We start from the raw sequence: 109,827 nt of genomic DNA on the forward strand, positions 1-109,827 counted from the left end.
TGGGCCCATTTGTAGTATCCAGACCGAGACACTTTTAATAGCCGTGCCATGCGCTTGATGCTGTAGTTCGCCTTCTCTTGCTGCATTAATTCGAACTTTGCTGCTCGCGTTGCTTCGCGGCGAAGAAGGCTGTCGCTTTTGACAAAAACTCGTTATCCATCTTGGCTTCTGCCAGCTCACGACGCAGACGAGCATTCTCAGCACGAAGATCAGCCTCACTCATCCCATCCGAGGCTCCTCGGCGTTCACGCTCGAGTTTGACCCACCGGCCTAAAAGCCCGGCGGAAACACCAATTTCCTTAGCCACATGAGCGATCGGGCGCTGCGACTCGATTACCAGGTTCGCGGCTTCACGCCGGTACTCAGGCGTGTACTTCTTGCGCTGTTGACTCACAATGAACATCCTCTCCTACGGACACAAGATCCGTACAAATAGGGTGTACTCTAAACGAGGGTAACCTCACATGGGCCTGCGTAAAGATGAAGAAGTGATCGAATGCTAAGTATCATAGCCTTAATTGGCGGGCTCGCGTTCGTTGTGGCCCTTATTAAAAAACTCTCTGATATCGAAAAGAGACTGGAGCAACTGGTTAATTCACAAAACAGTGAACCCAACAAGTCTGCTGATTCCCTCTGAGTATCGTTGAGCGTGCATAAACCCGAAAGGGTATGAGGTGCGAATCGTTTTTCTTTTCGTGGAAAAGAGTGGCTGAGTATGTCGGGGAAAGAAATCCTAGGCGTCGACGTGGACGCCCAGGGCCGTTGCGCGCACTGGCATACGCCGGTGGACGTGGTGGCCAACAAGTGTGCGACGTGCGGGCAGTTCTACGCGTGCTCTATCTGCCACGCGGAACTTGCCGATCACCCCTTCGGCGCGATGGATAAGCACACGGACGCGGTTTTGTGCGGCGTTTGTGGGGAGACGATGAATTACGGGCGTTACCGGCTAGCCACCGCTTGCCCGGCGTGCGGGCACCCGTTTAATCCCGGGTGCCACGCGCACGAGGAGATTTATTTCCAGCTGGGTCCGGTCGACTAGAAGGACGATAGAGAGCCGAATTGCTGCTGCACCTGGGCCAGCGCGGTGCGGGCCAGGGCGGCGAGATCCGGGATGCGGAAGGTCTGGCCGGCGAACGGCACGTCGACGGTCGGCTGGCCGGGGGCGACGGCGAGCTCAATCACGTTCTGGGCGCGGTGGGTGTTCTGCGGAGCGCGGTTCTGGTGGTTGTTTTGTGGGGCGGGCTGCTGCTGGTTGCCGGACTGGCCCAGGTTGCAGCGGTTGACCGCGTCATCCATGCGGGCGATGGCGGAGCGGATCTCCCCGCCGCGCGGGTGGAAAGTGGCCACGGACAGCGCCTGGCTGCGCTTGGACTGGTAGTCGCCGGGGTTGGTCCAGTAACTGCGGGCCTTTTCGCAAGAGATCTGGCCGGCGGGTACCTTGGCCAGCAGGTCGTCAACGGGATCGGCGGAAGCCACGGCGGGGGTGGCAAGGGTAGCGGTCAACACGAGGGCAGCGAGGCGTTTCTTCATGGGATACATCTTGGCACGAGTTCGCGGTTCGGGAAAGTGTACGCAGGAAACTTTTTAGACGCCCAGGAAGCGCCGCACCAGGCTGCGGTAGGCCCGCACCGTGAGATCGAGGTCCTCCAAGTGCAGCGCCTCGTCGTGGCTGTGGAGCTGCGAATTGGCCTCGGCCATGTCCCGGGCCCGCGCGTGGAGGGCAAAGCCGTAGCCATTGCCGCCGGCGCGGCGGGCGATGCGCAAATCCGAACCGCCCGTCGCCAGCACCGGGGTGACGTCCAGGTCGGGGAAGAACTCGTGCGCGGTGGACTCGATGGCCTGCCAGAGCGCGGTGTCGGTGCCCGACTGCGTGGCGTCTTCGGTAATTAGGTGCTCGATGGTGACCTCGTGGGCCAGATCGCCCAGCGCCTGGCGCAGGAACTCGTCCAGGTCCTCCTGGGTCTGGCCGGGGAAGGGGCGGATGTCCATCTCCAGGTAGGCGTGGGAGGGAAGCACGTTGATCGCGCCACCGGCCCGCAGGACGGTCTGGGACAAGGTGGTGTGCGAAAAGGCGTGCGCGTAGGCGTCCAGGTTGCCGAAGGCGCGGTAATCTTCCGCGGTGCCCTGGCCGCCGATAAGCGTTTGTTCCGTGGCGGGATCGAAGCGGAACGCCTTGACGAAGCCGGTCCAGGTCTCGCTGGTGGCCACGGGCGCGGATGCCTGTGCGATACGGCGGGCGACCTCGCCGATCTTCACGATGGCGAAGTCCTTGCCGAAGGGCGTCGAGCCGTGCCCGGCGTCGCCGTGCACGTGGAGGCGGCGCTGGCCCGCGCCTTTTCGCCCACGTTGAAGGCCAGCGAGTTCGGCAGGTGGCTGCCGCCGGTCTCCGACAGGCAGTTGTCCCAGCTCATCGCGTCCGGGTGGTGGGCATACAACCAGCGCGAGCCCCAGCCGCCGCGGGCCTCCTCGTCCGCCAGGGCGGCAAAGGTGAGATCGCCTGCCGGCTTCCCGCGGCGGGCCACCTCGCGGGTCACGGCTGCCATGGTGGCAGTAATGAAGAGCATGTCGACGGCGCCGCGGCCGTAGAGCACGCCGTCCTCGATGACGGCATCGAAGGGCGGCTTGGTCCACTTGTCTTCGTCGACGGGCACGACGTCCGTGTGGCCCATCAGGGTCAGCGGTTCGCCGTGGCCGCCCGGGACCGTAAACAACACCGAGACCCGCCCGGGGTGGGGCTCAAAGCGCTGGACCTGCACGTCCGTGCCGGCAAAGAAGCGCTCCAGCGTGTCGGCGTTGCGGACCTCGTGGCCCGAATCGTCGGTCAGATCGTTGACACAGGCGTTGCGGATTAGCTCCTGGAGTAGCTCCAGGGTGTCGTCGTACAGGCTGGTGTTTTCGCTCATGCACCCCAGCCTAGTGCCGCGCTCCACCCGCGAAAGAAATAAACTTAAAGTTGCAAAATTAAACGCCGTTCAACTTTGTTCGCTACGCTACCCGTATGAGTATTGTTGATATCGCCCGCGAGAAGGCCTTAGAGCAGGGCATCGGCCTGAACGAAGAAGAGCTCCTACAGGTCCTTTCCGTCCCCGACGAGCAGCTGGAAGAAATTGCCGACATCGCGCATAAAACTCGCCTGCGTTGGTGCGGCCCGGACGTTTCGGTGGAAGGCATCATCTCCATCAAGACGGGCGGCTGCCCGGAAGACTGCCACTTCTGCTCCCAGTCGGGCCTGTTCGCCTCGCCGGTGCGCGCCGCCCGCCTGGATATCGCCGAGCTGGTGGAGGCCGCGAAGAACACCGCCAAGACCGGCGCCACCGAGTTTTGCATCGTCGCCGCGGTCAAGGGCCCGGACGACAACCTCCTGGACCAGGTGGGGGAGGCCATCGCCGCCATCAACGCGGAGGTCGACATTGAGATTTCCTGCTCCCTGGGCACCCTGACCCGCGAGCAGGCGCAGCGCCTGAAGGACATGGGCGCGCAGCGCTACAACCACAACCTGGAGACCGCGCGCAGCTTCTTCCCGCAGGTGGTCACCACCCACACCTGGGAAGAGCGCCGGCAGACCCTCGACTTCGTCCGCGAGGTCGGCATGGAGGTCTGCTGCGGCGGCATCATCGGCATGGGCGAGTCCCTCGAGCAGCGCGCCGAGTTCGCCGCCCAGCTGGCGGAGATCGAGCCCTGCGAGGTGCCCATGAACTTCCTCGACCCGCGGCCGGGCACCCCGTTCGCGGATCGCCCGCTGGTTCCCCTGGGCGAGGGCCTGCGCGCCGTCGCCGCCTTCCGGCTGGCGATGCCCGCTGTCACCCTCCGTTTCGCCGGCGGCCGCGAGCTGTCCCTGGGCGACGACGGCACGGAGAAGGGCCTGCTCGGCGGCATCAACGCCATCATCGCGGGCAACTACCTGACGACCCTGGGCCGCCAGATCGAAAAGGACGTGGACATGCTCGGGCGCATCGACCTGCCCATCAAGGCGCTGTAGATGTCGGGGAAATCTGCGGGCGCTGATCACTCCGCGCTCGCCGCGTCCGTCCTCGCCGGCGATCCGCCCGTCTACCACCCGAATACCGGACAGCCCCTCGAAGAGGTCTCCACCCTGCACCCGGCGGCCGCGGCCGGCCTGGACGTGCCGCGCTACTGCCGCCTGTGTGGGCGGCGCATGGTGGTCCAGGTCCGCCCCGACGGCTGGCGCGCCCGGTGCTCGCGGCACGGGGAGCTGGACTCGAGCTGGCTTTTCGTCGAGACCATCCGGGAGCCGGACTAGAGCTGCCGGACGATGGTGCGCACGATGGCGCGCACCCGCCGATCCACCGGCAGGTCGTGGTGGAGCACCACCGCGCGAGAATCAAAGTCCTGGACGTAGATGTTGCGCACCGTGCCGTCCTTGACCTTGCTGGGGGATAAAAAGCAGGTCTCGGGCGGGACCACCACGGCATCGTGGCGCGTGGCGATGCACGTGTAGGTCACCCCCTCGTCCAGGTCGCCGCCGGCGTTGACGGCGCTCAAGATCTCGCTGCCAACGATCTGCTGCTGGCCGGCGTCGCCGAAGAACGACTGGATGATGGATTTCATGATGGAGTCGTTGCGCTTGCTGGCCATCAGCGGGCTGATGATGCCGCCTTCGGTGGTGCCGTGGTTGGGCGCGCCGATCGAGATGAGGTGGCGGACCTTGCTGGCCCCGCCGAGCACGCGCATCCAGTAGCGGGCCAGCAGCCCGCCCTGCGAGTGGCCCGCGATGATGACCTTCTCCGCGCCCGTCATGGTCAGCACCGCGTCGATATAGGCGCCGACCTGCGCGGCGGATTCGGGCAGCAGGCCCGTCGCCCGCGTGCCGTAGTCCGGGGCGAAGACGGCCCAGCCGTCCTCGCGGAGCTCGCCGCCCAGGATCTGCCAGATGCCCTTGGAGTCGGCCGTGCCGTGCAACAAGATGATGGGCCAGGGGCGGTCCGGGCTGGGACGGGCGGTCCAGTCGTCCTCGAAGATGCCGCGGGGTTTTAACCGCGCGCCCAGTGGGAGCGAGTCCACCGTGGAGCTGGAGCCGGCCGAGTCGACCTCCTCGTTAGACACGGCCATGCGGGTGCGCGAGTCCTCGCTCAGCGAGCCGAAATAGCCCTCTTTGGTGGGGTCTTTGCGCAGCATCTCCGCGATTTCCTCGGCGACCTCCTCGCGCAGCGCGTTGGGCGGGGCGGTGTTCTTGACGCCGAAGCGGGGGTTGGCCGGGGCATCGTTCGACCAAAAGCGGCGCAGCTGCTTTTCGATTGTGGAGCGCAGTTCCTGTAGTGCATCAGTGGCCACGTACAACCATCTCCTTTTACAATCCGGGCCTTCCAGCCTAGCGAACTAGCAGGTGAGGCGAGTTAGGAAAAACTTTTTTTAAAAAATGTCATCCGAAGGGTTGACGCTCTTTCCAAAGTATCTTAAAGTAAGCCTTGCCTAATCACGGGCGGTTGTTTTGCAGAAGTTGCGCTCCACTCCTTCTGTTTAGCACCGATTAGATTAGTCATGGGGAGAAGGCCCCGCCAGCGTGCAGCCGGCGGGGCCTTCGTTTACGCGGTAGTGTGGCGGCATGCGGAATCAGGTAGAGACAGTGCAGGTTCAGACGGTGGACGAGGCGGTCACGCGCCTCATTGAACTCTACGAGCAGTCCTGTCGGCGCTCCCACGACTTCGCGGACTACGACCAGGTCCGCTACCCCAAAATCACCGTCGCCGTGCGCGAGTGGCACCCCATCGACCGCTCGGAACCCTTCGGCTACGTCAACGAGGCCGGCAACTATTCCGCGGTAATCTCCAAGCCTTACCTGCTGCGCGACTACCTGACCGCCCAGCTGCAGCGCCTAGTGGATAACTACCCGTGCGATATCTACGTCGGCCCCTCGGACGTGCGCATCCCGCCCGAGTACATCCGCGGCGCCCCACCGGCCCCGCAGGACCGCGGGACCACCGTCCCGCGCCCCACGCTCGATGACGTCAACGACGCCATCATCGACGGCGACTGGGACGCCTTCCACGGCGCGGAGAAGCCGCTGTTCCACTTCGGGCCGCAGCGCTTCGACATCGCTTGCGAGCGGATCGAGCACTACACCGGCATCGAGGTCGACACGGTGCAGAAGTACATCCTGTTTACCAACTACGCCATGCACACCACCGAGTTTGTGCAGTTCGGCCTTGGTGAGCTCGCCAGCGAGGACTCGCGCTACACCGCGCTGGTGCTGCCCACGGGTGAGACCATCCACCCCAACGACGCGGTGGATCTGGACGTCGACGAGCTGACGCTGACCTCGCGCTACCAGATGCCCCGCTTCGACCTCATCACCGCCGCCGGCGACGGCATCACGATGATCAACATCGGGGTCGGCCCCTCCAACGCGAAGACCATCACGGACTGCCTGGCCGTACTGCGCCCCGAGGCCTGGATCATGATCGGCCACTGCGCGGGCCTGGACGGGCGCATGCGCATCGGCGATCTCATCCTGGGCAACGCCTACCAGCGCGACGACGGCCTCCTGGACGAGCCGGTCACCCCGGCGAACCCGATCCCCGCCATCCCGGAAATCCAGCGCATGCTGGAGGCGAGCGTGGACGAGATCTACGGCGCGGACAACCCCATCATGCGCACCGGCACGGTCTTGTCCACCAACGACCGGAACTGGGAGTGGCGCACCACCCGGCAGCTGTGGGAGTGGCTGCGGGCATCGGCAGCCGTGGCCGTGGACATGGAGTCCTGCACGCTGGCCGCCAACGGTTACCGCTACCGCGTGCCCTACGGCACCCTGCTGGCCGTCAGCGACCTGCCTTTGCACGCGGTGCCCAAGCTGCCGGCCCAGGCGCAGGCCTTCTACTCGAACTCCAAGCAGGCCCACGTCATGTGCGCGGTGCGCGCGGTCGAGCAGCTGGCGGAAAACCCGTCCCGCCTCCACACGCGTAAGCTCCGGCGGGCGCTGGGGGAAGTGCCTTTCCGTTAACGCTTGTCCGGCGATAGACTGGACGGAAAGTTTCCCCATACGAGAGTCTGCAACCGTGATAGGAGCACCACGTGACTAATCCCCATAACCCCGACTGGGCGGTACCGGAGAGGGAGAACCTCACCTGGGAGACGTTTGGCGAGGCCAGCCGCAACCTATCGCAGCAGATCATCGACTCGGGCTGGATGCCGGATCTCATCATCGGCGTCGCCCGCGGCGGCCTGATCCCGGCCGGGGCCATCGGCTACGCCATCGGGGTTAAGGCCATGGGGTCCATCAACGTGGAGTTCTACACCGATATCGGCAAGACCCTGCCCGAGCCGGAACTGCTCCCGCCGTACCTGGACGCCTCCGACATGGACGGCAAGAAGGTCCTGGTGGTCGACGACGTCGCGGATTCCGGCAAGACCCTCGACCTGGTCTGCCGCATCCTCGAGCACGAGGACCTGGATCCGGAAAAGCCGAAGCTGAACGTGGACGTGCGCTCGGCGGTCATCTACACCAAGCCGGTGACCATCTTCCACCCGGACTACGTGTGGCGCAATACCGATAAGTGGATCAACTTCTGCTGGTCGGTCCTGCCGGTCATTACCGCGGACGGTTCGTTCAAGGAAGGGTCCTAACACTCCGGTGAATGACGCAGGTTCCCTGGGCGTAGCGGATAGCTTCCGCTACGCCTTTTCCTCTGCCCGCCGGCTGCGCATCGAGGTGCTCGGCGGTCTCGCGGTTTCCCTCGCCCTCATCCCGGAGGTGCTGAGCTTTTCCATCCTGGCGGGCCTGGACCCGCGGGTGGGCCTTTTCGCCTCTGTGGTGATGGCAATTTCTATCGCCTTTACCGGCGGGCGTCCCGCGATGGTCTCCGCCGCGGCCGGCGCGGTGGCGCTGGTCATCGCCCCGCTTACGGCCAGCCACGGCCTCGACTACGTGGTCGCGACCATCCTGCTGGCCGGGGTGCTGCAGCTGGTGCTGGCGGCGCTCGGCATCGCCAAGCTCATGCGGTTTATCCCGCGCAGCGTAATGACCGGGTTCGTCAACTCCCTGGGCATCATGATGTTCACCGCGCAGCTGCCGCACCTGCAGGACGTGCCCTGGCTGGTCTACCCGCTGGTGGGGCTAGGCCTGGTGCTCATGCTCGCCGCCCCGCGCCTGCTGCCGGCCATCCCGGCGCCGCTGATTACCATCGTGGTGCTCACCGCCCTGGTCATGATCTCCGGCTGGGAGGTCCCCGACGTGGCCGATCAGGGCGAGCTACCGGATTCGCTGCCGGGCCTGTTCATCCCGGACGTGCCGCTGAGTTGGGAGACCCTGCAGGTTATCGGCCCCTACGCCCTGGGCGTTGCCCTGGTGGGCCTGATGGAGTCGCTGCTGACGGCCAAGCTGGTCGACGGCATCACGGATACCCACTCGGACAAGACCCGCGAATCCTACGGCCAGGGGGTAGGCAATATCCTCTCCGCGCTCATCGGCGGCATGGGCGTGTGCGCGATGATCGGGCAGACGATGATCAACGTCCGCGGCGCCCGCGCGCGGACCCGGCTGTCCACGCTCATGGCCGGGGTCTTCCTGCTCATCCTCGTCCTGGTGCTGGGCCAGACCGTGGGGCGCATCCCCATGGCGGGTCTAGTGGCGGTGATGATCATCGTGGCGGCGACCACCGTCGACTGGCATTCCCTGCGGCCGCGCACGCTGCGGGCGATGCCCTGGTCCGAGACTCTCGTCATGGGCATCACCATGGCCGGGACCCTGATTACCTCCAACCTGGCGGTCGGCGTGGTGCTGGGCGTGCTGGCGGCGACGGTCAGCTTCGCCCAGCGGGTCTCGCACGTGGTGACCGTCGACCAGACCGGGCCGGGCGAGTACGCGGTGTCCGGCCAGCTCTTCTTCGCTTCCTCGAATGACTTGGTCTATTCCTTCGATTACGCGCCGGGCACGGACAAGGTCTCCATCGATTTTTCGGCCGCGACCCTGTGGGATACCTCCACCATCGCGGCCGTCGATGCAGTGCGCAGCAAGTACGCCTCCCGCGGAATCGAGGTAGAATTTAGGGGACTGGATGACGACAGTCAGCGCCGGCTCGAGAAATTCAAGGAAACATAACGCGGGTTACGTTAACATAACCTTAAATTGGTAAGGATTTCCTGCCTGGAAATAGTTTTTTAAACGCGTATACTTATCGGTAGTTAATTACCGATCCGACAGAAAGGTCCAGGTCATGGACGAGAAACTGCAAACCGCAATGAACAACCAGGTTAATTCCGAGCACCAGGCGGCGCTCATCTACACCCAGCTGGCCTATGAGATGGACAACCTGTCCTTCCCGGGCATGCGCGACTGGTTCCTGGCGCACGCCGACGAGGAGCGCACCCACGCTCAGAAGTTCGCCGACCACCTGCTGGCCCGCGGCTACCGCGTCGAGCTGACCGACATCGCTATCCCGTCCCTGAAGGCTGCCACCCCGCTGGACGCCTTCGAGGCCGCCTTCAAGCACGAGCAGAAGGTCTCCGCCGAGATCCGCGAGATCGCGCGCATCGCGGACGAGGTCAAGGATCTGGATTCCCGCAGCCTGGTCAACTGGTTCCTGGAGGAGCAGATTGAGGAAGAGGACACCGTCTCCGAGATCATCGACCAGGTCAAGCTGGTGGGCAACGACGGCTCCGGCCTGCTGCGCATCGACGCAAACCTGGGCTCGGCCGAATAAAGCACTAGACCAAATAACGGTCTGGTTAAAATAATCACTTTTGTCCCACCGGAGGCTTCTCCGGTGGGACAATTGTATTTTATGACCGCAAAGCAGAAAACGACCGCCGCCATCGCCCTCGGGCTGATGGTTCTCGCTTTGGTCGGGGGACTGGCACTGACGGCGGTAGACATCGCGTGGGGGATCTTCTTCTCCTCGGCCGCGCTCATGCTGAGCCCGTTCGCCGGCATGGCCATGCTCGCCGGCGTGCGCTTCCTGCGCGCCAGCGGGCTCGTCAAGGCCTTCTTCGGCGTCGGCGGCGTCCTGCTCCTGGCAGCCATCGCCCTGTTCTTCGTGAACCCCTCAGGCACGGGCCTGCCGATGCTCATCGGCGGCGCGACCTGCGGCATCGCCGGCCTGTGCCTGCTCAAGCCCCGGGTGGTAACGCATGGCTAAAACCAAGCTGCTCTTCGATCTGTACGGCGTGCTCATGCGGCTGCCCTCGGCCGCGGATCGCCGCCTGTTGGAGGACACGCTCGGCGTGCGGGACAGCGCCCGTTTCTGGGACACCTACGAGGAGCTGCGCCCGCCCTACGACGCCGGGTTGGTCTCCGACGAGCGCTGGTGGACCACGCTCGCCCGCCGCAGCGGCCTGGGCGAGATCGACACCAGCCAGGCCGTGGCCGCGGACATCGCGGGCTGCCTCGAGGCGGACACGGAGATGGTCGGCTTCGTGCAGTCGCTTATCGATGCCGGCCACCCCGTCGGCATCCTTTCCAACATCCCGACCGGGCTCGCTGCCGTCGTGCGGCGCGAGCATCCCTGGCTAGAGGATTTCGCCGCCGTCACCCTGTCCTGCGATATCGGGGTGGCCAAGCCGGAGGAGCAGGCCTACCTCGTCGCCGTCGATGCCCTCGGCGGCACCCTCAAGGACACACTCTTCTTCGACGACCGCGACGACTTCGTGCGCGGGGCGCGCGAGGCGGGCCTGCGGGCCGAGCGCTTCGACGGCATCGATAGCGTGCGGACGGTGCTTTCTACACCCTGACCTTGCGCAGCTCGAGCGGCACGCGCAGCAGTGGGTCCAGGGCGACGGCACGCGCGACCGCGCGGACGATCTCGCGGTGGGTGGGGATCATGCGCAGCTGGACCTCGGTATCGGGGGCCTCTTCCCGCACGGCGCTTGCGAAGCGGCGCGGGGCCTGCGGATCATCCACGAAGGCGGATCCGGCCACGACCACGGTGTTCGGGTGGTGCTCGCGCACCAGCCGGGCGGCGACCTCGCCGAGATCGTGCGCGCGCTCATCGAGGATGGAGCGTGGGGCATCGGCAATGCTGTCGACCGTAACGCCCTGCTCCGCCGCCTTCTTGAGCACCGCCGCCGTCGAGAGGGAATCCTGTGCGGGGCGGCCCTGCGGATCGGTCAGCGGGGTCAACTGCTGGACCCCGTCGTCGTTGGACAGGGCCGCGCCGATGGAGTCGTCCGCGAAGAGCACCAGGACCTTGTCGTTGGAGGCGATGTCCGCGGCCTGGGTTTCCGAGCCCAGGATCGCCGGAATGGCTGCGGTGACCACGACCGGCACGCTGAACTGGAAGCGCAGGCGCTCGGCGATGTCGACGCCGTTCCACCCCAGGTTCGGAGCGTAGACCAGGCCTTCCTCGTCGACCTGGCCGGAGGTGGTCACGCCGACGGAGACCAGCGCCTGGTCCAGGCCCGCGGTCAAGCGGTTGATGCCGGCCATGATGTGCTCGATGAAATCCGCCTCGCTCAGCGATGCCACCGGGGTGGTGATGTCATCCTCCCGAATGGTGCGGCCCTTGGTGTCGTAGAGGCCGATATAGGTCGAGGAGGTGCCGATGGCGATGCCAGTCAGCAGCCAGTTGTTCTCCGCTACCTCCAGCGGCACCGTCGGGCGCCCGCGGCCCTTCGTGCGGGTCAGGTCGGTGCGCTCTTGGATGAGCCCGGCCTGGAGGAGTGCCGTGGTCGCGCGCGTGATGGTGGGCTGGGACAGGCCGGTCGCTTCCACTAGCTCGCTCCGAGTGATGATCGGATTGAGGCGCACCAGGTGGAGGCACTTGGCGGCGGGCGTGCGTGGGCGAGTGAAGGCCGGTCCTGGCTTGATCATGCAACTTAGTATAAAGAGAACAGACTGCATTGTCTAATTCTATACGTTGACCGGTGGTTGAAATTAGACTGCATGGTCTAGCAATTGCTGTGCTTTGGTGCGGAAATGTCAGATTTTTCGACATCACCCCCTCCGCCCGGCCATGACCTGCTCCACCGTCCGCAGCCAATTGCAGGAGCGCGGGGACATCGGGCCCTCTGGACTCGTGGCCTGCCAGGTGCCGTCGTTGAACAACCAGATGACGTCCGAGGTGTGCGGGTCGATGACGTAGGTCGCGCGACCGTCGGTCTTGATGTTGTGGTGGTGCTGGCACAGGTTGACGAGGTTGTACGCGGCCGTCGGGCCGCCGTCCTCGAAGTCGACGCAGTGGTCTTTCTGGCACCGTTCCGCCTTGACCGTGCAGCCGGGGTAGCGGCACGTGCCGTCGCGGCCGTTGACGAAGGCCTTGATGTCGTTCGGCGTCGCGTAGTTGCGGCTGCGCTTTTCCGCGATGTCCGACATGTGGCGGACGGTGGTCGCTGCGTCCGCCAGCTTCTGGCCGCTTTCGTGACTTATCCAGCCGAACCCGGCGACGAAGATTGGGGCGTTTGGGACGTCGCTGGCCTGGTAGAGGTTGAGGACCACCTGTGGGGAGGAGTATTCCCCGAGGATGAGGCCGGCGAGCGCGGCGGCCGGGCTGATGTCCTGTTCCTTGGCGGTGCGGGAAATGGCGTCGTCTAGTTGGGCGGTGGTTGCGGGGTCGTAGTCGGCGTAGATGCCGGCGCGGGAGCCTGACTGGGCCTCGCAGGAATAGTTGCCGCCGTCTGGGCCGGAGGTATCGGCCGATTCTTTCGGCGTATCCTCCGGCTGTTCCGTGGCAACCAGGCTGTTGAGCTTGCGGCGCAGGTTGGCATAAGAGGGCAGGCGCTGGCCTGGGCGGGTAGGGCTGAGGTATTTGTTTAATTCAGTATCTATGCGTTCTAGAACGTCCTGGGTGGGCTCGCCCAGGTTATTTAAGACCTGGTCGATCAGGATGAGGTAATTGAAACCGATGTGTTGGAGTCTTTCCACGGTTTCTTTGAGCTGGGGCAGGGTGTCGAGGCGTTCGAGGGCGAAGCAGCGGTTGAGGCAGGCGGTATAAGAAAGGCCGGTGCGGGCGGCGAGGTTGCCGACGGTGGTCTCACAATCCTCGTTAATGGGCGGGCGGAGGCGTTGCCACAGGTGGTAGTCAACGCGGCGGATCTGGGTGGCGTCGTGGGCGATTGGGCAGTTCGGTGTATTGACGGTGTAATAAGGGTCCATGACATTCTCCCCGAATGATTATGTCGTAACTATGTTCTAACCCAACCCCCATAATACCTACCCAAACCGGCACCGCAACCCCCACAGAAAACGTTTTCGAAACTATGTTGGAATTTTCGACGGGGAACGGTCCAAGAACTGATGCTTAAGTGTTATCTTCCTGCTGACGGCTGGAAAAGACCAGGTACGGGCGACTTTGGCGGGGCAGGGAGCATTCAGCGTTCTCACTGCGCCGCGCCAGGTGGCGGTGAAGTAGGGAAAGTGGCTAGACTTCCCAATCATGAGTTCCGAGCACAACGCCGAGCGCCAGCCTTCCCTTCTGGACGCTTCGTGCGATAATTTCGCAGCTGATTTGGCAGCCCTGACCCCTACCGATGCGACGGCGTGGGGCGTTGCGGGCTACGAGGGGGAGTTGCAGGACTTCTCTCCCGAATACTACGAAGCCGTGGCGGACCGTACTCGCGAGATGATTGCGGATCTCGACGCCCTGGATGACTCGACGGATGAATCGGACGACGAGGACGACTTCGACGACGTCGACTACGTGACTGCAGCCGTGCTGCGCGACCGGCTCTGCCTGGAGCTGGACATGCACCACCGCATGGAGGACCTGCGGCTACTCAACAACATCGCCTCGCCGGTCCAGACCATCCGGGACACCCTCCTGCTCATGCCGCAGGAGACCGAGGAGGACCTGGACGCCATCCGCTCCCGCCTGTCCAAGGTGGGTAGCGCGCTGGCGGGTTATCGGGACTCGCTGACGGAGGCGGCATCGCACGGCTTGGTGGCGGCCAACCGCCAGATCAATGAGGTCATCGGCCAGTGCAACGCGCTGACGGATAGCGACTCGATGCTCGACGAGCTCGGCCTGGCCGAGGACTCCGCCGAGGTGGAGCACGCCAAGCAGGCTTTCGAAGAATTCTCTGCCTGGCTGTCGACGGACCTGCAGCCGCAGGCGCCGACCTCGGACGCGTTCGGCCGCGAGCGCTACGAGCTGTTCTCCCACCTGTTCGTGGGCGACGTCGTGGACGTGGACGAGGCCTATCGCTGGGGCCTGGAGCAGCTGCACGAGATCAACGCCGAGCAGGAAAAGATCGCCCACAGCCTCTACGGCAACGAGTGCACCGTGCGCACGGCGATGCGCAAGCTCAACCAGGAAGAGCGCTACCTCCTGCGCGGCAAGGACGCGCTGGTGGAGTGGATGCAGTCCACCGCCGACCGCGCCATCGAGGAGCTGGACGGTAAATACTTCGACGTACCGGAGCAGGTGCGCGAGATCGAGTGCTGCATCGATCCGGCAGGCACCGGCGGCATCTTCTACACCCAGCCGGCGGATGACTTCTCCCGCCCGGGCCGGATGTGGTGGTCGGTGCCGGCCGGCCAGGACATTTTCCACACCTGGCAGGAACTGACCACGGTCCACCACGAGGGCGTGCCGGGCCACCACCTGCAGATCGGCCAGGCCCTGGTCGAGCCGGACCTGAACCTGTGGCGTCGCAGCGTGTGCTGGAACTCCGGCCACGGCGAGGGCTGGGCCCTCTACGCCGAGGAGCTCATGGCGGAGCTCGGATACATGGATGATCCCGGATACCGGATGGGCCTTTTGGACGCTAAGCGCCTGCGGGCCGCCCGCGTGGTCGCGGACATCGGCCTGCACCTGGGCAAGAAGATGCCGGACGGTTCCGGCGTCTGGGACAAGTCCCACGTGCACACCTTCATGCGGGAAAACACCGCGATGGATTCGGCGAACCTCTCCTTCGAGGTCAACCGCTACCTGGGCTGGGCCGGCCAGGCGCCGTCGTACGCGCTGGGTGCGCGCCTGTGGCGCCAGACCCGCGACGAGGCAGTCGCGCAGGGCATGAGCGAGCGCGAGTTCCACGCCGAGGCGCTGGCGCTGGGCTCGGTGCCGATGTCTATCCTGCGCGAGACCGTCCTCGACTAGGCGCTAGCGTTTCCTCCGCGTGAAGAGGCGGATGAGCTGGGGCAGGTAGCCGGCAATCACCAGCACGATGATGAGCCGGATGAGCTGGATGGCCACCACGGCTGGCCCGGCCCCGCCCTCGGAGGACAGCGCCAGGACGGTCTCCAGCGCGCCGGGGCTGGTTGCCAGGTAGGCCTCGAAATAGGTGATGTCTAGCGCCCAGGTCAGCGGCCAGGCGGTGGCCGCACACAGGGCGATGACCACGACGATATAGGCCACGGTGGCGGGCAGCTGCGCCGCGAACCGCTGCAGGGCGGGCCACGACAGTCCGCCGCCGCAGACCCAGCCGATGGACATGAACGCCAAGATGCGGAACGGCTCGATGGGCTGGAGGGTGAGCTCACCGGGCAGGAAAAGCGAGGCCAACACCGTCAGCAGGAGCGGGCCCATCACGCTCGGGGCGGGCAGGCGGAGGGCCTTGCCGAGGGGCTCGCCGGCGAAGGCGATGGCCAGCACGAGCAGGATCATCCACCAGTGCTGGTCCGGCTGCGGGGCGTCGACCGGATGGGAGTCGGCCGGGGTGGATAGGAAGCCGACGACGACCGGCAGGGTCATCGACACGGTCAGCAGGCGCAGGTACTGCGTCAGCGCCACGTAGCGGTAGTCCGCGCCGAGGTCGTCGGCGAGCACCGGCATCATGGACGCCCCACCGGGCAGCATGGACAGGATGCCGGTGTCCCGGCTGACGGCCTTCGGCTGGGCGCGGTGGAGGAGGAGCCCGCCGGCGACGCCGACTAGCACCGTCACCAGGGAGACCACGACGCCCGCGGGCAGGAAGCCGACGATCCGCGACAGCGGCACCGTGGTCAGGGGGATGGCGGCCAGGATGCCGATGAACCCGCGGCTGAGAGCGTAGACGTGGCGGTTGACGGGCAGCTCTTTGCGGGTCGCCAGCGCCATGCCGGCGGAGACCACGATGGCGGCCACGATCCAGGCCGCCGGCACGTTCCAGCGGTCGAAGAGCCAACCGAGGCCCACGGAGGCGGGCGCGACAATCATCCAGCGCACTGCCAGCGGCATTCGGGTACCTCCTTGTGAATTCGATCTCCTTTATACTATTGGCCTTATACTGTTGCCATGGAAATGGGCGTGGGAACCTGGGCACTGCTCGTCGCTGGGGCAGGGGTCGCCGGCTGGATCGATGCGGTCATCGGCGGCGGTGGGCTGGTACTCATCCCCCTGATTCTGGCGCTGGTTCCCGGCGTGGCCCCGGCCACGGCGCTGGCGACGAATAAGGTGGCGGCGGTCTCGGGCACGGCATCGGCGGCGGTGACGCTAGTGCGCAAGGTGCGGCCTCCGGCGCGGGAATTGGTGCCGATGGCGGTGCTGGCGGCGGTGGCCTCGGGCGTGGGCGCGCTGATGGCCTCGTTGCTCGACGAGGAGGTGATGCGGCCGCTGATTATTGTTCTTTTGCTCGCCGTGGGCACGTTCATCGCCTTCAAGCCGAGCTTCGGCGGCGGCGACAGCCAGGGGATCCACTCCGGCTGGCGGTCCTTAGCGGCGCTGGTAGCAACGGCGGCGGTGGCGTTCTACGACGGCATCTTCGGGCCGGGCACCGGCATGTTTTTGATCATGGCTTTTACCGCCATTTTTTCCCAGAACTTCCTGCGCTCGGCGGCGATGTCGAAGGTGGTCAACACCGCGACGAACCTGGGCGCGCTGGTGGTCTTCATCGTCGGCGGGCACGTGTGGTGGACGCTCGGCATCGTCCTGGCGGTGGCCAATATCGTCGGCGCGCAGCTGGGCGCGCGCACGGTGCTGGGCGGGGGCACGAAGCTGATTCGCTACGCGCTGCTGACCCTCGTGGTGGTCATGAGCTGCTACCTCGCGTGGCAGCAGTGGGGCTAGGCCGGGTCTTCCGGCCAGGCGTGCTTGGGGTAGCGCCCGCGCATCTCGGCGCGCACCTGCTGGTAGGGGCCGGACCAGAAGCTGGCGAGGTCGTCGGTGACCGCGAGCGGGCGGCCGGCAGGCGACAGCAGGTGGAACTGGACAGGAATGCCGGCGACCTCGGGGGAGGAATGCAGCCCGAAGCACTCCTGGAGCTTGACGCGCACGACGGGGCGGCCGCTCGCGTAGTCGATGCGCGGGTGTTTGCCCGAGGGGAGCGTGAGGCGTTCGGGCGCGGCGGCATCGATGTCGTTGGGCCACGGCAGCAGGCGCTGGAGCGCCGGGTACATGTCGACCTCGCGCGGGGGCTTGCCGCGGACGATGTCGCCGAGCTCCGGGCCCAGCCAGTACTGCGGATCGGCCTTGTGCGGATCCGGCCAGGGATCGCCGAGGCGGGCGTGGAGGAAGGCCAGGCGGTCGAAGAGGCGCTGCGCCTTGTCGGAGAAGTGGAAAATTTCTAACCCAGTCCGTTCGAGCAGGCGGGCGAGGGCCTCGGCCCCGGCCTCCGGGCTGGGCTGGGTCGGGGTGGAGCTTAGCTCGATCTGCCCGGCCCGGCGGATCTGGCGGGCCCGCAGCTTGCCCTTGACGAAGTCGGTTACCAGCTCTTCGCTCACGCCGATGATGGACAGCGCGTCCTCTTCGTTGATGCGGGCGGCGGCGCGGATGGTGCCGCCCTCGGCGGAGCGGGTCACGACCGCGGTGGCCAGCCACTCGGAGCCGTCCAGGCCGAGGTCGTGGGGCAGGCGGGCCCGCGTGCCGGAGGCCAGCAGGTAGGTGTCGTCTTTCACGCGGCGGGCGATCCAACGGGGGAAGGCCAGCCCGGTGATGGCGCCGGGATCGCTGACACCGCTACCAGTGCTGACCAGCTTAGCCAGGCGCTGGGACTCGGACTTCGGCGCGCGCTGGCGGGCGATGTCGCCGCGGGGATCGTCGGCCAGCACGGCGACGGTGGCCGCGGCAGACGGCCCGCATTCGATAAGGGCGCGGCCCAGGCGCGGGTCCAGCGGCAGGCGGACCAAGCGTTTGCCCAGCTGGGTCAGCTGGCCGTCCCGGAGGGCGCCGAGCGATTCCAGGTTCTGCCGGGCGCGGGCCAGGTGCTGCGGCTGCGGGCTATCGAGCAGCGGGCAGTCGCCCCAGGCGGCCAGCTGCAGGGCGGCCTGGGTCAGATCCGTGGTGAGGATCTCCGGGGTGATGGCCTCGGCCGCGTGCTCGTAGTCGACGGCGGAATAGGCGCGCACCACGGTGCCCGGGCCCTCGCGGCCGGCGCGGCCGGCGCGCTGGTCCGCGGTGGACTTGGCCGAGCTGATAGTGACCAACCCCGTCATGCCGCGGCTGGCATCCAGCCGGGGCACGCGGGACAGGCCGGAGTCGATGACGGTGCGCACCCCGGGCACGGTCAGGGAGGACTCGGCCAGGGAGGTCGAGACCACGATCCGCGGGGTGGACGAGGGCTGCAGGGCCGCGTCCTGCTGCCGGGCATCCAGCCGCCCGTGCAGGGGGAAGCTGACGGGCAGGCGGCCGACGACGTGTTCTACCTCGCGCACGCCCGGCACGAAGACCAGGGCGGAGTGCCCGGTGGCGGACACCTGTTCCTGGGCCAGCTGCGCCAGGTGGTCCAGGAATTCCCGGGAGCAGCTGCTGCGGCCGGGGTGCGGGCGGTAGGAGATATCCAGCGGGTAGGTCACCGCCGGGGTGCTGAGCGTTTCGGCTCCTAGGAACTCGGTGAGCTTGTCGCGCTCCAGGGTGGCGGACATGGCCACCAGCCGGAAGTCGTCGCGCAGCTCGGCGAGCTCCAGGCACATGCCCAGAATGAGATCGGTATCCAGCTGGCGCTCGTGGACCTCGTCGATGGCGACGGCGGACACGCCCTCCAGATCCGGATCCCGCAGCAGGCGCTGGAGGAGTACGCCCGGGGTCACGAACTCGACGTGGGTGCCGGGCTGGTGCTCGCCCTTGACGCTGAAGCCGACGGCTTTCGGGGATCCGGAGAGGTGGCGCAGCCGGCGGGCGGCGGCGCGCACGGCCACGCGGCGCGGCGCGGTGACGATGACCTTGCCCCCGCAGTGGTTGGCCAGGGCGGGCGGGACCAGGGTGGTCTTACCGGTGCCGGGCGGGGCTTGGATGACTAGGCGCCCGGTGGCATCGACAAGCGTGGGCAGGCGGTCAATGACCCCGGCCACGGGCAGGTCGCGGCCGATCCGTGCGATGTCGAACATGTCATCCAAGCTTACGCACGACCCGCCCGGGTAAGCCAAGCACCAGGGAATTGTCCGGCACGTCCTGGGTGACCAGGGTGCCGGCGCCGATGACGCAGTTGTCGCCGATGGTGACTCCGGGCAGGACGGTGACGTGAGCGCCGAACCAGCAGGTGGTGCCCACCGTGATGGGGTGGGCGATCTCCCAGCCGGCGGCGCGCAGCTGGGTATCGTCGACTGGGTGGCCCACGGTGACAAACGAGCAGTGGGGGCCGACCAGGGTGCCCGCGCCCAGCCGGATCTTGGCCTGGGCCAGGAAGGTCGCGCCGAAGTTGATGAAGACGTTCTCGCCGCAGATGAGGTTGTAGCCGTATTCCACGTTGGCGGGGGCAAACCACCCGGGAACGGCGGATTCTTCCGGTAAAAGCTCTCGCAGGATGGCTTCGGCGGCGTCCGGATCGGTGTTGCCCAGGTCGTTGAACTGCTTGATGAGCCGGAAGCCGCGCAGCTGCTCCGCGCGGAGCTCGTCGCTGCCGGGCAGGTGCCACTGCCCGGATTCCATGCGCTCGCGGGTGCCGTAGACCGCGTGATTGTTCTCGCTGTCCTTAATCGTCATGCTGTCTATTGTGCCAACTATCGCGCCGCTGGTTGTGCCAGACTGGGTGGCATGCTTTTCGAGGTGGAGCGCCCCGCGGCCAAGGTCGCGCCCGGGGTGGCGCACGTGCCGGGCTACTGGTCGACGCCGGAGCAGCACGCGTGGGTCGCGCGGTTCCGGGACCTGGCGCGCCGGGCCAGCGGCACGCCCTTTGCCATGCAGCGGCCGCAGCTGGCCTCCGGCGGGCGCATGAGCGTGCACATGCTCAACCTGGGACACTACTTCGACTATGACAGCTACCGCTACGTGGACCGGAAATTCGGCCACACCGTCCCGGGGCTGCCAGGGGCTCTTCGGCAGGCGGCTATCGATGCCGTCTGTCGCGCCGCCGCCCTCGCCGAGGAGCTAGCGCCGTGGGCGCAAAGCTACTTGCCGGACATGGCCCTGGTGAATTATTACCCGCCGGGCGCGCAGATGGGCATGCACCAGGACCGCTACGAGTCCACGCGGGCGCCCATCGTCTCCTTTTCCATCGGGGAGGAGGCGCTGTTTCGCATCGGCGGCACGGAGACCCGCAACCGGCCCTGGGACGAGGTGACGCTGGCCTCCGGGGATCTCATTGTCTTCGGCGGCCCGAAGCGTTGTGCTTTCCACGGGGTGCCCGAGGTTCGCCCAGGCACCGCGCCGGAAGGCTGCGGGCTGGCGCAGGGCCGAATCAATGTCACGGTGCGGCAGGTCTTTTCCGGGTAGGCTGTCCTAGAAACACTTAACCGTTGAACTGAAAGGAAGCCCGACATGGCAAAAATCGGCATCATCATTGGCTCTATCCGCGAAGGTCGCCTGGGGGAGGCCGTCGGCCGCTGGGTTGAGGGTATCGCCCGCGATCGCGCCGAGCAGGGCGTGGACTACGAGCTCATCGACCTGGCCGCTTTCAATGTTCCGCTGCTGACCGCCGCCACCGTCCCGGGCGCGGCCAACAAACAGTACGACGACGCCAACGTGCAGGCGTGGTCCCGGGCTATCGACGCCTGCGATGCCTTCGTCTTCGTCACCCCGGAGTACAACCACTCCGTGCCGGGCGCCTTCAAAAACGCCTACGACTCCCTGGGCGCGGAGTGGGCAGGCAAGCCGGTCGCCTTCGTCGGCTACGGCTCCTCCGGCGCCATCCGCGCGGTCGAGGCCTGGCGCCTGGTGGTCAGCAACTTCCAGATGGCCCAGCTGCGCAACCAGCTGGAGGTCTCCATCTTCTCCGACTTCACCGACGGCGAGTTCACCCCGGACGAGGACAAGACCAAGCGCATGGACAACATCCTGGCCGAGCTGGAGGATGCGCTGGGTAAATAACACCCCCGGCGGCGCAGGCCAACGAGCTGGATCCCAACATCCAGGGCCCGTTGGTGCTGGCCGAAGCGATGTACTACGACGCCGAGGAGGCGTGGCCATCTTGGGTATTCTCACCGCTGGCGGATTGATCTTCTACTCGATGTACACTACCCATGCAGAAAAGCAGAACCTGATTAACCAGTGCTACCAGAACGGTGGCAGCCCAGTGGTCGACAGCCGCGATTCCGCCGGCGTGGAGGGTACCACCGATTCCGGAGCAGCTAAGAATGAAGGAGGCTACCGCTTCGAATGCCAGAAGTAGAAACGACCCGAAACGCCCCCATGGTGGTTGCCGCGATCGTCGTGGTGGGACTGTTCCTGCTACTGCTGCTGTACCTGGGCCTAAGCCGCTACTACAACGCGCAGGAGCTGGATTCCCTCGTGGAGGGCGCTGAGGCTAACGGGCAGAGCTATTCCGTGGAGATCCACAACGGGCTAACGGGTAGCTATTCCTTCCGCGCCCACTAGCCGGCGATGCCCTTGAGTGCCGCTAGGTGCTCGTGAAAGGCAGCGCGACCACGCGTGGTGAGGCTGACCCACACGGTGTCCTTGCCGCGTGTGGAGCCGTATTCGCGGAAGCGGCTGACGTATTCTGCCTCCTGTAGGGCGCTGAGCTGTTTGGAGAGCGCGGACGCGCTTAGGCCCACCTCCCGGGCCAGCGAGGAAAACTCCATCTCTTTGTTGACTGCTCCCTCGGTCGCGCCGTAGGCGTTGAGGACGGCGCAGATCTTGAACCGGTTGAGCGGGTGGATGACCGGATCGAGCTGGCTGCTCATGAATGATTCCGTTCCCGGGAGCTGAGATCTAAGGCATCACTGCCCAGGGCCCACCACACGCTGGCAAAGGCTAGGAGGCCAAGGGGCAGCACGACCCAGGCCGGCAGGTCGTGGGCGAAGATGATGGCGGACATCGGCCAGTAGAGGCAGAATAGTCCCAGCCCGTAGCGCTTGTCCGCGGGGGGCGCGGCGAAGGGATCTTGGCGGTAAGACTGGCGCACCCGCGGGTAACGCCGGGGCAGGATGGCAGCTGCGACGAGCATAACGGCGGCGACGATGAGGAGCGCCCACCAAGGCCGAGATTTAAACGCGAAGAGCGCAAACGCCGCCAGGTAGGTCAACGCCAGGCAAAAAGCGACCCACGGTGGGACCAGGGAGGTATGTTTCTTGGCGAGGGTCTCGTTAAAGGACAGGGCTTCGGTGGCCTGCTTCTTCTCGTTGTTTTCCACAGTGGAAAGTATGACACTTTCCGTACCGGAAAGCAAGGGCTTTGCTACACTGCGGGGCATGGTCGAACATGACGCAGGTAACAGGAAAGTGGCAGTAGTGACGGGTGCTTCCTCCGGGATTGGCGCCGCTAGCGCGCGGGCGCTGGCCGCCGACGGCTGGCACGTGATCGTGGCGGCACGGCGCATGGACCGGCTCGACGCCCTCGCGGAAGAGATCGGCGGCACCGCCATCGAGCTGGACGTCGCCAGCCAGGAGTCGGTGGACGCCTTCGCCGCGCAGATCGGCCGGCTGGACCTTTTGGTCAACAACGCCGGCGGTGCCAAGGGGCTGGAGCCACTAGTCGACACCAGGCTCGAGGACTGGCAGTGGATGTACGACGTGAACGTGCTGGGCACGGTACGCATGCTGCAGGCACTGGTGCCGAAACTAGAACAAGCCCCGGATAATTCGGGGCTTGTCATCAACATGGGTTCGGTGGCCGGCTGGGGCGTCTACGAAGGCGGCTCTGGCTACAACAGCGCCAAGCACGGCGTGCGGGTGATCTCCCGGGCGCTGCGGCTAGAAAACCACAACATCCGCACCACGGAGATCGACCCGGGCCGCGTGGCCACCGATTTCTCGCTCGTCCGCTTCAGCGGCGACGAGGAGCGCGCTGCCAAGGTCTACGACGGCCAGCTTAACCTCGCCGCCGAGGACATCGCGGAGGCGGTGCGCTGGGTGGCGTCCCTGCCCGCCCACGTCAACATCGACGTGATGACGGTCAAGCCGCGCACCCAGAGCTAGGAGCTTACAGGCTACTTCTGCAGACCGAACTGGCCGGAAACGGCCGGGGTCAGGTTCTGGTAGACGTGCTTGTGCTCCTGGTACTCTTCCAGACCCGTCGGGCCCAGCTCGCGGCCGTTGCCGGACTGCTTGTAGCCGCCCCACTCGGCCTGCGGCAGGTACGGGTGGAAGTCGTTGATCCAGATGGTGCCGTGGCGCAGGCCGCGGGCGACCTGCTCGGCCTTGCCCGCATCCGTGGTCCACACCGCGCCGGCCAGGCCGTACTCGGTGTCGTTGGCGATCTCGATGGCCTCCTCCTGCGTGGTGAAGGTCTCCACGGTCACGGTCGGGCCGAAGGCCTCGTCGTGGACGCAGTCCATCTCCCGGGTGGTGTCATCGATGATGGTCGGCAGGTAGTAGATGCCGGCGCCCAGGTCCGTGTTGCCGGTGCCGTGCTGGCCGTTGGTGTCCTCGCTGGTGGCCGCGCGGCCGCCGGTGAGGATGGACGCGCCCTGCTCGCGGGCGTGGTCCACGTACTTGGCAATCTTCTCCCGGTGCTCGGCGGAGATCAGCGGGCCGGTCTCGGCCTTGTCGTCCGTCGGGCCACCAATCTTGATGTTGTTGGTGCGCTCGACCAGGGCCTCGATGAACTTGTCGTGGATGGATTCTTCCACGATCAGGCGGGAGCCCGCGGAGCAGACCTGGCCGGAGTGGAAGAACGCGGCGTTGAGGGCGTTGTCCACGGCGGCGTCGAAGTCCGCGTCGGCGAAGACGACGTTCGGGTTCTTGCCACCCAGCTCCAGCGCGGTGCGCTTGACGGTCTCCGCGGCGTTCTTGGCGATCAGCTTGCCGGTGACCAGGCCGCCGGTGAAGGAGACCATGTCCACGTCCGGGTGCTGGGACAGCGGGTTACCGCAGTTGGCGCCGGCGCCGGTGATCAGGTTGGCCACGCCGTCCGGCAGGCCGGCATCGCGCAGCACGGCCATGAGCAGCATGGCGGTGTGCGGGGTCAGCTCCGCCTGCTTGAGGACGAAGGTGTTACCAGCGGCGATGGCCGGGGCGACCTTCCAGGACACCTGCAGCAGCGGGTAGTTCCACGGGGTGATCAGGCCGCAGACGCCAACCGGCTCGGCGTCGATGCGGGAGCGCACGTTCGGGTCCGCCGGGTCGACCACGCGGCCGGCCTGGTGGGAAGCCAGGGTGCCGAAGTAATCGAAGGCGCCGGCGATGTCTTCCATGTCGCCCATGGACTCTTCCAGGCGCTTGCCGGTGTCGGCGGATTCTGCCTTGGCGAAAAGCTCCTGGTTGTCGCGGATGGTCTGGGCCACGCGCAGCAGCAGCTTGCCGCGCTCGATGGCCGGGACCGAGGACCAGGTGCCGGCATCGAAGGTGCGGCGGGCGACCTTGATAGCGCGGATCGTGTCCTCGTCGGTGGCTTCGGAGACCTCGGCGACCACGGTGCCGTCGGCCGGGCAGGTGATGGTGCGGGTACCGCCCTCAGCGGCGGCCTCCCACTGGCCATCGATGAATAGGGACTTCGGGCCGTCGCCCGTGTGGACGCCGGAGAGGAGCTCCGTCGTCGATGGATCAAACAGTGCGTTCTGGGTGCTCAACAAAGCATCCTTTCTTGTCGGCGCTTTAATAGGCGCCGGCATTCGTATTCAAACAGGGAATTTGTTCGGTTCCGCTTTCCGGTCTACCAGAACTAATTATCCTCGCGCCAGATCCGCTCGGGCTCTGCCCCGTCGGAAACATCGGAGTCACCTGGGCGTTCGGATTGCATGTGGAGGAAGGCCAGGTGGCGCTCGTAGAGATCCAGCACGTTGTTGATGAGCTGGTTCTCGCTGTAGCCGTAGACGTCGTAGCCCAACGAACCGGTGAGATCGTAGACCTCTAGGCGGAAGTATTCCTTCTGGTCGCCGGCCAAGAACTCCGGGCACTCGGAAGCCACGGGGAAGAGCTGGTAGCGGAACTTGCGCTCGTTGTGCAGCGTGACCTGCAGGTCTAGCTGGGGCAGTTCCAGATCGGGCAGCTCACTGGTTAGCAGGATGGCGTCGTAGCCGCGCTGGCGCATCTGGACCGCGACCTTTTCCAGAGCGAACTCGGCGGTGTCCCGCATATAGGTGTCCATGTCCTGCTTGGTCGGGTAGGTATTGGCGCGATCCAGGCGCTGCTTCCAGCTGTTGTCGTCGGCAGCGATCCGGTCGGTGCGGCCGGAGATGACGCCGTGGAGCGCGGTGGTGCGCGCCTCCTTCTGCACGTTTTCCAGGCGCAGCGACTTCCACAGCGAGAACATCACCAGGTAGATGACCACGGCGAAGGGCAGGCCCATGACCACGGTGGCGGACTGCACCGTGGCGATGCCGTCGATCTGCAACAGGGCCAGGGTCAGCAGCCCCACGGCTACGGACCAGAAGATGCGCAGCCAGCGGGTGCCGTCCTGGCGGCTGTCGGTGATCTTCGAGGTGAAGTTCGACATCACCAGCGCGCCGGAGTCGGCTGAGGTGATATAGAGCAGCAGGCCGATGCCCGTGGTCAGCAGGATGATGAAGCCCGAGGCCGGGAACTCCTGCAGCATGTCGTAGAAACCCTGTTCCGGGATGTTGACCGCGTTCTCGGCGAATTCGGGGTAATCACCTGAGCGCACCATGTCCAGGGCGGTGTTGCCGAAGAAGGACATCCACATCAGGATGAACAGGAACGGGAAGGTCAGGGTGCCGAAGATGAACTGGCGCAGGGTGCGACCGCGGGAGATGCGCGCCAGGAACAGGCCGACGAAGGTGGCCCAGGCGATCCACCAGGCCCAGAAGAACAGGGTCCAGGACTGCATCCACTCGGAGGTGGCGGCCGGATCGTCCGTAAACGCCATGGTGTCCATGGTCCAAGACGGGAACTTGGAGACGTAGTCGCCCACGTTCATCACGATGGCGTCGAAGAGGTAGGCCGTCTTGCCAAAGACCACGATGTAGATCATCAGTGCGATGGCCAAGAAGACGTTGAGCTCGGACAGGAAGCGGATGCCCTTGTCCACGCCGGAGACGGCGGACAGGGTCGCGATGGCAATCGCGATGACGATGAGGGCGGACTGCAGTCCCAGGCCCTGGTCGATATCGAAGATGAGGTGGATGCCGTAGGACAGCTGCACCACGCCGATACCCAGGGAGGCGGTCACGCCGAAGACAGTGCCTAGCATGGCGGCGACATCGACGGCGTCGCCGACCGGGCCGTGGACGCGCTTACCAATGAGCGGGTACAGCGCCGAGCGGATGGCCAGCGGCATATTCAGGCGGTAGGCGAAGTAGCCGAAGGCCATGCCCATTAGGGCGTAGAGTGCCCAGCCGGTCAGGCCGTAGTGGAACATGGCGTAGACGACGGCCTCCTTGGCCGCCTCCATGGTCTCCGGCTCGCCGGTGGGCGGGGCCAGGTACATGGTCACCGGCTCGGCCACGGCGAAGAACATCAGGTCGACGCCGATGCCGGCGGCAAAGAGCATGGAGGCCCACGCGAAGGTGTTGAACTTCGGGCGCGAGTGATCCGGGCCCATGCGGATATTGCCGGAACTAGAGATCGCGATGTAGAGCACGAAAACGACCGCGATGGTCGCGGTCAGGATGTAGAACCAGCCGAGGTTGGTGCTAATCCAGCCGGTGACGTTGGCCAGCGTGTTGGCGGCGTGTTCGCGTCCCAAGCCGGCGTAGAGCGCCATCGCGATGATCAGCACACTGGAGACGGTGAAGACAGGCCAGTTCGTCCTGGGCGGCTCGACCTCGTCGGCGCCGACGTCGGAGCCGGTCTCCGCCTTGTAGCTGCCGACCAGGGCGCGGACTTGGTAGCGCGATCGACGTTTGGTGCGCGCCTTACCCTCTGAGGAAGGCTCGGCGTTAGCAGGTTGGGGCGATTCAGGATCGTGGGGATCGAAATTCGCCATGGATCACTCCTCTGAAGTTGTTAACGCCCCTGCCCACACGGACCCCAAACGGACATAGACGGGCTTAAGGCTAAACGCTCAAACATATTTGATTCATATATTCGAAACGGCGCAAAAAACCCGAGCGCATCTAGGGTGGACAGGGGTAGCGACACTATCGGAAAAACCGTAACGGAACATGTCAAACTTATCTTATTCTGGGCAAATTGCAAGCTTCTCAGGTAGGCTCGTTATGCAAGTAGGAGCGGAATGGTGCATATTTGTCCATGCATCGATTGCATAATATGCATTTCTGAACACCGCGAAGAAAGGAAGTGCTTTCCGTATGGGTCTATTAGACAAGGTGACTAAGACTAACTCGAAGAAGGTAACTGACGAAGTAAGCGACGTGGTTGTTGTCGGCGGCGGCTCCGCTGGCTCCGTGGTCGCTGCTCGACTGACTGAAGATCCCGAAACCCGCGTGCTGGTTCTGGAAGCCGGCCGCAACGACTCCCTGTGGGACCTGTTCGTCCACATGCCGTCGGCGTTCTCTTTCCCGATCGGCGCCAAGCACTACGACTGGATGTACGAGTCCGAGCCGGAGCCGGAGATGAACGGCCGCCGCGTCTACCACGCCCGCGGCAAGCTGCTGGGCGGTTCCTCGTCCATCAACGGCATGATTTTCCAGCGCGGCAACCCCATGGACTACGAGAAGTGGGCCGACAACCCGGGCATGGAGCACTGGGACTTCGCCCACTGCCTGCCGTACTTCAAGAAGATGGAGACCGCCACTGGCGCCGACCCGGAGGATCCGCGCCGCGGCCACAACGGCCCGCTCTACCTGTCCCGCGGTCCGGCCACCAACCCGCTGTTCCAGGCCCTGTTCAAGTCCGTCCAGGAGGCGGGCTACAACCTGACCAACGACGTCAACGGCTACCGCCAGGAGGGCTTCGCGCCGTTCGACCGCAACATTCGCCACGGCAAGCGCTGGTCTGCGGCCCGCGCTTACCTGCACCCGAATAAGCAGCGCAAGAACCTGGAGATCCGCACCCACGCCTTCACCACCAAGGTCCTCTTCGACGGCCAGAAGGCCATCGGCGTGGAATACGAGTGGGAAGGCGGCGTCCACCGCGTCTACGCGGACAAGATCGTGCTGTCCGCCGGCGCCATCAACACCCCGCAGCTGCTGCAGGTCTCCGGCATCGGCGACCGCGAGCTGCTGGAGTCCCACGGCATCGAGGTCGTCAAGCACCTGCCGGGCGTGGGCGAGAACCTGCAGGACCACCTCGAGGTCTACATCCAGTACGAGCTGACCAACAACACGGATTCCTCCCAGCCGTACCTGGACAAGTGGCGCTGGCCGTTCATGGGCCTGGAGTGGCTGCTGACCAAGAAGGGCCCGGTGGGCACCTCCCACTTCGAGGCCGGCGGCTTCGTGCGCTCCAACGACAAGGAAGCGTACCCGAACCTGATGTTCCACTTCCTGCCGATGGCAGTGCGCTACGACGGCCAGAAGGCCGACGTCAAGCACGGCTTCCAGTGGCACGTCGGCCCGATGTTCTCCGATACCAAGGGCTATGTGCGCATTAAGAGCGCCGACATCCACGACAAGCCGGAGATCCTGTTCAACTACCTACGCACCGACCAGGACCGCCGCGAATGGGTTGAGGCCGTGCGTGTGGCCCGCTCCCTGCTGGACACCAAGGCCATGGAGGAAGTCGGCGCGCGTGAGTTCAGCCCGGGCCCCGACGTCCAGTCCGACGAGGACATCCTGGAGTGGGTTCGCAACGACGGCGAGACCGCGCTGCACCCGTCCTGCACCACCAAGATGGGCTCCAAGGACGACGAGATGGCTGTCGTCGACCCGGAGACCATGCAGGTCTGGGGCATCGAAGGCCTCTACATCGCCGACGCCGGTGTCTTCCCGAACGTCACCAACGGCAACATCTACGCCCCGACGATGATGGTGGGCGAGAAGGCCGCCGATCTCATCGCCGGCCGCACCCCGCTGGAGCCGGAATACACCTCCTGGTACAAGGCCGGCGAGGACATGCCGCTCTACGCTGAGGGCGAGAAGGTCCGTGACCACAAGGACGCCATCGAGGGCGCCTGGTAAACCCACGGAAACGCTCCGTATACACTAAAACCGTCACCTGCCGCACCGGCAGCGTGGCGGTTTTTTAAATGACTGCCCCTTGAATACTTCGGAAGGTAGAAACCTCCATGAGCCTGGCCTCCCTGCTGACGCTCATCGGCGTGTGGATAGTCCTGTTGGTCACCCCGGGCCCCGACGTGGTGCAGGTTATCCGCACCGCGCCGCGCTCGCGCCGGGCGGGCCTTTTGTGCGCGGCCGGGATCGCCACCGGCACGGGCGTGTGGCTGGCGGCCTCCCTGGCGGGCCTGTCCGCGCTGATTGCTGCCCGGCCGGAGCTGCTCAGCGGCTTGCAGGTTATTGGCGGCGGGGTGCTTATCTACATGGGGCTTAGCTCCCTGCGCGGCGGGCTGCGCACGAGCCAGCCCGAGGCCACGCAACCCGAGCGCGTCCAGGGGGTGCTCACCGCCGGCAAGGCCTACCGCCTGGGGCTGATGACCAACCTGTCCAACCCGAAGGCCCTGGTGTTTTTCGGCGCCGTCTTCGCCCAGTTCCTTTCCCCGGGCATGTCCGCGCTGTGGACCGTGGCGGTAGGGCTCATCCTGTTGGCCATCTCTTTTGCCTGGTTCGCCGGCTTTTCCCTCGTCGTTCGCACGGCCGCGCGCTGGTTGGCCCGGCACGGCAACTGGCTGGACATCGTCGCCGGCATCATCTTCACCATCTTCGGGCTTGTCATGCTGGTGGAAGGGGTCATGGGCCTGGTTAATTAGCCCAGCAAACAAACCTGTTTCCCACTAGGTGGGATGACGCGTACCTTCGGATGCGGTATCAACTCCGCCGTTTGCGGCGCCAAAGAGAGCTCAACCAAGGTCCCGGTTTTCGGTCGGGGCCTTGCAGTCGTTTCTACAGGAGGTGTGCGTGTCTTTAGTCTCTTTGCTCACGCTGATGGGGGTGTGGCTGGTGGCCATGGCCTCGCCCGGGCCCGACGTCATCCAGATTATCCGGCTGGGCTCCCGCTCCACCCGGGCCGGGCTGTGGGCGGCCCTGGGCAGCTCTACCGGTCTTTTGCTCTGGGTGGTGGCCTCGCTGGCGGGTCTGTCCGCCCTGATTGATTCGCACCCGGGGATTCTCATCACGCTCCAGCTGCTGGGAGGTACCTATCTGCTGTGGATGGCCTACAGCGCCATCAAATCCGGGCTGGCGCAGCGCCGCGTGCCCGCCCGCGTGGTGCAGACTGAGACCTTCCAAGAGCAAAACCCGGACTCGGCGCCGCGGGTGTGGATCACCGCCGGCAAGGCCTACCGCCTGGGGTTTATCTGCGATCTGTCGAACCCTAAGGTCGTCATCTTCTTCGGCGCGGTCTTCTCGAATTTTCTAGAGCCGGGCATGAGCCTGGGCTGGTCGGCGCTGCTGGTGGTGTTGCTGGTGGGCGAGTCCCTGGCGCTTTTCGGAGCCGTCGCGCTGACCGTGCGGGCGTTTTCGCGTTGGATGTCGCGCCACTCCTCGTGGGTGGATCTCTTCTCCGGCGCGGTCTTCCTGCTGTTGGCCGTGTTTATTCTCTACGAAGGCGTGCGCGGGGCAATCGGGGTAACCTAAGGGCATGATTTTCACGACGACGAACACGGTAGAAGGCCGCGAGATCGACACGTACCTGCGGGTCATCGCCGGCGAGACGGTTTCCGGCATCAATTTCTTGAAGGACTTCGGCGCGGGCATTCGTAACATCACTGGCGGGCGCTCCGCCGGCTACGAGGAAGAGGCCGTGCGTGCCCGCGAGTCCGCCCTGAACGAGCTGTGGAACCGCGGTCAAGAACTGGGCGCGGACGCGGTGATCGGCATCGCCTTCGACTACACGGTGCTGGGCACCTCCAACAACATGCTGATGGTCACGGCCTCGGGCACCGCGGTGACGCTGAAACCCCAGCGGTAGACTGGTCCGCATGGCGGAAATTCTAGTGCCCATTGCGGGCGAGTCCATCAAGGTAGGCCAGTTCCTCAAGCTCGCCAGCGCGGTGGCCACCGGCGGCGAGGCCAAGGAGCTCATCGCCGCCGGCGAGGTCACCGTTAACGAGTCGGTGTGCCAGACGCGCGGCGAGAAGATCGTGCCCGGCGACCGGGTCCGCGTCGCCGACGCTGTCTTCGTGGTGGGGGAGGCCGGCGACGAGGACGACGACTTTTTCGACGAGGCCACGGCCGATGATGATTTTGACCCCGAGAAGTGGAGGAACCTGTAGATGCCAGCATTCGAGGCCGAGGTAGGCCTGCCCTTCTGGATCGACTTGACCACCGCAGACCAGCCGGCCTCGGCGGAGTTTTACCGCGCCGTGCTGGGCTGGGACATCGAGGGCGCGCCGGGCGGCTACCAGACCGTGACGGTCAAGGGCCTGCCCATCGGCGGGTTTATCCCGCAGCCAGAAGGCGCCCAGAACCCCGACACCTGGGTCACGCATTTCCTGTCCGCGGATATCGCGGCCGACTGCGAGCGCGCGGAGCGCCTCGGCGGCAAGGTGATGGCGGAGCCGCGCCCCATCGAGCGCGGCCAGATGGCGCTGCTAGTGGATCCGGCCGGCGGCCTCTTCGGGCTTATCCAGCCGGCGGCCCCCACCAGCTTTACCGCCGGCGGCGAGCCCGGCTGCGCGGTCTGGCACGAGCTGAGCGTCACCCGGGATTTCTCCCCGGCGCTCGACTTCTACGGCGAGCTCTTCGACTGGGAGCTGCGCACCAGCCCGGGCCGCGAAGGCGAGATCGAGTACGCCACCGCGGAGGCCGAGGGCGCGGCCTTCGCCGGCTTCTGGAACGCCCAAGGCCAGTTCCCCGACCAGGTCAATAGCTTCTGGCAGACCTTCCTGGGCGTCGCGGACCTCGACGCCGCGATAGTGCAGGCGCAGGCCCACGGCGGCGAGGTCATCCGGCCGGCCGAAGAGTCCCCGTTCGGCCGCATGTGCCTGCTGGCCGATGCCACCGGCGCGACGGTCACCCTGGTTCAGACCCCGCCGGCGCCGGAGGAGGAGCCGCGCGAGTCCGACGACGTGCTCAACCTCGGCGGCTAAGTGAAAGAGACCGTCCGCAGCGTCTGCGCGGCCATCCCGGCCGGCAACGTCACCTCCTACGGCGAGGTGGGCAAGGTTGCCGGCGTCGGCGCCCGGTATGTCGGCTGGTTTATGAGCCGGCATGGCGCGGATCTACCGTGGTGGCGGGTCGTGCGCGCCGACGGCACCTGCCACGATCCGGAACGCGCGCGGGGCCACTGGCAGGCGGAAGGGATTGCTTTTTCCGCAGGTAGAGTAGATATGCGGCAGTGCGGTATTGCCGCCGAAGAGTTAAAACACATCTGGCGAAGGAGTTGAGTGTTTGCGCGCTGGGTTTTTCCTCCTGCTGGCCATCGCCAGCGAAGTGGTCGCCACCTTAGGGCTGAAAATCGCCCTGGATCATCCGTGGGTTTACGCGGTGGTGGTGGCCGGTTATACCGCGGCCTTCGCGCTGCTGCATAGGGTCCTCAAGCTGGGCATGGCCATCGGGGTGGCCTACGGCATGTGGGCCGCCGGCGGGGTAGTGGCCACCGCCGCCTTGTCGGCGGTGTTGTTCGGGGAGACGCTGACCTGGTTGAAGATGATCGGCATGGCGCTCATCGTGACCGGCGTCGCCTGCGTGGAGATGGGCGCTAGGCCGCGGCCGAAGGCCTCCCCCGTGGAGGTGGATCCGGCATGACCTGGACGTATATCATCCTCGCGGTCCTCTGCGAGGTCGCCGGCACGATGAGCCTGCGGATGTCCGCGGTGCTCGGCGGGCGCAGGTGGCTGATGGCCGTTTTGGCCGGCTACGTCGCGGCCTACGTCTTTTTGTCCCTGGCCCTGCTGGAAGGAATGGCCTTGGGCGTGGCCTACGGGATCTGGTCCGCAGTGGGCGTAGCGCTGACGGCGGTGCTGTCTTTCCTCTTTTTCAAAGAGCCCTTCACTTGGCTGAAGTCCCTGGGCGTGGCGCTGATTATCGGCGGGGTGCTGCTCGTGGAGATGGGGGCTTAAATAGACGGTGGCACCGGTGGGGTCGTCGCTAGTCTGTTAACTCGCCTAAGCTGGGTGGGTATGAAAGACCTTTACCAGTTTGTCAATGGACCTTGGCTCGACGCACACGTCATCCCGGACGATCGCGGCGTGGACGGTACGTTCCACGGCCTGCGCGATGAGGCCGAGGAGATGGTGCACGAGATCGTGCAAAGCGACGACTCCCGCCCGGGCGCGCTTTACGCCTCCTTCATGGACGTCGACGGCGTCAACGGCGCCGGCCTCGCCCCGCTGGACAAGGACCTAGACCGCCTGGCCGTCGAGGACATGGACGCCCTGGCGGAAGTCCTGGGCCAGCTCGAGCGCGAGGGCGTGGGCGCCCCGGTGACCTTCTGGGTGGAAAAGGATTCCGGCTCCGAGGACGCCGTGCCTTACCTCATCCAGTCGGGCCTGGGCCTGCCGGACGAGGCCTACTACCGTGAGGAGGCGCATGCGGACACCCTGCGCGCCTATACCGAGCACGTGGCGCAGATGCTGGGCTTTTTGGATCCGGCCCGCCTCTTCGGCCTCGGCGCGGAGGTCGCCGCGCAGCGCGTGGTGCAGCTGGAGACCGACATCGCCGCCGGCCACTGGGACGTGGTCGCCACCCGCAACGCGGTGGAGACCTACAACCCGGTCGAGCTGAAGGACGTGCCCCGGGTGGCGCAGACAATCGTGCGCGCCGGGGGAATCAAGGACGGCCGCGTGGTTTCCATGATGCCGTCCTACTTCGACCACCTGGCCGGACTGTTTACCGAGGACCGGATCGCCGACTGGCAGCTGTGGGCCACCTGGCACATCCTGCTCTCCCGCGCCGCCCTGCTGCCGGAGAAGGTGGGGGCGAAGAACTTCGAGTTCTACGGCACCCGCCTGTCCGGCGCCACCCAGCAGCGCGACCGCTGGAAGCGCGCGGTCGGCCTGGCGGAGAGCTTCGTGGGCCAGGAGATCGGCCGCGCCTTCGTGGACAAGCACTTCCCGGCCTCCTCCAAGCGGGAGATGGACGAGCTGGTCGACTACCTGATCGCCGCCTACCGCGAGCGGATTAGCACCCTGGAGTGGATGACGCCGGCCACCCGCGAGCGGGCGCTGGAGAAGCTGGGCCAGTTCAAGGCGAAGATCGGCTACCCGGATACCTGGCGCGACTACGGGGACTTGAGCTTTAGCTCCGCGGGCGCCGACCTGGTGGACAACGCGCGGCGCGGCGCGGCCTTCTCCCACGACTACGAGCTGTCCAAGGTGGGCAAGCCGGCCGACCGCGACGAGTGGGTCACCACCCCGCAGACCGTGAACGCTTTCTACAACCCGGTGGTCAACGACATCACCTTCCCGGCGGCCATCCTGCGCCCGCCGTTCTACAACCCGGAGGCGGACGCCGCGGAGAACTTCGGCGCTATCGGCGCGGTCATCGGCCACGAGATCGGCCACGGCTTCGACGACCAGGGCTCGCAGTACGACGGCCTGGGCAACCTGAACTCCTGGTGGACGGATGAGGACCGCGCCGCGTTTGAGAAGCTCACGGCCAAGCTGGTGGAGCAGTTCGACGGCCAGGTGCCCACGGTTTTGCAGGACAACGGGATCGAGTCCTCCGGCGTCAACGGCAAGTTCACCCTGGGGGAGAACATCGGCGACCTGGGGGGCCTGGGCATCGCCGTGGTGGCGTACCAAAACTACTGCCGCGACAAGGGCATCGATCCGCATCAGAACCTCGCCCCCTTTGAGGTCGACGGCGCCGAGCCGGAGCTCTACGAGCAGAACTACTCCGGCCTGCAGCGCCTGTTCCTGGCCTGGGCCCGCGTCTGGCGCACCGCCATCCGCCCGGAGATGGCCACCCAGTACCTGGCCATCGACCCGCACTCCCCTGCGGAGTTCCGCTGTAACCTGATCGCCGCCAACGTCGCGGAGCTCTACGAAGCCTTCGACGTCCCGGCCGATTCCCCGATGTACGTCGCCCCCGAGCAGCGCGTGACCATCTGGTAGCTATGAGCACTCCGGATAACGCGCGCCCCCTGGACGAGGGCCAAGAATGGTTCATCGGCGGCCAGGACCGGCAGCTGGACGACGACGCGCAGCTCGAGCAGCTGGCGTCTTATATCGACGCCCACTACGAGCTGCCGGACTTCACCCCGCCGTGGAAGGGCGGGGTGGGGGATCCGGCCCCGGCGGATAACTACTGCGCCCAGCTGCCCGACCGCGTTACCCACGCGGCCATGATGGTCCTGGGCACCGGGGTGGACCACAGCCTGCCGGGCGTGGCTTTTACCCGCGACGTGGAGCAGACCGACCTGCCCGAGCTCCCCGCCTGCGTGTTCTCCTCCACGCAGGAGACCGAGCATTCGGGCACCTGGGTGGTCAGCCTGCACTCGGGCGGCTGGTGGCGTGGTTCCGGTAGCGCCCTGGAAATGCAGTGGCGCCCGGAGGTCGCCGCCGCGGTCGGGCTGAGCGGGGCTCGCGCCGTGGACTTGGACTACCCGCTGGCGCCGCAACACACGGTCGGGCAGATGCTCGAGGCGGTAGCTAAGGCCGTCGAGTACTGCCGCGCCCAGGGCGCGAACAAGGTCGTGGTCTGGGGCTATTCCTCCGGCGCCGCACTGGCCGCACTCGCCGCCCCGCTTGCCGATGCCCTCGTGCTCACCTTCCCGGACTTCGGCGCCCTGGCGGCCCTGCCGGACGAGCTGCGCGCAGGACACGAGCTCCCCGAGCCTGCGAGCTGGCCGACAACCTTGCTCCAGCTCGCCCGCCAGGACGAGGTCGCCGCCCACCCGGACGTTAAGGGCAGCCACATCACCACCCGGGACTACGCCGGCCGGCACCGCTTCCAGACCCCGGCAGTCATGCGCCAGCGCATCCGTGACGTGGCGGAGTTTCTCCGCGGGGTGAGCTAACGGAATTAGCTCTCCTGGGTAGCAGGTGCGATATCCATGGCCCGACCATAGAATTTCACCTGCTTCGCGTTGTCCGGGATGACGAACGCCCGGTAGATGCGGGACTTCTCGCCCACGGTGACCCCTTTGCTGCGCTGGCGCTTGATCGTTGACCAAGCGTTTAAAGAAATAACCCGCCTCAGCTGGGGCTTAGCTGAGGCGGGTGTGGAGGGTTATTCCTCGCCCTCGGGGCGGACGTTCATCTCGGAGTTCTTCCACCAGCCGGAGCGGGTGATGTCTTCCAGGTTGATGTTGGCCTTGTCCGGGGCGATGCCCGCGGAGTTGGTGCGTAACTCGTACTTGTAGATGGAGCCCCAGTCGCGGTTCCAATCGTTGTTGAGGTAGCTGGGGATTTCGTAGGAGTAGTTCACGGCCTCCGAGGTGGACATGGCGCCGCCGCCGCTGAAGGACTGGAAGTCGGTCAGGGAGGTCTGCGCCGGTGCGTCCGGCAGGATGCGGAATTCCGGAATCTCGGTCACGCCGGCGTAGTGATCGAAGGTGCGCTGGCAGGGGAACTGCAAGGCGGTGGACCAGTCCAGCAGGGCCGGGCGGGAGCTGTCGAAGCGCGAGGTCATGCTGGTCAGCTCCGGCACGCGCGGCGGGGTCACGGCGACCCAGTCGTCCTCGTTGGTGGAGTCGTCCACGGCGACGATGCGCACGACGTTGGCCTCGTCCGGGATGTCGGCCAGCGGGTAGCGCAGGTTGCGCCACTTCGGGGTGGCGCCGACGTCCATCATCTCAATCTCGCCGGTGTTAGACACGCGCCCGGTCTCGTCCGCGGTGCCGTATTCGAGGGTGACGTCCATGCCCTCCTGCTCCACGCCGTTGACGTCGTGGTGCTGTATCTTGCCGGCTACGCCGACGGTGAGCAGCGGGGAGTTTTCCTTCTCCTCCGGCAGGTTAAACCACTTGGTGGTTAGCTTCGCGGTCGAGTTCTGGCCCTCGTCGTAGGAGCCCAGGACCGGAACCTGGTTGTAGTCGAAGTTGAACGGCAGGTGCTTGACCGAGCCGTTGACGCCCGTGGTGTCGCGGGAGCCGCCCTCCGAAGCGCCGGATTCCTCGGCCGCCTTGCTGGCGGAGTCCTTGTGGCTGGAGTCCTCGGAGTCGTCGGAACCGGTAGCATCCGAGTCGGAGACGTCCCCGCCGGCGGAACGGTTGCCGCCGGAGGTGGCGGAGCCGGCCGAGCCGGAGTCGCCGATAGCACCGACCGAGGCGGAGTTCTGCGCCTCCGGTTCGATGTCTTCCGGGATGCCGTTGGGGTCGAAGCCGTAGTTGTCCTTGTCCGGATCGGTCAGGGAGTCTCCCAAGTCGCCGTCCACCGGGGTGAGGAAGGCGTCGTTGGTGTTGGTCTCGATCATGGCTTCATCCGACAACGAGCAGGTCTTGCCCTTGAGGGCCTGGGTGTTGCCCTTGCCCACGCTGTAGGCCGGGTATTGGTCGACGTAGGCCTTGGCTAAGGAGGCCACGGAGATGCCCACCATGAACGCGCAGGCCAGCGCGATAGGCGCCGACATAACGCCGGCCCACCGGGAAACCCGGGCGGCCTCCTGGCGTGTGAACTCGTCGGTGGTGCCGGCGGCCTCCGCCTTCGCCTTGCGCGAGTTGTGGCGGAAGGACTGCCAGATGCCGATCCCCACGAGGATCAGCCCGATGGCCAGCAACACGGTATTGGCCTCGATGGCCCGGAACTGGATGGTGCGGTCCCACCACGGCACGCCGAAGGAGGAGACATACCACCAGGCGTTCCAGCCGGCGGTGGAGAAGGCCAGCAGGATAACCACCGTAGCCAGGGAGAAGGTCCTCGCCCGCGGCGACTTCAGCGCGATCTGGGACAAGACCACCGCGCCGAGCGCGGCGATTACGCCGGCCACCCCGGCGTAGATGCCGAAGTGGTGGGTCCACTTGGTCGGGGTGAACAGCAGGAAGAACATGGACATGGCCACGATGAGCAGCAGGCGCCGGGTGATGTCCTGCGGCGCGCCCGCCACGCGGTGGTCCTTGATGTAGGCGTAGATGATGAGCACCAGGCTAAACAGCATGGTGAACATGGCGAAGCGGCGGGTCATGGAGCCGTCCACGGACTGCTGGAACAGCGTGGAGTAGCGCACGTACTCGGAGTACCACGGCAGGGCCGGGCCGACCTCGGAGCGCACGCGGATGGACTCCGTCACCGCGGCCAGGGTCTGGTCGCCGAAGACGGCCACGAAGATCGCCGTGCCGGAGGCCAGGAAGGGAGCGATCATGGACAGCCAGCCGGTGGCCCCGCCACCCAGCAGCGGCAGGCGCTCGCGCATGATCTTGAACAGCTGCGGCAGGCAAACCAGGAACACGCCGACGGCGAACAGGCCGGTCGGGCCCGCGCCCAGGGTCAGCGTGGCGGCGATAGTGCCCACGGCCGCGGGCAGCAGGCGGCGCGTGGCGATGGCGCGCTCGAAGGAAGCCCAGGTGAAAATCACGCCGAGCGCGATGACCGGTTCCGGGCGGACACCGTTGTTGTACGGCAGCCAGAAGGCCAGGAACATCAACGCCGCGGTCCAGTGGGCCACCCGCCGCGAATCGATCAGCTCGCCGAAGCGGGGGAGCAGCTCGCGCGAGAGGATGAACCAGATGAGAAACGCGGAGACCAGCGCGGGCAGGCGCATGAACACCGAGGTCGCGGAGATCTGGGACAGGAAGGCCACCAGGTCGTAGTACGGGGAACCGAACGGTGACTCCGGGACGCCGTACCAGCGGTAGTAGTTGGCCATGTAGTCCGCGTTCTCCGAGACCCGTCCCATGGTCAGGATGAAGCCGTCGTCGGAGGTGTTGGCGCCGAAGATATGCCAGAAGACCAGCACCGCGGCGACCACGCCGTCCAGCGGGCGGATCTTCTTCCAGGACTCCGGCATGAAGCCCGGGCGCTTGCCGTCCAAGCGGTCGATGCGCCACAGCGTGAACAGGCTGACCAGCACCATCGCGAGGCCGCCCCACATGGCCAGCGACTTTAACAGGGTGGGCGAAGAGGTAAACCGCGAGTTGATCTCGACCTGGACGTCGAGCCCGTCCGCGCGCAGCTGGGCGAGGTTTTCCGGGGTGTCTTCGATCTCGGAGTAGGCGCCGGTGACCTGCGGGCGCAGGTCGTCGTCATCGATCGACTGGGAGAACGGGCCCACCTCAACGGTGGTCTCGTCCTCGGTTGCGGAGATATGGATGACGTCCTTGTCGTCCAGGCGCTCCATCTGATCCGGGGTCAGGGAGAGCACGACCTCGTTCAGGGAGCTGACCGACAGGCCGAAGTCACCCGCGTTGACGAAGAGGCCGCGGTCGGTGGCTTCCTTGGAGGAGGCCGGCAGCGTGCCGAAGAGCTGTGTCTGCCCCTCGCGCAGTTGGTCGATAGCGGAGACCGGGATGTCGGCCTCCAGCTGTTCCGGCGCCAAGGAAATGAGCGGCGCGTTGACCGAGTTCAGCGAGTCGTCGCTGGGCCAGCTGAACGAGGACTGGACCTGGTTGACCGGCAGCAGCGGCGTGGCGATAAACAGCACGAAGCCCACCAGGCCCGCCACGATGGCGCTAAGACGGAGCCACCCGGGGGCGGGGGAGCCGTGGCTGGTGGGTTCGGCTGGCGTATACGGAGTTGCGAGGCTATCTGACACGGCGAATAGTTTACGGCACCGCGGCTAAAACTCCATGTCGCGGCATACCTCCCGCCGGCTAATCCGTGCGGACGGCGACCACGAAGGGGCCGACCTGTTCCATCGCCCAGTGCGCCTCGTCGAAGACCTCGGAGTCGAAGAAGACGGCCCGGTAGCGCACGTTCGGCTGGTTCGGGTAGATGTCCTCGGCCAGGTGGGTCTTGAAGCCGTCGGCGGAGTCTTCCAGGCTGCCGCGGAAGAGCATGGCGTCCGGCCCGCGCCAGGGGGCCGAGTCCAGGGCGTCGAGGAATTCCTCCGGGGTCTGGCCCCAGGAGTCGTTGGCCCAGGTCTCGATCTGCTCGTTGCGGGCGTCGAACTGGCCCAGCGGGTTGGCGTAGTGCGAGGTGAAAGCGTTAAAGCCCCAGTAGGGGTGGTAGGCCATGAACAGCTTTTCGTCGGTGAGCATCACGGATTCGTTGGGCACTACCCCGTGGTCCTCCAGGAAGCGCTGGATCTCCTGGTAGTGGCCGGAGGAGTCGCTGGTGTAGCGGTCGGCGCGCTCGCCGTAGCCGTCGGTGTCCGTGTAGGCGTGATCAATGGCGGACTCGTTTTCTTCGGGAATGCGCTGGGCGTAAAAGACCCCGCCCAGCACTAACACGGCCATGAACGCGGCGGTGATGCGGCGGTTGGTGGTGGTGCTAAAGCCCTGCGGCCAGAGCTTGTCGATGCCGTGCATGCGCAGCTCGGCCAGCGCCAGGATGCCGGCGGTGGCCATGATGAGGACCACGAGGATCTCCAGGCGGAAGCCGAGCAGCGTGCTGCCCAGTAGGGTCAGCACCATCGATGCCGCGATCCATAGGTAGGCGCCGCCGAGGGCCCAGCCCAGGGTGCGGATGTCGCGGTTGTCCTTCCGCAGGAACAGGTACACCAGGCCGACCAGGCAGAGCAGCCCGATAATGGTCGGGGCCAGGAAGGGCACCGGGATCTGCGTGCCCTCTTCCGGCAGGTAGTGCTGCGCGGTGGAATTGATAGGGACATCGGAGCGCAACACGCCGAGCACGTACGGGCCCCAGCAGATGGCGGCCAGGGCCAGCGAGCCGACGCCGATGCAGACCAGGCGCACGATGGGCTCCCAGCGACGTTCCAGCACCGCGGTAATCACTGCCACGAAGCTGACTACGGTCAGGGAGATCGCACCGGTGAAGAGAGTATAGAAGGAGGCCGAAGCGCCCAGGAAGAGAGCCAGGCCCAGCGTGGACAGCCAGGAGCCGTGGAAGGCCCGGGAGCACAGGAAGGCCGCTGCCGGCACGCCCATCGCGATGACGGCGGAGTAGGGCTCCTCGGCGCCGATGGTGAGCGTGACCGCCGTGGTGGTCAGCGCGATAGCGGTGGCGACGGGCAGGGAGCCGACCAGGCGCTGCCACAGCGGCACCAGCAGGCAGCCGCACATGGCCAGGGAGATAAGCGCCCAAGGCTGGAAGACCTCCCAGCCGGGGATGCCCAGCACGTTGGCCAGGCGCCCGCCCAACCAGAACCAGCCCATCGGGTAGAAGGTGGGCAGATCCAGGTAGTTCATGTCCGCGTGCGTGGCGGTATCCGCCATCCGTGTCAGGAACTGGGTGCGGAAGACCTGGTCGACCTGGATGCCGGCCAGCCACAGGCGGCTGGCCGACAGCGGCAAGCCGATGGAGGACAGCACCAGCAGCGCCGGGGAGAGGTAGGACACGACGGTGGTCAGCCAGGCGCGCCAGCGCGGGCGCGGGCCGGCTGAGTGCTCGTCCCGGATCCAGAAAAACAGCAGGACGCCTACCACCACCAGCGTGGCGACAGTTCCTACCGTGGCCAGCGCGCGCGTGACCATCGAGGTCGAAAACGCCGGCAGGGACACAGAGCGGAATACTACCCAGCCGGCCAGGGTAACCAGACCGCCGCCCAGCGCGGCGAGCAGGATGGCCAGCAGCGCCGGCCCACGGCCGAGCCCATCGCGGTGATCCCCGAACTGGGACAGCGGACGGGCTAAGGCAGGTGCGGAAGGAGTTGTCACGGTGGACTCAGTGGACATGCTCTCTAGTTTCTCATATAGCGCTGCTCGTCCCTCATAGCGCACGCTGCGAACGGGGATACTGGCCGGGGCTGCAGATGTCGCTATACAGCGCCAGGGATCTTAGGTACGGTGATTCGCGGGTACCGTGATCAGAACTAGGGAGATGCTATGAAGCGAGGATACGCAGTCGCAGCGGCGGGCGCGGTCGCGTCGGTGGCTATCGCCGTCCCCGTGGTCGGCCAGTCCTTTGGCGAAGATGAGTCGGAGTCGGTGCCCGCCCAGAAGGTGGGTGTGACCGTCGAATGCGCGGTGCAAGGCCGGGGCGCGGCCGGGGACACGCGCGTTGCGGGCTCGGTGGTTGGCAACGGGCAGACAGAAAAAGAGGCCCAGCGCGATGCGGGCCTCTACGTCAGCCGGTTCGGCGATGCCGAGCAGCAGGAGTGCCGCCAGCTGCCCCGGAACGAAAGCTCCGGGGCCTATGACTCAACCGGCGAACCGATTTAGAACGGCAGCTTCCGGAAAACCGGCTGCGGGATGAACTTGAAGGCCAAGCTCACGTACTTGAACAGCGGGTGGACGAAGATGGACTGCTTGCCGTCGAGGACCGCCTGCACGGTGTCCTTCGCGACGTCGGAGACGTTGACGGTTAGCGGGGCATCGCCAGCTTCGGCGGACATGCGGGTGCGGACCTGGCCGGGGCGGACCACCAGCACGTTGACGCCGTCACCGCGCAGGGCCTCGCCCAGGTTGACGTAGAAGCCGTCCAGGCCGGCCTTGGAGGCGCCGTAGACGAAGTTGGAGCGGCGCACGCGCATGCCGGCCACCGAGGACAGCGCCACGATGGTGCCGTGGCCCTGCGCCTTGAGCCGCTGGCCCAGCAGCACGCCGACGGAGACCGGCGCGGTGTAGTTGACCTGGGCAGAAGCCACGGCCTTGGTCTGGTCCTGCCACAGCTGTTCCTGATCGCCTAGGGTGCCGAAGGAAACGATGGCGACGTCGACGTCGCCGCGGGCGAAGGCGGCATCGATAACCGCCGGGTGGGAGTCGAAGTCGGTGGCGTCGAATTCGATGACCTCCACGTCCGCGCCCTTGTGGGCCAGCTGAGCGCGGGCGGCCTCCAGGTGCTGGGAGCCCGGGCGGGCGGCCAGGGTGACCTTGGCCGGGCCGCGGTCCAGGAACTCTTCGACGATGCCCAGGCCGATTTCGCTGGTGCCGCCGAGAAGGAGAATGTGTTGTGCTTGGCCTACTGCGTTAAGCATGAGTGTCCTTTCTTAGTGCAGCTCGAGGCGCCGCGACATATCGGAGGCAAAGACGCCGGTGGGGTCGATTTCGTTGCGGGTTTTCAGCCAGCCCTCCAGGCCGGGGTACATGCGGTGGAAGTTCTCCGCCGAGGTACGCGACTCCTTGGCCAGGTAGAGGCGGCCGCCGAATTCCATGACGCGGCGGTCCAGGTCGTCCAGGAAGGAGCCCAGGCCCTCGCGGATGGGGAAGTCCACGCAGACGTTCCAGCCCGGCATCGGGTAGGACAGCGGCGCGCGGTTGCCTTCGCCGAAGAGCTTGAAGACGTTCAGCGCGGAGTAGTGGCCGGAACGCTGCATGTCCCGGATGATCTCCTTGAACGGCTCGACCGCGTCCATGGGGACCACGAACTGGTACTGCAAAAAGCCCTTGGAGCCGTAGCCGCGGTTCCATTCGCCGATGAGATCCAGCGGCTGGTAGAACTGCGTGAGGTTCTTGACCTGGTTCCGGGCGGGAGCGCCCATCAGGTAGTAGGCCTCACCGATGGCGGACAGCGTCAGCTTGTTCATGGTCCAGGACGGGAAGATGTCCGGCACGGTCATCAGCTGCGGCGCGTTGAACTTCAGCGGATCCTGCGCCAGCTTCGGCGCAAACTCCTTGAGCTGGTCCAGCGTGGCCAGGCTGCCGCGGGAGATGGTGGAGCGGCCCAGCTTCGGCTCCGGGGAGATGACGTCGAACCAGGCGGAGGAGTAGGTGTAGTTCTTCTCCGAGCCGTCCGAGTGGAAGGCGATGGTCTCTTCCAGGTTCTCGGTGCGGTCCGTGTCCGCGATGAAGTAGGCGGTCTCCGTCTTGGTCATGCGGATCTGCGCGCGCAGGATGATGCCGGTCAGGCCCATTCCGCCGACGGTGGCCCAGAACAGGGTGCCGTCCGGGTCATCGGAGCTGCCCTCCGGCTCCAGGTGGAGCACGCGGCCGTCGGCCACCAGCAGCTCCATGGAGACCACGTGGTCGCCGAAGGAGCCGGCGGAGTGGTGGTTCTTGCCGTGGATGTCCGGGCCGATGGCGCCGCCGATGGTCACCTGGCGGGTGCCGGGCAGGACCGGGACCCACAGGCCGAACGGCAGGGCGGCCTTCATCAGCTGGTCCAGGGTGACGCCGCCGTCGACGTCCACGATGGCGCTGTCAGGATCGATGGAATGGATCTGGTTCAGTGCCTGCATGTCGATGACGAGGCCGCCACCGTTTTGGGCCGGGTCGCCGTAGGAGCGGCCCATGCCGCGGGCGATGACGCCGCGGCGCAGGTGCTGCGGGGCGTCGGCGTTGGCGTCCGCAACCTGTGCGACCGCGTTCTTGATGACATCTACATCCGGGGTGGACAGCACGTGCGCGGTGGTCGGCGCGGTGCGGCCCCAGCCGTGGAGAGACTTCTCAGTGGTGTGTAATTCCATCTTTCAACTCTTTGCTTGACGGATAGTTCAATGCCCTAGCCTACCTAGTGCCGATCGGTATAGGTGTGAAAGCCAGCGCGGCGAGTTCGTGATATTCGGAACAAAACGGGCAGTACAACCGTATTATTTGTGCCCGGTTTCTAACTTTTCGGGAACAAAGCCTAGAGATCCATGAGTTCGCGGATCTCGGCGGGAAGCTCCTCCTGGGAGCAGATCACCGGGCCGTCGTAGGCCTTGATGAGTTCCATGACCCGGGTGCGGGAGGCCGAGTCCAACATCGGCAGCTCCTCGGCCATCAGCCGCGTCATGAACCCGTCGAAGGGAAGGTTGGTGTGCTCGGTGGCCAGAAAGTGGCCGTGGCGGTGGTCGTCCTCGTGGGTCTGGTCTTTCGCCGCCTGCTGTGCCGGGGTGAGGTGTTGCGGATCCGAAGAATACATGCGCCCAATTCTAGCCCTGCCTACAGTGGTGTCATGACTTCTACCGACCGCGATCGGACCGCCACCACGGTCCGCGCCGACGACGCAGACAATACTGACAACACTGACAACTACGCCCTGGATGACACTCTCGCCGGGAGGATCGCCCAATCGGCGATCATCGGCGCGGTGACTGCTTACCCGGACTGGATCAAAAACCGCACCGTGCTCATCGGCGCCTACGCCCTGTCCGCCGCCGGCTTTTTGGGCCTGGTGGGCTATCTGAACGCCCAGGACGAAGACGACGAGGAATTCGGCCAGGTCCCGGACGATGCCCCGACCCTGCCGGCGTGGTCCATCGTGGCCGGCGTGGCGGTCTTTGCCCTCGGCGCGGCGCTGGACATCGCGGTCACCCGCCGGGCGGCCGGCTGGCTGCGCAAGCGCGGGGTCACCAAGCCGTGGACGCTGCTGGGGGCCATCGGGGCGGGGTTGACCTTCGTGGTCAGCGAGGCGGAGGCCCGGGAGATCGCCCGCCGCGCGGATTAAGGTCCGTCTCAACTGGGGCAACGGTTAGCGAGCGGCGAAAGCGCTACGCTGGGGCCTATGTCAGAGATGGCCAGCGTCACCGATATCCGCGCCGCCCGCGGCCGCGGGGATCAGCTGGTGCGCCTTGCGCGCGAGCCGCTGACGGTCATCTGCCAGGTCTCCAACGTGCGCGCCGACGCGGAGGTCCACCGCCAGATCGGGCTGAACGACGCTCTGTCCTTCCACGACCTGCACGACGTCCTCACCGTCTGCTTCGACCTGCCGGACGAGGACTCGCCCTGGCACTTCTTCGAGCACCACGACGCCCGCGGCAAGCGTATCGATCCCACCCACCAGGTCTCGGAGTTCCTGTGGCGCGTGGGCTCGCAGGTGGACTACACCTGGGGGCTGTGGGACTTTTCCCTGGTGGTCGCCGATATCTACCCGCGCGACGCGGGCTCGCCCCGGGCGCTGTGCGTGGGCGGATCGGGTTCCTTCCCGGGCTCGAGTTTCAACCTGACCGCGGTTAATGCGGCGCTGACCGGTCAGGACACCATCGACGAGGTCTTAGAGCTGGTCAACGGGGAGGTCCGCCGCATAGTCGAGCGCACTCGGCTTTATGATTTCGTACCGCTGCTGCAGGCGCTCGACTTGGAGCGCGAGGTGGACATCAGCCCGCAGGCGCAGCGGGTGCTGGCTAGTCTGCCGCGGGAAGTCACCTCCCAGGGCAAGGACGCTTTTTGGTCCACGGTGCTGGGCCTGACCTGCCTGTCCGGGCCCGAGGTCACCGACAGCGTCATTGAAACCACCATGCATGCCCTGGGCTGGGTTGATGACGACGGCTCTGAGCTCGCCGCCGACCAGGCCCGCCACGTCTGCGAGGCCTCGCTGAGCGCCCTGGCGGAGATTGGCGGGCTGGGGGAGCAGAAGGCTTCCCCGGTTGAGCGCCTGGATATCTACCGCGCCCTGTTGCGGCGCTGATCCCTAAGGGGCGGGGCTGCAGGCGGTAGGCTAGTGAGCCGTGAATGACATGCCGGAGAACACCGAAGTCCAACGCGGATCCCTGAAACAGCAGCTGGGGCGCTTCATCGCGGTGGGCGTTTTCACCGCTGCCTTGGACTACGGGCTGACCATGGTGCTGATCGCGCTCGGCCTGCACCGCTCCGCGGCCAAGGCCATCGGCTGGGTCTTCGGCACCATCGCCGCCTACATGGCGAACGCGCGCTGGACCTTCGGCGCGCAGGTGACCGGCCGCACCGCCGCGACGGTGGCGGTGCTCTACGGCTGCACCTTCGCGGTGCAAAACCTGCTGTTCTGGCTGCTCAACTCGCCGCTGATGGCGCTGGGGCTGGACGGCGCGGTCAAAAACACCGTGGCCTTCGTCATCGCCCAGGGCGTGGCGACGGTGACCAACTTCGTCGTCCAGCGAGTATTCGTCTTTAAATAGGAAAGCGGCGGAGAACACAGTGGCTGAGCAGGCAGACTTATCGACGATGGCGGGCAGGCTGTCCGAGTCGAACTCGCTGCGCGCTCAGTCCGCCAAGTTTCTTATCACCGGCGGCATCTCCGCGGTCGTGGACCTGGGGATTACCTGGCTGCTGCAGATCGCCCTCGGCGTGCTGGGGGAGACCGGGGCGCGGTCCGTCGGCTTCGTCGCGGGAACGCTCACGGCCTACCTGCTCAACCGCAAGTGGACGTTCAACGCGCGGCCCAGCCTGCGGCGGCTGCTGGCGGTGGCCGCCACCTACGCGCTGACCTTCCTGGTCAACATCACGCTCTACCGCTGGGGTTTTGGTTTCCTCGACCACCGCCTGGAGTGGCCTTCCACCCCGGCGCTGGTGGTGGCCTACGCCGTCTCCCAGGGCCTGGCCACCTTCGTGAACTTCTGGGTCCAGCGCTGGATCATCTTCCGCTCCACGCGCAAAAGCTTCGAGGTGGACTAGGCGCTAGCTACTAGGAGCTTAAACGCTAATTCTTGGGCCGGCGGAAGTCCTCGGTGCGGCCACGGTTGTGCAGCTTGAGCCACTCGATGAAGCCGGCCGGGTCGCGGCGCTGGATGAGGAAGAACCAGCCGAAGCGGGCGAATTCCTGCGGCAGCAGCTTGCGCATGCCGCGCTGCCACAGCAGGTAGCCGCGGTTGCGGTAGGTGAAAAAGCGCTTGAACTCGCCTTCCGGGTACTGGGTGTGCATCCGCCCGCCCAGAATCGGCTTGAACTCGTCCGAGCCGTCCGGGTGCAGGTAGGCGCAGGTCAGGGCGGTGCCGAAGGGCAGGCCCGAGCCGACCAGCCGGCGGTGGTACTCGACCTCGTCGCCGCGGATGAACAGGCGGTAGTCCGGCACGCCGATGACCTCCATCGCCTTGGCGGAAATCAGCGCGCCGTTGAACAGGCTGGCGATGCCGGGCAAAAAGTCGCCCTCCAGCTCGTCCAGGCGGCGGCGCCAGACCAGGCCCTGGCGCAGCGGGAAAGCCAGGCGCTGCGGGTCGTCGATATTGCAGACCGCCGGGGAGACTTCCGCCAGGTGGTGGGCCTCGGCCACGCGGTAGAGCGTTTCCAGCACGGAGTGGTCGGCCGGGCGGCCGTCGTCGTCGGCGCACCAGATGGCGTCCGCGCCCAGGGACAGCGCGGTCAAAAAGCCCAGCGCGAAGCCGCCGGCCCCGCCCAGGTTGGTCTCCGAAGGCACGTAGACCGCGCGCTCGCCCGCCAGTTCCTCGAGGGAGTCGCGCACGGCGTCTTCCGCGCCGTTGTCCACCACGATCACCCAGTCGACCGGGTGGGTCTGGTTGACCACCTGATCCAGCGATAGGCGCAGTAGCTCGGCGCGCTGGTGGGTGACGATGACGGCGGCGGTGGTGCCGGAGGAATGCAAGGTGGCAGTCATGCGCTCTATTGTGCCACCGGCGGGGTGCCGGCCCGGCTACTGACACCCAGCGGAACTAGGATTGTGCGTCCTCGTTTTCGAAGCGCTTGCGCAGGTCGCGGACGTATTCGCCCACCTCGGGGCCCTCGTAGTCGGCTACCACGTCGGCGACCTCGCCGGCCGAGCGGATCTCGCCGTGGTCGATCCACAGGGCTGTGTTGCACAGCTGCGCCAAGAAGTCGTTGGAGTGGGACGCGAAGACCAGGATGCCGGAGCGCTTGACCAGCTCCTCCAAGCGGACACGCGCCTTGGCCATGAAGGCGGCATCGACGGCGCCGATGCCCTCGTCCAGCAGGAGGATTTCCGGCTCGATGGAGGTGACCACGCCCAGGGCGAGGCGCACGCGCATGCCGGTGGAATAGGTGCGCAGCGGCATGGACAGGTAGTCGCCCAGCTCGGAGAACTCCGCGATCTCGTCCATCTTCTTTTTCATCTGCTTGATGGTCTGGCCCAAAAACAGGCCGCGGATGATGATGTTGTCGTAGCCGGAGACCTCCGGGTCCATGCCCACGCCCAGGTCGAAGACGGGGGCGACAAGGCCGCGCACGTCGGAAGAGCCCCGGGTGGGCTCGTAGATGCCGGACAAAAGGCGCAGCAGCGTGGACTTGCCGGCGCCGTTGTGGCCGACGAGGCCGACGCGGTCGCCCTCCCGCAGGTGCAGGTTGATGTCCTTTAAGGCCTCGACCACCACGGTGTTGTCCGAGTTCTTGCCGATGGCGCCGCCGGCGGAGGAGAGCACTGCCTTCTTTAAGGAGCGGGACTTCGCGTCGAAGATGGGGAAGTCCACGCAGGCGTTGTAAGTATCGATAGAAACCATTTTGGTGCTCCTTCTAGACCCAGTAGCTCACGCGGAAGCGCCACTTGCGCATGGCCAGACCGGCGATGAACAGGCCGGCGATAGTGCAGGCGATGACGATCCACCAGTGGTAGGCGGCCACCGGCTCACCGATCATCGGGGCGCGCACGACCTCCAGGTAGTGGTACAGCGGGTTGATCTCCGCGATGCGGGCGCGGTCCGCCACGGCGCCGCCCTGCTCCTTCAGGGTGTTGGTCATCCAGACGATCGGCGTGACGTAGAACAGCAGCTGGGTCAGCGCCTCCAGCAGCGGAGCCACGTCGCGGAAGCGGGTGGCGATAATGCCGAAGAACATCGCTACCCACACGCCGTTGACCAGCAGCAAGAACAGGCCTGGGATGAACAGGAAGAACTCCCAGCCCAGGTGGCGGGGGAAGATGAGGATGAGCAGCAGCCAGATGATCATGTTGTGGCCCAGAAACAGCGTCTGCCGCCAGACCAGGCGGTAGACGTGCACCGACAGCGGGGCGGGCAGCTGCTTGATGAGCCCCTCGTTGTCGATGAAGATGGTGGAGCCTTCTTTGATGGCCCCGGAGATGAAGTTCCACATGATAAGGCCCACGGTGACGTGGGGGAGGAACTCCGCGACCGGGATCTGGAACAGCATGGAGTACAAAAGGCCGAGCGCCGCGGCCATCACGCCCGTGGCGATGGTGATCCACAGCGGGCCCAGCACCGAGCGGCGGTAGCGCTGCTTGATGTCCTGCAGGCCCAACATGAACCACAGTTCGCGCTGCTTGGCGCCTTGGATGAGGTCTCCGAAAGCGGCGCTGAACGTCATGGACTTCGACTCCGGGGCGGCGCCGCCGTCCGGAGTAGCCGTCATGCGCGCTACGTCTTCCTGCAGTTTATTTTCGTCTTGCACGTGAAATACCCTATCGCGCTGAAGGGCAAAAGTGGGTCTTGCCGGCCGAGAGTTAACGCACAACTGGCTAAATTAGCGGCCGGTTCCGCACGCCTTGGTCGTCGCTAACAGTGCTGCTAATGGCGGTATAAAGGCGGTGAATATATACCTAATGACAAAGCGCATTAGCCATTCCTGGGCATTTCAGTATTGTGGTGAAGTGGCGTATAAAGTGGGGTGGCATAAGGCGCGCAGCTGCGCCCGGAACAACCACCCAAGGAGGGTTCGAACCGCATGGTCACACGGTACGATGTCGCCAGTGTGCGCGGCCTATATACCGGCTTGTCGGGCGGTTGGACGTATCTCAATGCACACGACGTGCCGCAAATCCCGGAAAAGGTGATCGCGGGCGTATCCCGTGCTTTCCGCACCTCCGCCTTGGTGGCGGATCAGGACATCCCCTCCGGCACGCACTCGGCGGCGCCGCAGCCCGGCCGCCTGGAGGGGCAGTACTATATCGACTCCGCGCGCACCGCCGTGGCGGACCTGGTGGGCGCTACCGCCGACCGCGTGGTGCTGGGCGCCAACCTGCCGGTGCTCTACCAGGCGCTGGCGCGGGCGATCGCGCCGTTGCTGCGCGCTAATTCCTCCGTCGTGCTGTCCAAGCTGGACCCGCCGGAGCTCTACTCGGCCTTCACGGAGGTCGACGCGCAGGTGCGCTGGGCGCAGCCGGACCTGGGGACCGGGGAGATGCCGGCCTTCCAGTTTGCCGATCTTGTCGACGGCTCGACCCGCCTGGTCTCCCTGGCCGCCGGCCACGAGCTGCTGGGCACGGTGGCCCCGGTGGAAGAAATCATCGACACGGTCAACACCCGATCGCGGGCCTGGACTCTGGTGGATATCTCCGCCACGGCGGGCTACCGGCCGGTGGATATCGACGCGCTTGGCGCCGACATCCTGGGCGTCGACCTAGGCAAGCTCGGCGGTCCGCAGGTCGCCGCCCTGGTCTTCCGGGACACCCGCATGTTCAAGCGGATCGACGCGCTGAGCCCCGGCCGTCACGGCGCGGCCAAGCTGGAGACCCCCGTGTCCACGGGCCTGGCCGGCGGGGTCAGCCCGCTCATTGATCACTTCGCCGCCCTGGGTGGGGAGGCGGCTGGCCGCGGATCGCGCCGGCGCCGCCTAATTGCCTCGATGCAGCTGCTCGAGCCCTACCTGAACGGGCTACGCGACGATCTCTACCAGTTCCTCGGCACCCTGCCCGCCGTCCACATCCTGGGCGTTACCGGGGAAGCCGCCGCGGGCGCGAAGGAGGATCGCCTCCCGCGCCTGAGCTTCGCCGTCAACGGCGTACCCGCGGAGACCGTCCACCAGCGGCTCTTTGATAATCGCCTGGTGACCACGCTGGCCCCGTCCACCCCGCTGCTGAGTGAGATGGGCGCGGACGAGATCGGCGGCGCCGTCACCGTCGCCCTGGGGCCGTTCAACACGGCCTGCGACGTGGAGCACCTGACCCGCGTGGTGGCCTCGCTGGCCTGATTAGTCCGCGACTTCCAGCACCAGCGTGCCGGTGACCTCGCCGGAATCCAGGGCCGCGTGGGCCTCGGCAGCTTGGGATAGCGGGTAGGTGGCGTGCCAGTGGTGGCGCACCGTGCCGTCCGCCAGCCACGGCCAGACGTTGTCCACGGTATCCCGCACGATGGCCGCCTTGTCCTCCAGGGAACGCGCGCGCAGCGTCGTGCCCTGCAGGGTCAGGCGCTTGGCCACCAGGATGCCCATGTTCAGCTCTTCCTTGGTCCCGCCCTGCAGGCCGATGGTGACCATGTGGCCGTCCTTGGTCAGGGCCTTCATGTTTTGCTTCAGGTACTTCGCCCCGATGATGTCCAGGATGACGTCACAGGAGTTCTTGAGCTCCTCGGCGAAGTCCTGCTCGTGGTAGTTGATGAGGATATCCGCGCCGAGCTTCCGGCAGGCCTCTAGCTTCTCCGCCGAACCGGCGGTGACCGCCACCTTGGCGCCGAGCGCCTTGGCGACCTGGATGGCGAAGGTGCCGATTCCGCCCCCGCCGCCGTGGATCAGGATGGTCTGGCCCTCGTGCAGGCCGGCCTCCATGGCGATATTCGACCACACCGTGCACGCGACCTCGACGACCGAGGCCGCGTGCTCCAGGCTGTAGCCTTCCGGGATGGGCAGCAGCTGACCGGCCGGCACCGCGACGTATTCCGCGTAGGCGCCGCCGGCGAGCAGCGCGGCGAATTCCTGGCCGACCTCAAAATCGGTGTCGCCCGCGTCTGCGATGGTGCCGGCGCACTCTAGGCCGAGCAGCTCCGACGCGCCCGGCGGCGGCGGGTAGTTGCCCTGCGTCTGCAGGATATCGGCGCGGTTCACGCCGGCGTAGTGGACCTTGAGCAGCACCTCGCCGGGCTGCAGCTCGGGCTGGTCCACCTCGGCGAGCTCGAGCGAGCGTGGGGTATCCGGATCTTTTTGAATGATTGCCTTCATGCCCTTCCACGGTACCGAAACTTCCGCAGCTTCCGCAGGTAGAGAATCCGCAGGAAAGGCCCCGCTTTACCTGAGCGGAGACCCGCTCGGGTAAGGTGAGCATGTCGCCTGCGGGCGGCAGATGGAGACGTGGCAGAGCGGCCGAATGCACTGGTCTTGAAAACCAGCGTGGGGAAACTCACCGCGGGTTCAAATCCCGCCGTCTCCGCCACTACAGCCCAAAAAGTAGCCTCTAGCTGGGAAAACTAACCAAATATCACGTTTCACGCTCGGGGGAGCAGTACACGCTGGTACAGTGTGAGACACGCTGAATCACACTGACACGTCTACATCAACCCCCGCGCCGGGGGAACATAAGGGGAACACTCACCATGCGCCGCACGTGGGGAAAAATACAGACCAAAAAACGCCGGTATTACCCGAGCTACCTCGGTCCCGACGGGCACCGATACACACCCGGTCGCAGCTACGCCGCACGCACCGACGCCGAGCTATGGCTAGCCGAGGAGCGCCGACTCATAGAACTCGACGCCTGGGAGCCGCCAGCGGTACGCGCCGCCCGCGCCCAGCTCGACCACACCACGCTGCGCCAGTGGCTCGACCACCACCGGGCCCTGCTGAAAAACCGCCCGCAGCCCCCGAAAGAATCCACACTCCAGCAGTACGACCGAGTGCTGAAGAACCGAGTGCTCGCCCCCTACGGGGCCGGGGCGGACGATCCTAGGGTTACGCGCCTAGCCGATATGAGACTCCCGGACATCACTCCGCAGGTGGTGCAGGCCTGGTGGGATGGCGTGCAGGCCTGCTATCCGGGAATGGCGACGACGAATAGGCACGCGTATGGGCGGTTGAAGGCCGCGCTATCCGCCGCTGTTGACCGGGGACTTATCGCGAGCAACCCCTGCCAGGTGAGGGAGGCGACCAAGCGGGTGCAGACTAAAGAAAAATACCTGCCGACGGATGGGGAGCTCGCGGCGATCATCGAGGCCCTGCCCAGCCGGCACCGCGCTATCGGTGTACTGACTCTGCACCACGGGCTACGGATCGGGGAAGCGCTAGCCCTGGAGGCACGGGACGTGCACATCGGCGACGCCCCGGCGCCCTACCTACCGCCGGTGCAGGTGGAGGTGAGGCAGAATCTTCAGCGCCTACGCGCCGAGGATGGACACTACGATATGCATCTACTGCCGCCGAAAACTCGGGCCGGGTACCGAACCGTCCCTATCATGCAGGCCGACGCCCCGACGATTATCAGGCAGGCGTGCCGAGCGCGCCGTGTGACGGTGCCGACCCCAACCGGGCGGGCCGAGCTCGACCTGCTGAGCACCACCGCCAGGGGCGGGGCAGTGCATGATACGTCGTTTCGTAGTGTCCTCGCCCGCGCTGTGGACCGAGCCGGCGCCGATCCCCGTATACACCCGCATAATGGCCGGAATTGGCTAATCACCCGACTAGCTGAGCAGGGGGCGACCATCCGCGAGATCGGTAGGCTCCTAGGCCAGGATGATGTAGACACGATCGTGAAGATTTACATGAAGATCCGCCCGTCGCGGCTAGTCTCCATGATGGACGGGGTGGGGAATAGCCTGAGCGTCGAGCAGGCCGGCCATATAGGCGGACGCGACGTCCACTAGGTGGGCAGGCAGACTATCCACCAGCTGGTGCGCCCCGTCTCTACCTGCCGGGGTGGAGCGCAGTCCGGCGGCGTTAAGAATCTCCTCGGGGCTGATACCAACACCGGCGGCAGCCTTGATAAGCGCGGCGTCCGAGGCTTTGACAGGCACGCGCTCGCCGCCCCTGTAGGTGAAGCCCGACTCTAGGCGGCGCCACCAAGATACTGATAGTCCAGCGGCGTGCGCGGCCTCGGGCTTGCTGAGCCCATGCCGTTCTCGGGCCCGCTGGAGGAGGCGGCCGGGTAGCCACTGAGTATCGGGGGTTGTGCTGGTCATGGTGATTACCCTAGCAATTGGCGGGTTTATCTGGGGGAATAAGCATGACACGCGCCCCGCGATTGGTACACGCTGGTACAGTTTGGTACGCTTTTGTACAGCGGGCACCGGCGCAAACTACACCGACGGTACCGCTCAATAAAGGCCCTGCAAGGCCGACACACCGACAGAAAGGACTTCTTATGACCCGGATATACGGGGAGGGTCTCGTCGATACTAGCGAGGCGGCGCACCGCCTATGCGTGTCGCGCAGCACCCTATATCGACTCATGGACGCCGGGGATCTCCCGTGGGTGCAGGTCGCCGGGCGGCGGAAATTCCGCCCCTCCGACCTTGACGCCTTCATGAGTGAGAATCTACGGATCGGCGCCTAGCCCCTCAACTAAAAAAATAGACCCCCGCGGAGCTGCAACTCCGTAAATGCGGGGGCCGCACCGACAGAAAGGAAAATTCAAACCGATGCCTAATCATCGTAACACGAGCCGCCCAGCGGAGCGAAAAACCACCGACGCCTGGCAGCGAGTACTACTCCAATCGGTAGTCCTTAAGCGACTGAACGCGATCCACCGCGACTACAAGGACGCGGTCGTTGCAGACCTGGAGCCGGGCGATAAGCGCGCAATCAAAAACGAACAGGGCGTGACTTACGGGTCTATCTCAGTCACCGCGCCCGGTAGGAAGGCAGTATGCACCGACCCCGCCGTGCTCCTAGCCCAGGCGGATGAACGCGGGGAGGAAATCATCGATGCCCTACCCGAGCCGGGTACTGAGAAGGCGCAGGCCGCGATCGACTTTCTTTTTGAGCACGCCCCGCACCTCCTCGATAGTGGCGTGACCCCCGAGGTGGAAAAGCAGATAGCCGATGACGTGCTGGAGGCCTGGCAGATCGACGGCACCGTACCTGCGGGGTGGGAGATCCGGGACGCGTCGAAGCCTACGACCCGAATCACGGCGGGCCGCAGCACCGCCGCTAAGGCAATCATCGACCGAATGCTGACCAGCGCCGCCGATGTGCTGGAGCTGGAAGAGGGGAGCAACTAAACATGATGAATTTCACGACCCGTAAACCGAGCTGTAAACCCTCGTTCCCGCTCGTCCTCCTCGCCGGGATCGAGGGAGCGGGCAAAACTTGGGCCGCCGTGGAGGCCACCGCCATGCCCGCCGTAGACCGAGCGTTCTTCATCGAGGTTGGGGAATCCCAGGCCGACGCCTACGGTGCGGTACCCGGCGCCGACTTTGAGATCATCGAGCACGACGGAACCGTGGGACAGATCCGGGGTGCGATCGAGTGGGCTGCAGCCCAGCCCGCAGACGACGGCAAATTTAACCTCCTGATCATCGACTCACTATCTGAGGTTTGGACGCTGCTGTCTGACAACGCCCAGCAGGAGGCGAACCGGCGGGCTAAGCGCCGGGGCAGGAACGTGCCCGAGGACGGGGTGCAGATCACGATGGATCTATGGAACCGCGTCAAGGACACCTGGGGCGGGATCCTGTACCAGTGCCGCCAGTTCCCCGGCCCCGTCCTCATGACCTCACGTCTAGAGCTCGTCACCGCGATGGACGCGAACGGGCACCCGACGCAGGATAAATACTGGAAGATCAAGGCCGAGAAAACCCTACCCTTCCAGGCGTCGGTAGTCATGCAGGCCCGCGAGCCCCGCCGCTGGACGATGACAACGATCGCGACGACGGTACCCGAGCTACAGCTGCAGCCCGGCGGGGAGATGCAGTTTAAGGACTTCTCAGTCGAGAAGCTCCTCACCACCATGGGGATCGGTGCTGACGCGGAGTCCTCGACCTACGTACAACCGCAGGCCGACGGCGAGTTCAACGACGAGAGGCGCGCACAGGAGGAGGAACAGCAGCGCCGCGAAGAGTACGTGGAGCGCCAACTCTCCGGCCTGGAGAGGGCCGAGGAGCAGGGCGACGTGAACACCCTAAAGAAGGCGCTGGACTACTACGGGCGGACGAGCGACCAGCAGCTCGCAGGGATCGCCCGGGGTATGGTCGCCCGCCTAGAGAAGGCGCAGGCCGAGCAGGCGCGGCAGGCCGTGCAGGAGGAGCTCGGCGGGGAGGTGGTCGAGGGTGAACTCGTGACCGCTAAATAACCCGCCTAGGGTGCCCTCGACGGCGAAAATGCCGACGGGCTAAGGGCTAGTGCCACATGCAGGCGTTAGCCCGCCTATGGCCCGTCTAGCCGGTAAAAACACATGATGTGCCCTGCGGCCCGGGCCATACAAGGGCCGCAATTTTTTATACCTGCACCGGGGCTGCAACCCCGACCGAACTACGACAGAAAGGATCTGCGATCATGCGCAGAAACCAACCCCTGCGACGAACCCCGATGAAGCGCACCCCGATGAAGCGGCGGGCGCGCCGGGGCGGGGCCATGCCCCCCGAGGTCTACCGCACCGTTATGGAGACTCGGGCGCGGGGTGAATGCGAGCTCGCCCTGCCGGGCGTGTGTACCGGCGGGGCGGAGGAGTGGCACCACCGGCAGCGGCGCCAGCGGGGCAACGACAGGGTGTCTAACGGCCTCGCAGCGTGCCGCGCCTGCCACCACCATATAACCCACGTGTCGCCGGCAGTGGGCCGTGCGGGAGGGTTTATCGTCCACTCCCACCATCCTGACCCTAGCCGCGCTCCGGTGTACTGGCGGGGCTCCTGGTGGCTACTGACCGAGGACGGGCAGCGGGTGCCGGCCGACGCCCCGACCGAAGATGAGGGGGTCTAGATATGAGCCTGCGGGCAATGCTGTGGGCCCTCGATGAGGCCCCGTGCGAGTCATCGGCCGAGCGCCTGATTCTCGTGTACCTCGCCGACTACGCGGACGACTCGGGGCGCGGGGTGTTCCCGGCCCTCCAGACCGTCGCCGATCGGGCTGGCATGTCGCGCTCGACGGTGAAGCGACACGTGCAGGGGATGGCTAGCCGGGGGCTCCTCGCCCCGGGGGATGAGCGGTTGGTGAGCCACTACCGGCCGGATCGTCGGCCTAAAGTATGGGATCTTTCGTTGGGTTTATCTACCCGTTTAACGGGGGGTCAAAATGACCCCTCGCTCGGTAACGGGGGGTCAAAATTGGCCGAACGGGGGGTCAAAAACGCGGAACGGGGGGTCACACATGACCCCCAAACCGTAAATATAGATCCATTAGAAACCAATGCGATTTTTCCCGAAAACAAGGGCGGCCGGGGTGCGCCTAACGGCGCTACCCCACCCGACCCCGTAGCCGAGGCACGGGCAGCTTACGCCCGGCCCAAGGCCGGGCCGCTACCCATCGAGGCCTACGGGGCGTGCAGCAGCGTCCACTGCCCCCGCTGCGGGGCCGAGGCCGGGGAGCCCTGTACTCGCTACGGGGTACAGGCTGTACTGCCATGTGGCGAGCGCCTGGCCGCTTCTAGGAAGGAAGAAACCTAGTAATTTACATATGCACGAACATTGTGTAATATGTACTTGGGAGGACAGGAACCACGGGCTGCAACCCGTGACCACACCGCCACACCGGCGATAATCCTCCGACAGAAAGGAACCAAAACATGAGAATCGATCATCATCTCGGAGCCCTAGGACTCCTCGGCATGGTCATCGCCACCGTGATAATCGTGCCCATCATCGTAGGCACGCAGGTAGCCATCGCCCTGCACCCCCTCGTAGGCCTGGCCGTCGGCCTCGTCGTAGCACACGCCATCATCATGGCCTGGGCCGCCCTCACCGAGCAGGGGGCCACCGATGACTAAATACTGCGAGCAAGACGGCTGCAGCCAGCCCATCTTCGACTACGGACTGTGCGCCAAGCACGTCGTCCCGCTCCTCGAGGGGAGCGTGCCGAACGATCGGGCTAAGGCCCTCATTAAAAGCCGGATGCAGGGCGGGCGATCCATGAACAAGGTAGCGAAACTCGCGGGCACCAGCTTCGGCGCGATACAGGGCCACCTGGACGGCAAAAACCGGCATATGAGCCTAGACATGTACAAGAACATTCAGGCCATCGAACCACTGCCCGCAACGTGGAATCACCCCGAGCTCATGCGCCGCCGGCTCACAGCCCTACGGGCCGTCGGGGTCACTCACCGGCAGATACGGCAGGAGGGCGGGCCAATCCACCACACGATCAAGCGGATCATGTCCGAGGAGCATATCTTCATCGATGAAGATCTCGCGACCCGTATCCGCGAGGTCTACGACCGACATGAGGGTGACTCGGTAGAGAACGCGATCCCCTCGGTGCGGAACCTACACCTCCCTCCGCCTGCCGCCTGGGATGACATCGACGACCTGGACGCGAAACCCGAGGGCATGTCGATGGCATTCGTTGGGAACCGTAAGCGGTTCACCGAGCCCATGAAGGCCCGCCTACGCCTGCTCATACAGGTGTACGGGCTGGAGGGCGCCGCCGATCGACTATCCTGCTCCGCGCCCCGGCTACGGAAAATCGCGGCGGGCCAGTACGCGGAGATCCTGGAGAGTGAAACCCAGCGCCTGCGCTCCGCATGGAAGGTGTTTCTCGCCGAGCAGAACACCGCCGAGCAGGAGGGGGCATAATGCACTGGTTTGGCCCTGAACCCCCCGAAACGACGGACATGCAGGTCACCCTAGTGGACGAGTACGACGGCCTGCCCTACACCCACACGGTGACGATCCCCGCCGGGGTAGAAGACCCCACCGAGGCCATCGAGGCCGAGATCATCGAGGGCGACATCACCCCACCACTAGCTGAGCACGTGCAGGACTGGGCCGTGCTCGACTACAACCCCCTGGAAAGGACGTTTTAACCATGAACACCAACGACTGCCTGCTGAATAACATCGCGACCCGCCTGGGTATCGCACCAACCGAGGCCTACAGGGGCGCATGGGTGTACGAGTCCGACGAGTTCGACCTGGAGGTGCGGGACACCGTGAGCGGGAACTACGAGGCCCATCTAGTCCTGGACGGGCGCGCCTACGCCACCCTGGCCTGCCGCGACCATGGAATGCTTGCCGCGATGGTGCGCGCCGCCCTCAACCATGAGTGCCTATGGGAGGCGCGCTATGCGGCGTGAACCTGACTACAGCCTGCTAATGAGCGACGTCCGCCAGCTCAAACTCGACCTAGAGCAGATGGCCGGACTCGCCCCGTCCCAGGAACGGGAAGCGTTCTTCGACGCCGCCGACATGGTCAAAAACCTCCTCGAAACCCACGAAAGGAACCACTAATGCTCAACCTCCTCACCGCCCTAGCCTTCACCCCCGACGGTGGCCTAGCCGACCCGAACCACCCCATCTACATTCTGCTGTGGATGCTGACCCAGCTGGGGGTGCTGTAATGGCCGGCTACACCCGCAAACAGCTCATCGACGCGTGGGACGCGATCGACCGCATGGACGAGGGGCACTACAGCCTAGAGGCCTACAACCGCGACTTGGAGGCGATTAAGGCCGCCCTGCCAGAACGACCGAAGAAGACCATGGACGACATCGGCTGGGACCAAGACCAGAATTTTCTCATGCAAGCCGACTACAACGGGGAAAACGTCGCCATGCTCGGATGCTCGGTTGAGCACTACACCATCCTCACCGACAAGGGGCACATCGCCCCGCGTCACCTCACCCCGACCGGGAGGCGGTACAAGCTCGTACTCGACGACCACCCGGATTTTTTAGGGACTGAGCAGGACTACAAGGACGCGCCTGAAGGGACTGTGGTTGTAGATGCTTATCGCCTCACTGCCTGGATAAAAAAGAGCGAAGTCTGGGATTCAGCTGACGAATTGAGCGTTGAGCACCACGATATGGTCGGAGATCCCCGCCGTGTCCTGCGCTGGGGGTGGGGCACCGAATGAGCATCGGCCCGTGGCAGCGTTGGTTCGCGTGGCACCCCGTCCGCACCGAGCAGCACGGGTGGCGCTGGCTACGCACAGTAGAGCGCCGACAAATCACCGGCCCCACATTCAGCCCGTACGAAAAACCGCATCTGTGGGAATACCGGCCCACGTCTGGAAACCGGCACGAAACGGAGACCACCAATGACTGACCTCACTATGCCCCACCTCCAGCGCCTACTCGACCAGGCCGCGCCTGGGCCATGGACGGCGATGACCCTGTACGACGACGGAACGTCCGGCCCGGATACGTCACGCCAAATGAGGGATGCTGGCGAAAAGTACATAGGGATTATGCATGACCCGCACGCGCCCCTCGCAGCCCTCGCCCCGGAACTCGCAGAAAAAGTAATCCACCTACGCGACGCACTCGGATACCTCATAGAAGAAGTACACCTCGCCGCCGAAAATAGCGACGATGTAGTAGTCCGAGAGCGAGTAGTCAACGCCATAGGGACCACCATCATAAAAGTCCTAGGAGACCAGGATGAGTAGCCAAGACCGGGCGCTTGCCTCCATGGTGACTCTCACGCCACCGGACGGGTGGGGTGAGACGTGTGTTGCGTGGGTGGAGTCCCGCGACGCGGAGTGTGGGAAAGACGTGAAGCACGGTTTTCTATGCGCCCGTCACTCCACAGTCGCTAAACGCCGCTGGGAGAAACAGCAGGCGAAGCGCCACGCCCGACAGGAGCAGCGTGCGCAGCACCGGGCGAAGCACTTACCGGAGTGGCGCGCCGAACTTGACCGCATTGACGCGGAACTCACCACGCGCACCCAGCTGCTGACCACTGACCGGGCTTTCTCCGGGGGCGTCGGAACCAAGCAGCACAAGAAGCACCTGCGTCGCCAATTCTCCGACGCAAACGTCGAGCGCGTCGGCACACTGCTCCGCCGACGCCAAGAACTCGAAACACTGATAGGAGCCCACGATGACTAACCTCACCACCAGAAACCTCAAACACCTACTCGACCAGGCCACACCAGGGCCATGGGAATACAACCCCGGCGAAGCCCCAGGAGAGTGGTACATCGGCGACTCGGCCACCTGGTCCATGTGCATCGCGGTCGAAGCAAACGGCGAAGGCTCTTCATGCTCGGACGCTGACCTCACACTCGCAGCCGCTGCACCGGAACTCGCGGAAGAAGTAATCCGCCTACGGGAAGCTATCGACCGCCTGCAACGCCACACCCGGATGCAGTCTGGATTCAACTGCCTAGCGTCAGACATCGCAAACGCACTCCACATCATCCTGGAAGGAGACCGCAATGCCTAAGACACTGGCAGACCTCACCCCGGAGGAGCAGCAAGAGTGCCGTGGAATGTGGGTACAGACACGGCATAGTGCAGGAATCCTGCAAGATAGATTCAACCCTATGAGCGACGAATGGGCCTTCACCGTCCCCGGGAAGATTGGACAATTCTCAGCCCGAGAAAAAGACATCACCCTACGGCCCGACCTGCCCCGCGCCTGGAACCCAGACGGCACACCAGTAAAAGGCAAATGGATAGAAGGAGAATACCTCCCGTGACCCTGAAGATCGGCAGTCTTTTCTCCGGCTACGGCGGCCTCGACCTCGGCGTCATGCAGGTGTTCGACGCCCAGCCCGCCTGGCACGTCGAAATCGACCCCGCCCCAGCCTCCATCCTCGCTAGTCATTACCCGGACGTGCCCAACCTCGGGGACGTGACCCGCGTGGACTGGGAGGAGGTGCCGCCCGTAGACATCATCACCGCTGGCTATCCCTGCCAGCCATTTTCCCAGGCAGGGCACCGGAAAGGAACGAATGACGACCGCCACCTATGGCCCCACGTCTACCGCGCCATTCGCGTACTACAACCCCGAATCGCATGCTTTGAGAACGTATCAAATCACGTTGCTATCGGACTTGACACCGTGCTCTGTGACCTTGCCGAAATCGGGTGGGATGCGCAGTGGGCATGTACGCGAGCATCCGAGGCCGGCGCACCCCACCAGCGTGAACGCCTGTTTATCCTTGCTACCCACGCCGACGGCCTCGGACTCGAAACGTGCCGACTCGCCCGCAGACCAGCGCCGCAAATCGCCTGGGATCACGACATGCTCGACTTTTTGGCCGGGCTTAACGCAGCCGCCGACCTCCAGTGGGAGATAAAAAACCGGTGGGGCGCGCATGGGCCCGCGCTATTGCAATGGGCCCTAATTACCGGGCGGCAGCCCCCGCCCATTATCGCCGACCATGTTGGGCCTAGCCTGCACCCTCGTTTCCCGGAAATCCGCGCCGCCACCAGCGTCGAATTCATCGAATGGATGATGGGCCTCGATGAAGGGTGGGTAACCAAAGTCCCCGGCCTCACCCGAAACCAGCAGATTAAAGCGCTAGGCAACGGGGTTGTGCCGCAGCAGGCCGCCGCAGCACTCACAGAACTAACCGAAAAGATTGGATAAATGCTAGCTACGACTATCATCTCCTCGCTCGTGGCCCTCCTCGCGGGGGCCGGCGTGGACTACGGCCCAATAGAGCCAGTGAACGACAAGGAGACGGAAGAATGAGAGCGAACAGCGAGACAATCAGGCAGACAGCAGAGGTGCTGCATACGTTTTTCGGCGGCGACCCGGCCATGGCGGAGTACGTGGCTGGACACCTCGGGCAGCGAGGCCTGTTGAAGCCGACTAACCCGACAGAGCTGGACGGCTGGCAGGGCGGCATGAAAGCGTTTGAACTTGAGCTGTTTGAGCATGAGGGGGAGGCGTTTGTGAAGGCGCACCTGGCTACGGAGGGGGAGGGCGCGTACATGGCTGTTAAGCCATTTATGGCGCGGCACCTTGGTAATGAGCTGGTTAAGGCTGCTGACCAGGCGGACAAGGCTGTGGGCCGGTAGACTGGCCTGCACGCGCACCCCGCCCTCTACGTTTGTATGGCGGGGTCTTTGTGTGTGGGGTAGTTTGTGTTGTGGGTGGGCCCTTTTCACCCCCTTTTGGCTCGTTGTTTACGCCGCGTGTTTTGTGTGGTGCGAGCAGCGGTCCTTCTTCATGTTGAACCGCGACCACAAAGGAGGGAACCATGGACGCAAACGCGGCGATAGAACGAGCACGGCGGAACGGTAGGAACCCCCTGTACGAGCTGTATTGGGAGGGCTGCATTACCGCCGAAGATTTAGAAGAAGCCCCGGTGATTCACGCCCTCGTCATCGCACCAATTGAACAACTGCTAGGGGAACTTGCAGACCGCGCCCGCGAGAAGGGAATCAAGTAACCGTGGCAACCAGATACGACAACCTCCGCCGACTGGTGGAACGCCTGGAAAACGACCCTATGCACTACCCGAACCCCAGTGGCCTCATTGAAGAACTACACAAAGCGGCAGCGGGCGGGGCGCGCTACCGCAAGTTGTACGACCGGGCGAAGCGGGCAGCGAAAGCCCCACGCACTCCACAGCAGTTTGAGCATCAGAAGGCGAAGCGGGCGTGGCGGAAACTTGAGCGGGAGGGGAAGAAGGTAGAACGCCAACGGCGGAAGCAGAACCGGCGTAAGCGTGAGCAAATGCAGGGGATTGGGTCAGTGACACCACGGGAGGCGCGGGGCCGGGAACTTACGGGTGGGTTCCGCACTGTGAGCGGGGGACTGCCGAGCACGAAACGCTGACCGCGTGCCGGGGTGAGGCACCATCACCGGGTATGGAGACGAGAACGACGCTGCCCCTGGACGTGTTGCACTCGTACCGGGGAACCCGCGTAACGGTGACGTGGCGCTAATCAAGGCCTCGCTGCGAGAGCATGGACGGTACCGTCCGGCGGTGGTGAACGACACCGAGGACGGCTACATCACCCTGGCGGGTAATCACCTAGTCCAGGCCATGCGGGAGTTGAACGACGAACACCCCGGCGAGGGGTGGAATGACGTGTGGGTGCATGTAGTCCGGCTGGACGAGCAGCAGGCCCGCCGGTTGGCCCTCACCGACAACAAAGCCAGCGACCTTGCCACCTACGACCACGACCTACTCCTAGCCGAGTTGGAAGCCCTGGACGTGTTGGAGGGTACCGGCTGGGCGGACGCTGACCTGGACGCACTCGAAGCCCTCACAGCAGACACAGACCCGGAGGAACCCGCCGACACCCCAGACGAGTTCCCCTACCCCGGCATGGCAACCGTCACCCTGCACCTACTCCCACCCCTGCACGAACAATGGCAAGCATTTGTGCGCGGGTTCGACACACCGGAAGAAGCCTTAGAACACCTACTCGACCACGGGAGCGAAGCATGATTACCGGCGCAATCATCGGCGCGCTACTCGCCGATGGAGGCTCGGCAGTGTGAGATTTGCGGGTTTACGCAGTATGAGCTGACGAAGATATAGGGCACGAAAAGTACGGTTGTTCTGCTGGTTTAGGCAGGTAGAGGCGCACGACTTTACAACCTTTGAAATATGGTGTAATATTAGGGTGTAAGCAAAAGAGAGCGGCACGAGCCGCACACACCGGAAGGAACCGAAACAATGCGCAACGTACAGCCGAAAATCAAAAAGGCCCACGAACTCCTCGCCGCCTCCAACCTCACCGAAGAGCAGCAAGCCCTCATCGCCAGCTTCCTCCCCGAGGCCCGCATCATCACCATGGCCGACGTCGACTTCGACAAGAACATCCATCACGGGATGAAGGTCACGACCACCCGGGGCCGCGAGGTCACGATGGATCGCGTCGACAAAGATCGGAACTTCATCCACTGCATTAACGAGCAGGGTATGCACGAGCTCTTCGTAGACCTCGACCTGCTGCCGCAGCTGTAACACAGCCCACACCGCCTGACTGGCAGGCACCGGGGTTCAAGCCCCCGGGCAGGCACCGGCCCCCACTACGGGCCCTAGCACGGGCTGCAACCCGTGACCACCGACAGAAGGGAATCACAATGACCCCCATGACTGATACGCCGATGATGACCGGAGCCCCGGTAGAGATCACCACCAGCATTCACGTGCCCGAGGAGACCCCGGAGATCCGCCGGATCTTCACCGAGCACCTGGTAGGGGCCGTTGACGTGCACTCGATCCACTTCGGCGAGCGCACCACTATCCGAGGCACCGCGGCTAACCTCAACGCCCTGCAGGGGCTGGCGCTGCCGATGATGACGGTCACGACCCTAGGTGTGAAGGCGGCGGTCTAGGTATGGAGCTTTTCCACGACCATTTTCAGAATTTCAAGCGCTACTCGATCCCCAAGGCGCAGCTAATCCTGGTTGACATTCCCTACAACCTGGGGGCTAACGCCTACGGATCCAGCCCTATGTGGTACACCGACGGCGACAACCGCAAAGGGGAGTCGGAGCTGGCGGGGAAGCAATTCTTTGATACTGATAAGAATTTCAACGTCCTGGAGTTCATGCACTTCGCTAGCCGTATGCTGCGCTCCGAGCCGAAGGCGAAGGGTGAAGCCCCGTGCGTGATCGTATTCTGCGCCTTCGCCCAGCAATGGCCCCTGATTGAGGCCGCAAGGGAAGCCGGGTTTAAGAACTACATTAATCTAGTGTTCCGCAAGCGCACCTCGCCGCAGGTACTCAAGACGAACATGAGAGTCGTAGGTAACGCTGAGTACGCGCTAATCTTTTACCGCGATAAGCTGCCGAAATTCAACAATCACGGCCGCATGGTCAAGAACATTATCGACTGGCCGAGCGACCGGGGCACGCCGAAAGTTCACCCGACGCAGAAGCCGGTCCCGCTGCTGGAGCAGCTCGTAGACCTCTTCACGGATAAGGGGGACGTGGTGATCGACCCATGCGCAGGCAGTGGCTCGGCCCTAGTCGCGGCCGAGAACTTGGGCCGCCGGGCCTACGGATTCGAGATTGAGAAAGAATTTGTCCACGCCTTCGAGACCAAGATGAAGCCTGCCGTCACGGTTGGCCTGCCACTGTGGGGCTGAGCCTGCACGCCCGGCGGGATACACGGCCCGACTGCGGTAGTGTAAAGATTATGGGAGAGCATAAGAAAGAGGATGTTATGAGCCAGCTACTGGCGGCTAACACGAACGTGGACACTGTGCGCGAGCAGAAAAAGCAGCAGCTTGAGCGCGCACGCCAGGTGCGTGAGCAGCTGACGGCGGAGTCGCGAGACATGAGCGAGGCCCTACACGCGGCCCTGTGGGAGCGCACCCTGGCGGCCCGCCGGGCTGTGGGGGCGGGTATCCCGAAGCGGGAGCTCGCCGACGCGATGGGCGTGTCTGCCAGCATGATGACGTTTATTTTGAATGGCGAGCGCTAGCCCGCCGACACCTAGGAGGATTGCTTAAATCATGAACGAAGCACAGATCACGATTAGCGGTAACTTGGTCGCTGACCCCGAGCTGCGATACACGCCGAATGGCGTGCCCGTCGCCAATTTCAGGATCGCGAGCACCCCCCGCCAGTACGACCGGCAGGCAGGCGAATGGGTGGAAGGTGAATCACTCTTTATCACCTGCACCGCATGGAAACAGTTTGGTGAGAACGTCGCCAAGACCCTGACCAAGGGCATGCGCGTACTCGTCACTGGTGAGCTGAAGCAGCGCGCCTACCAGAACCGGGAGGGGGAGCAGCGGGTCTCTATCGAGATGGACGTGCGTGACCTCGGGCCCTCCCTACGGTGGGCCGACGCGCAGGTCAACCGTAACCCCCGCCAGGGGGGCGGCGGGCAGGCCCCGCAGCAGCGCCGGCAGGCCCAGGGCGGCGACCCGTGGGGCGGGGCGCAGGACAGCGACCGGGGCGGCTTCGGCGGCTCCGACAACATTGAGGGACAGGAGCCACCGTTCTAATGAGTGAGCAGAATTTACCCCGCCGTGAGCGCGAGCGCCGCGAGCGGGCCGAACAGGAACGAAAAAAGAACCAGCGCTTCGGGGCGATCCTCGCCGGGCTAGTTATCATCCTGCCCCTGGCGCTCCTCCCGATGTGCAGAAGCGGCGGGACACCGGTGAACAATCTCCGGGACTCGGGCGTCCAGATTAGTAACAGTGACTATAAGGCCCTATGTAAAAGCCACCGGGGCGAGTGGGGCCACGACGCGGATCTGAGCGGCTACGGGTACACGGATGGCGAAATGAGCCGAATACTCGCGACCATCGCGGAAGATCCCTCCTGCCAGCCTAATAAGTAAAAGTGCCCCCGTGTGTCGCATGGGTGTTCTAAACTGACCGCACACCAGGATCAGGACACTAGCCCATGACACGAGAGGACGGTGCACATGAACGACGTAGACCAGATCATTTACACCAGCGGCGGGGACATTAGAATCGGCTCCTACGACGACGGGGAATACTCAGCCGTGACCCTAGCTATCGGTGGTGTTGAGGTGGATCTGGACGCCCGGGCGGCGCAGCAGCTCCTCGGCGCTGTGGCGGTACGGACGGGGGCGCTTTCCACCCCCGCCGACTGTTCCACAGCGTCCTAGCGTGTTTCAACCTTTGCGGCAGGCCCCGAGCGCCGTTGGCAAACACGTGCGAGACTGAAAAACTCTAGCATGTGAGAACTCAACAGCCCGCCTGCCACCGCACCGACAACCCCGCCTTTATCGACCCGTACAACTCGACCCGCGAGCAGCTCGACGCGGCTAAGGCGCTCTGCGCCTTATGCCCGATACTCACAGACTGCGCCCGCCAGGCCCTACGGGCGGGCAGTATCATCAACGCCCGCGACCTATCCACCGTCGAGGCTGAGCCCGCCGTAGACGTACTACAGGCGGGCATTCTTTGCGACGGCACCCCTAGGGCCCTGATCGCCCTGCAGCGCGCCGCTGGGGTGGCGCACGCGGCCCCTGAGGTGCCCGCCCCTGAGACACTCCCACTACGCGCCGCCCCCGCCCGGTGCCGCTCCTGCCATGAGCCGATGATCCGGTGGAATCGATACGAGGAGCAGCCGGAGGGGATGGTCATGCACTACGCGAGGGGGTTCTGCACCAACTGCCGCTCGGAGTATCGCCGCTGGCGCCGCGAGCATGGGGTGGAGAAGGCGCAGCGGGGCCTACGCCGGCCGGTTGACCGCCATCGCCATTCGGCACCATCGAGGAAGCGGGGCGCGCCGACGGTGCAGCCCCCACTATTCGATCTGCCCGCCTAAAAGCCCGAGAAACGACCCCTACCCATGAAGCCCGCCCCAACGATCCTCCATCCCCCGGCTGATCTGCGTTACCTCGCGACCCTCACGCTGCCGTGGTCTAAGCCGCCGCTGAGCCTGAATGACTCGTCCCCGGCTAGCCGTGGAGCTGTGTACGCCCAGGCGGGGCGTCGGCGTGAGGTGCGGGACGTGGTGCGCCTAATCGCCCGGCAGGTGCGTATGCCCGAGGGGGCGGCCTATCTGTGGGTGCAGCTGAATTATCGGGTGCCTGACCGGCGGCGCCGGGATACGGACAACACGGTCGCGCTGCTGAAGCCTATCTGTGACATGCTCGCCGCCGGGACGAAGAAGGTGCCGGGCGTGGGCCTGGTGCCGGATGATACTCCCCGGTATATGGGGAAGCCTGAGCCGATTCTTTGGCCGCCTGTGCGGGGTGAGCGCGGGGCCCTGTGGGTTGATTTGTGGGTCGCGTCGGGCCCGCCGGAGATTTATAAAGCTGCTGCCTAAACGCCCTAATTTTACTGTTTTAATACACTGGTGTATTATTGGTGGGGTACCAAAAAGAGTACATGGGGCTGCAACCCCACCACACGACAGAAAGGACAACCACAGCCATGAGCACAGTAATCACGACCACCGAGCCTACTGGCCGCCGCGTCGTCTACTACGAGGACAATCAGCGCCGAATCCACACCGAGGGCACCTACCGGCACGGCTTCATGGCCCGCCGCGCCATCCGCAAACTCAACGCCCGAGGCTTCACCGCCTGGGCCGGGTGGGAGATGAACACGAACTGGGAGCAGATCGGCTAAGGGTCGCTGGCAAGTTGACTAATCGCGAGTGGACTGCCCGCGCCAAGTGCGCGGGCGACGACCTAGAAAACTATGACCTCGCCAGGTGGCGCGACGACCGAGCGGCGAGGGCCCGCGAACTCTGCCAGGGCTGCCCAGTCAAGGCCGAGTGCGCCGCCGACGCCCTAGAGTTCCCCGCCTGGGGTACCGTGCGGGCCGGCCTGTGGATACCGGACTACCACGTCGCGGCGGCACGCCGTCACATCGGCCTATACCCCGAGCTCCTCGGCCGGGTCGCCGCCCCGATTATCTACGGGCAGGAGGGGGCAGCATGAGCGCCGGCGCTGAGCTAGTCGAGGTGGCGAAGAAATATAAGCTCCTCGCCTCCCTACGCGCTGACCCCACGCTGGAGCTACGGCCTACGACCTACATCCTGCCGCCTGGTTACTATGAGCACCTCCAGCGGGACGCCGCGAGCCGTGACATGCCGGTAAACACCCTCATGGTGATCCTGTTATCCAGCGCGTTCGGCAGCGGCAGGATCGGAGGCTTCCCCGAGGCTGAGGTTCTCGCGAGCACGACGGCGGGCGGTGTTTACTCGGGCTGGCGCCTACCGCCCCTTCTACTGGCTGAGATTAAACGCCAGGCGGCCGCCCGGGGCATGACCCGCACCCAGCTCGTTACCGACGTGCTGACGCATTACCTGACTAAGAAAGGATTTATTGAATCATGACCGATGTCCTGCGCTATTTCCTGAGCCCTAACTGCCATCATGGCCCGTCCCGCGCCCATGAGGGCGACGCGGGCCTAGACCTGCGGGTGCAGCACCGCCTCACTGTGCCCTCCGGGCGCACCGTCTTTGCTGACACGGGCGTACATGCCGCTGTGCCCGAGGGGTATGTGGGCCTCGTGTTTGTCCGCAGCTCGGTAGGGGCGAAGCGGCAGGTGTGCCTAGCGAACGGGACGGGGGTTATCGACTCGGGCTACCGGGGAAGTATTGGGGTCGCGCTGCATAACTTCGGCCGTTACCCGGCGGTGTTTGAGGAGGGGGAGCGGGTCGCCCAGCTCGTGATCGTGCCGGTGTTTTCGGGCCGGGACGAGCGGGTAGACCGGCTGGAATTGCTCGGGGAGTCTGAGCGCGGCGACGGTGGTTTTGGTTCATCGGGTAGGGGCTAAAGGTGCTGGCAGGGGCCACGATTTTACAACTTATAGAATGTGGTGTAGTATAGGGGTGTAAGCAAGATAAGGAAGCGGCACAAGCCGCGACACTCGGAAGGAACCGAAATGAACACCGACTTTTACCTCTACGCCGAAACCACCACCGCCCGCGCCTTCACCACCTCCAGCGGCCAGGTACGCTACCCCGCCGGCACCCTCGTCGCCATCCACGAGGAGGACTACCGCTTCGGCCACTTCGACGCCATCGTCGCCGACGAGATGGACAACCCGGACGCGCCGAGCACCACGCTGCTGTCCGAGGAGATTAACATCAACATCTAGGCCGCCCCGGCCAGCCCTGCAGCCCCCGCACGCCCCACCGTGTCGGGGGCTGACCCCGTACCCCTACTAAAGGAGACGCCAGACTATGAGCCCGTATGCAGAACCACAGTGGGCCCCAGAACCGCCTACACGCCCCGCAGGGCGCATAGACGTGCCGGCGGGTACCGTAGGCCGCCCCGGCCCCGCAGCGCGCCGCATACGCGCCGCCATAGGCCTCGACCCCCACGGCCTCGGCCAGTGGATGGGCCTCAACCCCCGCACTGTACAGCGCTGGGAGAAAGAACCCACGATCCCGCCGCACGCCGAGGTACTACTACGCACCCTCATGGCCGCCACCCGCCAGCACATACAGGCCCTCGCCTCACACCCCGGCCCCCTCCCCGAGCCCCGAGACCACGGGCACCGCCTTGTCGCCGGGCGGTGGGCCCCCGAGGCGTGGTGGGAGCGGGTACTGGCCCTCGCCGCCATACACAACACCCAGTAGCCCGTGTAGCGGCCTGACCGCAGACCACCCGCCCCTAGAGTCGGCGCCCATGAGTGACACCAACACAACCACCTACGCGGGTATCGGGGCGCCCGAAACCATCGCCCTACCCGATCTAAACACGTTCCACCGCAACCCCCGCCAGGGCGACGTGCAGGCCATCAAAGGCTCCATCCAAACGAACGGACTGTACCGGCCCATCATCGTAAACCGTGGAACCCACACCGGCCGCCCCAACGAGGTACTGGCAGGCAACCACACCCTCAAGGCCTACCGCGAGCTCGCGGAGGAGAACCCAGGGGAGTACACCACCATCGACTGCTGGGTCGTAGACGTGGATGATGACCGGGCGAATCGAATCGTCCTAGCAGACAACCGCACCGCCGACCTCGGCGACTACGACGATTCGCTTCTACTGGAGATGCTGAACGAGGTGGACTACGACCTCGACGGCACCGGGTACGACTACGCAGACTTGGACGAGCTAGCCGAGCTCGCCGAAAGTAATGAGGGGGCGGAACCTAACGAAGAGGATGCCCCCCGGAAGCCCCACCAGCAACTCCAATCAGCAAACTTGGCGACATTTGGCACCTAGGGCCGCACCGCCTCCTAGTAGGTGATGCGACCGACACCGAGGCCGTCTCCGCCATGATGGGGGACAGCCCTGCGGACTGCATCTGGACTGACCCGCCATATGGAGTGGAATACGTCGGGAAAACGAAAGATTCTCTGACTATCCAGAACGATAAGGTCAGCGACCTGCCAGAAATGCTGCTGGGAGCGTTCACAACCGCTATCAATGTTGCGAAGCCAGGCGCTCCGATCTATGTCGCGCACGCGGACACAGAACGGACCGCATTCGAGAACGCCATGCGTGAAGCGGGTTTGTTGGTTCGGCAAAATCTCGTGTGGGTAAAAAACACTATCGCCCTTGGGCGTAGCGACTATCAATACCGTCACGAGCCTATTCTCTATGGCTTCACCCCAGGCGGACAAGGCCGACTCGGTCGTGGCGGGCAGCGCTGGTACGGGGACGATACTCAATCGACAGTATTCGAAATAGATAAACCCTCCCGAAACGCCGACCACCCCACAATGAAGCCGCCAGCCCTCATCACGGCCATGCTCAACAACTCACTCCGCCCCGGCGGACTAGTGCTCGACCTCTTCGCAGGCTCCGGTTCCACAATGGTCGCCGCCCACCAACACGACTCCAGCGCTCGACTAGTTGAGCTTGACCCGCGATACGCCGACGTTATCTGCCGACGATACCAAGACCTAACCGGGGAACGTCCAAAACGTGGTGGGCAAGCGTTTAACTTTCTCGACACCGAAAACTAAAACTGAAGCACCCACCACCTGACCGCCCCGCCAGCCGGGGCACACTAGGCCCCATCATGACAACACCGGAGCTGCAACCGACCGACCAGATCCAGGCCCCCTACTATGCCGAGCACCACATCCTAGGGGACTGGGCGCACCACGCCGACCGGGCGGTGCTCGCCCTCGCCACAGCGGGGGAACCATTCACCGCCGACGACATCCGCGCCCGCATACCCGACGGGCTGAAACCCCGCCACAACAACGCCTGGGGAGGGCTCCTCAACGCGTGGCGACACCGGGGCCTGATCCGCCCCGTCGGGTACGCCATGAGCCGACACCGGCCCCGGCACGGTGGGGTGCAGCGCCAGTGGGTCGGCACCGGGCAACCACTAGACGGGTAAAGCCGTGAGGCGAGAAGATCGTTAAACAATAAACTAAAACCTACGGGAACATAGGAGGAACCAGTGCGTAAAACTAAGCAGCGCAAACGCCGTTTTAGTGAGCAGCGCCGCCACCGAATGGCCGAGGCCCTCAAGCACCGCAAGGCCGGGATGGGGTACGAACAGATCGGGCAACAGCTCGGGGTCTCCGCCCAGCAGGCGCACCGGGACGTGCAGGACGCACTCCTCGACATCACGAAAGAACCCGCGCAGCAGGTACGAGACCTGGAGCTGCAGCGCAGTGAGGAGCAGCACCTACGCCTCAACGCTGAGATCGCCCGTGTGCTGCGCCACCTCAAGGCTGTGACGGGGGAGGACGGGGCGACTGACCTGAAGGCGGTAGACCAGATCCGCCGCCTGATCGAGTCGCAGGACAAGGTGGCCCGCACCCGGCACCGCCTTAACGGCTTCGACATGGGCGTTCAGGTGGACGCGAGTGTGGACGTTACCGAGTCGATTAACCGCGCCTTCCAGACGATCATGGCGAGCGACCCGGAAGTGTTCGAGAATGACCTAGACGCCTAGAGGGGGTGGTGCGTGGTGGGGTTGTCGCCCCGGCAGAAGTTGGCGCTGAATCGGTCGGTCGCGCCGATCAACTTGTGGTACGGGTCGGTGCGTTCGTCTAAGACGTTCGCGCAGCTGTGGGACTTCATCGCCCGCATGGCCTCCACCAGTGGGGAGGGGGTAAACCTCATTGTTGGGCACTCGACGAATACCGTCTGGCGTAACTTCTTCCAGCCGATCCTGACCCGGCCCGAGTTTGAGGCCGTCGCCCCGCACCTGCACTACCGGCGCAACGCCCCCGCCGGGACGCTGTTCGGTAAAGAATTCTCGGTGGTTGGGGCGAGCAATGACGCCTCCTGGATTTCTATCCAGGGCTTGACGATCCTGAACGCCTGGGGGGACGAGGCCGTGAGCTGGCCGGAGTCATTCTGGGACATGCTGCTAACCCGTCTATCCCTACCGGACTCGCGCCTGCTGGTCACCTGCAACCCCGGCACCGCCGGCCACTACCTCAAGGAACGCGTCGTTGACCGGCAGCACACCGATCCGGATATACACGTCGAGAAATTCCTACTCACTGATAACCCGACCCTGAGCCGCCGGTATATTAGGCGCTTGCACCGCCAGTACACCGGACTATTCCACCGGCGGATGATCGAGGCCGAGTGGGTCGCCGCCGAAGGTGCGGTGTACCAGATGTGGAACCCGGACACGATGGTGGGGCAGGCCCCCGAAAACCTGACTCTCATATCCGTCGGCATGGACTACGGCGTCACGAATCCTACTGCCGGGGTCGCGGTAGGCGTCGATGACGAAGGGGTGCTGTGGGTCGCGGACGAGTGGGCCCCGAACCCGGGGGCTGAGCGCCGCACCGACGCACAGCTAGCGGACTCCTACGAGGAGTGGAAGAAACAGCTGGAGGAACGCTGGGGTCCGCTGCCACGCCAGTACGCTGACCCTTCGGCGGCCTCATTCATCGAGGAGCTGCGCGTGCGCCGCCACCGGGTCACGAAAGCGTCGAATGGTGTTCTGGACGGTATCGGCACGGTGTCTAGCCTCCTCGACTCGGGCGGCCTTAAAGTAGCTGAGGACTGCCGGCACCTGATCGGGGAGATCAGCGAGTACAGGTGGGACGCTAAGGCGACCGAGCGGGGCGAGGATAAACCGATCAAGCTGAACGACCACCACGTCGACGCCCTACGCTATGCGATCCACTCCAGCCGAAACTACTGGCGCGGGCGGGTACTGACCGCAGCACAGGCGGCAGCATCATAGGCCACCAGCGGCACCCCACCCGACCATGGGCTGCGGGGGCCGGCACGCAACACAACTGCATATCGCGAGGCCCCAGGATGGTGTGTCCCCACGCCCCCCGCCTAGTCACGGGACGGGCGAAGGTGATAGGGATGGCCGCCTAGCATGGCGTGTGCCATGCCACCGGGCCCCAAGCTGGTGCTGAGCCTCTACCCCAAATGCGCGGGGCCGTAGGGCCCCGGGCCTGCGGCGCGGGTGATTTTGTTTCCTTTCGCGCCCGCTCATAGGCACCGGATGGCCCTGGCCCCAATGCGTGGGGTTGGCACGGCGGGAAGCAGCACCAACACGAGAGGGGGCGCGGTGGTTGGGAGTGGCACACCGGGTAGTTGAGAGAATGCGCCGCTGGTGCTAGCCGCCGCAGTCACCCCGTAGACGAGGCTGCGGTAAACCCCGCCTGCGCACAGCCGGGGGCTTCGCGATAGTGGGATGTGAGTGTTGCGTGCCCGCCCCTTCGACCCGAGTGGGGTGCCGCCTCCGTGACCGCCATCTACCTGGGGATATACATGCGAGGTAGCGACAAGCCCCGAGATGAGTCTGGAGACGATGATGGGAATCCCCGCGCCTAAAACCGAGTGGCCACCCGCCAGCTACGCCCCCGCGATGGAGGCGATCCGCCGCGATGACGCGATCCTATCCGGCGAGCTCGACGCAATTAATGAACGCCGCAAACGACAGAACGGCGCGACCCCATACCAGCACCGCAGCCAGTACAACGGCGGGATCGTTGGTGGGGTATCCCGCGCCTTACTCGGCCCCCCATCGGTGCCCCGCGAATCCCACCTGATCACCCACCATCTGCCTATCGCGGAGGAATTAACAACCGCCCTGGCGGACTACCTGGCGGGTAAACCACCGCAGGCTGAGCTCGCCCCAGTAGACGCCGATAATGAGCGCGCCTACGAGGCCCTGCAACGCCTCGTCACCAGCGACCAGTTCGCCAGCGACTGGTGGGGCGCCGTGTACCGCGCCGGGGCCCTCGGGTGGGTTTACGGCCGCGTCGTGTGGAACAACCGGGTGGATGACCACCCGTGGATTGAGTGGCTCGACGCAGACCAGGGGATCGCAGAGTTTGAGAACGGCCGCCAAGTGGGGATCCTCTTTTGGGACGCGTGGCAGGACGACGAGAAGAATGACAAGATCTACCGCCTGTTCGAGCACCACACTAGGGGGCAGATCGAATATCAGCTCTACCTCGGGGAGCGGGATAACGTGGGCTGGCCCGTGCCGTTTACCGATCACCCTCGGGCCGCTAATCTCGCCGACCTGGAGGGCCTGCGGGACGGTACGCGCCTCACGACCGGGGCGAGCCGAATCACCGCGCACATGCTTAGCAATTATCGCACGCGGCAGGAGTGGAGGCAGGATGAGCTGCTGCGCTACTACTCCACGTCGGATGTAGCGCGGGGCGCGCAGATTTTTGAGGACATCGACCACAATTGGTCGCAGCTGCAGCACGAGGTGGAGGCGGCGCGGGGCCGCCTCATCGTCTCCGAAGAGTTACTAGATGACCACGGCCCGGGCAAGGGGCAGTCCCTGAACTGGCTTCGGGACGTGTACAGCGTCGGTATGCAGCCAAATCCCGACCAGCAGCCCACTATGGAGCAGGTGCAGTTTGACATGCGCGTCGAGCAGTACCTGACCCTGATTGATAGTGGGGTGAGGAAGGCTGTGAGCGCCCTAGGCTTATCCCCCTTTACGGTGGACATGGATCCGCAGGCCTCCGGTGATATGACCGCGACCGAGACGAAGGCCCGGACTAAGCGGACGCGGGCAACCGCTGACACTAAAGGCCGTATGCAGCGCGCCCACCTATCCGCGTTGCTGACTGCCTACCTAGAGCTTGACGCGGGCCTTAATGGTTACGAGGCCCCGAGCGCCCCGGTGCTCGTCTCCCTCCCCGACCAGGTAGAGGTCACCACCCAGGAGCTGGAGAACAGTGTGGCGTCCCTGTTCACCGCCGGGGTTATGAGCCTGCACACCGCCGTCAAGAAACAGCACCCTGAGTGGACGCCGGAGGAGGTCGCCGAGGAGGTGCAGCGGATACAGGCAGACCGCCGCGTCAACGACTACGACCCGCTGGCGGGGCTCGGCCTTGATGAGGCGCCGGGGGTAGAGGATGACGACAGCTGAACAGTACGCCGAACAGTTGGTGCGAGGCTTCCGCGACGCGGAGGCCCGCCTGCTGGAACTGATCGCCCAGACGACGGCTAAACGCACGCACGACATCCATTCGTCGCAGCTGTGGGATGTGCAGAAACTCCGCCGCCGGGCTGAGCGGATCCTCCGCAGCGTCACTGACCCTAGCCCCGAGCTTATCCATGCCATGCTGGCCGAGGAGTACGCCTCGTCGGCGGCCCGAGTAGCTGGGGACGCGTTCACCGCCGGGGTGAATATCGACGCGGTGCACACCATCACCGCCGACATGGTGCGCGCCCTGCAGGCCTCAACGCTGCAGGTGCTGCGGGACGTGGATGACGTGTACCGGCGGGTAGTGGCCCGGGCGACGAATACGGCGTTACAGTCCGCCGAGACTCACCAGAAGGCCCTACAGGCCGCCCTTAACGAGGCGGCAGACCGAGGGCTAACCGCGTACTACGACCGTGCCGGGCGCCGCTGGTCGATGGACACCTACCTCGACATGGCCCTTCGCACGACCCGGAACCGCGCAACCCAGGAGGGGCACATCGCCGGGTATAAAGCCGCTGGGGTGGAATTGGTGCGCGCCTCGTGGCACCGCGCCAGCGCCCCGCAGTGCTACCCCTACCAGAACGAGCTCCTCGCGATCAGCGGGGAGGCCGGCCCCCGCGTCGTGGTCAGCGAGATTACCGGGGAGCCTATTACCGTGCACGTGAAGGCGACCATGCGGGAGGCCCTAGAAGCGGGGTACCACCATCCGAATTGCAGGCACCGCGATACCCCCTACGTGCCGGGAACCCCGGCCCCGGACATGCCCGAGGAACTGACCGAGGAGACGAACCGGGAGCAGTACGAGGCGCAGCAGCGGCAGCGTCAGCTGGAGCGGAATGTGCGCCGGTGGAAGCGGCGGGAGGTGGCGGCCACGACCCCGCAGGCTATGGGGGACGCGGCGGCGGGTAGGCGGCGCGCCCAGGCCCGTGTGCGTGAGCACGTCCGGGAGAACGGCCACCTGTCCCGTATGTACCAGCGTGAGCAGATACGGCGCGCTAAGGGTCAGGCGCGTATCCCCATCGACTGACCGCAGGCCCTAGTGGTGCAGTATCCGAGGTGAGCGTGCAGGCCAGGCGTCGCACGCCGCGAATGAACCGGAAACGAACAACTCTAGGGGTAAAAAGCTAACCATGAGCACTGAGCAGCAGGCGGGCCAGGCCCAGGAGGCCGCCGCCGACACCCAGACCACCGAGGCACACGAGGCTGAGCAGGCCAGCACCGAGCACCGCGACGCGGGGCAGGACACCCAGCAGGAAGGCGCGCAGACTAGCGAGCGGCGGCAGGAAGGCGACCACGATGGGGATGATCCTCGTATCGGCCGCCTGAACGCCGAGAACGCAAAATGGCGCACGCGTCTGCGGGAGCAGGAGCAGGCCAACGAGCAGCAGAAGGCCGAGATGGACGCCTTCAAGCACGCCATGCTGAAGGCCCTAGGTGTAGACGAGAAGGGGGAGACCGACCCTGAGGAGCTCGTGAAGCAGGCCGAGGCCCGCGCCGCCGACATGGAGGCGCGTTACAACCAGATGAGCGCGAAGTACGCCCTGAGCGAAGCTGTCCGCGTCGCTGGGGCTGACCCCGACCTGACGATCCCGTTCATCAAGGGCGGCGACAAGTTCCATGCCCTGAATCCGGCCGACGAGGACTACAACGCCCAGGTGGCGCAGCTCGTGTCCGAGACGGTCGAGGCGGTACCGAAGCTGCGGGCGACTACGGTCGCGCCGTCCTCGGGTAATACCGCTAATCGTGCTGGCACCGCTGCCGAGTCGGGGAAGATCACGCGGGAGGATCTGGAGAAGATGACCGCCGAGGAGATCTTCACCGCACAGCAGGCGGGCCAGCTAAAGCACCTGTACCAGTAGTAACCCAAAACAAGGAGGGGTTATGTCCGTAGAAACCTTCATCCCGAAGCTGTGGGCCCCGCAGCTCGAAATCCCGTACCAGAAGTCCCTGATCTACGCGCAGCCGGGTATCGCCGACTCGCGCTTCCAGCCCATGCTGCAGAACAGCGGCGACACGGTCACGATCAACACGATCGGCGACGCGAAGATCAAGACCCACGTCCGCACCGAGGATCTGGTCTACGACGACGTCGAGACCACCGAGCAGAAGCTCGTCGTCGACCAAGAGCGTTACTACGGGTTCCGCGTGAACGACGTTGACCGAGTGCAGTCCGCAGGCGACTTTGCTAGCGCCGCGACCACGGACCACGGTAACGCGATGGCCGACGACATCGACACCCAGATCGCGGCGCAGCTCGCCGCCGATGCGGGTAAGAAGTTGGGCAACACCCCGGTGTTCGACGGTGCGGATTTCTACCGCCCGGCCGCCGGGCAGACGACCGCGTGGGACGTTCTGCGCGCCCTGAGCCTGGAGCTGAACAAGGTATCCGCCCCGACCAGCAACCGGTGGGTTGTTGTCGGCCCGAACTTTGGCTCCGCGCTGCTGGCCGACCGTCGCGTCACCAGCGCCGACGCGGCAGGCACCGACTTGGTCGCACGCAACGGCCTTGCCTCATCCATCCCGATCCTCGGCCTGAACGTCTACCAGTCGGTGAACGCCCCGGTGAAGTCGGGCCGCGAGACCATCATCGCCGGTGTTCCGGGGGCGCTGGCGTTTGCCTCCCAGCTGCGCACCCTGGAGGCGCTGCGTGACCCGGATCGTTTCGGCGACCTGGTGCGCGGCCTGCAGGTGTTCGGCAGCAAGGTGATCCGCCCGTCGGGCATCGTCTCCGCCGAGGCTGATATTAAGCCGGGTGAGCTCGGCGGCGGTGGTGGCTCTATCGCTGCCGCGGCCTAAACACCGCCTAGGCGGGCTGTAGCCCACTGGCAGGCCCCCTATCTGCCCTAGTTCCGGCACTCTAGGGCGTTAGGCGGGCCGCTAAGGGGGTGTTACGGCCCCAGCCTGGAGGGGCGCGAGGTGCTAGCACACGCTGTTTCCCTGACCACCGCCGGATTCTCGCTACACAGTAGGTGGGTAGCGACCCCGGAGGGGTTGCAGGGGCAGCACGCTAGCCCCGCGCCCCTCCACTTTTTTATGCCCACAAACCACGGAGAACCACATGACCCTGACCTACACCACAGTGCAGCAGCTTCTCGACCATTCCCCCGAGCCTGAGCTCTACGAGGGCGTGCCCGAGCGGCGCATTAGCGCCCTCATTGACCACGCGTCCCGCCTCATGCGCCGCCATACACGCGCCGCGCTGTATGCGGTGGGGCCGAACGGCGCCCCGGAGGATGACGACCTAGCGGAGGCGTTCACCGAGGCTACGGAGGCGCAGGTGGAGGCGTGGATCGTGGGTGGTGTCGCCGGGGAGATCCTGAGCGGCGGGGCCACCGCCGAGGCCACGGTATCATCCTCCACTAATAACGGCTCGTCGGTGACGCTGGATGATAGTACGGGCGCGGCGGCCCGTCATCGCCTCCTCACAGGGGGACTATGCCCCCTAGCTGAGCTGATACTCGCGGACGCGGGCCTACTGTCGGGCAAGCCGTGGATTAGGTGGTGAGCCGGCCATGAAAAACACCATGTCCGAGAAACTCGCCGCCCTTTGGTTTACTCATGAAGTAATCGTGCAGGGGGAAGAGACCCGCACCATGCGCGGCGTCGTTCGGGGCGAACCCCAGACCGTTCTCGCGAGCATCAACCTCAAGGCCCGCCGCGTCGCCCAGCAGGGCGCACCAGCGGGCGAGGAAGTCACGGTCGCGGGAACACTCAACTGGGCTGTAGACGGGCCCCTGCCCGCGCCCGGCAGCACCGTCACACTACCGGCCGAGTTCGGCAGCAAGCCCGAGCGCACGGTGGTAACGGCGCAGCGCGCCTACACCGGCACCGGCCTGACCCCCGACCACGTGGAGGTGACGATCCTATGAGTACCCGTGTGTCGATTAACGCGGGGAAAGTGTCGGGGCAGATACGCCGCCGCGCCGAGGCGGGTGTGCGCAGCGCCGCGAACATGCTCGCCGCCCGCGCCGTCCCCCTCACACCCCTAGGCGAGACGGGAAACCTGCGCCAATCGATCGGCACAGTGGGGCCCACGACCACGCGGGGCAACGTGCGGGCCGGTGTCCGCTCCGACGGGGTTATCTACGCCCGCCGCCAGCATGAGGAGACCGAGTGGCGGCACCCCAGGGGCGGGCAGGCGAAATACCTGGAGGCCGCGAAGGATCAGGGCGCGCCGGACGCCGCCCGAATTATCCAAAACCACATTCGAGGAAGGTTCTAACCGATGACTGAGTACTCACATACCCCCATGCCTCGGCCCGTCGCCCACTGGAAGTTGGTGGACGAGCTCGCCGCCTACCTAACCCGCCTAGGTGTGTGCCACCCCCCGGAGACCGAGGGCGAGGGGGTGCCGGTATTCCTGAACCTCATGCCCGACCAGCCTGACGAGGCCCTAGTGATCTTTGGCCTAGAGGTAGACCACAACGACAGCAGCTCTAACCCCACCGCCTCATTCGGTGTCGCCGCACGCGGCGCCCCAGACGATCAGACCGGGCCCGAGGAGACCATGCAACGCGTGTTCGAGGCCCTGCACGACCGCACCATGTTCAACCTGACCGCGACCCAGTCGGTCTTAGTCTGCACCCGGATCGTGAGTGATCCACCAGTGCCGGACGATAACCGCCGCTGGCACCGCGCCGACACCTACCGGGCAGTGCTGGCACCCCCAACCATCTCCTAGGAGGGAGACAGCATGGCAACCGCATTCGCTAAGGCCCCTAACAGCTGCGAGCTGAACAAGATGCTCAACCGAAACTGGTCTGTGCAGATCAAGCCGGTAGGCACCGACCCCGCCAACTACAAGTTCGTCCGAGGCCTGACCTCGGTGTCCGTATCCACCGAGAAGAACGCCGTGGACGCGTCCGACTACGACTCCGAAGGCTGGGAGGCGCAGGAGGCCACCAGCCGCACCTTCAAGGTGTCTCTGGAGGGTCAGTACGCCCAGAAGGGCCAGCTGCCGCTGCTGACCGAAGACCAGCAGCTGCTGAAGCTGACCGGCGAGGAGCTCGGCGCGAACGGCAAGGTCGATGTCCGCGTGTGGCGCACCGACATCGATGAAGGCTGGGAGTCCACCGTCACCAACCTTTTCACCTCCGGCGGTGGCGCAGCCAACGACCTGCGAACCTTCACCTCCGAGATGCAGTCCGTGTGCGCCCCGACCCGAATCCACTCCGTCGAGGAAGGCGGGGAGCGTGAGGCCTCCAAGCCGATCGACGAGGAGGAGGCGTTCGCTATCCTGCGCCCGTCGGCCGGTGGCTTCGAGCCGTCCGGCAGCCTGGGTGAGGATGACTCCGTAGACACCGGCGAGGAAGCAGGCGCCGGCGAGACCGTAGACACTGGCGAGGCAGCCTAGCCCGAGCACCCCGCGACACGCCGCCTAGTAGCCCCATTGTGGGCCGCTGGGCGGCCTTTTTACACCCCTCACAATGTTGTGCACTGACCGCCGCTAATGGGCGTGCAGACTAGCCGAGAGAGCACACCGAACACGACGATAAGGGGTTACACAGATATGAAGCTGGGGCAGCTCGAAGAAGCGCAGCAAGCAGCCGATATTGAGTTCTCATTCGCCGGGAAGGACTACGCGATCACGCCGACGGTAGACCAGGTGTTGGCCTTCCACCTCGACCTGGCGCAAGAGCGGGAAGAGCAGGAGCAGGAGGAGGCCCCGCGCCCCCGCCGATTTAGTGTCTTGCAGCGCGTCGCCCCCCTCCTCGGGAGTAAATTCAACCCTAAGACCACGAAGATCACCGGCGGGGTACTGAAGGAGCTTATCGATGCGGGCATGGGGTGGCAGACCATGAACCAGCTGGTTGGGGCGATCCACCTGAACTACACGTCCGGATCGCCCCTTGCGGAGGAGTTCTTCAAGACCGGCGACCTGGGAAAAGCTTTACAGACCGTGACGGCCACCGGCGCCGACCAGCGGAACCAGGAGACCCCGACGGGTGCTGGCGGGACGACTGGGGACGACTAAGGCGCGACCCCGACGGGTGGGCCTGGGCGCAGGACTCAGAACTGTGGTACGACCCGCACCCGGGGGCCTACTCAGACGACGACCCGGGCGGCGGCCCGCCAAACGAATTCATCCTAGCCGAGTACGGCGAGTATGTGCGCGAATGGTGGGCCGAGAAAGTCGAGGACACCGGCGTTCCACGTGAGCGCCTCACCTGGGCCGGACTACTGGAGAATTTCGACGCCGTAGAAACTGACTTCCAACACTTCTTCCACATTGATTTCGGCTCGGGAATACTCGCCAACCGCCGGTGGAGGTGGTTTAGGATCCGCCTCGTCCGCCTCCTCGCCGAGGACACCGCCCTAGCCCGTAGCCTCGGGCTGCGGGACACAGACAAGCATAAAACCAACACAGATACACTGGAGCAGAAATGACCAACACCCTGAACCTAGGCCAACTGGACGCCTCGCCGGACGCGGACCGGTACGCATTCCGATTTGAGTTCGCGGGCACCCAGCACGAGGTGCAGCCCAACGTTGACACAGTGCTGCGATTCCTCGCCGGGGTCGAGGCTAAGGGGCAGCAAGTAGCCTTCGACCGCATGGACGTGCTGCACCTCGCAACCCCCCTCGTTGGCGGGGAGTTTGACCCCGAGGTGCCCGAGTTTAAGGCGGGGGAGCATGGTGATCTGGTGCCCCGACTCATCGAGGACGGCATGGACTTCGGAACCCTTGAACACCTCCTCAACACGGTGTTTTGCCTGTTCATGTGGGGCCCTGAGGTTGCCGAGGAGTTTCTAGAGGCCGGGGTGATCCAAACGGCGATTACCCGGGTCGCAGAGCGCCGGGCCGCCGCCGCCACGGAGGACTAACGCCTCGAACTATCAGATCCGACCGCCTGCCTAGTGGTGCGACACTGACGAAAAAGCACGTTTAGTCATGACCCGCTAGGGAGGGTGGTCACGGTGGCCGCGATGGACCTCGGAAAGATCGGCTTCACTATCGAGGCCGACACCAGCAAATTCGACCGTCAGCTGCAGCAAGCCACGGCGCAGGCCGAGGCGTTCGGGAAGGCCGCAGATCGGGCGTCGGGCAAGCGGATCGACGTTGCCCCGACGGGTGGGGCGCAGCTCGACAGCGCCGCACATAGTGCCGAAACGCTCGGAAAGGCGGCGGATGACGCTGCCGCCTCGGCGCAGAACATTCGCGTACCCGGGGAGCTAGTGTCTAGCCTGAGCTCGTCCAGTGGTGCGGCGGGCCAGCTAGCGGACGAACTCGACCGGGCGGGACGGGAGGCCAGCGAGATCGGGGGGCAGGCCGGGGGCGTAGGGGCCATGAGCGGCGCGCTCGGCAAGGTGGTGGACACCGCTAAGGGGCTCGCCCCGGCGCTGGGTGCAGCAGGCGCGGCGAGCGCCGTCCTCACCAAGGGGTGGGGGCGCCTGACGGCCATCGACGACGCCCAATTTAAGCTGCAGGGCCTCGGCCACACTGCGCAGGGCGTATCGCAGATTATGGACTCGTCCCTGCAGTCGGTTAAGGGCACGGCCTACGGTTTGGGTGACGCCGCGTCGGCCGCCGCGTCGGCCGTGGCGTCCGGTATTGAGCCGGGTGAAGAACTCACGGGTGTGCTGACCACGATGGCGGATACCGCCGCCATCTCCGGCGCCTCCCTGCAGGACATGGCCCTGATCTTCAACTCCGTCGCGGCCCGGGGCAAGCTGCAGGGCGATGACCTGCTGCAGCTGCTGGGGCGTGGCGTGCCCGTCCTCCAGCTCCTCTCCGAACAGCTCGGGGTCACTAGCGGCGACGTGTCCGAAATGGTGTCCGACGGCAAGGTTGATTTCGAGACCTTCGAGGCCGCCATGCGCGACGGTATGGGCGGCGCGGCTAAGGAAATGGGTAACTCCATCAAGGGGTCGCTCGCGAACGTGGGCGCGGCCGTCGGCCGTCTTGGCGAGGCGATCCTCAAGCCCGTCATGCAGCACGGGCCGCAGGTTATCGCCGGGCTGACGGAGGGGATCGACACCCTCACCGATGGGGTGACCGCCGCCGTAGGTGTGTGGGAAAAGCTGCCGGAGCCTATCAAGATGACGGTATCCGCGATGGTCGCCGCAAAGGTCGCAAGCATGGCCCTCGGCACCACCATGGGGCAGGCAGTCACCAGTAGTTTCGCCTCCGGCGTGACCAGCATTCAGGGCTTCGGCTCTACGATGAAGGAGGCGGTGGGCTACGCCAAGGCGGCGAACCCCCAGCTGGGTACCCTCGGCGCTAGCATGACCGTGCTCGCCGGTAAAGGCGGCGTCGCCGCCACCGCCATGGGCAAGCTTAAGGGCGCGGCCGGCGGCCTGGTTAATGCCCTAGGCGGCCCCTGGACGCTGGGTATCGCCGCCGCAGGTATCGCCATCGGGCAGATGGTGGACGCACACCAGCGGGCCAGTGAGGCGGCCGACACGTACCGGGAGAAAATGAGCGGTGCGGCGGAGCAAAACCGGGACTTCTCCCGAGCCGTAGCCGAGGCTAACGGGCAGCTCACTGACCAAGCTAAGGAGCTCGCTGCCGGGATCGTTGACACGCAAACCGCCGGGCTGAAGGCCCTGCACGACCACATGGACGGGTGGGCCTACACGATCCCCGCCCCCGACTCAACCGAGTTCACCCGGGAGATCCGGCGGGTCGCCGAGGCTAATGTGGAGGCGCAGGCGGGCCTCGCTAAGGGCGCGGCCGTCATCGATAACGAGTACCACCACCTGACCGAGGCTGTGAAGTCGGCCTACGCGGACATGGATGACTACCTGGCTAGCACCGGGCGGTCGATGGATGATCTTAATTCCATCATCGCGGCCGGTGGGGCTGAGTATGACCAGCTCCTCGACCACCTGCGGGGCGCTGGCGAGGGCGGGGAACTCATCGCCGGGCAGTTTGAGCAGGCCCGCAGTAAAATGCTGGAGCTCCAGCAGGCAGCAAGCCAGGTAGATGACGGATTCCTCGACATCTCGGCCGGTATGGATCAGCTCGCGGACTCCTCAGGCGGCGCGGCTAGCCAGATCGACGGTCTGCGCCAGTCCATGGAGGCCGCAGGGCTGATCCAGTCGTCCGCGACGGAGGCCGCATTTGAGTACGCCGACGCGATCCGAAAGATCGGCGAAGAAGTCTCCGGAGCGTTCGCCGAGGAGGGGGATTTCGGCCAAGCCCTCTTTGGTGAGGACGGCCAGCTGGACGTGCACTCCGAGAACGCCGCGGCCCTCAACGAGCAGATGGTTGCGCTGCGCGGCGCGTTCGATAGTGCCGTCTCCTCCGGTATGGACGCCAGGGAGGCGTGGGACGAGGCCATGCCGACCATGCAGGCCCTCGCCGACGCCACAGGCCTGAGCGTGGAGCAGGTGCAGGAACTTGCCCGCAGCTACGGCATGCTGCCGGAGGAGTACGAGCTGTACATGAACATCGCCGGGGCCGGCGAGGTCATGGGCGAGCTCGGGTCTCTCCACATGCAGCTGCGGGAGCTCGACGAGGGCGAGACCATCAAGCTGGGTATGGTGTCCGACGAGGCCCGCGAAGCCCTCGACGAGGTTGGGATCCAGCTCCACGAGTACGCGGACGGGCATTTTGAGGCCACCGTGGATGCGGATACCGGCGCGGCGCTCTCTGAGCTTGAGACCATCATGGAGTGGGGCGGGCAGCTGAATGAGCTTGGTATTGAGCCGTCGATCCTGCTGTCCGATGAAGGCTTCCGGGGGGACGCGGCGGCGGCGCAGCGTATCCTCGACCAGCTCGACCTGGCGGAGGCCTCCCCCGAGGCGAAGCTGATCGCCGACAAGCTCCGAAACGGCGTGGACATCTCTATGGGTGACCTGGCGCGCCTGACGGCTGAGACTGCCCGACCGGGCGCTGACCTGGATCGCTGGGCCTTCGACTCCGGGTATCAGATCGTAGATGGCAAGCTCCAGTCCCTGGACGCATCCTCGGCGACGCCGACAGTCAATGCGCAGGATAACGCCAGCTCGACACTCGAATCCATCCGCTCAAAACTGTTCGACATCCCGCTGGTTCGCACGGTCACGGTCAACGTGATCGAGTCCGCGATGAAGGCGAAAAAGTGGATAGGACGCGCCGACGGTGGCCGAATCCCCCGCCTCGCCGGTGGTGGTGAGGCCGGGGGCGGGTACCGCCTGCCCACCACAGGCCCGGGTACTGACCGAGTGGACGGCATTCTGGGGATTGACCAGGATGGCCAGGCCGTGAGCTGGGTTAACAGGGGCGAGTACGTCGTTAACGCGGAGGCGACTGACCAGTACCTGCCGCTGATTGAGGCGATCAACCGGCGGGATCAAGCGGCGATTAACCTGCTGGCGGGCAACCAGATTCCGAAGCTCGCCGCCGGTGGTTCCACCATCGGGGCCACGGCCCCTACTCGTGTGCCCGCGCCGCAGCGCGGTGATGGCCTCGACTCGGGCACCGCCCCCGTCGTCGCGGACACTGAGATGGCGGACGCTGAGCTGGCGCGCCTGAACGAGGACATCCACTCCCTGACTGACCAGCCGGCTGTCGTCACTGTGGACACCACGCTGGCGGATGAAGGCCTCGCGGCTACCGCTGGGGCGCTCGAAACACTACCTAACGCGGCGCCAGAGGTACTAGTAGACGGGGCCCCGGCCCTAGAGTCCACCGAGGAGGTGAACGACGCTCTCACGGCCCTACAGGAGGACGACCACCAGATCCCCGTGGGCGTGGACACCGAGGGCCTAGAGGACGCCGCAGGCGAGGCGCGGGAGGCACTCACCGGCCTGACCGAGGAGGGGGTGACGGCGAGCGCCGACCTGGATGCCGCGCCCCTGGAGGCGTCGGCAGACGAGGCCACCGGCACGCTAGACACCCTCGGGGAGCAGCACCCCGTCCCCACCTCCGACCTGGACTACAGCGGCCTACAGGCCGGGGCGGATCACTCGATGGGTGAGCTGGAAACCCTCGGCGGGGCGAAGTCGACCAGCGTCGCCGACGTGGATAATTCCTCGGCCCTGACCAATATCAACGCGACGATCTCCGAACTGAACCGAATGCCGGTCGAGCGCGTGATCAAGATCGTTGCGCACGGCACTGCGGGCCTCGCCAAGGGCGGGGAGGTGCCGGGCCTCGCCACGGGCGGCACCATCGCGGGCGGCACTCTGCCTACCACGGGGCCGGGTACCGGGCAGACTGACGGTTTCCTCGGTGTAGACGCCGCCGGTATGCCGCTGGTGAGGGTAGACGCCGGGGAGTACGTCGTCACGTCGAAGAGCGTTCCGAAATACCGGCGCGAGCTCGACATGATCAACCGGGGGACATTCCCCAAGCTGGATAATCTCGACATGCTGGAGCGGGGGGCGCAGCGGGCCCCCGGCCTGGCACGCGGCGGCGTGGTCTCCCCGGAGCAGCTGCTCGCCTTCGCCGGCGGCCAGTCCGTCAGGGGGCAGCAGGCGGGCCGCTCCCTGGAGGGTGCGCCCTACGTGTGGGGTGGTGTGAACTGGGGCGATTGTTCCGGCGCGATGGCCGGCCTGGCTCGTTTCGCGACCGGCCAGTCCGCGTTCGCGGGGCGTTTCGCCACCGGTAACCAGCGCGAGGCCCTCGCGGCTATGGGTTTCCGCCCCGGCCTCGGCCCCTCGGCGACGTCGTTCAACATTGGTTGGTTCAACGGTGGCCCGTGGGGCGGCCACACCTCCGGCACCATCGGCGGCACCAACGTCGAGATGGGCGGCGGCCGAGGTAACGGCCAGATCGGCGGGCCCGCAGCCGGCGCCAGCCACCCCCAGTACACCGATCACGCGTGGATTCCACTCGGTGAGCTCGTCGCCTTCGACCACTACCGGCCCCTCGCCCCGGTCATGTCGCGGCGCGTGCCCGCCCCGATGGGTGGCCTGAGCCTCGCCGGCGGTCTTGGGGTCGGTGCCGGTGGTCATGGTGTCGGCGCCGGCGGCGGGGGCGTGACCCTGCACGATCGTGGTGGTTGGCACCAGCCCGGCACGCTGGCCTACAACGGCCTATCTGAGCCTGAGCCGATCCTCACGCCCGACCAGTGGCGGACGGCGAGCGGGGCGATGGCCGCCAGCGTGGAGCTGGCTAAGATGTTCCCGCAGTTCTCCAACCAGATCCTGCGGGCTGGCCGCACCATTGAGGAGGCGGCCGGTAATCTGCTGCGGGCCTCCGACACCCCCGCCGACACGGCCCGGGCATGGCGCGGCCTTCTGGATGGGGACCTGGACTACTCGACGATCTCGGCTATCGGCCGGGGCCAGCCCGTCGTCGGTACCGGCGTCACGGCCCGCACCATCATCGGCGAAGGCGCTTCGGACAGACTAATTGGTCTGTCTGGTGGGCACGTCCGCGAGGTGAAGGGCGCGCTGGAACAGGAGCTCTTTATTAACATCGCTATGTCTGACCAGACCATCGAGGCGTACGAGGAGCTGGAGAAGGCACGCGAGGAGGACAAGGCCGCCGCAGAGGAGCTTAAGGAGGCGGAGGAGGCCGTCAAGGAGGCCCGCGAGGCAGCCGCCAGCACCTCCACCGACAACGCGGACGAGGTAGCGAAGGCCGAGGCCGATCTGGCTGAAGCGCGCCGGGAGGCAGCCAGCTCCGACGACCCGGAGAAGGCGGCCGAGAAGGTCAAGGACGCGGAGGACAAGCTGGCGGATGCCCGTGATAAGGGCAGCTCGAAGGCTGAGGATGCGGCGCAGGACATCGCCGACGCGGAGGAGAAGCTGAAGGAGGCCCGGGCCAACAAGATGATCGCGGCAACGCGGGTCATCGAGGCGCAGACCGGCCTTCAGGTCGCCGCCATCCTCGGGGCTATCGAACTCGTCGACAAGGTGCTGACCCGGGTGACGGACACGGTCACGGGCGGATTCCAGGCCGCCGCCGATTCCGTCGGGATTCTAGGTGACGCGCTCGCCAAGCTGAGCGAGAACCTAGACATGGTGGCGGAGGCCGCCGACTCGCAGGCCGACGCGCAGGACAAGACCTACCGGGCGCAGCAGGCACTCGCCGAGGCGGAGAATAAGGTTCGTGAGGCGCAGCGCGACGCCGCGCAGCAGCGCCGGGCCGACCTGCGGGACATGCAGCAGGCCGAGTGGGATCTGGCCATGACCCGTCACGACGCCGCGCAGGTATCCGGCGCGGCTGAGATTGACCTGTCCGAGGTGCGGACGAAGGGCATCTTCAACGTCATGCAGATGTCGGACGCGGGTACCCGCGCCGCGATCCGCAGCGCCTCCGACGTGGCTGTAGCCGAGGCTAGCCTGGCGAATGCCCGCGCCCAGATGAACGAAAACGAATTCAATATGGCGATCTCCGTCGCCGACGCCAACGATGAACTGTCCTATGCGCAGGACATGGCGCAGTTCCAGATGGAGCGCCTGACGAGCGCGACGAAGGCCCTGGCGAAGGCTCAGGCCCTAGCGGCCGGCGAGATCGGCGGCGCTACGGCCCTAGAGCGCTTCATTGAGGGCGCTAAGGAGATCGCCGAGGCCGACGCCATGACGGCTGAGTCCGTGGGGAAGGGCGCTAATATCGGTAACCTTCTTCCGTGGAACTGGAGTAATTTTGGTGAGGCCGCCGAGATCGGCAAGCAGGCGGAGATTAAGCGCCGACAGGGGCAGAACACGATGGATGCCTACCGCGACCTCGCGCTAAAGGAGCTGGATAATCTTGCCCCCGAGGTGCGGGCCGAGGTGGAGAAGACGATCCGGGAGCTGGTGACGCAGCGCAGCGGCGGGGCTATCGCCGGGGACACGATAGTCGGGATTATCGACGCGATTAGCGGCAGCGGCGGCGCGCTCCTCGGGGCGAGGAAGCGTAACGAGGCCCTGGACATCACCGCAACGCTCGATAACCTTCTGGACGCGTCGAATAAGCGGATTGAGGCGGCGCAGTTGGAGGCCGAGAAGGAGAAATCGGACATTGACCGGCGGCAGCAGCGCCGGGAGCTGGAGTTCGCCCGCGTCACACTCGAAAAGGAGATTGACCGAAGTGAGGAGCGGAACTACCTCGCGGACATCGCCGCCCTCATGGAAGATCAGCTGGCTGAGCATGAGCAGGAGAACCGGCAGCTCGGCGGCCTGAACGCCAAGCTCGACAAGGATAACCAGTCGGTACTCATGAGCATCGGCGGCTCCGGGTGGGGCGCAGACTCGCTCTTCGGCGACCTTATCGGCGCTAACGAAGGCGGATTCGGCGGCGTCACCGACCAGGAGGTTGGGGACTGGGCGTCGCTGAATGTAGAGCAGGGCTGGCTGAACGCCCAGATTGGTCGCCCCCTTGTGGAGAGCGTCACGGACACCGTAGCGGACGCCCTAGCGGCCGAGAACGGCCTAATTGAGGGGCTGCCGGACACCGTGGTGGATGGGTACTACGAGCGAGCCCTCGGGGCCGTGGTGCCGGGCGCGGTAGACGCGGCCCGCCGCTCGGCAGCAGTCGTGGGACAGCAGGCGGCCGAGGTCGCGGCCCGTGAGGCCACCCTACGGCTGGCCAACAGTGCCACCAACGCCGGGCCTACGACCACGGTGCGGACGCAGTTCACCGGCGCTGTGACGGTCAACGGGGCCCGTGCGGATCGTCTGGTGGATGACCTGCGCCGCGAACTGATCAAGTAACCCGAACAGGAGGCTTAAAAATGAGCAGCATTACGGCCACACGGGCCCGGGCCCGGAAGTTCCGAATCACGCTATGGGGCCGCGATAAGCAGCCGATCCCGATTTCACGGCCCCTAGAGTGCCGGGAGGGCATATTTCTGGAGGGTGACCCCGAGGGCCTGAGCGGCTTCGACGTGGATCACCTGTGGGATACGTCTAGCGGGGCGTGGAGGGGCACAGCTAGGGGCACGAACACGATCACCCTGCCGCTAGAGGTCAAGGGGACGCACATCCGCCAGCATGTGAATAACCTCCTCGACCAGCTGGAGGCGGGCCGAGGCCAGGCCCCCGCAACCCTAGTTGTCACTAGCCCCGAATATGGTTACCGGTGGGTGCGGGTACGGCTGCAGCAGGCCAGCAAGATTACTTGGCACACCAGCCCGGGCAGCACACCCCTGGCGAAATTGTCCGTCATCCTTGAGTTCGCTGGGTTCACGTCGATCCGCTTCCCCGAGTCTGTGACCCTCCACCACACAGACCAGTTCGGTGTGCTGACCCTGCCGGTGGATGGCGACCGGCCGGTGTGGCCCCGGTTCCGGATCGAGGGCCAGCATAGTGGGGTTCGTATCCGGCTGACCGCTGCCGACGAGTGGCAAACTCTGCCGTATCGGCCGGGCGGGTGGGTCATCGACTCGCACCCAGAGCGTCGGCTCGCTACCAACCTGGCGGGCGCGCCGGACTTCTCCACCGTCGTCCCCTTCTGGCCCGAGCCACTCACGCCGGAGGGGCCGCGCCGGGAGGTGCACCCGGAGGTGGAGGTCACCGCCCCCGGCCAGGATTTCGCACTCACTATCACCTACACCCCGGAGGCCAGCAGACTATGGTAGCCGACCATGCCGCCCGTCATGAGATGATCGACGCCCGCGTGTGGGATGGGGGAATGCGGGCCTGGTGGCCCCTAGCCCCGTGGGAAGAGTTGACGGTGGAGGGCCGAGCGGACTGGACGGTGACTAAAGCGTCGATCACGGTGGAGGACGACCACCCGCAGGCCGCCCGCCTTCGCGCCGCCCGGCACCAGCCCGTGCCCGTGAGTTTCGCGATTAACGGCGTCAGGTGGGATGGCTACGTTGACGATGTGGAGACGGGGCAGCGGGACGACGGAACCCGCTACGTCGTGGCCCGCATGTCGAGCGAGGCTAAGCATTTTCACCGCATGCTGGCCCGGGGCCCCGTCGTGTCCGCCGCCGATGACACGGCCCGCGAGGTGAGCGCCAGCCTAGGTGCGGTGACCCGTGAGCTCGTCTCCGAGGGGGCTGTCCGCACCGGCCTGCCTACCTACGTCGTCATCGATGACGAAGGCGACCGGGTGGAGCTGGAGGTGCGTACCGAGGACTATGTGGCGGACGTGCTCGCCGACCCCCTGGCTGGCTCCTCGTCGTTCGTGGAGGTGCGGAAACTCATGCCCGGCGACCCCCTACCAGGCGTCACGCAGGTAGAACACTACTCGGGCGGCCTGGAGCGCCGGTGGGAGGACGAACAGCTCGCGGCGGGAGCATGGCCGCACGCGCAGACCCACGACCGGCTAACGGGTAAGGCCGCGCAGACTGCGGTGCCCATGCCCCGCAACTCGTGGCGCGGCACCGGCGACCGCGACATCGTAGGAAACCCGCAGAACCCCGAGGAGGCGACCGTTGGTGTGTGCTGGCTGCCGTTCGACGTAGAGCCGCAGACGTCCGCCGGGTACTACACCGACCCGGGGCAGGGCCGGGCCGGGGTGTTCAGCGCCCCCACCGCCACTATCGCCTCGTACGCGCAGCAGCACTACCCGGGGCGCCCTCACCACGTAACCCTATTTATGTCCGGCACCCTCACGCCCGAGACGGCGCCGGAACTGTCGGACACCGCCGCCTCGGGGCTCCTCACTACCCCGACGGGCCGGACCCTCAATTCGTGGGACGAGGTAAACCAGTACATTGACGGCGGGCGGGCGTTCGCCTGGCACGCTGGCGGCGGGTGGGTACTCGCCAACCAGGTCGACTTTGACGCCGACCAGCGGCAGTATGAGCCCCGGGGGCGGGCGCAGAAGCAAACACCTGGCGTTCTAGTGTGGCAGCACGCGGGCCGCGACCGGCGCGGCGTGGTGTTCTCCTCCAGCCCGGGCGGTGGTCTCGCCGCCTGGTCTACAACCGAGACCGGGGCCGATGGTGCGATGATTATCGCCGGTGGGCAGCTCGACCAGCAGACCATTTCGCGGCTGCAGGCCCTCGGCCGGCGGCCTCTAGGGGTGACGGGTGAGCTGGAGCCCGGGCAGATTAGCGCCTACACGGGCGACGCGTCGATGATTGAGCGGGTGGATGTGGACGCGCAGCCGGCCGCAACAATCGAGGGAACGGATGTGTCCTACTCGTCGATTGGCGGGCGGGTGAATATTCGGGCCGCCGGGCCGTTCTTCCTCCGGGAAAAGTACATGAACCTGAGCAGCTCTGGGGTGAACCCCGTGTCTGAGATCGGCCGCGAGTGGGCGCAGGCCCAAGGCTCGACCAGTATCAAACTGACCCCGGGGCACCACCAGACCGTTGTTTTTGGGGATGATGTGCACGCCAAGGATGGGAGGATTATCCCCGGCTGGAAGCCCGGCGACCGCGTGTCTTTTGTGGACGGGGATACCCGCGTGTCGGAGGTCATCATGGGGTACGAGGTGCGCGACACCCCAAGCACGCCGTTTACCGCGACCCCGATCCTGGGGCGGCAGGTGAACGGTGTTCTGGCTGACCTCGGAAAGCGCTTGCGGGCGGCGGAGCGCACCAGCACGAAGGCCTACCTACAGCCCCCGCGCCGCCTCGGCCAGCCTGAGCTGATCGACACCGTAAAGAAATCGCCTATCGGAGCCGGGGTTGATCGTGTGGAAGAGAACCTGGGCAAGATCCGCGATCTCCTGTACGAGGAGCTAGGGGCAGTTTCTGCTGATTTGGCTGTGCTACGTCGCGACATGGAGGCCGGCCTGAATGATGGGGGCCGCCTGCTGGGGTCTATGGCCGACGCGGTGGGTCGGGTGTCCGCAGGGACGAAGTGGGCCGGCCTGGAGGGCGACGACCTAGCTAAGGCTATTGTTTTTACCCTGCAGGCGCAGGACAGCCTGAACAAGGAGAACCTGGAGTTTGACGGGTTGGTGCGTGACCAGCTGGCGCTGCAGGCCCTGGTGAACGAGAAGCAAAGCGAGTGGAACAAAAACACTGAGGATGTTCTTAAGCTGTTCGAGGAGAATGATCGGCTGCAGCAGGAGCTTTGGGTGGAGCAGCAGCGAATCAACCAGCAGCAAGAAGAAATCAATGACGCCCGGGACGCGTTTGAGAAGTCGCAGGTTCAGATTAATGATGCGGTTGATTCGTCGGCGCAGGATCAGGCTGATTTGATTGAGTCGATGACCCGCCAGCTGGATAGTCTGCGGTCGCAGTTGGCGGCGGTGTCTGGCTCGGTGTGGCAGGTCGGCGCCCCGGGTGACGGGACGTGGAGCCTGGAGCTCGAACCCTACGGCTTCGGCTATTACAAATACTTTCTCGTCGCTGAGGGGTCATGGGTGGGCAAAGCCATCGTAGATTTGACCGTAACCCGGGGAAGCGGGGAGAACCGCGAGTACATATTCAGAACGATGTCCGTGGACGTCGGCGCCCAACGGCGCTTCCTCCTCTCGGAAGCGTCTAGCGCCCCGTCGGCTATTGTCCACTACCGGGTCGATGAGGGCCGCGCCCACAGCCGCAGACTGACTATCGAAGCACAAACCGCCGACCAGAAGTACAGCTCGGTGGCGCCGCGATTCACGACCCCCACCGCCTCGACCTACGCGATTAACGTGGACCTGACATGGCTGAACGCCCACAGGGGGGCGCTGTACGCGATTCGCATTATGGCCTACGGGAAGAATGGCTCGACCCGGCTGGAGAGTATCTCCCGTAACTCTATCGGGCCGCTCGGCCCGGCGGGGAATGGCCGCCGCACGATGACCCTAGCGGCGGAGCAGGAACTGGAGGCAGGCGTGCAGATTGTCGTGGAGGCGATGTGTGACCACTCCGGCGAGTACCAGCGCCAGGTGGCCGGCGGCAATGTGAATATTTCATGGGTGGTGTAGACCCGGGGCGCGCTGACCGCCGCCGCTCGGCCTCTACTCTGGCGGGTATCACGCACCACCGTTAGGAGGGGCCAGTATGGCAGAAACCGGGGTTAATCGCGAGATCACAACGACCCTGAAAACCAGGTTTGTAGATGACGACGATTTCATCCGCACGGGCCGGGCGATGCTTGAGGTCGACGGCCACAGCTTCCTGCATATTCCTGTAGATCGGGATGTGGCTGACGAATTTCGTGAGAATAGTCGGGAGGTCGCTAGCCTAGCGGGTAGTGCTAAGACGTATGCCGATGACGCGGCCGAGTCGGCGGAGGCGGCGAAAACCTCCGAGGAGGTGGCTGAGCAGCGTGCCGCTGCGGCTGACGAAGCGGCTAAGGCTGTGGAGCGGGTCGGCACGGCGCAATCCCTCGGGGTGGAAGATTTGAACGATGCAACGGACCAGGGGGTGTACTCCCAGGATAGGAGTGCGAATGCGTCAACGGGCCGGAATTACCCGGTGGGGCTTGCGGGCCTTTTGGAGGTTTTCAACCCCCCGGTAGGCGCGCAGGTGTACCAGCGATACACGATCTATGGGGATTATCAAGACGTATACGTGCGTGGTTCGCAGACCGGGCGTTGGGGGTCGTGGAAGAAGCTGTCGCAAGATGGGCATACGCACGACATGTCTGACGTAACGGGCCTGGAGGCGAGGTTTGCGACGTCGCCCTACAACTCGATCACGGTCCAGACCGAGGACGAGGCGCAGGCGCTGAGTGGCCTGCGTAAAGGCGACTACGTGCACGTGCTCGATACGGGAAATGTCTACATTTGGGAGTGATAATAATGACCATTAACGCGACACACACACACACACACACACCATCCTGGCAGGTGGTGCTAAATGGGGCTCAAGCACGTCACCACGGCAGCCCACAAGCCGGTCATTCTCACCGGGTCGGGCCAAGCTGCGCCGAATTCGGATATCCCCCTCACACCCAGCCATGGGCAAGACATCGTCGTTCGCGGCAACGGGATCGACATCCTGCGTGGCCGATGGCTGCTCATACACAGCAGGCCCGACCGGCAGCCCACATTCCGCATATCCGGGGACAGCGTACAAACGCCGATCATCGACGTCACACCCGGCTGGCTGTTCCTCCGCGACCAAACCCCAGCGGGGGAGCCGGTCACAGTCATCGCCATACCCCTCTAGCCACGCGGGCGGTGGTCTAGATGCCGCTAAGGAAACTCGATTTGTCGACCAAAATCTCTGGTCGAGGTTGGGAGGCCACAAAAATCGGCCCATGGGTCGAATTCCGAGTTTTGGGGTCGATCGAGGACGATATTACGCTCCCCAAGGGATTCGCCCCTGCGAGGCAGACGTATATCCCAGTATCTGCCGAAATGACCGACACATTCACCCCGCGCTTAGCTATCAACATTGCGGGCGTGGTCACCAAGCAGGGCTTCACTTACGGGTGGGGACTGGGGATTTGGCGGGCCGCCTAGCAGGTAAGGCGGTGCACCATGCCGCTTAAGAAAATCACCCGCAGTGCCCCGGCTCCCACTACACTCACCGCGCTGGAGCCAGACACCGGTTGGCTAAACCTCGTAGACCAGGACGGGGTCGGCAGGGAGAGTGGATCGTACGCTTACGGCCTCATGGCGCCCGGCAGGTACCTCACGGTCGGCCACGCAACCGCAGATGGCGTGATGTTGAACGTCCGGCCCGAAAAGTCCGCGAATCATGGAGATTATTTCGACGTGAGCACGGCGCTAGCCCCTATCGCGATTGTGGAGGTCACCGCCTCGGACAGGATCATTGTGAAAGCGTCCGGGGAAGCAGCCTCCGCCCGCGTCGTCTTCATCCCCCTATAACAATCAACACTCTAGCCCTTGACCGCGCCTGGTTGGGGGCTATTTTCATGGGCAGAAGCGCCCAGGAAGGACACGACTATGGACACGATTAAGCAGCAAATTCAAGCCCTCGACAACGACAAATTTATTAATCTTTTGCGTTGGATGTACGGGGAGGAACAACCCCGCCGGGAAGCGCAGCCGGTAGCAGAGCAGGCCAGGCAGGAGGCCGAGGCGGATACTGCGACGAAGATCGCGCAGCAGCTCGCGGAGGAGCACCCGGAGCTGGTAGAGAAGCCCGCCGAAGAAGAAAGCGGGGAAGTGCGCGCCTGGGAGCCCTGGCACCCACTACGCGGGTCCACCCACTACCGATACGGCGACAAAACTCGCCACAACGGCACAGTCTGGCGTGACGTGCTCGACCCCACCAAAAAGAAGCTCAACGTGTGGGAACCAGGAGCACCAGGCATCGACGAGCGGTACTGGGTAGAGATTAAAGAACAGGACGAGGGGGTGGGCACCCCAGCCGAGGACGAGACCAGCGATGATACCGAGGGCGGGGAGGCCGCCCTGCCCACCTGGCGGCCTGGCGTGGCCTACCTGGCTGGTGAAGAACTCCTCGACGAGGGCCGCCGATACCGAGTAATACAGGGGCACACCTCACAAGAAGACTGGGCCCCGGGCGCCGCCCACTCACTATTCCAGGAGGTCTAGACCATGGCTACCATGCCGGTGAGTCAAGGATTTTTTGTTACGTCTGGTTTCGGCCCCCGGTGGGGGACTGTGCACTGGGGGACGGATTTTGGGCGCGGCGGCGGTTCAGGTGGTTACCCGGTCTACGCTGTGAAGGACGGCACGGTCACACACTCGGGCGCTGCTAGTGGTTTCGGCCAGTGGGTCGTCCTCGACCACCACGCGAATGTAGGTGGGGGCACGTCCGTGTATGGTCACGTCATCCCGGAGGTGAACGCCGGTGCCGCCGTGCGGGAGGGCCAGCGCATCGCACGGATTAACCCGGACTCGAATACAAACGGTGGGGTGGCCCCGCACCTGCACTTCGAGTGGCACCGCTACGCGTGGGCGCCGCCGGGGCCTAATCGCCTGGACCCAATGGAAACGGTTTTGAAGGGGGCGAAGTGGCCGGGCGGCGCGGCCCCCAAGACGACCCCCAAACAGGCCCCGAAGGATAAACAGCCCCTGCTTTACGGCGTGGACGTGTCCGAGCACCAGAATGGCATGAGCCTGCGCAAGACCAAGCAGGAGGGGTTCGACTTTGCCATCCTCCGCCTGTGCGACGGCACCTACCGCGACACGACCTTCCGTTCCCACCTGGAGGACGCGGAGAGCGCGGGACTCCTAGTCTCGACCTACTGGTACCTGCGCGCCCCGTCCGAGGGCACGACGATTAGCCAGCAGGTGGATGTCATCGACCAGCAGATGGGCGGGCGCCGAGACCTCGGCGTGTGGATTGACGTCGAGAGCGTCGATAACCGGTTCCCACCAAGCGACCCGCGTCACTATCTTCTGCGCGGTGAGGATGTGTGGGAGGCCAAACGAGAATTGGAGCGGCGCGGATACCGTGTCCCGGGCGTCTACTCCGGCGCGTGGTACTGGGAGCGTATGCCGGGCGGCGAGCCGTCCATGCAGGGGCTGGGCTGCTTGTGGGTGAGCCACTATGGGTGGAACCGGCGCGGTCCTGCCTCCACCACGTACCACGCGGACGGCGGGGCGAATCACCCCGGATGGGCCTACCCCCTGGGTGACCGGAAGCCCGACATTTTGCAATTTGGGTCGAACGGTGAAGTCGCTGGTCATTTCCCTGTCGACGTCAACGCCTTTAGAGGCACCCGTGACCAGCTGAAGCACATATTCACAGGAAAGAAGAAGAAAACAGGAGGCCCACTCATGGCACTAACCGACGCTGAGCAGCGCGAGCTGCTCGACAAAGTTCGCCGAATCCATCATGAGCTAACCCACGAGTTCCAGTCCCGATACCCAGAGTCTGCCTACCGGGATACCAGTATTGGGTATCTGCTGGAAAACGACCGAAAGATTGAGGACATTCACGCCAATATGCTCCCGTCCATTTACCAGCTGCTGAAAAACCAGGAGGAAATCAATGGCTAACCACGCCCGAAAATCCGCCCCGAAGCCCCGCGCAGTGATTGGCACCCCATGGTGGATACGCCTAGCGATCTACGTCGTCGTCGCCGTCGCCGGCCTAGTACTGACCGTGCTAGGGGTCGCCCAGCCCGAGCAGGTAGACAGCTGGCTAGGCCAGACCAGCAGTATCGCCGCCCTCGTCGGCGGCCTCCTCGCCGCCGTGAACACGGGCCGCGAGTCTGACGAAAAACCCGTCGGTGTGCCAGTGCAGGCCAGCCCGCAGCAGGCGGGGTACCTCGACCACACTGAGCCGGAGCCGAATACGCCCCGATTCTCCGCATACTACTAGCCCGACCCACTACCGTTAGGAGGGGCGACTACATGCCGACAAAATGGCTAACGTCTGACTCAGTAGGCCTCATCATCATCGGGGCCGCGACCATACTTCGCGGCGTGTCCTACCTCCCCCCACTGGTCAACACCGACCGGCGGGCAGCGCACCTCCTGGAGCATCTCGCCGACCCGAGCACCTGGGCGTGGGTGTGGCTAGCAGCTGGGCTACTAGCCCTCACAGCCGCAGCAGCCCGCCCCCTACGCCCCCTAGCCGTCGGCGCGAGTATCGGCATCTATATCCTGTGGGCGACAAGTTTCACCCTCATAGGAGGCCGTGGGTGGGTGTCTGCCCTCTCCTACGGGTCGGTCGCGCTCCTCGCCCTATGGGCATTCAGTCGCGGCCGGATGACGGAGGTGCCGCGCCTGCCGCAGATGGAGGAGGCGCGGGATCGTGGAGGTAAGTAGCGAAATTTTTGCCCTGCTAGGATCCCTGGCGGCCGCGGGCCTCGGATACCTCGGGGCCAAGGCGAACGCCCGCTCGAACGTGAGGGCTAAAGAGATCGAGGCAGATAAACCTGACTGGGCAGGATTTACAGACCGGATCACTGAGCGCCTGGACGAGCAGGAGAAGCGCCTTAAGGCGCAGGACGACATGATCATTGGCCTACGCGAACGCGTGGATACCCTGCAGCGGACTATCGAGGCGAGCCGCCGCAAATACTGGGCCGCCGTCACGGGGATCCGCCGTATTTCGCGCCAGTATGAGGACGCCCTAGACCATGCTCGCCTGCCGGATGATATTAAATCCGATGTCCTCAACGGGTAGGTGGCTGGCGCTCCCAGAGCAGTATCTTCGCCTGTGGTTTCTCCCGTTGTAGGGCCTCGACGTCGCCCATGTGGGAAGCGAGTCGCTGGAGGCGCAGGCGCACGTTGACGTGCGTGCAGCCGTCCATGGCGGCGATACTCGTCAGCGTTCTCCCCTCCTCCCGCAGCGTCCTCCAGCGGATTGCTTTCGCGGACGTTTTAGATCGGCGGTAACGGGCGATCCTCTGGCATAGGTCGCTGCAGGTAGGGACAGGCCGGTGGGGTACACACGGGTCACCGCAGACTACGCAGGGGCGTCGAGGTTTCCGAACACCACTAATATTACGTTTAGCAGTTTCAATGTGCGCTTGCTTGGCTACGCCCCGCATAGTGAACGCGTCCGACCCTCGGGCGTGGGAGGCTGATGTGGGGTCGCGGCGGGACTCAAATTTCTTCCACGATTCAGACCCCACCCGTTCCCTACCGTTCTTAGACATAACGGCCCGCACGTCGTCGGCTACCAGCGGTAGGCCACGGGGTAGTCCGTGGCGTTTTTTATACTCGTCGGCGTTTAAATCGTGGGTCTGCAGGTGCCCAGCGAACGACCGCTTCCATGCACCGCATTCATGGCACATGATCCGCTGGCCGTCCCCGTCGAGGATTCCGTATCTCCCGAACCCGTCCTTGTCTCCGACTTCCATGCCTAGCCTCGCTTTATCACTCGGTCTAGGTATTGGCGGGACACGTCCGCAGCTGCTGCTGTTGCTTTTTTGCTCGCCCCGGCCCTTACGGCGGCGCGGATTGCCTCGTCTCGCACCTGGCGCAGGCTATCCGCAGTATCTACGGCGTGCTGGTAATCACTGCTGGCTTCCTCCAGCTGGGCGAGCTGCCGGAGGCCGAGATCCCCGGCACGGTGCGCGCTCTTCACGGCCTCGATCAGAAAGTCGGCCGTGTCCTCCGGTATGGCCTCGGGGTCAATTTCCTGCCCGTCGATCTCGGCGGTTTGTGTTATGTAGCTGGCTAGCGCCGCTTGGGCGGCGTTTTCGTCCATGTCTAGCGCGATACTGAGACCGGTCGCGAGCTGGTCGATATTCTTCATTTTGTGTTCTCCTTCCCCGTGTTTTTACTCTGCCCGGGTTCTTACTGTGCGACTCGCCGCCAGCTCACAGCGGGCACGTCCCAGACTTTGCAGGCTAGGGCGTCCAGCAGGTCGTCGTCCAGGGGCCGCGGGGTAAACAAAACCTCATCCTCATCCAATTCAAACTCGTCCAGCGGGTAGACCGCCTGCACCTGGTCTTGCCAGTCGTCCATGATTTTGTTGTTGTCTAGGGCCTCGTCGATGAGCTGCTTGCGCAGCTCCTCCAGCGACTCGCCCGTGGCCTCGTGAGTGAAGCCGGCCTTTTCTGCGGAAATGATGATGGTCATTTTTAGTCCTCCTCGGTGTAGTCGGCGTGCCACTGGGCGGCGGCATCGGCGACGATGGTGGGCAGGCTGTCAGCGCCGAAGCCGTCGAAGCCGATGGTTGCGCGCTCCAGCACATCGGACTCGCGCATTAGCTCCACGGAGACGCTTTCTACCGTGCCGTTTTCGTCCTGCTCCATGTCAGTAATCCACAGGTCGAGGAAGTCGCCGGCGGGGGTTTCTGCGATGAAATTAGCGACCAGCGGGGTGTCTGTGCCGTTGGGGTTGAGGTCGGGATCCTGGGTGAAGGGGGTGGTCTTGGTGATGGCGGTAGCGATGGCGGTGAGGGTAGTGATGGTGGGCATTTTGTTTTTTCCTTTCTGCGGTGTTCTTTGCTTACACCATTAATATTAGTCCATGTGGTCTACATGCGCAACCCGGTTTACGTAGTTATTACTATGGTGTCGATCACACCTTTATCGCGGGCCCCAAAAGTCGCCCCCAAGGGGAAGATAAAGGGAACGACCCGGGGGTACCACCTAATACCGGCCCAGCGACCAGCGCAAAGACCTCCCCGTAGTTCAGATCCCGCCGTCTCCGCCAACGGGGGTTCGGGGAAATATCGACTTCTGTCCTTTTCTCCGACACCCCACCTGGGGAAACGTGCGCCCGGGGCGGCAAAGGTCGATATTTTCCCTAACCCTTCGAATCTAACCAGGCATCAATCCCGCCGCGCAGCGAGTAGAGCGGGCCGGTCAGCCCGCGCTCATGGATAAGGTGGACGGCCTCGGCTGAGCGGACGCCGCCGGCGCAATGGACCACCACGGTCTGATCTTTGTTGAGAGCGGCGGTCACCTCGGGCGGGATATAGCCCTCGCGCAGGCGGGGCAGGGGGCATGGCACCGAGCCTTCGAGGGCGAAGGTGGCGACCTCGTCCGGGTTGCGCACGTCGAGCACGAGCGCGCCGGCGGGGATGGTGGTGGTTTCGTGCACGTCCGGGTAGGCCGCGGGCGAGGAGGCGGTGGGCTCCTCCGTGGCCGGGGCGTCGGTGACCGGCCCGTGCGCGCAGACCCGATCGGCGACGGCAGGATCACCGTTCACCGGGATGTATTCCCAGGTCCCGTTGAGGGCGGAGAAGTACCCGAGCTGGCCGATGAGCGGGTCCCCGACCCCGGTCAGCAGCTTGAGGGCCTCGAGCGCCATGGCGGAGCCGACGGTGCCGACCACCGGGCCCAGCACGCCGGCCTGCGAACAGCTGGGCACCGACCCGGCCGGCGGAGGGGTGGGGAAAAGGTCCTCGTAGATGGGCCCGCGGCCGGCCCAGAAGACGGTCATCTGCGCGTCGAAGCCGAGGATGGAGGCCCACACGTGCGGGATGCCGCGGCGCGCGCAGGCGTAGGAGGCCAGGTAGCGGGTGGCGAAGTTGTCGGATCCGTCCAGGACTACGTCGGCATCCGCCAGCAGCTTTTCGGCGTTGTCCGCGTTTAGGCGCGTGGAGACGGCGTTGACCTCGACAGTCGGGTTGAGGGCGAGCATGGCCCGCCGGGCCGACTCCGCCTTGGGCTCGTTCGCGCGGGCCGCGGCGTCGGTGTGGATGACCTGGCGGTGCAGGTTGGATACCCCGACGGTGTCGTCGTCGAAGACGGTGATGCGGCCGACCCCGGCCCCGGCCAGGTACAACAAGGCGGGCGAGCCCAGCCCGCCGGCGCCGATGACGGCCACGTGCCCCGCGCGCAGCCGTGCCTGGGCCGCGCGGCCGAAGCCCGCCAGGCTGAGCTGGCGGCGGTAGCGCGCGACCTCCGCCGGGCTGAACTGCGGATCGGTGCCGGGCGGTTTAATGCTCATTCGATTCCCACCCACTGCACCGAGTCGTCGTCCAGCAGCTGTTCCTTCCAGATCGGCACCTCGGCCTTCACGCGGTCGGCGAGCTCCGCGGCCGCGACGAAGGAGTCCTTGCGGTGGGCCGAGGCCGCGATGACCACGAAGGCCAGCTCGCCGATTTGGAGCGGCCCGGTGCGGTGGGCGGTCCACAGGCGCACCGCCGGGTGCGCGGCGGCGACCTCGCCAGCGATGCGGGCGATTTCCGCCTGAGCGCTGGGGTGGGAGGAATAGGTCAGCAGCTTGACCCGCTGGCCGCCGTCGTGATCGCGGACGATGCCATCGAAGGTCACCGCCGCGCCCATCGCCCGGGTCAGAACCTGCTCGCGGGCGGGGCCAACCAGTTCTTCCAGGGGCTGTTGCGTCAGGAAAGCGCCCAGGACCTTGCCGGTCTGGGCGTGGACGTAATCCGGATCCCCGTTAGTGCTCATGTGTCCCTTCTAGCATGTCAACCAGGGGAACCACTAATTCTTCCAGGACTGAACAACCGTCCTTCACCCCTCCCGTAGAACCGGGCAGGGTCATGGCAAAGGTCGTGCCGGTCACCCCGGCTACCGCGCGGGAGGCTAGGGCCGTGGGCACGGATTCCAGGCCCTTGGCCCAGAAGGCCATGGGGATGCCGGGCAGCTCGCGCTCCAGGTGCTTGGCGACGGCCTCGACGGTGCGGTCGTCCGCGCTCAGGCCGGTGCCGCCGGAGGTCAGGATGACGGAGTGCCCGGCTGCGAAGGCGGTGTCGACGGCCTGCTCGATTTCGGCGTCGGGGACGACCACCGGGTCGGGAGTATCAAAGCCCTTCCGGCGCAGGAACTCCACGGCGATGGGGCCGGAGCGGTCCTCGTAAATCCCGGCGGCCGCGCGGGTCGAGGCGACGATGACGAGTCCAGTGCGGGTCATGGCAGCTCCTTCAATTCCTTCAAACTGGGCGAAAATTACAAAGAATTACAGCGGGTAGATGGTCACTTGGGCGCCGGCGTCCAGCTCGGCGGCGATGGGGATGCGGATGAGGCAGTCGGCGCCGATGGCCTGCGCGACCAGGTGGGAACCCGGCCCGCCGACCTGGCTGGCGGTGATGGCGTCGGCCCCGATTGTCATGTGGCCGCGCAGGAAGCGCTCGCGGTCGTCCAGCCCGGTCACCGGGTGCGCGAGCTGGGCGGGCAGGGCCGGCAGGGTGGTCCCCAGCAGGTCGGCGACGTAGAGGTGGAAGCTGACCAGCGAGGAGATCGGGTTGCCCGGCAGGCAGATGACCGGCGTCCCGGAAAGCTTGGCCAGCCCCTGCGGCCCGCCCGGCTGCTGGTCGACGTGGCCAAACCAGCCGTGCGGTTCCAGCACCTGGCGCACGACCTCGAACTTGCCGGCGCTGATGCCGCCGGAGGTCACGATGGCGTCCGGCTGCAGCTCCGCGATGGCGGTGTCCAGGTCGCGGCGCAGCTTCACCGGATCGTCGTCGGTGCGCACGTGGCCGGCCACGACGATGCCGGCTTCCGCGGCCAGGGCCGTGAGCATAGGCCCGTTCGAGTCCGGGATGGCGGCCGAGCGATCCGCCAGGTCCGCGCTGCTGCTGCCGATCTCCGCGCCGCCGGTGCAGATCACGATCCGCGCCGGGGCCACCACGTTGACGGTTGGGATGTCCTGGCCCGCCAGGGTGGCGATGACCGCCGCGTTGATGCGGGTGCCGCCGGTGACCAGCGTGGAGCCCCGGGAAATATCGCTGCCGGCGGCGCGCACGAACTGGCCCTCCGGCACGGCCGGCGCCGTGACGGTGGCCCCCTGCGGCAGGAAGTCCGCCGGCTCGGTGCGCTCGACCGGCACGATGGCGGCGGTGCCGCGCGGGACCTTCGCCCCGGTCATGATGGGCGCGGCCTGGCCGCCTAAGCCGTCCGCGTAGAAGCGATCCGGATCCGTGCCGGCCGGGATGGTCGTACCGACCGGGAAGGTCCCGCCAGCCGCGGTGGGCAGGGCATAGCCATCCATCTGCGAATTATCGAAGCGGGGAGAGTCATAGGCGGCGACCACGTCCGCCGCCAGTGTGGCGCCCAAGGATTCGCTCAGGGCCACCTCGTGGTGTCGGCTGCGGTGGAGCGCGCCGCAGTCATCCAGCAGTTGCTTGACTTCCGCATGGTGCTGTTCCGGAGTACGCATAGGCCCCATCTTAGCCGCCCCGGCGCGGCAGCCGCGGAAAAGAGTGGGCCGCGGACTGAACGGGCGTTCTAGGCGCGCTGGGGTGGCGGGTTCGACAAGGAACGGCCTAGCCCGGCATAGTAGAGGCCATGTTGGAGGTGCACTATTTCGCGGCCGCCCGCGCCGCCGCCGGGACGGCCCACGAGCAGATCCCGGATGCGCAGGTGCCCGCCCGCCTAGGCGAGCTGCTCGACCAGCTCGCCGCCGCGCACCCGGGGACCACGGAAGCGGGTATGGGCCTGGAAGAAATCCTTCCGCGCTGCACCTTCCTCGTCGACGGTTCGGCCGCCGGCGACAGCTACCGCGGGGTGGCGCTGGAAGGGGTTACCCGCGTGGACGTCCTGCCGCCTTTCGCGGGCGGCTAGGAGCGGCCGCCGCTGGCCAGGCGCCGGACCGGGCTGGTGAAGAAGTTGACCACGCCGGAGACCAGCGAGAGCACCACCGCGCCCAGGATGGCCGGCCACCAGCCGTCGATGGCCAGGTTGCCCACGCCCAGATCCAGCTGGTTGAGCAGCCACTCGACCAGCAGCAGGACTGCGCCGTTGATGACCAAGATGAAAAGTCCCAGCGTCAGGCAGGTAATCGGCGCGCCGAGGACGCGGAGCACCGGGGTGACCACCGCGTTGACCACGATGAAGGCGATGGCCACGGCGATGAAGGTGCCGGAGGAGCCGGGCTCGTTGGTGGAGCCGATTTCGTTGAAGCCGTTGGCCGCCGGCGGGACGATGTCCACGCCCGGCACGAAGGTGACCACGACCCACAGGGCGATCGCGATGGCCACCACGTTCAGGGCCAGGTTGACGAGGGTACGCATGGCGGGGCACTCCTAGCGGTTGACGTTTCGCCCCATTCTAGCGGTCCCGCCGCGCCCGCCTAGTCCGCCTGTGCCGTGGCGGCGCGGAAGGCGGCTACCAGCGCGTCGGTTTCCTCCGCGGTGGTGACGGTGATGCGGATGCCCTCGTCGAAAGCGCGCACCAGCACGCCCTCGGCCGCGATCTTGGCGGCCAGTTCCTGCGGCGTGCCAAAAGCGGCGATGGCCGGCGCCGGCAGCCACACGAAGTTGGCCTCCGAGTGCGGGCTGCCGAAATCGGCCAGTTCGGCGGCGACGCGTTCGCGCTGCTCGACGGCCTCGTCGGTGCGGGACTGGAGCGTGGCAGCATCCGCCAGCGATGCCAGGGCGCCGGCCTGGCCCACGGCGTTGACGGAAAACGGCACGGCCACCTGGTTGAGCGCGGCGATGATATTCGCGGCGCCGAAGGCGTAGCCCACGCGCACCCCGGCCAGGCCGTAGGCCTTGGAAAAGGTCCGCATGCCCACCAGGTTCGGGTACCGGCGCAGGTACTGGGTGGCGTCCGGGGTATCCGCGGCGCGGTTGTACTCGAAGTAGGCCTCGTCGAGGGCGACGACTACGTCGCCGGGCACCTTGTCCATGAAGTCGGTGAACTCCTGGTTGGTGATGGTAGTGCCCGTCGGGTTATTCGGGTTGCACAGGAAGATTAGGCTGGTGCGCTCCGTGATGGCGTCGGCCATCGCGGCCAGGTCCATGCCGTGGTCCGCGCCCAGCGGGATGGCCACCGGCTGCGCGCCGACCACCTGGACGAAGATCGGGTAGGCCTCGAAGGAGCGCCACGGGAAGATGACCTCGCTCTCGGCGGTGGAGGTGATCTGCACCAGCTGCTGGCAGAGGGCTGAGGAACCGGTACCTACCGCCACCTCGTCGAAGTCCACACCCAGGTGCTGGGCCAGGGCCTCGCGCAGGGCCACGGCGCCCATGTCCGGGTAGCGGTTGGCCCCGGCGGCGGCACGGTTCATCGCCTCCTGCGCAGCCGGCAACGGCGGGTGGCTGGCCTCGTTGGAGGACAGCTTCACGGCGTCGTCGTTGCGCGCGCCGGGCCGGTAAACGGGGAGGGAGGAAAGGTCAGGACGAATCATGGACTTAACCTTAGGGGTTGCGGGGCCCGCGCGGGCCGAAATCGAAATCTGCGGTGGTCGGGCCGAAGGCCTTGAGGCCTTGCGGCGCGTCGAAGGGATCGAGGCGGACCTCGAGGAAGGCGCCGGTCCCGCTGGCCGCAATCTGCTCCAGCGCGGAGTTGAGCTCGCCCTCGGTGGCGGCGCTGTAGGAGGCCATCGTGGTATCGGCCTTGAACACCTTGGGCAGGGCCCCATAATCCCAGTTCTGGATGTCGTTGTACTCCTGCTCCATGCCCAGAATATAGCGCTCGATGGTATACCCGCCGTTGTTGACCAGCACGATGATGGGTTCTAAATCCTGGCGCAGGATGGTCGATAGCTCCTGGGCTGTCAGCTGGAAGGAGCCGTCGCCGATGAAGAGCACGTGCCGGCGGCCCGGCGCGGCCAGCTGGGAGCCGAGCAGGGCGGGTAGCGTGAAGCCGATCGAGCCCCAGATGGGGGAGTTGATGTACTTGGTCCCGGTGGGCATCGGTAGCGGCCCGAGCCCGATATTGGAGGTGCCGGCCTCCGTGATGACCACGTCTCCCTCCCGCAGGAACCGCGCCATCCGCGGCCAGATGCGCGCCTGGGTGAGCGGGGCGGAAGGATCCGCGCCGAAATCGTCGGTGGCGGGGGCGGGCCGCTCGGCGGCAGGGGAGGCGGGCTCACGTGCCGGCACCTTCTCGACGAGGGCGCCCAGGAGCTCGCGGGTGTTGATGCCCACGAAGTATTCGCCGCCGACGTTGACGTGCTGGTCGCCGAAGTTGATGATGGCGCTCTCGTCCAGCTGGTGGGTATAGGAGCCGGAGTTGACCTCGATGAAGCGCGGGTTGGTGGTCACCAGGAAGTCGGCGGACTCGACGCGGTCCTGCACGCCCGGCGCGGAGGAGGCGCCGTTGTAGGTGCCGAGGAAGAGCGGATCGTTTTCATCCAGGATGGCCTTGCCGGACGAGAGCTGGGAGTACGGGATCTGGGCTCGGTGCACCAGCGCGTCCAGGGCCGCGGTGAAGCCGTGGCGGTCGGTGTCCTGATCGATGAGCACCAGCGGCCGGCGGGCCTGTGCCAGCCGCGCGAGGACGGCCTCGGTGGCAGCTGCGAGCCGCTCCGGATCGGAGGCGGCCAGGGCGGTGCTGAACGGGGCATCGTCGACCTCGATCTCCAGGTGCGTGATATCCGAGGGGATCTGGATGTGCACCGGGCGCTTTTCCCGCAGGCACGTATGCAGCGCGCGGTCGAATTCCTCCACCACGTTCATCGGGGAAACCCGGGTGGAAATCTCCGTGAAGGGGGCGAGGGCCTCCAGCATGTTCGCGTAGTCGCCGTCGGCCAGGGAGTGGTGCATATTCCACCGGAATTCCGTGGCGTACTGCGGCGGGGCGCCGGCCAGGGAGACGACGGGGACGTGCTCGGCCCGGGAACCGGCAATCCCGTTGAGGGCGGACAGTTCCCCCACCCCGTAGGTGGTCAGCAAGGCCCCGACCCCGCGCTGCCGGGCGTAGCCATCGGCCGCGTACGCGGCGTTGAGCTCGTTGCAGGCGCCGACGAAGCGGATGCCGCTGGCGGCGTCGATCTGCTCCAGGAAGCTTAAGTTGAAATCGCCGGGAACGCCGATTATCTCCGTGATGCCGATGGCCTTGAGCCGGTCCAGCAGGAACTCGCCGATGGTGGTGCGCATAAAGAAGTCCTTTCCGGTTAAGGTGCGCCAGCACGGCGCGGGGTGGTGGCTCGTGCTGCGATCGTCTCGCCTTCCGATTATGCCGCGAAAAGTGTGACAGGTCACTACGTCGGTAGGATCTTTCCTGGCTCGCGATGCCCGCGGACGTTCC

At 65.3% G+C, this 109,827-nt stretch carries 127 protein-coding genes, 1 tRNA gene and 1 pseudogene; 95 read left to right on the forward strand and 34 right to left on the reverse strand.

The features are described 5' to 3' along the window. Positions 1 to 85: 85 nt before the first annotated feature. Positions 86 to 403, reverse strand: coding sequence for a transposase (locus QQS53_RS00005; RefSeq protein WP_472773955.1), 318 nt, complete (start codon positions 401 to 403; stop codon positions 86 to 88). 312 nt (positions 404 to 715) lie between these two features. Here QQS53_RS00005 and QQS53_RS00010 point away from each other — a divergent pair, with 312 nt between their 5' ends. Continuing rightward, positions 716 to 1,039, forward strand: coding sequence for a CHY zinc finger protein (locus QQS53_RS00010; RefSeq protein ID WP_472773956.1), 324 nt, complete (start codon positions 716 to 718; stop codon positions 1,037 to 1,039). Here the strand turns inward: QQS53_RS00010 and QQS53_RS00015 are convergent. Beyond that, complete coding sequence (locus QQS53_RS00015; protein WP_472773957.1) at positions 1,036 to 1,530, reverse strand: hypothetical protein; 495 nt, start codon at positions 1,528 to 1,530, stop codon at positions 1,036 to 1,038. The genes QQS53_RS00010 and QQS53_RS00015 overlap by 4 nt on opposite strands. A 54-nt stretch (positions 1,531 to 1,584) precedes the next feature. Beyond that, positions 1,585 to 2,903 (reverse strand): annotated as a pseudogene (locus QQS53_RS00020) (M20/M25/M40 family metallo-hydrolase). A gap of 95 nt (positions 2,904 to 2,998) precedes the next feature. Here QQS53_RS00020 and bioB point away from each other — a divergent pair. Together bioB and bsaP are read left to right on the forward strand one after the other, a co-directional pair. After that, positions 2,999 to 3,979 carry a biotin synthase BioB gene (gene bioB / locus QQS53_RS00025; protein ID WP_070768579.1) on the forward strand — a complete coding sequence of 327 codons (981 nt, stop codon included), beginning with the start codon at positions 2,999 to 3,001 and terminating at the stop codon, positions 3,977 to 3,979. Next, a complete protein-coding gene (gene bsaP / locus QQS53_RS00030) occupies positions 3,980 to 4,261 on the forward strand; it encodes a biotin synthase auxiliary protein BsaP (protein WP_472773958.1) in 282 nt (93 codons plus the stop codon). It begins immediately after the preceding gene. Here bsaP and QQS53_RS00035 read toward each other — a convergent pair. Next, a complete protein-coding gene (locus tag QQS53_RS00035; RefSeq protein WP_472773959.1) occupies positions 4,258 to 5,292 on the reverse strand; it encodes an esterase/lipase family protein in 1,035 nt (344 codons plus the stop codon). The genes bsaP and QQS53_RS00035 overlap by 4 nt on opposite strands. A 271-nt stretch (positions 5,293 to 5,563) precedes the next feature. Here QQS53_RS00035 and amn point away from each other — a divergent pair, with 271 nt between their 5' ends. The 6 genes from amn (at position 5,564) to QQS53_RS00065 (ending at position 10,686) form a co-directional block, all read left to right on the forward strand. Then, positions 5,564 to 6,961 (forward strand): AMP nucleosidase, encoded by a 1,398-nt coding sequence (gene amn, locus QQS53_RS00040; RefSeq protein WP_472773960.1) that lies wholly within the window; start codon positions 5,564 to 5,566, stop codon positions 6,959 to 6,961. Between the two features lie 71 nt (positions 6,962 to 7,032). Continuing rightward, positions 7,033 to 7,584: a phosphoribosyltransferase gene (locus tag QQS53_RS00045; RefSeq protein WP_070768576.1), complete on the forward strand. Its 552-nt coding sequence runs from the start codon at positions 7,033 to 7,035 to the stop codon at positions 7,582 to 7,584. 7 nt (positions 7,585 to 7,591) lie between these two features. Beyond that, positions 7,592 to 9,058: a SulP family inorganic anion transporter gene (locus QQS53_RS00050; RefSeq protein WP_472773961.1), complete on the forward strand. Its 1,467-nt coding sequence runs from the start codon at positions 7,592 to 7,594 to the stop codon at positions 9,056 to 9,058. A gap of 115 nt (positions 9,059 to 9,173) precedes the next feature. Then, a complete protein-coding gene (locus QQS53_RS00055) occupies positions 9,174 to 9,659 on the forward strand; it encodes a ferritin (protein WP_472773962.1) in 486 nt (161 codons plus the stop codon). Positions 9,660 to 9,722: 63 nt separating this feature from the next. Then, positions 9,723 to 10,094, forward strand: coding sequence for a hypothetical protein (locus tag QQS53_RS00060; RefSeq protein ID WP_472773963.1), 372 nt, complete (start codon positions 9,723 to 9,725; stop codon positions 10,092 to 10,094). Next, positions 10,087 to 10,686: an HAD family hydrolase gene (locus QQS53_RS00065; RefSeq protein WP_472773964.1), complete on the forward strand. Its 600-nt coding sequence runs from the start codon at positions 10,087 to 10,089 to the stop codon at positions 10,684 to 10,686. The genes QQS53_RS00060 and QQS53_RS00065 overlap by 8 nt, the downstream gene beginning before the upstream one ends. Here QQS53_RS00065 and QQS53_RS00070 read toward each other — a convergent pair. Next, positions 10,676 to 11,764 carry an ROK family protein gene (locus QQS53_RS00070; RefSeq protein ID WP_472773965.1) on the reverse strand — a complete coding sequence of 363 codons (1,089 nt, stop codon included), beginning with the start codon at positions 11,762 to 11,764 and terminating at the stop codon, positions 10,676 to 10,678. The genes QQS53_RS00065 and QQS53_RS00070 overlap by 11 nt on opposite strands. Before the next feature lie 123 nt (positions 11,765 to 11,887). Continuing rightward, entirely contained in the window at positions 11,888 to 13,045 is a 1,158-nt protein-coding gene (locus QQS53_RS00075) for an HNH endonuclease signature motif containing protein (protein ID WP_472773966.1), read from the reverse strand. 280 nt (positions 13,046 to 13,325) lie between these two features. On the opposite strand from QQS53_RS00075, the gene QQS53_RS00080 reads away from it, so the two are divergent. Further along, positions 13,326 to 14,987 carry a DUF885 domain-containing protein gene (locus QQS53_RS00080; protein ID WP_472773967.1) on the forward strand — a complete coding sequence of 554 codons (1,662 nt, stop codon included), beginning with the start codon at positions 13,326 to 13,328 and terminating at the stop codon, positions 14,985 to 14,987. Positions 14,988 to 14,990: 3 nt separating this feature from the next. Here the strand turns inward: QQS53_RS00080 and QQS53_RS00085 are convergent, their stop codons facing one another. Then, positions 14,991 to 16,046 carry an AbrB family transcriptional regulator gene (locus QQS53_RS00085; RefSeq protein ID WP_472773968.1) on the reverse strand — a complete coding sequence of 352 codons (1,056 nt, stop codon included), beginning with the start codon at positions 16,044 to 16,046 and terminating at the stop codon, positions 14,991 to 14,993. 57 nt (positions 16,047 to 16,103) lie between these two features. Here QQS53_RS00085 and QQS53_RS00090 point away from each other — a divergent pair, with 57 nt between their 5' ends. Then, entirely contained in the window at positions 16,104 to 16,874 is a 771-nt protein-coding gene (locus tag QQS53_RS00090) for a TSUP family transporter (protein ID WP_472773969.1), read from the forward strand. Here QQS53_RS00090 and QQS53_RS00095 read toward each other — a convergent pair. Both QQS53_RS00095 and QQS53_RS00100 read right to left on the reverse strand, forming a co-directional pair. Next, the gene (locus tag QQS53_RS00095) at positions 16,871 to 19,129 is read right to left on the reverse strand and encodes an ATP-dependent RNA helicase (protein ID WP_472773970.1); all 2,259 of its coding nucleotides are present in this window, start codon (positions 19,127 to 19,129) and stop codon (positions 16,871 to 16,873) included. The genes QQS53_RS00090 and QQS53_RS00095 overlap by 4 nt on opposite strands. Position 19,130: 1 nt before the next feature. Then, positions 19,131 to 19,724, reverse strand: coding sequence for a sugar O-acetyltransferase (locus QQS53_RS00100; RefSeq protein WP_472773971.1), 594 nt, complete (start codon positions 19,722 to 19,724; stop codon positions 19,131 to 19,133). A 51-nt stretch (positions 19,725 to 19,775) separates the two neighbouring features. On the opposite strand from QQS53_RS00100, the gene QQS53_RS00105 reads away from it, so the two are divergent. From QQS53_RS00105 to QQS53_RS00120, 4 genes are all read left to right on the forward strand, one after another. Beyond that, the gene (locus tag QQS53_RS00105) at positions 19,776 to 20,453 is read left to right on the forward strand and encodes an alpha-ketoglutarate-dependent dioxygenase AlkB (protein ID WP_472773972.1); all 678 of its coding nucleotides are present in this window, start codon (positions 19,776 to 19,778) and stop codon (positions 20,451 to 20,453) included. 45 nt (positions 20,454 to 20,498) lie between these two features. Next, positions 20,499 to 21,047: an NADPH-dependent FMN reductase gene (locus QQS53_RS00110; RefSeq protein WP_472773973.1), complete on the forward strand. Its 549-nt coding sequence runs from the start codon at positions 20,499 to 20,501 to the stop codon at positions 21,045 to 21,047. 100 nt (positions 21,048 to 21,147) lie between these two features. Continuing rightward, a complete protein-coding gene (locus QQS53_RS00115; protein ID WP_472773974.1) occupies positions 21,148 to 21,348 on the forward strand; it encodes a hypothetical protein in 201 nt (66 codons plus the stop codon). Next, positions 21,336 to 21,554 carry a hypothetical protein gene (locus QQS53_RS00120; protein WP_070768564.1) on the forward strand — a complete coding sequence of 73 codons (219 nt, stop codon included), beginning with the start codon at positions 21,336 to 21,338 and terminating at the stop codon, positions 21,552 to 21,554. Before QQS53_RS00115 ends, QQS53_RS00120 begins: the two co-directional genes overlap by 13 nt. On the opposite strand, the gene QQS53_RS00125 is transcribed toward QQS53_RS00120, so the two are convergent. Further along, positions 21,551 to 21,862 carry a transcriptional regulator gene (locus QQS53_RS00125; RefSeq protein ID WP_472773975.1) on the reverse strand — a complete coding sequence of 104 codons (312 nt, stop codon included), beginning with the start codon at positions 21,860 to 21,862 and terminating at the stop codon, positions 21,551 to 21,553. The two genes, QQS53_RS00120 and QQS53_RS00125, sit on opposite strands and share 4 nt — an antisense overlap. Next, positions 21,859 to 22,311, reverse strand: coding sequence for a hypothetical protein (locus tag QQS53_RS00130; protein ID WP_472773976.1), 453 nt, complete (start codon positions 22,309 to 22,311; stop codon positions 21,859 to 21,861). The genes QQS53_RS00125 and QQS53_RS00130 overlap by 4 nt, the downstream gene beginning before the upstream one ends. Before the next feature lie 58 nt (positions 22,312 to 22,369). Between QQS53_RS00130 and QQS53_RS00135 the strand changes: the two genes are divergently transcribed. Next, positions 22,370 to 23,095 carry an SDR family oxidoreductase gene (locus tag QQS53_RS00135; protein WP_472773977.1) on the forward strand — a complete coding sequence of 242 codons (726 nt, stop codon included), beginning with the start codon at positions 22,370 to 22,372 and terminating at the stop codon, positions 23,093 to 23,095. Positions 23,096 to 23,106: 11 nt separating this feature from the next. Here QQS53_RS00135 and QQS53_RS00140 read toward each other — a convergent pair whose 3' ends face one another. Both QQS53_RS00140 and betT read right to left on the reverse strand, forming a co-directional pair. Continuing rightward, positions 23,107 to 24,687 carry an aldehyde dehydrogenase family protein gene (locus tag QQS53_RS00140; RefSeq protein ID WP_472773978.1) on the reverse strand — a complete coding sequence of 527 codons (1,581 nt, stop codon included), beginning with the start codon at positions 24,685 to 24,687 and terminating at the stop codon, positions 23,107 to 23,109. 92 nt (positions 24,688 to 24,779) lie between these two features. Then, on the reverse strand, positions 24,780 to 27,002 hold the full coding sequence (betT, locus tag QQS53_RS00145) for a choline BCCT transporter BetT (RefSeq protein WP_472773979.1): 2,223 nt from the start codon (positions 27,000 to 27,002) through the stop codon (positions 24,780 to 24,782). Between the two features lie 325 nt (positions 27,003 to 27,327). Between betT and betA the strand changes: the two genes are divergently transcribed. The 11 genes from betA (at position 27,328) to QQS53_RS00200 (ending at position 35,995) form a co-directional block, all read left to right on the forward strand. Continuing rightward, the gene (gene betA, locus QQS53_RS00150; protein ID WP_472773980.1) at positions 27,328 to 29,097 is read left to right on the forward strand and encodes a choline dehydrogenase; all 1,770 of its coding nucleotides are present in this window, start codon (positions 27,328 to 27,330) and stop codon (positions 29,095 to 29,097) included. Positions 29,098 to 29,204: 107 nt separating this feature from the next. After that, on the forward strand, positions 29,205 to 29,843 hold the full coding sequence (locus QQS53_RS00155) for a LysE family translocator (RefSeq protein WP_472773981.1): 639 nt from the start codon (positions 29,205 to 29,207) through the stop codon (positions 29,841 to 29,843). A 148-nt stretch (positions 29,844 to 29,991) separates the two neighbouring features. Then, entirely contained in the window at positions 29,992 to 30,669 is a 678-nt protein-coding gene (locus tag QQS53_RS00160; RefSeq protein ID WP_472773982.1) for a LysE family translocator, read from the forward strand. A gap of 4 nt (positions 30,670 to 30,673) precedes the next feature. Further along, complete coding sequence (locus tag QQS53_RS00165; protein ID WP_070768555.1) at positions 30,674 to 31,003, forward strand: YbjQ family protein; 330 nt, start codon at positions 30,674 to 30,676, stop codon at positions 31,001 to 31,003. Positions 31,004 to 31,013: 10 nt separating this feature from the next. After that, the gene (locus tag QQS53_RS00170; RefSeq protein WP_472773983.1) at positions 31,014 to 31,307 is read left to right on the forward strand and encodes an RNA-binding S4 domain-containing protein; all 294 of its coding nucleotides are present in this window, start codon (positions 31,014 to 31,016) and stop codon (positions 31,305 to 31,307) included. Continuing rightward, positions 31,308 to 32,123: a VOC family protein gene (locus QQS53_RS00175; RefSeq protein WP_472773984.1), complete on the forward strand. Its 816-nt coding sequence runs from the start codon at positions 31,308 to 31,310 to the stop codon at positions 32,121 to 32,123. Continuing rightward, positions 32,124 to 32,420 (forward strand): MGMT family protein, encoded by a 297-nt coding sequence (locus QQS53_RS00180; protein ID WP_472773985.1) that lies wholly within the window; start codon positions 32,124 to 32,126, stop codon positions 32,418 to 32,420. A gap of 4 nt (positions 32,421 to 32,424) precedes the next feature. Next, positions 32,425 to 32,781 carry a DMT family transporter gene (locus QQS53_RS00185; protein ID WP_472773986.1) on the forward strand — a complete coding sequence of 119 codons (357 nt, stop codon included), beginning with the start codon at positions 32,425 to 32,427 and terminating at the stop codon, positions 32,779 to 32,781. Continuing rightward, positions 32,778 to 33,095 carry a DMT family transporter gene (locus QQS53_RS00190; RefSeq protein ID WP_472773987.1) on the forward strand — a complete coding sequence of 106 codons (318 nt, stop codon included), beginning with the start codon at positions 32,778 to 32,780 and terminating at the stop codon, positions 33,093 to 33,095. Before QQS53_RS00185 ends, QQS53_RS00190 begins: the two co-directional genes overlap by 4 nt. 60 nt (positions 33,096 to 33,155) lie before the next feature. Next, complete coding sequence (locus QQS53_RS00195; protein WP_472773988.1) at positions 33,156 to 35,090, forward strand: M13 family metallopeptidase; 1,935 nt, start codon at positions 33,156 to 33,158, stop codon at positions 35,088 to 35,090. Between the two features lie 2 nt (positions 35,091 to 35,092). Further along, positions 35,093 to 35,995: an alpha/beta hydrolase gene (locus tag QQS53_RS00200; RefSeq protein WP_472773989.1), complete on the forward strand. Its 903-nt coding sequence runs from the start codon at positions 35,093 to 35,095 to the stop codon at positions 35,993 to 35,995. Positions 35,996 to 36,207: 212 nt separating this feature from the next. Here the strand turns inward: QQS53_RS00200 and QQS53_RS00205 are convergent, their stop codons facing one another. Both QQS53_RS00205 and QQS53_RS00210 read right to left on the reverse strand, forming a co-directional pair. Further along, complete coding sequence (locus QQS53_RS00205; protein WP_472773990.1) at positions 36,208 to 39,666, reverse strand: arabinosyltransferase domain-containing protein; 3,459 nt, start codon at positions 39,664 to 39,666, stop codon at positions 36,208 to 36,210. A 58-nt stretch (positions 39,667 to 39,724) separates the two neighbouring features. After that, a complete protein-coding gene (locus tag QQS53_RS00210) occupies positions 39,725 to 41,707 on the reverse strand; it encodes a galactan 5-O-arabinofuranosyltransferase (RefSeq protein WP_472773991.1) in 1,983 nt (660 codons plus the stop codon). Positions 41,708 to 41,857: 150 nt separating this feature from the next. On the opposite strand from QQS53_RS00210, the gene QQS53_RS00215 reads away from it, so the two are divergent. Then, complete coding sequence (locus QQS53_RS00215) at positions 41,858 to 42,193, forward strand: hypothetical protein (protein WP_472773992.1); 336 nt, start codon at positions 41,858 to 41,860, stop codon at positions 42,191 to 42,193. On the opposite strand, the gene QQS53_RS00220 is transcribed toward QQS53_RS00215, so the two are convergent. The 3 genes from QQS53_RS00220 to QQS53_RS00230 all read right to left on the reverse strand — a co-directional run bounded on the left by QQS53_RS00220 (position 42,190) and on the right by QQS53_RS00230 (position 44,813). Continuing rightward, positions 42,190 to 42,948 (reverse strand): decaprenylphospho-beta-D-erythro-pentofuranosid-2-ulose 2-reductase, encoded by a 759-nt coding sequence (locus QQS53_RS00220; RefSeq protein ID WP_472773993.1) that lies wholly within the window; start codon positions 42,946 to 42,948, stop codon positions 42,190 to 42,192. The two genes, QQS53_RS00215 and QQS53_RS00220, sit on opposite strands and share 4 nt — an antisense overlap. 12 nt (positions 42,949 to 42,960) lie before the next feature. Then, the gene (locus QQS53_RS00225) at positions 42,961 to 44,376 is read right to left on the reverse strand and encodes an FAD-binding oxidoreductase (RefSeq protein ID WP_472773994.1); all 1,416 of its coding nucleotides are present in this window, start codon (positions 44,374 to 44,376) and stop codon (positions 42,961 to 42,963) included. Between the two features lie 161 nt (positions 44,377 to 44,537). Continuing rightward, positions 44,538 to 44,813, reverse strand: a complete 276-nt coding sequence (locus QQS53_RS00230) for a hypothetical protein (RefSeq protein WP_472773995.1) — start codon at positions 44,811 to 44,813, stop codon at positions 44,538 to 44,540. Positions 44,814 to 44,846: 33 nt separating this feature from the next. On the opposite strand from QQS53_RS00230, the gene QQS53_RS00235 reads away from it, so the two are divergent. From QQS53_RS00235 to QQS53_RS00250, 4 genes are read left to right on the forward strand one after another with little or no spacing between them, the layout of a single operon-like run. Then, positions 44,847 to 45,338 (forward strand): hypothetical protein, encoded by a 492-nt coding sequence (locus tag QQS53_RS00235; protein ID WP_472773996.1) that lies wholly within the window; start codon positions 44,847 to 44,849, stop codon positions 45,336 to 45,338. Positions 45,339 to 45,395: 57 nt separating this feature from the next. Continuing rightward, a complete protein-coding gene (locus tag QQS53_RS00240; protein WP_472773997.1) occupies positions 45,396 to 46,298 on the forward strand; it encodes a hypothetical protein in 903 nt (300 codons plus the stop codon). Positions 46,299 to 46,347: 49 nt separating this feature from the next. Next, positions 46,348 to 46,764: a GtrA family protein gene (locus tag QQS53_RS00245; RefSeq protein WP_290226420.1), complete on the forward strand. Its 417-nt coding sequence runs from the start codon at positions 46,348 to 46,350 to the stop codon at positions 46,762 to 46,764. Positions 46,765 to 46,783: 19 nt separating this feature from the next. Next, a complete protein-coding gene (locus QQS53_RS00250; RefSeq protein ID WP_472773998.1) occupies positions 46,784 to 47,260 on the forward strand; it encodes a GtrA family protein in 477 nt (158 codons plus the stop codon). A gap of 25 nt (positions 47,261 to 47,285) precedes the next feature. On the opposite strand, the gene glfT1 is transcribed toward QQS53_RS00250, so the two are convergent. Genes glfT1 through wzm form a run of 3 tightly spaced genes read right to left on the reverse strand, consistent with a single transcriptional unit; the run spans position 47,286 to position 49,918 of the window. After that, positions 47,286 to 48,197, reverse strand: a complete 912-nt coding sequence (gene glfT1 / locus QQS53_RS00255) for a galactofuranosyltransferase GlfT1 (RefSeq protein ID WP_472773999.1) — start codon at positions 48,195 to 48,197, stop codon at positions 47,286 to 47,288. 55 nt (positions 48,198 to 48,252) lie between these two features. Continuing rightward, a complete protein-coding gene (gene wzt / locus QQS53_RS00260) occupies positions 48,253 to 49,053 on the reverse strand; it encodes a galactan export ABC transporter ATP-binding subunit Wzt/RfbE (RefSeq protein WP_290224192.1) in 801 nt (266 codons plus the stop codon). 13 nt (positions 49,054 to 49,066) lie between these two features. After that, on the reverse strand, positions 49,067 to 49,918 hold the full coding sequence (gene wzm / locus QQS53_RS00265) for a galactan export ABC transporter permease subunit Wzm/RfbD (RefSeq protein WP_472774491.1): 852 nt from the start codon (positions 49,916 to 49,918) through the stop codon (positions 49,067 to 49,069). Positions 49,919 to 50,230: 312 nt separating this feature from the next. On the opposite strand from wzm, the gene QQS53_RS00270 reads away from it, so the two are divergent. Continuing rightward, positions 50,231 to 51,475: an aminotransferase class V-fold PLP-dependent enzyme gene (locus QQS53_RS00270; protein WP_472774000.1), complete on the forward strand. Its 1,245-nt coding sequence runs from the start codon at positions 50,231 to 50,233 to the stop codon at positions 51,473 to 51,475. On the opposite strand, the gene QQS53_RS00275 is transcribed toward QQS53_RS00270, so the two are convergent. Next, a complete protein-coding gene (locus tag QQS53_RS00275) occupies positions 51,476 to 52,438 on the reverse strand; it encodes an NAD(P)H-quinone oxidoreductase (RefSeq protein ID WP_472774001.1) in 963 nt (320 codons plus the stop codon). It abuts the gene before it with no gap. Positions 52,439 to 52,561: 123 nt separating this feature from the next. Between QQS53_RS00275 and QQS53_RS00280 the strand changes: the two genes are divergently transcribed. Continuing rightward, positions 52,562 to 52,649 (forward strand) — tRNA-Ser (locus QQS53_RS00280). 160 nt (positions 52,650 to 52,809) lie between these two features. Continuing rightward, entirely contained in the window at positions 52,810 to 54,072 is a 1,263-nt protein-coding gene (locus tag QQS53_RS00285; RefSeq protein WP_472774002.1) for a tyrosine-type recombinase/integrase, read from the forward strand. Here QQS53_RS00285 and QQS53_RS00290 read toward each other — a convergent pair. Next, positions 53,992 to 54,387 carry a helix-turn-helix domain-containing protein gene (locus QQS53_RS00290; RefSeq protein WP_472774003.1) on the reverse strand — a complete coding sequence of 132 codons (396 nt, stop codon included), beginning with the start codon at positions 54,385 to 54,387 and terminating at the stop codon, positions 53,992 to 53,994. The two genes, QQS53_RS00285 and QQS53_RS00290, sit on opposite strands and share 81 nt — an antisense overlap. A 182-nt stretch (positions 54,388 to 54,569) precedes the next feature. Here QQS53_RS00290 and QQS53_RS00295 point away from each other — a divergent pair, with 182 nt between their 5' ends. The 59 genes from QQS53_RS00295 (at position 54,570) to QQS53_RS00585 (ending at position 100,616) form a co-directional block, all read left to right on the forward strand. Further along, on the forward strand, positions 54,570 to 54,761 hold the full coding sequence (locus QQS53_RS00295) for a helix-turn-helix domain-containing protein (RefSeq protein WP_472774004.1): 192 nt from the start codon (positions 54,570 to 54,572) through the stop codon (positions 54,759 to 54,761). An 85-nt stretch (positions 54,762 to 54,846) separates the two neighbouring features. Further along, a complete protein-coding gene (locus tag QQS53_RS00300) occupies positions 54,847 to 55,428 on the forward strand; it encodes a hypothetical protein (protein ID WP_472774005.1) in 582 nt (193 codons plus the stop codon). A gap of 2 nt (positions 55,429 to 55,430) precedes the next feature. Continuing rightward, entirely contained in the window at positions 55,431 to 56,498 is a 1,068-nt protein-coding gene (locus QQS53_RS00305; RefSeq protein WP_472774006.1) for an AAA family ATPase, read from the forward strand. Positions 56,499 to 56,701: 203 nt separating this feature from the next. After that, positions 56,702 to 57,124 carry a hypothetical protein gene (locus tag QQS53_RS00310; protein WP_472774007.1) on the forward strand — a complete coding sequence of 141 codons (423 nt, stop codon included), beginning with the start codon at positions 56,702 to 56,704 and terminating at the stop codon, positions 57,122 to 57,124. 17 nt (positions 57,125 to 57,141) lie between these two features. Continuing rightward, positions 57,142 to 57,807, forward strand: coding sequence for a helix-turn-helix domain-containing protein (locus tag QQS53_RS00315; protein ID WP_472774492.1), 666 nt, complete (start codon positions 57,142 to 57,144; stop codon positions 57,805 to 57,807). 119 nt (positions 57,808 to 57,926) lie between these two features. Continuing rightward, a complete protein-coding gene (locus QQS53_RS00320) occupies positions 57,927 to 58,127 on the forward strand; it encodes a hypothetical protein (protein WP_472774008.1) in 201 nt (66 codons plus the stop codon). Further along, positions 58,120 to 58,932 carry a hypothetical protein gene (locus tag QQS53_RS00325; RefSeq protein ID WP_472774009.1) on the forward strand — a complete coding sequence of 271 codons (813 nt, stop codon included), beginning with the start codon at positions 58,120 to 58,122 and terminating at the stop codon, positions 58,930 to 58,932. The genes QQS53_RS00320 and QQS53_RS00325 overlap by 8 nt, the downstream gene beginning before the upstream one ends. 38 nt (positions 58,933 to 58,970) lie before the next feature. Further along, the gene (locus QQS53_RS00330; protein WP_472774010.1) at positions 58,971 to 59,162 is read left to right on the forward strand and encodes a hypothetical protein; all 192 of its coding nucleotides are present in this window, start codon (positions 58,971 to 58,973) and stop codon (positions 59,160 to 59,162) included. Positions 59,163 to 59,164: 2 nt separating this feature from the next. Next, positions 59,165 to 59,431: a hypothetical protein gene (locus QQS53_RS00335; protein ID WP_472774011.1), complete on the forward strand. Its 267-nt coding sequence runs from the start codon at positions 59,165 to 59,167 to the stop codon at positions 59,429 to 59,431. Continuing rightward, complete coding sequence (locus QQS53_RS00340; RefSeq protein ID WP_472774012.1) at positions 59,421 to 59,585, forward strand: hypothetical protein; 165 nt, start codon at positions 59,421 to 59,423, stop codon at positions 59,583 to 59,585. Before QQS53_RS00335 ends, QQS53_RS00340 begins: the two co-directional genes overlap by 11 nt. Positions 59,586 to 59,664: 79 nt before the next feature. Beyond that, the gene (locus QQS53_RS00345; RefSeq protein WP_472774013.1) at positions 59,665 to 60,210 is read left to right on the forward strand and encodes a hypothetical protein; all 546 of its coding nucleotides are present in this window, start codon (positions 59,665 to 59,667) and stop codon (positions 60,208 to 60,210) included. 183 nt (positions 60,211 to 60,393) lie between these two features. Continuing rightward, a complete protein-coding gene (locus QQS53_RS00350; RefSeq protein WP_472774014.1) occupies positions 60,394 to 60,744 on the forward strand; it encodes a hypothetical protein in 351 nt (116 codons plus the stop codon). Next, positions 60,737 to 61,186 carry a hypothetical protein gene (locus QQS53_RS00355; protein ID WP_472774015.1) on the forward strand — a complete coding sequence of 150 codons (450 nt, stop codon included), beginning with the start codon at positions 60,737 to 60,739 and terminating at the stop codon, positions 61,184 to 61,186. Before QQS53_RS00350 ends, QQS53_RS00355 begins: the two co-directional genes overlap by 8 nt. After that, entirely contained in the window at positions 61,179 to 61,523 is a 345-nt protein-coding gene (locus QQS53_RS00360; protein WP_472774016.1) for a hypothetical protein, read from the forward strand. Before QQS53_RS00355 ends, QQS53_RS00360 begins: the two co-directional genes overlap by 8 nt. Positions 61,524 to 61,775: 252 nt before the next feature. After that, positions 61,776 to 62,675, forward strand: coding sequence for a DNA cytosine methyltransferase (locus QQS53_RS00365; protein WP_472774017.1), 900 nt, complete (start codon positions 61,776 to 61,778; stop codon positions 62,673 to 62,675). Positions 62,676 to 62,776: 101 nt separating this feature from the next. Continuing rightward, on the forward strand, positions 62,777 to 63,109 hold the full coding sequence (locus QQS53_RS00370; RefSeq protein WP_472774018.1) for a hypothetical protein: 333 nt from the start codon (positions 62,777 to 62,779) through the stop codon (positions 63,107 to 63,109). Positions 63,110 to 63,291: 182 nt separating this feature from the next. Next, the gene (locus QQS53_RS00375; RefSeq protein WP_472774019.1) at positions 63,292 to 63,483 is read left to right on the forward strand and encodes a hypothetical protein; all 192 of its coding nucleotides are present in this window, start codon (positions 63,292 to 63,294) and stop codon (positions 63,481 to 63,483) included. Between the two features lie 540 nt (positions 63,484 to 64,023). Then, positions 64,024 to 64,491, forward strand: a complete 468-nt coding sequence (locus QQS53_RS00380; protein ID WP_472774020.1) for a ParB N-terminal domain-containing protein — start codon at positions 64,024 to 64,026, stop codon at positions 64,489 to 64,491. A gap of 231 nt (positions 64,492 to 64,722) precedes the next feature. Next, positions 64,723 to 65,013 (forward strand): hypothetical protein, encoded by a 291-nt coding sequence (locus tag QQS53_RS00385; RefSeq protein ID WP_472774021.1) that lies wholly within the window; start codon positions 64,723 to 64,725, stop codon positions 65,011 to 65,013. Positions 65,014 to 65,141: 128 nt separating this feature from the next. Further along, positions 65,142 to 65,387 carry a hypothetical protein gene (locus QQS53_RS00390; protein WP_472774022.1) on the forward strand — a complete coding sequence of 82 codons (246 nt, stop codon included), beginning with the start codon at positions 65,142 to 65,144 and terminating at the stop codon, positions 65,385 to 65,387. A 2-nt stretch (positions 65,388 to 65,389) separates the two neighbouring features. Next, positions 65,390 to 66,142 (forward strand): DNA-methyltransferase, encoded by a 753-nt coding sequence (locus QQS53_RS00395; protein ID WP_472774023.1) that lies wholly within the window; start codon positions 65,390 to 65,392, stop codon positions 66,140 to 66,142. Between the two features lie 77 nt (positions 66,143 to 66,219). Then, positions 66,220 to 66,480: a hypothetical protein gene (locus QQS53_RS00400; protein WP_472774024.1), complete on the forward strand. Its 261-nt coding sequence runs from the start codon at positions 66,220 to 66,222 to the stop codon at positions 66,478 to 66,480. 31 nt (positions 66,481 to 66,511) lie between these two features. Next, positions 66,512 to 67,009: a single-stranded DNA-binding protein gene (locus QQS53_RS00405; protein ID WP_472774025.1), complete on the forward strand. Its 498-nt coding sequence runs from the start codon at positions 66,512 to 66,514 to the stop codon at positions 67,007 to 67,009. After that, positions 67,009 to 67,347, forward strand: a complete 339-nt coding sequence (locus QQS53_RS00410; RefSeq protein ID WP_472774026.1) for a hypothetical protein — start codon at positions 67,009 to 67,011, stop codon at positions 67,345 to 67,347. Before QQS53_RS00405 ends, QQS53_RS00410 begins: the two co-directional genes overlap by 1 nt. 87 nt (positions 67,348 to 67,434) lie before the next feature. Then, a complete protein-coding gene (locus tag QQS53_RS00415; RefSeq protein WP_472774027.1) occupies positions 67,435 to 67,641 on the forward strand; it encodes a hypothetical protein in 207 nt (68 codons plus the stop codon). A gap of 71 nt (positions 67,642 to 67,712) precedes the next feature. Beyond that, a complete protein-coding gene (locus QQS53_RS00420) occupies positions 67,713 to 68,306 on the forward strand; it encodes a WhiB family transcriptional regulator (protein ID WP_472774028.1) in 594 nt (197 codons plus the stop codon). A gap of 186 nt (positions 68,307 to 68,492) precedes the next feature. Further along, positions 68,493 to 68,810: a RusA family crossover junction endodeoxyribonuclease gene (locus QQS53_RS00425; protein ID WP_472774029.1), complete on the forward strand. Its 318-nt coding sequence runs from the start codon at positions 68,493 to 68,495 to the stop codon at positions 68,808 to 68,810. 107 nt (positions 68,811 to 68,917) lie between these two features. After that, positions 68,918 to 69,115 carry a hypothetical protein gene (locus tag QQS53_RS00430; RefSeq protein WP_472774030.1) on the forward strand — a complete coding sequence of 66 codons (198 nt, stop codon included), beginning with the start codon at positions 68,918 to 68,920 and terminating at the stop codon, positions 69,113 to 69,115. A gap of 14 nt (positions 69,116 to 69,129) precedes the next feature. Beyond that, on the forward strand, positions 69,130 to 69,429 hold the full coding sequence (locus QQS53_RS00435) for a WhiB family transcriptional regulator (RefSeq protein WP_472774031.1): 300 nt from the start codon (positions 69,130 to 69,132) through the stop codon (positions 69,427 to 69,429). Continuing rightward, a complete protein-coding gene (locus QQS53_RS00440) occupies positions 69,426 to 69,827 on the forward strand; it encodes a hypothetical protein (RefSeq protein WP_472774032.1) in 402 nt (133 codons plus the stop codon). Before QQS53_RS00435 ends, QQS53_RS00440 begins: the two co-directional genes overlap by 4 nt. Further along, the gene (gene dut / locus QQS53_RS00445) at positions 69,824 to 70,270 is read left to right on the forward strand and encodes a dUTP diphosphatase (RefSeq protein ID WP_472774033.1); all 447 of its coding nucleotides are present in this window, start codon (positions 69,824 to 69,826) and stop codon (positions 70,268 to 70,270) included. The genes QQS53_RS00440 and dut overlap by 4 nt, the downstream gene beginning before the upstream one ends. Before the next feature lie 108 nt (positions 70,271 to 70,378). Beyond that, the gene (locus QQS53_RS00450) at positions 70,379 to 70,594 is read left to right on the forward strand and encodes a hypothetical protein (RefSeq protein ID WP_472774034.1); all 216 of its coding nucleotides are present in this window, start codon (positions 70,379 to 70,381) and stop codon (positions 70,592 to 70,594) included. A 151-nt stretch (positions 70,595 to 70,745) separates the two neighbouring features. After that, positions 70,746 to 71,078: a helix-turn-helix domain-containing protein gene (locus tag QQS53_RS00455; RefSeq protein WP_472774035.1), complete on the forward strand. Its 333-nt coding sequence runs from the start codon at positions 70,746 to 70,748 to the stop codon at positions 71,076 to 71,078. A 49-nt stretch (positions 71,079 to 71,127) separates the two neighbouring features. Further along, positions 71,128 to 71,673 (forward strand): ParB N-terminal domain-containing protein, encoded by a 546-nt coding sequence (locus QQS53_RS00460; protein WP_472774036.1) that lies wholly within the window; start codon positions 71,128 to 71,130, stop codon positions 71,671 to 71,673. A 104-nt stretch (positions 71,674 to 71,777) separates the two neighbouring features. Beyond that, the gene (locus QQS53_RS00465; protein WP_472774037.1) at positions 71,778 to 72,419 is read left to right on the forward strand and encodes a DNA-methyltransferase; all 642 of its coding nucleotides are present in this window, start codon (positions 71,778 to 71,780) and stop codon (positions 72,417 to 72,419) included. A 56-nt stretch (positions 72,420 to 72,475) separates the two neighbouring features. Further along, positions 72,476 to 72,802: a hypothetical protein gene (locus tag QQS53_RS00470; RefSeq protein ID WP_472774038.1), complete on the forward strand. Its 327-nt coding sequence runs from the start codon at positions 72,476 to 72,478 to the stop codon at positions 72,800 to 72,802. Between the two features lie 63 nt (positions 72,803 to 72,865). After that, positions 72,866 to 73,366, forward strand: a complete 501-nt coding sequence (locus QQS53_RS00475; RefSeq protein WP_472774039.1) for a hypothetical protein — start codon at positions 72,866 to 72,868, stop codon at positions 73,364 to 73,366. Between the two features lie 87 nt (positions 73,367 to 73,453). Beyond that, complete coding sequence (locus tag QQS53_RS00480; RefSeq protein ID WP_472774040.1) at positions 73,454 to 74,620, forward strand: PBSX family phage terminase large subunit; 1,167 nt, start codon at positions 73,454 to 73,456, stop codon at positions 74,618 to 74,620. Positions 74,621 to 75,202: 582 nt separating this feature from the next. Then, complete coding sequence (locus QQS53_RS00485; protein ID WP_472774041.1) at positions 75,203 to 76,789, forward strand: phage portal protein; 1,587 nt, start codon at positions 75,203 to 75,205, stop codon at positions 76,787 to 76,789. Further along, complete coding sequence (locus tag QQS53_RS00490) at positions 76,776 to 77,873, forward strand: phage minor capsid protein (RefSeq protein WP_472774042.1); 1,098 nt, start codon at positions 76,776 to 76,778, stop codon at positions 77,871 to 77,873. Before QQS53_RS00485 ends, QQS53_RS00490 begins: the two co-directional genes overlap by 14 nt. A 103-nt stretch (positions 77,874 to 77,976) precedes the next feature. Beyond that, positions 77,977 to 78,705 carry a hypothetical protein gene (locus QQS53_RS00495; protein ID WP_472774043.1) on the forward strand — a complete coding sequence of 243 codons (729 nt, stop codon included), beginning with the start codon at positions 77,977 to 77,979 and terminating at the stop codon, positions 78,703 to 78,705. Between the two features lie 22 nt (positions 78,706 to 78,727). Next, positions 78,728 to 79,642: a phage capsid protein gene (locus QQS53_RS00500; protein ID WP_472774044.1), complete on the forward strand. Its 915-nt coding sequence runs from the start codon at positions 78,728 to 78,730 to the stop codon at positions 79,640 to 79,642. Between the two features lie 262 nt (positions 79,643 to 79,904). After that, positions 79,905 to 80,351 carry a hypothetical protein gene (locus QQS53_RS00505; RefSeq protein WP_472774045.1) on the forward strand — a complete coding sequence of 149 codons (447 nt, stop codon included), beginning with the start codon at positions 79,905 to 79,907 and terminating at the stop codon, positions 80,349 to 80,351. 7 nt (positions 80,352 to 80,358) lie between these two features. Continuing rightward, entirely contained in the window at positions 80,359 to 80,715 is a 357-nt protein-coding gene (locus QQS53_RS00510; protein WP_472774046.1) for a hypothetical protein, read from the forward strand. Continuing rightward, entirely contained in the window at positions 80,712 to 81,068 is a 357-nt protein-coding gene (locus QQS53_RS00515; protein ID WP_472774047.1) for an HK97 gp10 family phage protein, read from the forward strand. The genes QQS53_RS00510 and QQS53_RS00515 overlap by 4 nt, the downstream gene beginning before the upstream one ends. Positions 81,069 to 81,071: 3 nt before the next feature. Further along, a complete protein-coding gene (locus tag QQS53_RS00520; protein WP_472774048.1) occupies positions 81,072 to 81,527 on the forward strand; it encodes a minor capsid protein in 456 nt (151 codons plus the stop codon). Between the two features lie 12 nt (positions 81,528 to 81,539). Further along, complete coding sequence (locus tag QQS53_RS00525; RefSeq protein WP_472774049.1) at positions 81,540 to 82,199, forward strand: phage tail tube protein; 660 nt, start codon at positions 81,540 to 81,542, stop codon at positions 82,197 to 82,199. Positions 82,200 to 82,355: 156 nt separating this feature from the next. Next, complete coding sequence (locus tag QQS53_RS00530) at positions 82,356 to 82,820, forward strand: DUF7426 family protein (RefSeq protein WP_472774050.1); 465 nt, start codon at positions 82,356 to 82,358, stop codon at positions 82,818 to 82,820. A gap of 409 nt (positions 82,821 to 83,229) precedes the next feature. Then, a complete protein-coding gene (locus tag QQS53_RS00535) occupies positions 83,230 to 83,670 on the forward strand; it encodes a hypothetical protein (protein ID WP_472774051.1) in 441 nt (146 codons plus the stop codon). A 102-nt stretch (positions 83,671 to 83,772) separates the two neighbouring features. Next, a complete protein-coding gene (locus QQS53_RS00540; RefSeq protein WP_472774052.1) occupies positions 83,773 to 91,416 on the forward strand; it encodes a tape measure protein in 7,644 nt (2,547 codons plus the stop codon). 20 nt (positions 91,417 to 91,436) lie between these two features. Beyond that, entirely contained in the window at positions 91,437 to 92,282 is an 846-nt protein-coding gene (locus QQS53_RS00545) for a hypothetical protein (protein WP_472774053.1), read from the forward strand. Then, positions 92,276 to 95,521, forward strand: coding sequence for a hypothetical protein (locus QQS53_RS00550; RefSeq protein ID WP_472774054.1), 3,246 nt, complete (start codon positions 92,276 to 92,278; stop codon positions 95,519 to 95,521). The genes QQS53_RS00545 and QQS53_RS00550 overlap by 7 nt, the downstream gene beginning before the upstream one ends. 76 nt (positions 95,522 to 95,597) lie before the next feature. Next, positions 95,598 to 96,335, forward strand: a complete 738-nt coding sequence (locus QQS53_RS00555) for a pyocin knob domain-containing protein (RefSeq protein WP_472774055.1) — start codon at positions 95,598 to 95,600, stop codon at positions 96,333 to 96,335. Positions 96,336 to 96,398: 63 nt separating this feature from the next. Continuing rightward, a complete protein-coding gene (locus tag QQS53_RS00560; RefSeq protein WP_472774056.1) occupies positions 96,399 to 96,710 on the forward strand; it encodes a hypothetical protein in 312 nt (103 codons plus the stop codon). A 314-nt stretch (positions 96,711 to 97,024) separates the two neighbouring features. Next, entirely contained in the window at positions 97,025 to 97,375 is a 351-nt protein-coding gene (locus tag QQS53_RS00565; protein WP_472774057.1) for a hypothetical protein, read from the forward strand. Between the two features lie 78 nt (positions 97,376 to 97,453). Next, the gene (locus tag QQS53_RS00570; protein WP_472774058.1) at positions 97,454 to 98,068 is read left to right on the forward strand and encodes a carbohydrate-binding protein; all 615 of its coding nucleotides are present in this window, start codon (positions 97,454 to 97,456) and stop codon (positions 98,066 to 98,068) included. 12 nt (positions 98,069 to 98,080) lie between these two features. Then, on the forward strand, positions 98,081 to 99,481 hold the full coding sequence (locus QQS53_RS00575) for a peptidoglycan DD-metalloendopeptidase family protein (RefSeq protein WP_472774493.1): 1,401 nt from the start codon (positions 98,081 to 98,083) through the stop codon (positions 99,479 to 99,481). Then, positions 99,474 to 99,806 carry a hypothetical protein gene (locus QQS53_RS00580; protein WP_472774059.1) on the forward strand — a complete coding sequence of 111 codons (333 nt, stop codon included), beginning with the start codon at positions 99,474 to 99,476 and terminating at the stop codon, positions 99,804 to 99,806. The genes QQS53_RS00575 and QQS53_RS00580 overlap by 8 nt, the downstream gene beginning before the upstream one ends. A gap of 435 nt (positions 99,807 to 100,241) precedes the next feature. Continuing rightward, positions 100,242 to 100,616, forward strand: a complete 375-nt coding sequence (locus tag QQS53_RS00585; RefSeq protein WP_472774060.1) for a hypothetical protein — start codon at positions 100,242 to 100,244, stop codon at positions 100,614 to 100,616. Here QQS53_RS00585 and QQS53_RS00590 read toward each other — a convergent pair. The 8 genes from QQS53_RS00590 to QQS53_RS00625 all read right to left on the reverse strand — a co-directional run bounded on the left by QQS53_RS00590 (position 100,606) and on the right by QQS53_RS00625 (position 106,012). Further along, positions 100,606 to 101,295 carry a MucR family transcriptional regulator gene (locus QQS53_RS00590; protein WP_472774061.1) on the reverse strand — a complete coding sequence of 230 codons (690 nt, stop codon included), beginning with the start codon at positions 101,293 to 101,295 and terminating at the stop codon, positions 100,606 to 100,608. The genes QQS53_RS00585 and QQS53_RS00590 overlap by 11 nt on opposite strands. 2 nt (positions 101,296 to 101,297) lie before the next feature. Next, positions 101,298 to 101,693, reverse strand: a complete 396-nt coding sequence (locus QQS53_RS00595; protein WP_472774062.1) for a hypothetical protein — start codon at positions 101,691 to 101,693, stop codon at positions 101,298 to 101,300. A 41-nt stretch (positions 101,694 to 101,734) separates the two neighbouring features. Then, positions 101,735 to 102,019 carry a hypothetical protein gene (locus tag QQS53_RS00600; RefSeq protein WP_472774063.1) on the reverse strand — a complete coding sequence of 95 codons (285 nt, stop codon included), beginning with the start codon at positions 102,017 to 102,019 and terminating at the stop codon, positions 101,735 to 101,737. 2 nt (positions 102,020 to 102,021) lie between these two features. Continuing rightward, positions 102,022 to 102,360, reverse strand: a complete 339-nt coding sequence (locus QQS53_RS00605) for a hypothetical protein (RefSeq protein ID WP_472774064.1) — start codon at positions 102,358 to 102,360, stop codon at positions 102,022 to 102,024. A gap of 331 nt (positions 102,361 to 102,691) precedes the next feature. Then, positions 102,692 to 103,840, reverse strand: a complete 1,149-nt coding sequence (locus QQS53_RS00610; RefSeq protein WP_472774065.1) for a ThiF family adenylyltransferase — start codon at positions 103,838 to 103,840, stop codon at positions 102,692 to 102,694. Continuing rightward, a complete protein-coding gene (locus QQS53_RS00615; protein ID WP_472774066.1) occupies positions 103,837 to 104,304 on the reverse strand; it encodes a molybdenum cofactor biosynthesis protein MoaE in 468 nt (155 codons plus the stop codon). The genes QQS53_RS00610 and QQS53_RS00615 overlap by 4 nt, the downstream gene beginning before the upstream one ends. Further along, positions 104,294 to 104,767, reverse strand: a complete 474-nt coding sequence (locus QQS53_RS00620) for a MogA/MoaB family molybdenum cofactor biosynthesis protein (RefSeq protein WP_472774067.1) — start codon at positions 104,765 to 104,767, stop codon at positions 104,294 to 104,296. The genes QQS53_RS00615 and QQS53_RS00620 overlap by 11 nt, the downstream gene beginning before the upstream one ends. A 45-nt stretch (positions 104,768 to 104,812) precedes the next feature. Then, positions 104,813 to 106,012, reverse strand: a complete 1,200-nt coding sequence (locus tag QQS53_RS00625; protein ID WP_472774068.1) for a molybdopterin molybdotransferase MoeA — start codon at positions 106,010 to 106,012, stop codon at positions 104,813 to 104,815. A gap of 128 nt (positions 106,013 to 106,140) precedes the next feature. Between QQS53_RS00625 and QQS53_RS00630 the strand changes: the two genes are divergently transcribed. Continuing rightward, positions 106,141 to 106,416 carry a MoaD/ThiS family protein gene (locus QQS53_RS00630; protein ID WP_472774069.1) on the forward strand — a complete coding sequence of 92 codons (276 nt, stop codon included), beginning with the start codon at positions 106,141 to 106,143 and terminating at the stop codon, positions 106,414 to 106,416. Here QQS53_RS00630 and QQS53_RS00635 read toward each other — a convergent pair. From QQS53_RS00635 to QQS53_RS00645, 3 genes are read right to left on the reverse strand one after another with little or no spacing between them, the layout of a single operon-like run. After that, positions 106,413 to 106,865, reverse strand: coding sequence for a phage holin family protein (locus tag QQS53_RS00635; RefSeq protein WP_472774070.1), 453 nt, complete (start codon positions 106,863 to 106,865; stop codon positions 106,413 to 106,415). The two genes, QQS53_RS00630 and QQS53_RS00635, sit on opposite strands and share 4 nt — an antisense overlap. A 59-nt stretch (positions 106,866 to 106,924) precedes the next feature. Beyond that, the gene (gene hisC, locus QQS53_RS00640) at positions 106,925 to 107,983 is read right to left on the reverse strand and encodes a histidinol-phosphate transaminase (RefSeq protein ID WP_472774071.1); all 1,059 of its coding nucleotides are present in this window, start codon (positions 107,981 to 107,983) and stop codon (positions 106,925 to 106,927) included. Between the two features lie 10 nt (positions 107,984 to 107,993). After that, the gene (locus QQS53_RS00645; protein ID WP_472774072.1) at positions 107,994 to 109,676 is read right to left on the reverse strand and encodes an alpha-keto acid decarboxylase family protein; all 1,683 of its coding nucleotides are present in this window, start codon (positions 109,674 to 109,676) and stop codon (positions 107,994 to 107,996) included. Positions 109,677 to 109,827 lie beyond the last annotated feature (151 nt).

Source organism: Corynebacterium sp. 2571A (assembly GCF_055700935.1).

Coding starts and splice junctions, on each gene's coding strand:
- QQS53_RS00355 (WP_472774015.1), top strand. CDS start 60,737: ATGAGTAGCCAAGACCGGGCGCTTGCCTCCATGGTGACTCTCACGCCA.
- bioB (WP_070768579.1), top strand. CDS start 2,999: ATGAGTATTGTTGATATCGCCCGCGAGAAGGCCTTAGAGCAGGGCATC.
- QQS53_RS00270 (WP_472774000.1), top strand. CDS start 50,231: ATGGTCACACGGTACGATGTCGCCAGTGTGCGCGGCCTATATACCGGC.
- QQS53_RS00070 (WP_472773965.1), bottom strand. CDS start 11,764: ATGATCAAGCCAGGACCGGCCTTCACTCGCCCACGCACGCCCGCCGCC.
- QQS53_RS00285 (WP_472774002.1), top strand. CDS start 52,810: ATGCGCCGCACGTGGGGAAAAATACAGACCAAAAAACGCCGGTATTAC.
- QQS53_RS00595 (WP_472774062.1), bottom strand. CDS start 101,693: ATGAAGAATATCGACCAGCTCGCGACCGGTCTCAGTATCGCGCTAGAC.
- QQS53_RS00275 (WP_472774001.1), bottom strand. CDS start 52,438: ATGAAGGCAATCATTCAAAAAGATCCGGATACCCCACGCTCGCTCGAG.
- QQS53_RS00105 (WP_472773972.1), top strand. CDS start 19,776: ATGCTTTTCGAGGTGGAGCGCCCCGCGGCCAAGGTCGCGCCCGGGGTG.
- QQS53_RS00605 (WP_472774064.1), bottom strand. CDS start 102,360: ATGCCCACCATCACTACCCTCACCGCCATCGCTACCGCCATCACCAAG.
- bsaP (WP_472773958.1), top strand. CDS start 3,980: ATGTCGGGGAAATCTGCGGGCGCTGATCACTCCGCGCTCGCCGCGTCC.
- QQS53_RS00170 (WP_472773983.1), top strand. CDS start 31,014: ATGGCGGAAATTCTAGTGCCCATTGCGGGCGAGTCCATCAAGGTAGGC.
- QQS53_RS00385 (WP_472774021.1), top strand. CDS start 64,723: ATGCGCAACGTACAGCCGAAAATCAAAAAGGCCCACGAACTCCTCGCC.
- QQS53_RS00575 (WP_472774493.1), top strand. CDS start 98,081: ATGCCGGTGAGTCAAGGATTTTTTGTTACGTCTGGTTTCGGCCCCCGG.
- QQS53_RS00635 (WP_472774070.1), bottom strand. CDS start 106,865: ATGCGTACCCTCGTCAACCTGGCCCTGAACGTGGTGGCCATCGCGATC.
- QQS53_RS00535 (WP_472774051.1), top strand. CDS start 83,230: ATGACCAACACCCTGAACCTAGGCCAACTGGACGCCTCGCCGGACGCG.
- QQS53_RS00580 (WP_472774059.1), top strand. CDS start 99,474: ATGGCTAACCACGCCCGAAAATCCGCCCCGAAGCCCCGCGCAGTGATT.
- QQS53_RS00010 (WP_472773956.1), top strand. CDS start 716: ATGTCGGGGAAAGAAATCCTAGGCGTCGACGTGGACGCCCAGGGCCGT.
- QQS53_RS00230 (WP_472773995.1), bottom strand. CDS start 44,813: ATGTATTCTTCGGATCCGCAACACCTCACCCCGGCACAGCAGGCGGCG.
- QQS53_RS00405 (WP_472774025.1), top strand. CDS start 66,512: ATGAACGAAGCACAGATCACGATTAGCGGTAACTTGGTCGCTGACCCC.
- QQS53_RS00510 (WP_472774046.1), top strand. CDS start 80,359: ATGAAAAACACCATGTCCGAGAAACTCGCCGCCCTTTGGTTTACTCAT.
- QQS53_RS00305 (WP_472774006.1), top strand. CDS start 55,431: ATGATGAATTTCACGACCCGTAAACCGAGCTGTAAACCCTCGTTCCCG.
- QQS53_RS00075 (WP_472773966.1), bottom strand. CDS start 13,045: ATGGACCCTTATTACACCGTCAATACACCGAACTGCCCAATCGCCCAC.
- QQS53_RS00360 (WP_472774016.1), top strand. CDS start 61,179: ATGACTAACCTCACCACCAGAAACCTCAAACACCTACTCGACCAGGCC.
- QQS53_RS00540 (WP_472774052.1), top strand. CDS start 83,773: ATGGACCTCGGAAAGATCGGCTTCACTATCGAGGCCGACACCAGCAAA.
- QQS53_RS00195 (WP_472773988.1), top strand. CDS start 33,156: ATGAAAGACCTTTACCAGTTTGTCAATGGACCTTGGCTCGACGCACAC.
- QQS53_RS00210 (WP_472773991.1), bottom strand. CDS start 41,707: ATGTCCACTGAGTCCACCGTGACAACTCCTTCCGCACCTGCCTTAGCC.
- QQS53_RS00590 (WP_472774061.1), bottom strand. CDS start 101,295: ATGGAAGTCGGAGACAAGGACGGGTTCGGGAGATACGGAATCCTCGAC.
- QQS53_RS00135 (WP_472773977.1), top strand. CDS start 22,370: ATGGTCGAACATGACGCAGGTAACAGGAAAGTGGCAGTAGTGACGGGT.
- QQS53_RS00330 (WP_472774010.1), top strand. CDS start 58,971: ATGCAGGTCACCCTAGTGGACGAGTACGACGGCCTGCCCTACACCCAC.
- QQS53_RS00530 (WP_472774050.1), top strand. CDS start 82,356: ATGAAGCTGGGGCAGCTCGAAGAAGCGCAGCAAGCAGCCGATATTGAG.
- QQS53_RS00560 (WP_472774056.1), top strand. CDS start 96,399: ATGGGGCTCAAGCACGTCACCACGGCAGCCCACAAGCCGGTCATTCTC.
- QQS53_RS00395 (WP_472774023.1), top strand. CDS start 65,390: ATGGAGCTTTTCCACGACCATTTTCAGAATTTCAAGCGCTACTCGATC.
- QQS53_RS00430 (WP_472774030.1), top strand. CDS start 68,918: ATGAGCACAGTAATCACGACCACCGAGCCTACTGGCCGCCGCGTCGTC.
- QQS53_RS00065 (WP_472773964.1), top strand. CDS start 10,087: ATGGCTAAAACCAAGCTGCTCTTCGATCTGTACGGCGTGCTCATGCGG.
- QQS53_RS00400 (WP_472774024.1), top strand. CDS start 66,220: ATGAGCCAGCTACTGGCGGCTAACACGAACGTGGACACTGTGCGCGAG.
- QQS53_RS00215 (WP_472773992.1), top strand. CDS start 41,858: ATGAAGCGAGGATACGCAGTCGCAGCGGCGGGCGCGGTCGCGTCGGTG.
- QQS53_RS00110 (WP_472773973.1), top strand. CDS start 20,499: ATGGCAAAAATCGGCATCATCATTGGCTCTATCCGCGAAGGTCGCCTG.
- QQS53_RS00390 (WP_472774022.1), top strand. CDS start 65,142: ATGACTGATACGCCGATGATGACCGGAGCCCCGGTAGAGATCACCACC.
- QQS53_RS00085 (WP_472773968.1), bottom strand. CDS start 16,046: ATGCCGCTGGCAGTGCGCTGGATGATTGTCGCGCCCGCCTCCGTGGGC.
- wzt (WP_290224192.1), bottom strand. CDS start 49,053: ATGGTTTCTATCGATACTTACAACGCCTGCGTGGACTTCCCCATCTTC.
- QQS53_RS00015 (WP_472773957.1), bottom strand. CDS start 1,530: ATGAAGAAACGCCTCGCTGCCCTCGTGTTGACCGCTACCCTTGCCACC.
- QQS53_RS00470 (WP_472774038.1), top strand. CDS start 72,476: ATGACAACACCGGAGCTGCAACCGACCGACCAGATCCAGGCCCCCTAC.
- QQS53_RS00550 (WP_472774054.1), top strand. CDS start 92,276: ATGGTAGCCGACCATGCCGCCCGTCATGAGATGATCGACGCCCGCGTG.
- QQS53_RS00200 (WP_472773989.1), top strand. CDS start 35,093: ATGAGCACTCCGGATAACGCGCGCCCCCTGGACGAGGGCCAAGAATGG.
- QQS53_RS00240 (WP_472773997.1), top strand. CDS start 45,396: ATGTCAGAGATGGCCAGCGTCACCGATATCCGCGCCGCCCGCGGCCGC.
- QQS53_RS00175 (WP_472773984.1), top strand. CDS start 31,308: ATGCCAGCATTCGAGGCCGAGGTAGGCCTGCCCTTCTGGATCGACTTG.
- QQS53_RS00460 (WP_472774036.1), top strand. CDS start 71,128: ATGAGTGACACCAACACAACCACCTACGCGGGTATCGGGGCGCCCGAA.
- QQS53_RS00310 (WP_472774007.1), top strand. CDS start 56,702: ATGCGCAGAAACCAACCCCTGCGACGAACCCCGATGAAGCGCACCCCG.
- amn (WP_472773960.1), top strand. CDS start 5,564: ATGCGGAATCAGGTAGAGACAGTGCAGGTTCAGACGGTGGACGAGGCG.
- QQS53_RS00235 (WP_472773996.1), top strand. CDS start 44,847: ATGACTTCTACCGACCGCGATCGGACCGCCACCACGGTCCGCGCCGAC.
- QQS53_RS00295 (WP_472774004.1), top strand. CDS start 54,570: ATGACCCGGATATACGGGGAGGGTCTCGTCGATACTAGCGAGGCGGCG.
- QQS53_RS00080 (WP_472773967.1), top strand. CDS start 13,326: ATGAGTTCCGAGCACAACGCCGAGCGCCAGCCTTCCCTTCTGGACGCT.
- QQS53_RS00155 (WP_472773981.1), top strand. CDS start 29,205: ATGAGCCTGGCCTCCCTGCTGACGCTCATCGGCGTGTGGATAGTCCTG.
- QQS53_RS00225 (WP_472773994.1), bottom strand. CDS start 44,376: ATGGAATTACACACCACTGAGAAGTCTCTCCACGGCTGGGGCCGCACC.
- dut (WP_472774033.1), top strand. CDS start 69,824: ATGACCGATGTCCTGCGCTATTTCCTGAGCCCTAACTGCCATCATGGC.
- QQS53_RS00125 (WP_472773975.1), bottom strand. CDS start 21,862: ATGAGCAGCCAGCTCGATCCGGTCATCCACCCGCTCAACCGGTTCAAG.
- hisC (WP_472774071.1), bottom strand. CDS start 107,983: ATGATTCGTCCTGACCTTTCCTCCCTCCCCGTTTACCGGCCCGGCGCG.
- QQS53_RS00220 (WP_472773993.1), bottom strand. CDS start 42,948: ATGCTTAACGCAGTAGGCCAAGCACAACACATTCTCCTTCTCGGCGGC.
- QQS53_RS00620 (WP_472774067.1), bottom strand. CDS start 104,767: ATGACCCGCACTGGACTCGTCATCGTCGCCTCGACCCGCGCGGCCGCC.
- QQS53_RS00600 (WP_472774063.1), bottom strand. CDS start 102,019: ATGACCATCATCATTTCCGCAGAAAAGGCCGGCTTCACTCACGAGGCC.
- QQS53_RS00315 (WP_472774492.1), top strand. CDS start 57,142: ATGCTGTGGGCCCTCGATGAGGCCCCGTGCGAGTCATCGGCCGAGCGC.
- betT (WP_472773979.1), bottom strand. CDS start 27,002: ATGGCGAATTTCGATCCCCACGATCCTGAATCGCCCCAACCTGCTAAC.
- QQS53_RS00340 (WP_472774012.1), top strand. CDS start 59,421: ATGCGGCGTGAACCTGACTACAGCCTGCTAATGAGCGACGTCCGCCAG.
- QQS53_RS00100 (WP_472773971.1), bottom strand. CDS start 19,724: ATGACGATTAAGGACAGCGAGAACAATCACGCGGTCTACGGCACCCGC.
- QQS53_RS00325 (WP_472774009.1), top strand. CDS start 58,120: ATGACTAAATACTGCGAGCAAGACGGCTGCAGCCAGCCCATCTTCGAC.
- QQS53_RS00485 (WP_472774041.1), top strand. CDS start 75,203: ATGATGGGAATCCCCGCGCCTAAAACCGAGTGGCCACCCGCCAGCTAC.
- QQS53_RS00370 (WP_472774018.1), top strand. CDS start 62,777: ATGAGAGCGAACAGCGAGACAATCAGGCAGACAGCAGAGGTGCTGCAT.
- QQS53_RS00335 (WP_472774011.1), top strand. CDS start 59,165: ATGAACACCAACGACTGCCTGCTGAATAACATCGCGACCCGCCTGGGT.
- QQS53_RS00055 (WP_472773962.1), top strand. CDS start 9,174: ATGGACGAGAAACTGCAAACCGCAATGAACAACCAGGTTAATTCCGAG.
- QQS53_RS00300 (WP_472774005.1), top strand. CDS start 54,847: ATGCCTAATCATCGTAACACGAGCCGCCCAGCGGAGCGAAAAACCACC.
- QQS53_RS00450 (WP_472774034.1), top strand. CDS start 70,379: ATGAACACCGACTTTTACCTCTACGCCGAAACCACCACCGCCCGCGCC.
- QQS53_RS00350 (WP_472774014.1), top strand. CDS start 60,394: ATGACTGACCTCACTATGCCCCACCTCCAGCGCCTACTCGACCAGGCC.
- QQS53_RS00490 (WP_472774042.1), top strand. CDS start 76,776: ATGACGACAGCTGAACAGTACGCCGAACAGTTGGTGCGAGGCTTCCGC.
- betA (WP_472773980.1), top strand. CDS start 27,328: ATGGGTCTATTAGACAAGGTGACTAAGACTAACTCGAAGAAGGTAACT.
- QQS53_RS00440 (WP_472774032.1), top strand. CDS start 69,426: ATGAGCGCCGGCGCTGAGCTAGTCGAGGTGGCGAAGAAATATAAGCTC.
- QQS53_RS00095 (WP_472773970.1), bottom strand. CDS start 19,129: ATGTTCGACATCGCACGGATCGGCCGCGACCTGCCCGTGGCCGGGGTC.
- QQS53_RS00570 (WP_472774058.1), top strand. CDS start 97,454: ATGGACACGATTAAGCAGCAAATTCAAGCCCTCGACAACGACAAATTT.
- QQS53_RS00520 (WP_472774048.1), top strand. CDS start 81,072: ATGACTGAGTACTCACATACCCCCATGCCTCGGCCCGTCGCCCACTGG.
- QQS53_RS00500 (WP_472774044.1), top strand. CDS start 78,728: ATGTCCGTAGAAACCTTCATCCCGAAGCTGTGGGCCCCGCAGCTCGAA.
- QQS53_RS00545 (WP_472774053.1), top strand. CDS start 91,437: ATGAGCAGCATTACGGCCACACGGGCCCGGGCCCGGAAGTTCCGAATC.
- QQS53_RS00630 (WP_472774069.1), top strand. CDS start 106,141: ATGTTGGAGGTGCACTATTTCGCGGCCGCCCGCGCCGCCGCCGGGACG.
- QQS53_RS00645 (WP_472774072.1), bottom strand. CDS start 109,676: ATGCGCACCACCATCGGCGAGTTCCTGCTGGACCGGCTCAAGGCCATC.
- QQS53_RS00525 (WP_472774049.1), top strand. CDS start 81,540: ATGGCAACCGCATTCGCTAAGGCCCCTAACAGCTGCGAGCTGAACAAG.
- wzm (WP_472774491.1), bottom strand. CDS start 49,918: ATGACGGCTACTCCGGACGGCGGCGCCGCCCCGGAGTCGAAGTCCATG.
- QQS53_RS00290 (WP_472774003.1), bottom strand. CDS start 54,387: ATGACCAGCACAACCCCCGATACTCAGTGGCTACCCGGCCGCCTCCTC.
- QQS53_RS00555 (WP_472774055.1), top strand. CDS start 95,598: ATGGCAGAAACCGGGGTTAATCGCGAGATCACAACGACCCTGAAAACC.
- QQS53_RS00415 (WP_472774027.1), top strand. CDS start 67,435: ATGAACGACGTAGACCAGATCATTTACACCAGCGGCGGGGACATTAGA.
- QQS53_RS00375 (WP_472774019.1), top strand. CDS start 63,292: ATGGACGCAAACGCGGCGATAGAACGAGCACGGCGGAACGGTAGGAAC.
- QQS53_RS00165 (WP_070768555.1), top strand. CDS start 30,674: ATGATTTTCACGACGACGAACACGGTAGAAGGCCGCGAGATCGACACG.
- QQS53_RS00565 (WP_472774057.1), top strand. CDS start 97,025: ATGCCGCTTAAGAAAATCACCCGCAGTGCCCCGGCTCCCACTACACTC.
- QQS53_RS00495 (WP_472774043.1), top strand. CDS start 77,977: ATGAGCACTGAGCAGCAGGCGGGCCAGGCCCAGGAGGCCGCCGCCGAC.
- QQS53_RS00120 (WP_070768564.1), top strand. CDS start 21,336: ATGCCAGAAGTAGAAACGACCCGAAACGCCCCCATGGTGGTTGCCGCG.
- QQS53_RS00625 (WP_472774068.1), bottom strand. CDS start 106,012: ATGCGTACTCCGGAACAGCACCATGCGGAAGTCAAGCAACTGCTGGAT.
- QQS53_RS00005 (WP_472773955.1), bottom strand. CDS start 403: ATGTTCATTGTGAGTCAACAGCGCAAGAAGTACACGCCTGAGTACCGG.
- QQS53_RS00190 (WP_472773987.1), top strand. CDS start 32,778: ATGACCTGGACGTATATCATCCTCGCGGTCCTCTGCGAGGTCGCCGGC.
- QQS53_RS00410 (WP_472774026.1), top strand. CDS start 67,009: ATGAGTGAGCAGAATTTACCCCGCCGTGAGCGCGAGCGCCGCGAGCGG.
- QQS53_RS00515 (WP_472774047.1), top strand. CDS start 80,712: ATGAGTACCCGTGTGTCGATTAACGCGGGGAAAGTGTCGGGGCAGATA.
- QQS53_RS00320 (WP_472774008.1), top strand. CDS start 57,927: ATGAGAATCGATCATCATCTCGGAGCCCTAGGACTCCTCGGCATGGTC.
- QQS53_RS00610 (WP_472774065.1), bottom strand. CDS start 103,840: ATGAGCATTAAACCGCCCGGCACCGATCCGCAGTTCAGCCCGGCGGAG.
- QQS53_RS00090 (WP_472773969.1), top strand. CDS start 16,104: ATGGAAATGGGCGTGGGAACCTGGGCACTGCTCGTCGCTGGGGCAGGG.
- glfT1 (WP_472773999.1), bottom strand. CDS start 48,197: ATGACTGCCACCTTGCATTCCTCCGGCACCACCGCCGCCGTCATCGTC.
- QQS53_RS00245 (WP_290226420.1), top strand. CDS start 46,348: ATGCCGGAGAACACCGAAGTCCAACGCGGATCCCTGAAACAGCAGCTG.
- QQS53_RS00615 (WP_472774066.1), bottom strand. CDS start 104,304: ATGAGCACTAACGGGGATCCGGATTACGTCCACGCCCAGACCGGCAAG.
- QQS53_RS00505 (WP_472774045.1), top strand. CDS start 79,905: ATGACCCTGACCTACACCACAGTGCAGCAGCTTCTCGACCATTCCCCC.